This is a genomic window from Belnapia sp. AC561, from assembly GCF_979252845.1.
In genome coordinates this window covers 54,949-163,095 of record NZ_CEEDBP010000009.1, presented here as the reverse complement: position 1 = coordinate 163,095, position 108,147 = coordinate 54,949, and the positions used below count along the sequence as shown (strand labels likewise).

Below are 108,147 nucleotides of genomic sequence, written 5' to 3'. Positions count from 1 at the left end.
CCAGTCGCCCTTGCGGACCAGGGCGCCCAGCGGCTCCTTCGAGATGATCTCCGGCAGCAGCACGAATTGCTCGCCGCCGGCGCCCTGGCTGGCGCGGAAGGAGGCGAGCGAGGAGGCGTCGTTGGTATAGGCGTCGCAGCGGCCGTTGACGAAGGCGAGGCGGATCTCCTCCGGCTGCTCGATCACCACCGGGGTGAAGCGCATGGAATTGGCACGGAAGTAGTCGGCGAGGTTCAGCTCCGTCGTCGTGCCGGGCTGCACGCAGACGGTCGCGCCATCGAGCTGCCGGGCGGAGGTGACGCCGGAGGACTGCTTCACCATGAAGCCCTGGCCGTCGTAGAAATTGATGCTGGCGAAGGCGAGGCCGAGCTGCACCTCCCGCCCCAGGGTCCAGGTGGTGTTGCGGACGAGCATGTCGACTTCGCCGGATTGCAGCGCGGTGAAGCGGACCTGCGTGGTGGTGGCGACGAAGCGGACCTTGTTCGCATCGCCCAGCACCGCCGCGGCGACGGCACGGCAGGCATCGACGTCGAGGCCGCGATAGACGCCGCGCGCATCCGGCAGGGCGAAGCCGATGGCATTGATGGAGACGCCGCAGACCAGATGGCCCCGCGCGCGGATGGCGCCGATGGTATCGGGCGCGGGCTGGGCCGAGGCGGGGATGCCGGCGAGGGCCAGCGACAAACCGAGACATAGGGCGGTGAGGCCCCTGATCCATCCGCGCATGGCACCTACTTCCCTCGTTGCGAAAAGGCCCCCGTCGGCCCCGGAAGCGAGCTTCGCCGCCGCACTGCACGACATGCAAGACCATTTCCACGCGGTTTGCAGGGCGACCAGTCGGCCAATTCCCGAGTGCTGGAAACACATCTGGGGTTCCGGACCAGGAATGTATATTTTATACAATACTTGCATCACGGGACGGTGATCGACTACCCAGCCGCTGCCGGCGAGTAGCGCCGGACCGAAACGCGGGACCGCAGATCGGATTTGCTTGTCGTGGAGAGCGCAGGGGAAAGACCTCTGGCTGCGTCCCATGCCTGTCCGGCGGACGGGCGGGTGCCGCCTCCTCGGCTGATTCCGCAAGGGGATTGCAGACTATGGCTCAGAGCTTCTTCGAGAGCTTCGACAATGGCATCGGCGCGCTCTCGCATACCTGGGGCGCCCACAACATCGACACCAGCGTGCGCGGGCAGGTGACGGTCAGCAATACCGGTGGGCTGATGGAGCGGCCCTATGGCCCCTCGGCCGGGCATGGCTATGGCACCTACAGCTTCACCGCGGCGCTGCATGGCAATGCGGAGGGCTCCGCCATCCTGCTGTGGCCGGGCGACGACAAGTGGCCGGGCACGGAATACGACGTGGTCGAGGTCATCAACGGCCAGCCCTATGGCACCGTGCACTACCGCGGCAGCGATGGCGGCGACGGCTACAACGTGGTGAATTTCAACGGCATCGACGAGACCCAGGTGCATACCTACACGCTGGATTGGCAGCCCGGCAAAATCTCCTACTTCGTCGATGGCAACTACATGGGCGCCATCACCGAAGGCGTGAAGGCGGACTATGCGCATGGCGGCATGAACGAAACCATCGGGCTGATGAACCGTACCAGCGAAGCCTCGATGACGGTTTACGATGTCTCCTACACGCCGATGGGCGAGAAGGCGGCGGAGGTCGCGGTGACGACGCCGGTGGCCGATGTCTGGGTCGCCGCCTCCCAGGACCCGGTGGTCAGCGCCGCGGTGAACACCGGCTCCAGCTCGGGGACATCTTCGGGCGGCAATGGCGGCGATTGGCTCTCGGCCTACAACGTGCTGTGGAACCAGCACGACGGCGGCGGCGCCTGGGAAGCCGATTTCTGGGCCAGCTGGGTCTGAGACGGCTCGGGCGGTCCCTCGCGGGGCCGCCCCCGGTCAAAGGCCGAAGCGGGCGGCGTAGGCGTCCGGCTTGAAGCCGACTAGCAGGGCGCCATCCACGTCGAGCACCGGGCGCTTGATCATGGAGGGCTGCGCCAGCATCACGGCGATGGCCTTCGCCTCATCCAGCCCGTCGCGCGCGGCCTCGGGCAGCTTGCGGAAGGTGGTGCCGGCGCGGTTCAGCAGCACCTCCCAACCGACCTGGCCGGCCCAGCGGCGCAGGGTGGCCTCGTCGATGCCGCTGGCCTTGTAGTCGTGGAAGCCATGCGCCACGCCGTGCCCGTCGAGCCAGGCACGGGCCTTCTTCATCGTGTCGCAGGCCTTGATGCCGTGGATGGTGACGGTCGTTCCCACGAGCCTATTCCCACTCGATGGTGCCGGGCGGCTTGCTGGTGATGTCGTAGGTGACGCGGTTGATGCCGCGCACCTCGTTGACGATGCGGCCGGCGACGCGGGTCAGGAAGCCCATGTCGAAGGGATAGACATCCGCCGTCATGCCATCCGTGCTGGTCACGGCGCGCAGCGCGCAGGCGCTGTCGTAGGTGCGGCCATCGCCCATGACGCCGACGGTCCGCACCGGCAGCAGCACCGCGAAGGCCTGCCAGATGGCGTCGTACAAGCCGGCGTTGCGGATCTCCTCGAGGTAGATGGTATCGGCCTGGCGGAGGATATCCGCCTTCTCCCGCGTGACCTCGCCGGGGATGCGGATGGCCAGGCCCGGCCCCGGGAAGGGATGCCGGCCGACGATCTCCTCGGGCATGCCGAGCTCCCGCCCCAGCGCGCGGACCTCGTCCTTGAACAGGTCGCGCAGCGGCTCGACCAGCTTCATCCGCATGTGGGCGGGCAGGCCGCCGACGTTGTGGTGCGACTTGATGGTGACGCTGGGGCCGCCGGTCGCCGAGACGCTCTCGATGACGTCGGGGTAGAGGGTGCCTTGCGCGAGGAAGTCGGCGCCGCCGATCTTCTGCTGCTCCTCCTCGAAGACCTCGATGAAGAGCCGGCCGATGGTCTTGCGCTTGATCTCGGGGTCCGTCACGCCGGAGAGCTGGCCGAGGAAGAGCTCGCTGGCGTCGCGGTGGACCAGCTTGATGTTGAAGCGGTCGCGGAAGGTGCGGACCACCTGTTCGGATTCATTGGCCCGCATCAGCCCGTGGTCGACGTAGATGCAGGTGAGCTGGTCGCCGATGGCTTCGTGCAGCAGCACCGCGGCGACGCTGGAGTCGACGCCGCCCGACAGGCCGCAGATGACGCGGCCGGTGCCGACCTGGGCGCGGATGCGGGCGATGGCCTCGGCGCGGAAGGCGCCCATGGTCCAGTCGCCGGCGCAGCCGCAGACCAGCTGGGTGAAGTTGCGCAGCAGCGCGGCGCCATGCGGCGTATGGACCACCTCCGGGTGGAACATGGTGCCGTAGAAGTGCCGGGCGTCGTCGGCGATCAGCGCGAAGGGGGCGCCGCCGCTGGCCGCGACCACGCGGAAGCCGGCGGGCAGCTCGGTGATGCGGTCGCCATGGCTCATCCAGACCTGCTCCCGCGCGCCGGGGGACCAGACGCCCTGAGTGATGGCGCAGTCGCCGGTCACCTCGATGAAGGCGCGGCCGAATTCGCGGGCATGGCCGCCCTCGACCACGCCGCCCAACTGATGCGCCATGGTCTGCTGGCCGTAGCAGATGCCGAGGATGGGCAGGCCCATCTCGAAGACCGCCTGCGGGGCGCGCGGGCTGGCGCCTTCCGTGACGCTGGCCGGGCCGCCGGAGAGGATGATGCCGCGCGGGGCGAAGGCGCGGATCCGTGCTTCATCCGCCGTATAGGGCCAGACTTCGCAGTAGACCCCGGATTCCCGCAGGCGCCGGGCGATGAGCTGGGTCACCTGGCTGCCGAAGTCCAGGATGAGGATGCGGTCGTGCAGCACCGCGGTCTCGAGGGGGGCGTTCATGGCGTCTCTCAGCACAGCCGCGCGAGCGGGGCAAGCGGTGCGTTGATTACGCCTCGGAGGCGGGGGCCGTCGCGGTCAGCAGGGCCTCGATCGGGTCCCAGGCGAAGGCCATCTGCTCCATGGGCTGGCCGGCGAAGCGGATCACCTCCCGTGCCATCGGCCGGCCGCCGAGCCGCTGGTAGAACCACCGTGTTGGGTTGTCCTTCAGCACCCAGAGCATGGCGGAGCGGCAGCCGACGGCCGCCAGATGCGCCGCCATGGCGCGCATCAGCCGGCGGCCGACGCCGCGGTCCCGATAGTCGTCCAGCAGGTAGAGCGTCTCCACCTCCCCGTCGCCGTAGCCCGGGCGGCGGGCGCGGCCACCGGAGACGAAGCCGATGACGGTGCCGCCTTCCTGGTCCGGCGGGGTGCCGGCGGGGGCATCGGCGCCCTTGGCGACGGCGACGAAGACCGCGTGGCCATGCCGGCGGTCGCCGATCGCGGCCTCATAGCCGGCGGCGTGGCGAAGGTCGGAAAGACTGGCCAGGTAGGTATCCGGCAGCACCCCCGCATAGGCGGTGCGCCAGGTGGCGACATGCACGGCGCCGATGGCAGCGGCATCCGCGGGCCGGGCGCGGCGAATGCAGATCATGCGGCGCGCTTCTCCCTTCCTAATGGCCTGGGTCGAACTATCCCTGGGGCCTGCGTTGCAGGACGGCGGCGAAGAAGCCGTCGGTGCCGTGCCGGGCGGGTGTGGTGACCAGGTAAGGGCCCTCGGCCGGCGGCGCCCCGGGTGCCTCCGCCGCCGCCCAGGCTTCGGCCAGGGGCAGGACGGCGAAGTCGGGGTGGCGGTCGAGGAAGGCCTGGACCTGGGTTTCGTCCTCCTCGGGCAGCAGCGAACACGTAGCGTAGACCAGACGCCCACCGGGCCGTACGAGATCAGCGCCGATTGCCAGAATTTCACCTTGCTTCGCGCACAACTCCGCGAGGTCGGTGGGGGTGGTGCGCAACCGCGCGTCCGGATTGCGTCGCCAGGTCCCTGTACCCGTACAGGGTGCATCGACCAGCACCCGGTCGAACTGGCCCGCCCGGCGCTTGGCCCAGCGGTCGCCCGGCTCCAGCAGGTGGCGCTCCACGTTGTCGGCCCCGGCCCGGGCCAGGCGCTTCACCGCGCCTTCCAGCCGGGGGACGGAGACGTCGCAGGCGGTGATGCGGCCGCGGTTCTGCATGGTGGCGGCCAGCGCCAGGGTTTTCCCCGCGGCCCCGGCGCAGAGGTCGAGCACCCGCATCCCCGGCCGGGCATCGGTGAGCAGGGCGATGAGCTGGCTGCCCTCGTCCTGCACCTCGATCAGCCCCTTGAGGAAGGCCCTGGTCTGGGTCACCGGGCGGCGGGCGGGCAGGCGGAGGCCCCAGGGGGAATAGGTCGTCGGGCGGGTCTCGATCCCCTCCCCCGCCAGGGCGGCGGCGGCGGCGTCGCGCGTCGTCTTCAGCAGGTTGGCGCGGAGGTCGAGCGGGGCCTCGGCCTCCATCGCCGCGGCTTCCTCGGCCAGTCGCTCGCCGAAGCGGAAGCGGAAGCCGGGCAGCACCCAGTCCGGCAGGTCGAGCTTCACCCCTTCCGGCATGGCGGGGTGGATCAGCCCGGGGCCGTAGCGGGTGCCGTCGAGCTGGCGGAGCAGCCGCTCCTCGATCGGGTCCAGCGGCTTGGCGGCATATTGGCCGCCGGGGAAGGCGGCCATGACCGCGTCCACGTCCAGCCCACGGCCCAGCAGCAGCTCCGCCGCGACCAGCATCCGCGCCGTCACGTTGCACTTCACCCGGTGCAGCCACCAGTCGAGCCGGATGCGCTGGCGCACCACGCTCCAGGCCTGTTCCGCGATGGCACGGCGGTCGCCGCCGCCGATGTAGCGGCGGGTGCGGAAGAAGTCGTTGGCGGTGGCATCGGCCGGGCGGCGGGGGGTGGATTCCACCGCGATCAGCAGGTCGATGGCGGCGGAGAGGCGGGCGGCGGGGGTCATTCGGGAGCCAATTTCAAAGCGGTAAGATCGGGGAGGATGGTGGCGGCCTGGTCCAGCCCGTATTCCACCGGCCCGGCGGCGCGGTTCACCCAGAAGACCCGGAAGCCGAAGCGCGCGGCAGCATAGGCATCCCAGGCATTCGAAGAAATGAACGCGATCTCGCCCGGGGTGCAGCCGAAGCGGGCGGTGGCCAGGGCATAGACCCGGGCATCCGGCTTGAAGCAGCGCAGCGGATGCACCGAGAGCACCGCATCCAGCAGCGGGTCCAGCCCGGCGGCGGCGACCGCGGCGTCCAGCATCTCGGGCGAGCCATTGGAGAGGATGGCGGTGGCGAGGCCCTGGCCGCGCAGCGCCGCGAGGGCCGGGGCGGCATCGGGGAAGGCGCTGAGCTCGCGGTAGGCCTCGAGCAGCGCGGCCCGCAGCGGCGCATCGGCCAGGCCATGCACCGCCAGCGCGTGGTCGAGCGCCTTGCCGGTCAGGCTCCAGAAGGGCTCGTAGGCCCCGGTCGCCGAGAGGATCCAGCTCCACTCGATCTGCTTGGCACGCCAGAGGGCGGAGACCGGCGCGGCCTTGTCGCCCAGCCGCGGCGCATGGCGGGCCACGGCGGCATGGACATCGAGCAGGGTGCCATAGGCATCGAAGACGGCGGCCCGCACGCGGGGCATGGTGGTTCTCCGGCGGTGTGGGGGGAAGTCGCATCCTAGCGCGGCACCGGGGTTTCGGCCACGCCCATTGGCACGCCCATTAAAGCACGCCCCCTTGGCCATCCCCGCATCGCCGCGCAAACTGGCCCGAACGCGGATGCACCGCGGGAGGAAACCGACATGCGCAATCCCATGGATCTCACCGGGCGGACCGTCATCGTGACCGGCGCCGGCCAGGGCATCGGCCGGGCGATCACCGAGCTGGTGCTGGACCTCGGCGGCAATGCGGTGCTGGTCGAGCGCAACCCGGAAACGCTGGCCGCCACCGCCGCCACCATGGATGCCGAGCGGATCCTGGCGGTGCAGGGCAACGTGGCCGAGGAAGGCTTCGGCGAGTCCTGCGTCACCCAAGCGGTCTCGCGCTTCGGCGCGGTGCATGGGCTGGTCAACAACGCCGGCATCACCCGGCCGGCGATGTTCGCCAAGATGACCATGCAGCAGTGGCAGTCGGTGATCGATGTGAACCTGACCGGCTGCTACCTGATGATGCAGGCGGTCGGCCGGCACATGATCGACCGGGCCAAGGCCGGGCTGCCGCAGCCGGCGGGCACCACGGGGGGCATCGTCAACATCAGCTCGACCGCCGGCAAGCGCGGCTCGATCGGCCAGGTGAATTATTCCGCGGCCAAGGCGGGGCTGTTCGGGATGACCATGACCGGGGCACGGGAATGGGCCCGCTACGGCATCCGCTGCAATTCGGTCGGCTTCGGCACGGTGGTGACGCCGATGACCGAGGTGATCCGCAGCGACAAATTCGCCGAGACGACGATGTCCCGCATCCCGCTGAACCGCTATGCCGAGCCGTCCGAGGTGGCGCCGCTGATCTGCTTCCTGGTCTCGAATGCCGCGGTCTACATCACCGGCGAGAACATGACGGTCTCGGGCGGCAGCCACATGCAGCCCTGAACAGGCGCTGGCCGATCCCGTCCCTGGGCTACCAGGGCGGGGCGATGGCGGACAGATAGGCATAGCCCTCGCAGCCCAGCGTCCGCGGGGTCTCGGCGGTGAAGGCCCGCGGCCATTCCCGCCAGGCGAGGATGACCGCGTCCCAGAACCACTGCTCGACGGCATAGGTCATGGACAGCAGGCTATGCCAGCCGGAGACATCGGCATTGCCTGGCAGGACCGGTCCATTGCCCAGGACGCAGCGGTCCCAGTCCTCGACGAGATCCGCCGCCAGGTCCCGGACCAGGTGGCGATAGTGGCCCCAATCGACCGACGGGTTCGAACGGCTGACGTTCGGCATCGGGCGCGCATCCCTTCGAATCGGTTCGCGCGCAATCCAATGCGTTGCAATCAATCCTGTTGCCTGGAACCTGATCGCATTTCTGTCATCGGGCGGGAGGGAAACCCGTGACGGGAGCCGGTTGCGCGGCGTTGCCGCCGCGCGGCCCTCAGCCTTCCTGGCGGTAGTTCGGCGCCTCGCGGGTGATGGCCACGTCGTGGACGTGGCTCTCGCGCAGGCCGGCGCCGGTGATGCGGCGGAAGCGGGCATTGGTCTGCATCTCGCCGACCGTCGCATTGCCGGTATAGCCCATGGCGGCGCGCAGGCCGCCGACCAGCTGATGCACCACGTTGCCCACCGGGCCCTTGTAGCCGACCCGGCCCTCGACGCCTTCCGGCACCAGCTTCAGGCTGTCCTGCACATCCTGCTGGAAGTAGCGGTCGGCGCTGCCCCGGGCCATGGCGCCGAGCGAGCCCATGCCGCGATAGGATTTGTAGGAGCGGCCCTGGTAGAGGAAGACCTCGCCCGGGGCTTCGTCGGTGCCGGCGAAGAGGCTGCCCATCATCACGCAATCGGCCCCGGCGGCGATCGCCTTGGCGACGTCGCCCGAGGTGCGGATGCCGCCGTCGGCGATGGCGGGGACGCCCTTCTCCCGCGCCGCGGCGGAGCATTCGAGCACCGCGGTGAGCTGCGGCACGCCGACGCCGGCGACGATGCGGGTGGTGCAGATGGAGCCCGGGCCGATGCCGATCTTCACCGCATCGGCGCCGGCGGCGATCAGCGCCAGCACGCCTTCCGGCGTGGCGACGTTGCCGGCCACGACCTGCACCGCATTGGACATGCGCTTGATGCGCTCGATGGCGGCCAGCACGCCGCCGGAATGGCCATGCGCGGTATCGACCACCACCACGTCGACCTCGGCGGCGACCAGGGCCTCGACCCGGCGCATCCCATCCTCGCCGACGCCGGTGGCGGCGGCGACGCGCAGGCGCCCAAGGGCATCCTTCACCGCATTCGGGTTGGCCTGGGCCTTGTCCATGTCCTTGACGGTGATGAGGCCGATGCAGCGGCCACCCTCATCGGTGACCAGCAGCTTCTCGATCCGGTGGCGGTGCAGCAGGGTGCGGGCCTGTTCCGGGGAAACGTCGCCATTGGCGATGATCAGGTTGTCCCGCGTCATCAGCTCATAGACCCGGGTGCCGGGGTCGGTGGCAAAGCGGACGTCGCGGTTGGTGATGATGCCGACCAGCCGCCCGCCCGGCTCGCCCGGCTTGCCGCGCTCGACCACCGGGATGCCGCTGATCTTGTACTGTTCCTGCAGGGCGCGGACATCGGCGAGCGTCTGGTCGGGGTGGATGGTGACGGGGTTCACCACCATGCCGCTCTCGAACTTCTTGACCCGGCGGACCTGCCCGGCCTGCTCCTCCGGCGTCATGTTTTTGTGGACCACACCGATGCCGCCGGCCTGGGCCATGGCGATGGCCATCGGGGCCTCGGTCACCGTATCCATCGCCGCGGCGACCAGCGGGATATGCAGCGAGATCTCCCGGGTCAGCCGGGTGCGGGTATCGGTCTGGTGCGGCAGGACGGCGGAATAGGCCGGGACGAGCAGCACATCGTCGAAGGCATAGGCCTCCTCGATGGTGATGGCGCGGCGGAGGCTGGGCGGAGCCGAGGACTGGGCGCCGGTGACGCCGGTTTCGACCGAGGATTCGGGGGCCATGGGGGACCTTTCGCGCGAGGGACATCGCGGGGGCGGGCGATCCGCTACCTTGGCGGCCCCCTTTACCCCCAGAGTCTCCGCGGCGTCCAGCACCGGAGCATTGCGGTGCGGTGATATCCGGGGCGCGCTGGCGTCCGGGCCGGGGATCCGCCTAGCGGGAGGCGCCGTCCTCGAGCGGCAGGGCGTGGTTCATCGCCAGCGCCGGCACCGCATCCGAGCACCAGCCGACGACCTTGGCGGGGATGCCGGCGACGGTCGCGCAGGGCGGCACGTCGCGCAGCACCACGCTGCCGGCGCCGACCTTGGCGCCACGGCCGATGACCACGTTGCCGAGGATCTTGGCCCCGGCGCCGAGCAGCACGCCGTCCCGCACCTTGGGGTGGCGGTCCCCGGCTTCCTTGCCGGTGCCGCCGAGCGTCACGCCCTGGAGGATGGAGACGTCGTTGCCGACCACGGCGGTCTCACCCACCACCACGCCGGTGCCGTGGTCGATGAAGACGCCATGGCCGAAGCGGGCGGCAGGGTGGATGTCGATGGCCAGGGTCAGGGCGACCCGGGCCTGGAGGAAATAGGCCAGCGGCGCCCGCCCCTGGCCCCAGAGCCAATGCGCCACCCGATGCGCCTGCAGCGCGTGGTAACCCTTGTAGTAGAGGAAGGGGGTCAGCAGGCCGCAGGCGGCGGCCGGGTCCCGCGCGCCGATCGCCCGCAGGTCGGCCTGGGCGGCGGCCTCGATGCCCGGCCCATTGGCCAGGGCCTCGGCGATGAGCCGGGCCAGCCTTTCGGTGCCGAACAGCGGATCGGCCAGGCGTTCGGCCAGCAGCGCGCCCAGGGCCTCGCCCAGGCTGGCGCGGCTGAGGATGGTGGCATGCAGGAAGCCGCCCAGCAGCGGCTCGGCGGCCGTGGTGCGGCGGGCCTGGTCCTGCAGGCCGGGCCAGAGGCTGGCCTCGGCGGCCTCGCCTTTGGATGGGGATGGCTGGGGCGAGGCATGCTGCATCGGTCGGGTCCTCGTCTCGGCACGCTGCCGTCTGATATCGGGATGCCGATGGGCGGCGAAAAGACCCGGCTGGACCATGGCGTGATTCACGGCTTCCGGTGGGTCCACCTCAGCCGATCACGCCCTATCGCCGGCGCAGCCGGATGCCGAGCGCGAGGATGCCGACCGCCGCCACCGCCATGGCGGTCGCCGCGCCGAAGCCGGCGATGGCCAGGCCGACCAGCACCGGGCCGAGCGACTGGCCGGTGAAGAAGTGGAAGGCATGCAGGGCGACGGCGGAGCCGCGGGCCTCCGGCGCCACCTCGGTCACCCGGGTCTGGATGGTGTTGTGGATCATGTAGAAGCCGGTGCCGAGCGCGAGGCCGGCGGCGATGAAGATGGTCGCGGTCGGCGCCAGGCCGAAGCCGAGCAGGGCCAAGGCCGCCAGCGCCCCGCCCAGGATCACCAGCCGCCCCTGGCCGATGCGCGCCAGCAGCGGCTTGGCGACGGCGGCATAGACGATGCCGCCGCAGCCGAAGGCGGCGACCGCCATGCCGGCCTCCACCGTGGCGCCCAGGGTGCCGCCGATGCCGCGGGATTCGAGGATGGGGGCGAAATAGGGGAAGGTGCCGAAGACCAGCACGCCCTCCACCGCGACCGCGAAATACAGGATCCGGGCCTGCGGCAGGGAGAGGATGAAGCGGTAGCGCTGCAGCGCGCGCACCGGCTCGAAGCGGCGGCGCGGCTCGGGCGGGCCGATGGGGAAGGTCAGCATGACCGCCGCGGCCGTCGCCGCCAGGCCGCAGCAGAGCCAGAGGATGCCGCGCCAGCCGATCAGCGGGCCGACCGCCCCGGCCAGCGCCCCGCCGGCGATCTGCCCGACGATGGAGAAGACCAGCAGGCGGCTGAGCGCGACCTGGCGGTTCTTGATCGGCACCGCGTCGCCGACCGCGGCCAGGGTCAGCGGCATGATGCCGCCGGCCGCGGCGCCGGCCAGGGCGCGCAGCGCGATCAGCCCGCCGAGGCTGGTGGCGAAGGGCGCCAGCAGGGAGAAGAGGGTGAGGCAGCAGAGGCTGATCTGGATGATGCGGCGCTTGCCGATGGCATCGCCGATCGGGCCGAGGATCGGCTGGATCAGCGCGAAGGGCAGCGCATAGGCCGAGGCGAGCAGTGCCGCCTGGCCGACGGGGGCGCTGAATTCCGCCGCCAGGGTGGTGACGAAGGGGTCCATGACCCGGCCGCCGATGGCGCCTGCGAAGCAGGAGATGCCCAGCAGCAGGATCAGCCGGCGGACATCCACGACGGGTTCGGCCGCGGCCACGGACGGCGGCGGGGTGATCGGGTCAAAGGCCATTCGCCCGATACTGCGGTGCAGCGCAGCACCGGGCAAGCGTGGCCGGTCAGGCAGCAGCCATGCGTGCGGCGACGCGGGCGACCAGCGCCACCCGTTCCGCCCGCATCCCGGCGCCGCGCGCCTCGGCGGCGGCCAGGACCTCGGCCGGGGCGGTCTCGGGCCGGCCGGCATCGAAGGGCGGCTGCGGCGCGTATTCGATCTGCAGCTGGATGGACTGGGCGACGGCCGGGCCGGCGACCTCGGCGGCGATGGTCAGGGCGAAGTCGATCCCCGCGGTCACGCCGCCGCCGGTGATGACCTTGCCATCCCGTACCACCCGCCCCTGCACCGGCACGGCGCCGAGGTCGGCGAGGAAGTCGTGGCTGGCCCAATGGGTGGTGGCGCGGATGCCGCGCAGCAGCCCGGCGGCGCCCAGCACCAGCGCCCCGGTGCAGACCGAGGTGACGTAGCGCGCCCCCGGCGCCTGGGCGCGGAGGAAATCGAGCACCTCCTCATCCTCCATCAGCGCGGCGACGCCGGGGCCGCCGGGGATGCAGAGGATGTCGAGCTGGGGGGCCGCGGCCAGGGTGGTATCGGCCATCATGGTGAGGCCGGTATCGGCGCGGACCGGTCCGGCTTCCTTCCAGAGCAGCTTCACCTGGGCGCCCGGCAGGCGGGATATCACCTCGAAGGGCCCGGTGAAGTCGAGCTGGGTGAGGCGGGGAAACAGCAGGAATCCGATGGTCAGGGTCTCGGGCTGGGTCATGGCGGTCCTCCGGCGCGGATGGTGGCACGGGCCGGCCGGGCGGCGAAGCGTGGCCAGGGGCCTGCGCCCCAGGGGCGCGGCAGGTTGTTGCCGATCCAGGCGATGACGAACAGCACGGCGAGCCCCGGCAGCAGCGGCGCCACCAGGAAGCGCCAGTCGGCGGCCTCGGCGAAGACCACGATGGGATTGGCCCCGGCCGGGGAATGGATGGTCCGCGTCGCCGCCATCGCCGCCAGCGCCGCGCCCACCGACGCCGCCGCCCAGAGCTCCACCGGCCCGCCGAATGCGAGGTGGCCGGCGCGGAAGGCCAGGCCGACGATGCTGGCCAGGACATGGCCGCCGAAGAAGCTGCGCGGCTGCGCCATCAGCCCGCGCGGCATGCCGAGCAGGATGACGCAGGAGCCGCCGAGCGAGGGCAGCAGCCAGGGGTGATTGGTCCAGCGGAGCACCACGGCAGCGCCGAGCAGGGCCAGGCTGGTGCCGGCGAAGCCGACCAGCAGCCGGGCGGGTGGGGTTCTCATGCGTTTCTCCGCAGGTCCTCGGCGGTATCCACGTCGCGCAGGCGGCGCAGCAGCGCCACCCGGTGGCGCGGGAAATTCGCCAGCGTGTCGGATAGCGCCTGCGGGCTGGACCAGCGGATGCCGGCGAAGGGCCGGTCGGGCCGGCGCGGGCCGAGGCCGACGAGCCAGTAGCCGCCATCCGCCGAGGGGCCGAAGACGGCATCGGCACGGCCCAGGGCGCGAAAGGCGGCGGCCACGTCGGCGCGGCCGAGGGCGGGGATGTCGCTGCCGATGAGCACCGCCCGGCGATGGCGGCCGAGCGCCCGGCCCATGCGCTGGCCGAGGTCGCCGCCGCCCTGCGGCCGGATGCGGGGCCGCCAGGGCACCGGAAGCGGCCAGCGGGCGCGGTCCGGCGTCACCACCAGCTCCATCTGCCAGCGGCGGTCCCGGCCCAGCTCCCGCAGCAGGCGGCGGAGCTGGCCCTGGTGGAAGCGCAGCGCGCCGAGCTGGCCGATGCCCCGGGCCAGGCGGCGCTTCACGGTGCCGAGGCGGGGTGCGCGGGCAAACAGGATCAGCCGGTCACCTTTCATCCGTAGAGCCGGCGGATCAGGGAGGGCGGCAGGCCGAGGAAATAGAGGCTCAGGCAGCCGAGGTTGCGGGCGGAGCGGCGCCACCAGCCGTCCCGCCGCCAGCGCTCCGCCGAGGTCACCGCATCGACCGGCAGGGCCGCCAGCCGCCGTCGCCCGAGCCGCCGCACCAGGTCCACATCCTCCATCAGCGGCAGCGGCCGGAAGCCGCCCACCGCATCGTATAATGTGCGGGAGATCAGCAGGCCCTGGTCGCCATAGGGCAGCGCCAGGACGCGGCAGCGCCAGGCCACCAGCCGTTCCAGCCGGCGGGCCTGGGGGGCGGGGTCGTCCAGGGTGAAGCGGGCATATCGGGCCAGGTCCGGCCTGGCCATGGCGGCGCGGACCGCCTCCGTCCAGCCGGACGCCAGCCGGGTATCGGCATGCAGGAACAGCAGCCAGGGCGCCTCTGCCGCCGCGGCGCCGGCAGCGAGCTGGCTGCCGCGGCCGCGCGGGGCCTGCAGCACCCGGGCGCCGGCGGCTGCCGCCAGGGCCCGGGTCGCATCGGCGCTGCCGCCATCCGCGACCACCACCGGCCAGGGCGCGCAGGCGGCCAGGGCGGCGGCGATGGTGCCGGCGGAGTTCAGTGTCGGGATCACGATAGTCAGGTTTTGTTCCAAGGCAGCCTTAACCAAGCGTTCACATCATGTTCTTGACAGACGAGGTCCCACTTGGCACGGTGCGCAGGAACAGAGAAGGAACGGTCGCATGCCCGACGGATCTGCTGTTTCGGCCCTTTTGCCGGGCCTCCGCAAGGGCCGGGGCGCCGTCTCCAATCCCGGCGTGCGCTTCGAATCGACGGCGCGGGAGGCCTTCGACGACGGCTGGGGCAGCCTCGCGGAGCTGGCCGAGCTGCCGCCGCTGCCGACCACCCTGCTGCGCGAGACCTCCCGCAGCGCCATGGCCTGGAACGACAGCCCGGACATCGGCTTCGACCGCTCCATCAATCCCTATCGCGGCTGCGAGCATGGCTGCGTCTACTGCTATGCCCGGCCGAGCCACGCCTATGTCGGCTATTCCCCGGGGCTCGATTTCGAGACCAAGCTGCTGTTCAAGCCGGACCTGCCGGCGCTGCTGGAGAAGGAGCTGCGCAAGCCCGGCTACGTGCCGAAGCCGGTGGCGCTGGGCGCCAATACCGACCCCTACCAGCCGGTCGAGCGGACCCTGATGCTGACCCGGCAGGTGCTGGAGGTGCTGGAGCGCTTCGGCCATCCCGTCACCATCGTCACCAAGTCGGCCGGCGTGCTGCGGGATCTCGACATCCTCGGGCGGATGGCGAAGCGCAACCTGGTGCATGTCTGCCTCTCCGTCACCACGCTGGATGCCGGGCTGGCGCGGCGGATGGAGCCCCGCGCCGCGACGCCGGCGCGGCGGATCGAGGCGATCCGGGCGCTCGCCGCGGCCGGCATCCCGGCCGGGGTGCTGGCGGCGCCGATGATCCCGGGGCTGAACGATGCCGAGCTGGAGCGGATCCTGGCCGCCTGCGCCGCGGCCGGCGCCACCCGGGCGGGCTATGTGCTGCTGCGCCTGCCGCTCGAGATCCGGCAGCTGTTCGAGGACTGGGCGATGACGCATTTCCCCGATCGCGCCGCACGCATCCTGGCGCTGGTGCGGGAGACGCGGGGCGGGGCGATGTACGACAGCCGCTTCGGCACGCGGCAGAGCGGCACCGGGGCCTATGCCGACATGCTGGCGGCGCGCTTCCGGCTCGCGGTGGGCAAGCTGGGGCTGGGCGGCGCCCGGGTGGTCTCCCAGGCGCTGGACTGCAGCCAGTTCGCACCGCCGCCCACAGCGCATGGCCCGGCGCGGCAGCTGGCGCTGCTGTAGCCCTCAGTCCTTCTGGGTGAAGAACTTGTGCCCGGCCTCGAAGTGGTTCGGCTTCATGAACATGCTGAGGATCACCGCGCCCTGTGGCCCGGCCCAGGCGACATGGGTATTGCCGCCGGGCCGCCAGACGAACTGGCCGGGCAGGCATTCGCCCTCGTCGTCGATGAAGCTGCCTTCCAGCACGTAGGTCTGCTCGACCGCGGTATGCTCGTGCAGCGGCACCACGGCGCCGGGCTCCAGCTTGAACAGCAGGGTGCACATGCCGGAGGCGTCGTTGTAGAGCGTCTTCGACTGGATGCCGGGGAAGGCCGAGGTCTCCCAGGGCATGCTGGCGGGGTCGAGGAAGGTCGAGGGCGGCGAGGCCTCGGGGGCCAGCAGGCGCCGGCGCATCGGTTTCGGGGATCCATCGGGCATGGCGCGTCTCCCTCACGCAATGACCGGAGCCTAGGCCCAGGGCGATGCTTTCGCCAAGCACCGCATCTCGCTACGCTCGCGGGCCTATCGGGGAGGGGAAAGTACTATGCTGTCTCGGCGGATCTTCGCGGCCTGCGGGCTCTGCAGCGCCCTCGGCCTCATGGCCTCCGCAGTGGAGGCGCAGCCGGCGCCACCGGCCGGGATCACCCGCAAGACCCTGGGCACCATCGACTATCCCGGCGAGGGCAAGCATTCGATCCTGATGTCGCTGGAATTGGCACCCAATGCGCTGATCGGCCGGCATACACATCCGGGCGTCGAATCCTCGGTGGTGACGGAGGGGGAGATTGAGCTGGAGGTGCAGGGCCAGCCGGCCAGGCGCTATGCCGCCGGGGAGGGCTTCCAGGTGCCCCCGGGCGTGCCGCATTCCGGCAAGAACGGCCCGGCGACCTCGAAGCTGGCGATCACCTATATCGTCGAGAAGGACAAGCCGCTGGCCTCGCCCGCCTGATGCCGGATTTCGCCCTGGAATCGGCGGCCGGCGGCCGGGTCGCGGGCGTGGACGAGGCCGGGCGCGGGCCGCTGGCCGGTCCGGTGCTGGCCGCCGCGGTGGTCTTCCCGCGCGGCATGCCGGCCGGGCTCGCCGCCCTGCTCGACGACAGCAAGAAGCTGAATGCGGCGGCGCGGGAGGCGGCCTTCGCCGCCTTGTACGACGCCGCGGCGCGGGGGGAGGCGGAATTCGCCATCGCCGCCGCCTCCACCGCCGAGATCGGCCGGCTGAACATCCTGCGCGCCAGCCACCTCGCCATGGCGCGGGCGGTGGCGCGGCTGGCCATCCTGCCCGGGCTGGCGCTGGTGGACGGCAACCAGCCGCCCCCCCTGCCCTGCCCGGTCCGCTGCGTCATCGGCGGCGATGCGCTGAGCTTCTCGATCGCCGCCGCCTCGATCCTGGCCAAGGTGGTGCGGGACCGGGCCATGGCCCGGCTGGACCCGCGCTGGCCAAACTATGGCTTCGCCCGCCACGCCGGCTACCCGACCCTGCGGCATCGGGAGGCGCTGGTGGCGCATGGGCCCTGCCCGCATCACCGGCGCGGATTCTCGCCGGTGGACCAGGCGGTGCTTCGCTTCGGTTGACCCCCCGCGACTGAGTTGACCCCGCGACTCGAGCCAGCGATGTTGGGCATTCGCCGATTCGCGTCGGCCGATTGGGCGTGACGGCTCGGCGTGATGGCTGGGCGTGATTCGGGGGGGCAGTGCGTTGGGAATGGGACTCGAGCTGCCCCTGGACCAGATCCTGGTCGGGGATTGCATCGCGGAGATGCAGCGCCTGCCGCCGGCCTCGGTCCATGCGATCTTTGCCGACCCGCCCTACAACCTCCAGCTCAGGGGCGACCTGCGGCGGCCGAACGACACGCTGGTGGATGGCGTGGACGATGCCTGGGACCGCTTCGCCGACCTGGCGACCTACGACGCCTTCACCCGCGCCTGGCTGACCGAGGCGCGCCGCATCCTGCGCAAGGACGGCACCATCTGGGTGATCGGCAGCTACCACAACGTCTTCCGGCTCGGCGCCGCGCTGCAGGACCTGGACTACTGGGTGCTGAACGACGTCATCTGGCGCAAGACCAACCCGATGCCGAATTTCCGCGGCAGGCGCTTCACCAATGCGCATGAGACGCTGATCTGGGCGGCGCGCGGCGAGGAAAGCCGCTACCGCTTCAACTACGCCGCCATGAAGTCGCTGAACGACGACCAGCAGATGCGGAGCGACTGGTTCATCCCGCTCTGCACCGGGCCGGAACGGCTGCGCGACGAGGCCGGGGCGAAGATCCATCCGACCCAGAAGCCGGAGGCGCTGCTGCACCGGGTCATCCTCGCCTGCACCAATCCGGGGGAGATCATCCTCGATCCCTTCCTCGGCACCGGCACCACCGGCGCGGTGGCGCGGCGGCTGGGGCGGCATTTCATCGGGATCGAGCGGGATACCGGCTATGCCGAGGCGGCCGCCGCCCGCATCGCGGCGATCACGCCGCTGTCGGAGACCGCCGCGCTGACCATGGCCGGCAAGCGGGAACAGCCGCGCATCCCCTTCGGCACCCTGGTCGAGCGGGGGCTGGTGCCGGCCGGCTCCCTGCTGGTGGACCGGGCGCGGCGCTTCTCGGCGACGGTGACGGCGGATGGGTCGATCCGCTGCGGCAGCGCGCAGGGATCGATCCATCAGGTGGGCGCGGCGGTGCAGGATGCGCCGAGCTGCAACGGCTGGGCCTTCTGGCACGTGGACCTGCCGGGCGGACGGCTGCGGCTGCTGGACGAGTTCCGGGCGGAGATGCTGGGCCAGCGCGCCTGAACTAGGCGCCGATGAAGGCCGTCGGCACGCCGGCGGCGGCATCGCGCAGGGTGAAGATCCGGGTGCCGGGCTTGCGGCCGACCCGCAGCGGCGAAACGGCGAGGCCCGCGGCCTCCAGCCGGGCATGGCTGGCGGCGACATCATCCACCCCCCAGGTGAGGCCCCAGAGGCTGTCGGGCGCCGTGCCGAGGCCGGCGGCGAGGTCGTGCGAGACCTCGAGCACCAGGTCGCCGCAGCGGAAGAACAGCAGCCGGCTGCCCCAGGCGGGGTTGCTGCGGTCGAGCCGCAGATCGAGCCCGAGGCGGCCGGCAATCAGGGCGGTGGTGCGCTCCGGGTCGGCGCTGCGGATGACGGCATGGTCGAGCCTGGTCGCCGAGGCGGCGGGCGGCGCGGCGGCGATGGTCAGCAGATGCAGGCCGCGGGCGGCCTCGGGCGCGTAGAGGGTGGCGCTGCGGCCGAGCCAGGGCAGCGGCGGGCCCGCGGCGGGCAGGCCGCGGCGTTCCAGCAGGCGGGCGGCCCTTTCGGGCTCGGCCACGGCGAAGCCCAGCGCGCCGAGACCGGGACCGGGGGCGAGGTGCCGGGCCAGGCCCTCCGAGGCATCAGGCGCGGCGACCAGGACCAGGGTGGTATTGTCCAGGGCGAAGGCGGCCCAGTCCAGGCACTCGGCCGTGCCGGCCTCGGTACCGGACCGGGCAGCGGATTGGGCGAAGATGGTCTCGTAGGCGGATGTCGCGGCGGCGAGGTCCCCGACCGCCAGGGTGAGGTGGTCGAGGCCGAGGATCGTGCCGGCGTCCTGCGATGTCATCCCATTCCCTCCCGAATGGGCGGCAGGATGCCCGGCCGCGGTGGCGCCTACCAGCGGTAGGCGAGCGTCGCATAGACCGTGCGGCCGGGGGCATAGGAACAGGTGCCCTGGCAGGTCTGGACGATGCGGTCGTTGCCGAGGTTGTTGGCATTGACCGCCAGCCGCCACTGCTTCCAATCCGCCCGGGCCACGGCATCGACGATGGTGGCGCTGGGGACGTGGTAGATCGGGTTACCCGCCGAGGGTGCGTTGTTGCCGAGCGTATTGCCGATGTAGCGGATGCCGGCGCCGAAGCCGAGGGTCAGGTCCTCGGTGACGGCGTAGCTGTAGTCGCCCCAGAGCGAGGCCATGTGGCTGGGCACCGCGGCCGGGCGGCGGCCGATGTTGTTGGTGGTGCTCTTCGTCACCTCGGCATCCTGCGCGGTGAAGGCGGCGAGGAGGTTGAAGCCGGGGAACAGATTGGCCTTCGCTTCCAGCTCCGCGCCGCGCACCCGCACCTCGCCGGTCTGGATGCTGTAGGAGGCATTGACCGGGTCCGTGGTGGAGACGTTCTGCTGGGTCAGGTCGTAGATCGCCGCGCCGACCAGGCTGTTCGAGCCGGGCGGCTGGTACTTCACCCCGAGTTCCACCTGCTCGCCCGTCGTCGGCTGGAAGGCGCCGCCGCCCCGGGCCGGCGCATAGGTGCCGATGGCGGGGAGGAAGGAGGTCGAATAGGCGACATAGGGCGAGATGCCGGACTCGAAGGCATGGAGCAGCGCCGCCCGGCCGGTGAAGGCGGTATCGCGCTGGGTGGAATTGGTGCGGGTGACGGTATTGGTGGTGCCGGTATCGGCCCAGTCCTGCCGGCCGTTCAGCGTCAGGATCCAGTTGTCCAGCCGGATCTGGTCCTGGGCATAGAGGCCGAGCTGCTGCTGCATCTGGTTGGTCGCGGTGACGGAGGTGGCGCCGCGCGGCAGCGTCGGCAGGTCCTGCCCATAGACCGGGGCATAGACATCGAGCCGTGAGGCCGCGGCGACGTAGGTGCGCGTATTGGCATGCAGCAACCGGGCATCGAGGCCGAAGAGCGCGGTATGCTGCAGCGGGCCGGTGACGAAGCGGGCTTCGGCCTGGTTGTCGACGGCGAAGGAGTGGTAGGTCGGCCGCGCCAGGCTGGCGACCCGGGCGACCTGGCGCTGCTGCGTCGTCGGGGAGAAGCCGGTGGCATAGATCGAGTTGTAGTCGACCTCGAGATAGGCGGCGCGGGTATTCTGCCGCAGCGTCCAGGCCTGGTTCAGCCGGTGCTCCAGCAGGGTGCCGATGCTGTACTGGCTTTTCCGGTAGTGGTCCCAGGCGGGCTCGCCGGTGGCGCGGCCGACCCGGATCCTGCCGTTCGGATTGGCCAGGACGGTGCCCTGGGGCGGCAGCCACTGGCCGGTCACGCCGGAATCGTCGCGCAGGTAGCTCGCCAGCACGGTCAGCGTGGTGTCGGCGCCGGGCCGCCAGGTCAGCGACGGCGCCAGGTAGATCCGGTTGTCGCGGCCGCCGTCGACGAAGCTATCGGCATCCCGCACCAGGCCGTTCAGCCGCCAGAGCAGCGAGCCATCCGGGTTCAGCCGGCCGCCCACATCGAAGCTGCCCTGGATGCGGTTGAAGCTGCCGCCCTGGAGCGCGACCTGGTTGACCTGGTCCGCCTGCGGGACCTTGCTGACGGCATTGACGATGCCGCCGAGATTGGCCTGGCCGTAGAGCCCGGAATTGCTGCCCCGCAGCAGCTCGATCCGCTCCATGCCCGATGGCTCGATCCGGAAGCTATAGGCCGGGACGGGCGCCGGGATGCGCAGGCCGTCGAGGTAGATGTCGGCGGTGAAGCCGCGGACGCTGAAATACTCGCCGCGGCTGTCGAAGGAACCGGCGAAGGCGCCGGGGCTGTAGCGCAGCGCCTCGTTCACGGTGCGGACGTTCTGGGTCTCGAGCTGGTCGCGGGTGATGACCGAGATCGACTGCGGCGTTTCCAGCAGGGGCGTATCGGTCTTGGTGCCGGTGGCGCTGCGATGGGCGACATAGCCGGGCACCGGGCCGCGCGCGGATTCGCCGGGGGTGTCGATGGTGAGGGTCGGGAGCTGGACGACGGCATCCTGCGCCAGGGCCGGGCCCTGGCAGGCCAGCAATGCCGCCGCGAGCAGGCTCGGCGCCCGTAGGGAGAGATGATGATCTGGCATGGCGGGCGACCCGGCTCCTTGAAGCTGAAGAAAACGTCATCCAGTCTGGCTCCGCCAGTTTCTGCAATTGATTCTCATTATCATCAAGATAGCTGCGACGCGGGAGCAAACGCCGGGCCCGACGGCGAATGTCCTGATTCCCGATAGTTAGCGGCTGCCCATCGCGCCCGGATTTTTTTGCGAATGATTCCTATTTGCAAATTTTCTCAAGCTTCGGTAACCCGCCCCGACCTGAGGACGGATCACCCGCCTTGCCCATGCCCGCCCCCCCTACCGTCGCACCCCTCCGCCCGGCCCTGATCCGCCGCCTGACCGCCCCGCCACGCTGGCTCGGGATCCTGTCGCGCTGCATCGCCGCCATCCTCGGCGGCTATCTGCTCGCGGCCCTGGTCGCCCTCGGCTGCGCGCAGTGGCTGGGGCCGCCGCGCGCGGAAGCGGTGCTGACGGGCATGCTGCTGGGCTTCGCGGTGCATGCCGGGGCGGTCATCTGGGTCTTCGCCGCGGCGGGCGCCGGGCGCGCCTGGCTCGGCCTCGCGGTGCCGGCGGCGGTGCTGGCCGGCGGCCTGTTCCTCAGCGGAGGATTCTCATGACGGAGCGGCCGGCATGAAGGAAGGCTTCCGCCAGTGCATGGCCTGGCTGCACACCTGGTCCGGCCTGCTGGTCGGCTGGTTGCTCTTCGCCGTCTTCCTGACCGGCACGGCCGCCTATCTGCGGCCCGAGACCAGCACCTGGATGCGGCCGGAATTGCACGCCGCGCCGGCCGGGCCCGATGCCGCGCAGACCATCGTCGGGCATCTGTCGGAGACCGCCGCCGGCGCCTCGAACTGGCTGATCCTGCTGCCCGATGCACGGCAGTCCACCGCCCAGGTCTTCTGGCAGGATCGCGGCGCGCCGCGCGGCTTCCGCCAGGCCTGGTTCGACCCGGCCACCGGCCGGCCGGTGGCGGCGCGCGACACCTTCGGCGGCGAGTTCTTCTACCGCTTCCATTTCCAGCTGCACTACATGAACGTGCCGCTGGCGCGCTGGATCGTCAGCTTCTGCGCCCTGGTCATGCTGGTCGCCATCATCAGCGGCATCGTCACCCACCGGCGCATCTTTGCGGATTTCTTCACCTTCCGGCCGGGCAAGGGGCAGCGATCCTGGCTCGATGGCCATGCGCTGGTGGCGGTGGCGGCGCTGCCCTACCACCTGGTGATCACCTATAGCGGCCTGGTCACGCTGATGCTGATGACGATGCCCTGGGGCGTCGCCACCGCCTATCGCGGCGACCGGGCCGCCTTCACGGCGGAGGTCTTCGGCACCGCCCCGCCGCCCCGCGCGGCCGGCCAGCCGGCGCCGCTGGTCGCCATCGGCCCGCTGCTGCGGGAGGCGGAGCGGCATTGGCAGGGCGGCAGCGTCGGCCGCATCACCGTGCAGCGCCCGGGCGATGCCAATGCGACCATCCAGCTGACGCGCGACGATTCCGAGACCCTTTCCGCCACGCCGCAGACCCTGCTGTTCAGCGGCACGACCGGCGCCCTGCTGGCCAGCGCCGGCGATGCGGCGGCACCGGCGGCGGCGACGCGCGGCGTGCTCTATGGGCTGCATGTCGGCCGCTTCGCCGGCGGGTTGCTGCGCGCGCTGTTGCTGCTCTCGGGCCTGGCCGGGACGGTGATGGTGGCGACGGGCTGCATCCTCTGGGCGGTGAAGGCGCGGCAGCAGGCGGAGCGGCGCGGCAGGATCGGCTTCGGCGTCCGGCTGGTCGAGCATCTGAACGTCGCCGCCATCGCCGGACTGCCGGTGGCGATGGCCAGCTTCTTCTGGGCCAACCGGCTGCTTCCCGCCGGACTGGCGGGCCGGGCGGAGTGGGAGATCCATGTCTTCTTCATCGCCTGGGGCTGCTGCCTGGTGCATCCGCTGCTGCGGCGTGGCCGGCAGGCCTGGGTCGAGCAATTCGCGCTCGGCGGCCTGCTGTTTGCGCTGCTGCCGGTGGTGAACCTGGCGACGACGCAGCGGCATCTCGGCATCAGCCTGGTGCAGGGCGACTGGCTCTTCGCCGGCTTCGACCTCGGCCTGCTGGCGATCGGCCTGGCGCTGGGCGGCATCGCCTGGCGGGTGGCGCGGCGGCGGGCGGCGGCGCCGAAGACGCGTGGCCAGGCGAGCGCCTTGGCGGCGGGGGCGGCGGAATGATCGGGCTCGGCCTGGCGCTGCCCTATGCGGGCTTCGCCGCACTCTGCCTCGCCATGGAACGGCACCGGCAGCAGGTGCTCCGGCATCGCCTGGCGCCGGGGCAGCGGCGGGCGCTGCAGGTGGCGGGGTGGCTGCTGGTCGCAGCCTCCCCCCTGCCCTGCATCGCCTGGCGCGGCTGGGGCATGGGCAGCGTGCTCTGGTGCGGCCTGCTCAGCGCGGCGCTGCTGCCACTGGCCCTGCTGCTGGCCTATGCGCCGCGGCTGGTGGTGCCGACGGCGATGGCGGGCCTCGTGCTCGGCCTGCTCGCCGGGCTTTTCGGACCCTGATCAACAAGGAGATTGCCATGACCATGACACGCAACCTGCTGCTGGCGGCAGGCCTGCTCGGCGCCTCGATGACCGGGGCCGGCGCCCATCAGGTCTGGCTGGAACGCGACGGCACCAGCGCCCGGGCCTATTTCGGCGAGCCGGTGGAGAACCAGCGCGAGAAGACCGGCGCGCTGCTCGACCGCATCAGCGGCCCGCGGATCTTCACCGGCGACCCGGCGCAGCCGCTGCCGATCCAGCGGCAGGCGGACCACATCGCCGCCACCGTGCCGGCCGGCACGGGCGACGTGCGGCTGGTGGAGGATAGCCTGGCCCCCTTCGGCCGCACGGCGGAGCAGCGGACCCGGCCGGTGATGCTGGCGCGGGAGGGCCGGACCGAGACGCGCGCCGTGCTCGACCTGGAGCTGGTGCCGGTGGTGGCGGGGGGCAATGACTTCGTGCTGATGCTGCGCGGCCAGCCGCTGCCGCGGACCGAGGTGACCCTGGTGGCGCCGCCGCGCTGGGAACGCCGGCTGCGGACGGATGCCGAGGGCAAGGTGAGCTTCCCCACCCCCTGGGCCGGCCGCTACGTCGCCGAGGCGATCCATGTCGAGGACCGCGCCGGCGGCAGCGGCGAGGCGGCCTATGCCAAGACGCGGACGGTCTCGACCCTGTCCTTCGTTGCAACCCAGGGCATAGGCTGGACCGCGGCGGACTGAGGTCCGGCCGGCTGGCGGGATGCGCGCCGATGCCTCATGCTGCCCGGAAGGGCGCCAGGAGGACCAGGCAAGATGGGCAATATCGCATCCCGCTACAGCACCGGCTGGCCGAGCATCCGGGAGCAGGTGAGCCCGGAGGAATGGCAGGCGCGGCTCGACCTCGCCGCCTGCTACCGGCTGGTCGACCGCTACGGCATGACCGACCTGATCTACAACCACATCACCCTGCGGATCCCCGGCACCGACCACCTGCTGATCAACCTCTACGGCCTGCTCTACAAGGAGATCACCGCGACCTCGCTCGCCAGGATCGATGTCGAGGGCAATATCCTCTGGAAGCCGGATACCGAGTACGGCATCAACAAGTCCGGCTACGTCATCCATGGCGCCATCCACACGGCGCGGCCGGATGTGGCGGCGGTGATCCATACCCATACCCGGGCGGGCATGGCCGTCGCCTCGATGGCATGCGGGCTGCTGCCGCTGACCCAGACGACGATGCGCTTCGTCGGGCACCTCGGCTACCACGACTACGAAGGCCCGGCGGTGGATCTGGCGGAGCGGGAGCGGATCGTCGCCGACCTCGGCGCGCATGACGCGATGATCATGCGCAACCACGGGCTGCTGACCTGCGGCGCGACCCTGCCGCAGGCCTTCAACACGCTGTACCAGCTCGAGATGGCCTGCCGCGCCCAGGTGGATGCCATGGCGGCGCGGACCGAGCTGACCATGCCCTCGCCCGAGATCCTGGAACGGACTGCGCATCTCTATCAGCCCGGCACGCGGCGGCCCTATGGCGTGCTGGAATGGCACGCGATGCTGCGGCTGCTGGAGGCGGAGCAGGGTGCCTCCGGCTTCCCGCCCTATTGGTCCTGAAGGAACACCGCATGTCCCCGCCCCGCCTGCTGCTCTGGACCGACAATGCCGCGCCCTATGTGGCGGCGATCGAGGCCGCCGGCCTCGCCGGGCAGGTGACAACCGAGACCCTGGGGCGGGCCGCCTCGCCCACCGCCGAACAGCTGGCGGAGACCGAGGCGATGCTGGGCTGGGGGGTGCCGCCGGGGCTGCTGCCGCGGATGCCGAAGCTGCGCTGGGCGCAGGCGCTGACGGCGGGGGTGGAGGGCTGGCTGGCGCTGCCGGACCTGCCGCCGGGGCTGATGCTGACCTGCGCCCGCGGCACCCATGGCGAGTCCATGCCGGAGAACATCCTCGGCGCGCTGTTCCATATCACCAAGCCCTATGCCGCCATCGCCGAAGCACAGAAGGCAGGCCGCTGGACCCGGCGGGTGGCGACGCCGCTGAATGGCGCGACGCTCGGCATCCTCGGCCTCGGCGCCATCGGGCAGGAGGTGGCGCGGCTGGCGACGGCGCTGCGGATGCGGGTGATCGGCACCCGACGCAACCCGGCGCCGCTGCCCGGCCTCGCCGAGGTGCTGCCGCCGGAGCGGACGGACGAGGTGCTGGCGCAATCGGACTACGTGCTGCTGCTGCTGCCGGCGACGCCGGAGACGGAGAATTCCATCGATGCAGCGAAGCTGGCCCGGATGAAGCCCGGCGCCTGGCTGCTCAACTTCGGCCGCGGTGCGCTGATCGTCGATGCCGACCTGATCGCCGCGGTGAAGGACAGGCGCATCGCCGGCGCGGTGCTGGACGTGTTCCGGCAGGAACCGCTGCCGCCGGAGGATCCCTTCTGGACGACGGAGGGGATCCTGGTGCTGCCGCATATCGGGGGCATGCATCCGCGGCGGGACGAGGTGGTGGCGAAGCTGCTGGCCGAGAACCTCGGCCGCTTCCTGGATGGGCGGCCGCTGCGCGAGGTGGTAGATCGCGCGGCGGGGTATTGAGGCTCAGCCCGCGGCGCGGTTGAGGATTTCCTCCGGCGTCGAGGAGACGACGTCGACGTAGCGCGGCTTGAAGGCCGCGGCGCCGCCCTCGATGTGCTGGATGAAGGCGGGCTTCATCGCCTTCAGCACGGGCAGGATCGCGGCATGCTTCTCGATGCTGGCCCATTCGGCGATGAGGAAGAAGCGTTGCGGGTCCTCCGCGTCGCGGCAGAGCACGCCGTCCTTCACCTGGGCGGAGGACTTGTGCATCGGGTTGTCGTCGCCGTAGTCGAATTCCTCGAAGAGGCGGATGAACTCCGCCTCCTGCCCCGGGACCACCCGGAAATCATAGATGTGGAGGACGTTGCCGCGGGTCGCCAGCGGTTCCTGTGCCATGCCAACCTCATCGAAACTGGTGCGCGGCAAGGCTAGGCCGCCGTCGGGGCCGGTGGCAACCGGGATGGTGTTGCATCCGATAAAAAAGGGGGCATACTGAGCATTCGCCGGAGGTTTGACCCATGGATATCTCCCCCGATCTGTCGCGTGGCCGCCAGACCGAACTGGTCTGGCCGGGCGAGGACAGCCAGCGCATCCCCGACTGGGTCTATACGGATGCCTCGGTCTATGCGCGCGAGGTGGAGCGGATCTTCCACGGCCGCACCTGGAACTACGTCGGGCTGGAGGCGGAGATTCCGAACGCGGGGGATTTCATCCGCAGCAATGTCGGGCCGACGCCGGTGGTGGTCTCCCGCGCCAAGGATGGCGGCATTGCGGTCTTCGAGAACCGCTGCGTCCATCGCGCCGCCGAGTTCTGCCGCGAGCTGACCGGCAACGTGAAGGAATTCGTCTGTCCCTATCACCAATGGACCTATGACCTGAAGGGCAGGCTGCAGGGTGTGCCCTTCCGGCGGGGCGTGGCGGGCAAGGGCGGGATGCCGAAGGACTTCGACCCGGCCGACCACAACCCGCGGGCGCTGGCGGTGACGACGCATCGGGGCGTGATCTTCGCCAGCTACGCGGCGGACATGGAAAGCCTGCAGGATTACCTGGGGCCGGAGGTGCTGCGGGAATTCGAGGCGACCTTCGATGGCCGCAAGCTGGTCATCCTCGGGCATTACCGCCACAGCCTGCCGGGCAACTGGAAGCTCTACCACGAGAACCTGAAGGACCCCTATCACGCGACCCTGCTGCATACCTTCCTGGTGACCTTCGGGCTGCTGGTCGCCGGCAACAAGTCGCTGATGCTCTCGGACGAGAGCGGCCGTCATGGCGTGATGTGCAGCGCCAAGTCGGATGCCAGCAAGGTCTCGGCCGAAAGCAAGGCGGAGATGCGGGCCTACAAGGAAGGCATGCGGCTGGCCGACCCGCGGATCATGGATTTCGTCGACGAGTTCGACAGCCCCTGGTCGGTCACCATGGCGACGATCTGGCCGAACTTGATCGTGCAGCGGGAGATGAACACGCTCGGCATCCGGCAGCTGGTACCCACCGGGCCGAACGAGTTCATCATGAAATGGACCATGTTCGGCTTCGAGGGCGATACCAAGGAGATGACGCGGCACCGGCTGCGCCAGGGCAATCTCATGGGTCCCGCCGGCTTCCTCGGACTCGAGGACAACGAGGCGATCAAATTCGTCCAGGACGGCATGCTGCGGGTGCCGGGCGGCGAGCATTACGTCGCGCTCGATCCGGCGACGCCCTTCGGCACCTCGGAGACGCTGATCTCGGAATCGGCGATCCGCGGGATGTACCGGCACTGGCGTGAGGTGATGGGGCTGTGATGGACCCGCGGCTGGAAGCGCTGCTGCTGCGCGCCGAGATCGACGCCTTCAACGCGGAATACGCTGCGCTGCTGGACCGGCAGGACCTGACCGGCTGGACGCAGTGCTTCACCGCGGATGCCTTCTACGTCGTCATCAGCCGGGAGAATTTCGAGCGCGGCCACCCAGTCGGGCTGATCTACTGCGAGGGGCGGCCGATGATCGAGGACCGCGCCTTCGCCCTGCTGAAAACATCGATGTTCGGGCCGCGCAGCCTGCGGCACATGATCAGCAACCTGACCGTGGCGCCGCAGCCGGATGGCACGGTGCAGGCGCGGGCGAATTTCGTGGTCTTCGAGGTGCTGACCGACCGGCCCGAGGCACGGGTGCTGCAGGTGGGCGAGTACCGCGACATTTTCGCCCGCGAGGATGGCGCGCTGAAGCTGCGCGAGCGCCGCTGCGTCTACGACAACCTGCTCATTCCGACGGCGCTCTGCATCCCGGTCTAGGCGGCGCGCTCCGACGGGCCGAGCATGGCGCGGCCGCTGCCGTTGTTGGCATCCACCAGCCGCAGCAGCATCGACAGGAACAGCTCCCGCTCCGCCGTCCCGAGCGGCTCCAGCAGCCGCTCCTGCGCACGCTTCATGGCGGAGAGCATGGCGCGGGTGATGCGCTCGCCCTCCGGCGTGATGCGGGTGAGGATGGCGCGGCGATCGACCTCGCTGCGCTGGCGCTGCACCAGGCCGCGCTGGGCCAGGCGGCCGAGCACGTCGGCGACATTGGTGCGGTCCAGCCCGACCTCCTGCGCCAGCGAGACCTGGTCGATATCCGGGTTCAGCGAGAGGGTGGTCAGCACGGCGTATTGCACCGGGGTGATCTCGAAGGCGCTGCATTCCTCGAGGAACAGGGCGCCATGGATCTGGTGCAGCCGGCGCACGAGGTAGCCGGGGCGGCGCCAGAGCGGCAGGCGCTCGATCAGCTGGCGGAGTTCCGGGTCGGCGACGGATTCGGCGACGGTGGCCTGGGCGGCCTCGGCGCTGGGTCGGGTGCGCCGGCTCATGGGAGAATTCGCTGCATGGGCCGAGACTAGCGAAGCGACCCGCCGGGCGCAAAGCGTGGTTGACGAAGCGGCAGCGGTTGCTCAGCATACCTCCTATTCTCCAGGGGCGGTGCCATGGACGGAACAGTGCCTCCCGGTGCCGGCATCGGCGCCCGGGTCCATCGCAAGGAGGATGCGCGGCACCTGGCCGGGCATGGGCAGTTCGTCGGGGATATCCGCATCGCCGGCATGCAGGATGTCGCCTTCCTGCGCAGCCCGGTCGCACATGCCCGCATCCTGGCGCGGCGGAAGCCGCAGGATGCGGCGGAGCAGGTCTTCTTCCTGGCCGATCTGGCGGGCGTGAAGCCGATGGTCACGCGCTCCGCCATCCCCGGCTACAAGCTTTCCGAATGGCCGGCGATGGCGGCCGACCGGGTGCGCTACGTCGGCGAGATCATCGCCATGTGCGTCGCACCGTCACGGGCTGAGGCGGAGGATCTGGCCGAGCGGGTCGAGGTCGATTTCGACGAGCTGCCAGCCATCACGAGTTGCACCGCGGGCCGGGCCGCGGGCGCGGCGCTGCTGCACGAGCACTGGGGCGACAACCTGTTCCTGCAGACCAGCTTCGATACCGGGCTGGCGCCGGTCGCGGCGAGCGCGCCGGTGAAGGTGCAGCTGGATCTCTCCTGCGCCCGGCAGGCGATGCATCCGATGGAAGGCAAGGGCGTCGTCGCCTGGTGGGACCACCGGGCGGCGCAGCTCGTGGTGCATAGCTCGACCCAGGTGCCGCATCTGATCCGCGCCGGGCTGGCCGAGTTTCTCGGCATCCCGCAAGCGATGGTGCGCGTCGCACCGCCAGACGTGGGCGGCGGCTTCGGCTACAAATGCCTGCTGCAGCCAGAGGAGATCGCCGTCGCCTGGCTGGCGCTGACGCGGAAGGCCGCCTTCCGCTGGATCGAGGACCGGCGGGAGCATCTGACCGCCGGCGCCAATGCGCGGCAGCACCATTACAAGATCACCGCCTATGCCGATCCGCGCGGGCGGCTGCTGGGGCTGGATGCGGAGATCTCGGTCGATACCGGGGCCTATTCGGTCTGGCCCTTCACCGCGGTGCTGGAGGCGGCACAGGCCGGCGGCAACCTACCGGGGCCCTACGACTTCCGGGCCTATCGCTGCAAGGTCTTCTCGGTGGCGACCAACAAGCCGCCCTTCGCGCCCTATCGCGGCGTGGCGCGGCCGGGGGTGTGCTTCGCCATCGAGCTGACGATCGATGCCATCGCCCGGGCGGTGGGGCGGGAGGCGGCGGATGTGCGGGCGGAGAACCTCGTGCCCGGCGCGGCGATGCCCTACGTGAACGTCACCAACAAGCATTACGACAGCGGCGACTACCCGGCCTCTCTGGCCGAGGTGCGCGAGATGATCGGGCTGGATGCGTTTCGCGCCGGGCCGGCTCGGGATGCGCGCGGGCGGTATCTCGGCATCGGTTTCGCCACCTATACCGAGCAATCCGCGCATGGGACCAAGGTGTTTGCCGCCTGGGGGCTGCCATTGGTGCCGGGCTACGACCAGGCGCATGTGAAGCTGACGCCGGATGGTGCGCTGGAGGTGAAGGCCGGCATCCATACCATCGGCCAGGGGCTGGAGACCACGCTCGCGCAGGTCGCGCATGAGATGACCGGCGTGCCCTTCGGCGATATCCGCGTGACCCTGGGCGATACCGCGACGACGCCCTTCTCGACCGGCGCCTATGCCTCCCGCGGGATCGTCATGGCGGGGGGTGCGGTCTCGCGCGCGGCGGATGTCGTGGCCGGGCGCATCAAGGCGATCGCGGCGCATCTGATGCAGGCCGACCCGGCCGATGTACGCTTCGCCGAGGGCCGCATCCATGCCGGCGGCGCCAGCATCGGCTTCGAGGATGTGGGCCGCGCCTGGTACATCCGCCCGGACCAATTGCCGGATGGCGTGGACAGCGGCGGACTGGAGGCGACGGAGGCCTACAAGCCCGCGACCGACAACGGCGTCTTCTCCTTCGCCAGCCACGCGGCCAAGGTGGCGGTGGATGCGGAGACGGGGCTGGTCGAGATCCTCGACTACTGCATCGCTGAGGATTGCGGCCGCATGGTCAATCCGATGATCGTCGAGGGCCAGACCTATGGCGGCGCGGCGCAGGGCATCGGCACCGCGCTGTTCGAGGAAAGCCCCTACGACGCGGCGGGGCAGCCCCTGGCCTCGACCCTGGTGGACTACCTGCTGCCGGGGCCGAGCGAGCTGCCGAAGTTCCGCATCCACCACAGCGAGACGCTGTCGCCGCATACCGCGCATGGCATCAAGGGCGTCGGCGAGGGTGGCGCCATCGCGCCGGCGGGGGCCATCGTCAATGCGATCAACGATGCGCTGGCCGGGCTCGGCGCGCGGCTGAACGATATCCCGGCCTCGCCGGAGCGGATCCTCGCGGCGCTGGCCAAGGCGCGCGCGGCGTGAAGGCGGCAGCCTTCGACTACGTGCAGGCGCGCAGCATCGCGGAGGCGGTGGCGATGCTGGCCGCCGGCGATGCGCGGGTGCTGGCGGGCGGGCAATCGCTCGGGCCGATGCTGAACCTGCGGCTGGCGCGGCCGGGCCGTCTGGTGGACGTGAAGCGGGCGGCGGGGCTGCGCGAGGTCGCCGCCGATGACGCGGTGGTCAGCCTCGGCGCCGGCTGGACCCATGCCGAGATCGAGGATGGCACGGTCGAGGACCCGACCCGCGGGCTGCTGCGGCAGGTGGCGCATGGGATCGCCTATCGGGCGGTGCGCAACCGCGGCACGCTGGGCGGCAGCCTGGCGCATGCCGATCCGGCGGCGGATTGGGTTTCGACCATCGTGGCGCTGGGCGGCGCGGTCGTGGCGGAGGGGCCGCGCGGTCGGCGGCGCATCGCGGCCGAGGGCTTCATCCGCGGCGCCTTCGCCACGGCGCTGGGGCCGCAGGAATTGCTGGTGGCGGTGGAGGTGCCGCGGCTCGGGTCCGAAGCGCGCTGGGGCTATCACAAGCTCTGCCGCAAGACCGGGGAATTCGCCAAGGCGATCGGCGTGGCGGTGCTCGATCCCCGCACCGGCTTCGCGCGGGTGCTGGCGGGGGCGGTGGAGGGGCCGCCGGTGCTGCTGGCGGATGCCGCCGCCTGCCTGCGGGACCGTGGCGCGGCAGCGGCCTGCGAGGGCCTGGCCGAGGAGGTGGCGCGGCGGCTGCCGCATCTGGCGCCGCAGGACCAGGCGCTGCGGGTGACGGTGGTGCGGCGTGCCCTGCAGCAGGTGGCGGCATGATGCCGCGCGATGTCCCGATGACGGTGAACGGCACGCCGGTCTCGCTGCGGGTGGAACCGCGGATGCATCTGGCGGATGCGCTGCGGGAACGACTCAACCTCACCGGCACCCATCTGGGCTGCGAGCAGGGCGTCTGCGGCGCCTGCACCGTACTGATCGATGGCATCCCGCAGCGGTCCTGCATCGCCTATGCGGTGGATTGCGAGGCGGCGGTGGTGACGACCATCGAGGGCTTCGACGGCGATGCCACCATGGCGGCGCTGCGCCAGGCCTTCACCGCGCATCACGCGCTGCAATGCGGCTTCTGCACCCCGGGGATGCTGGTCAGCGCACGGGATATCGTGCTGCGGCTGGGCGAGGTGGATGAGGCGCGGCTGCGGGAGGAGCTTTCGGGCAATCTCTGCCGCTGCACCGGCTATGTCGGCATCGTCGCCGCGGTCTCCGCCGTGGCGGCGGGGCGTGCCCCGCAGGCGGCGCGGGAGGTCGTGCAGCCGGGCGTGCGGGAGGCCCCGGTCGCGGCGGCGGAGGTGTTGCCGCTGGCGCCGGCGGCGCGCGCGATGGAGGGGCCAGGGCTCGAAGAGCGCATCCATCTGGAGGCCTCTCCGGAGGCCGCCTGGGCCGCCTTGGCCGATCTGCGGCAGGTCGCCGCCTGCCTGCCCGGCGCGGTGCTGGAGACGCTGGAGGGCGAGCGGGTGACGGGGCGCGTGGTCGTCTCCCTCGGCCCGGTGAAGGCAGGCTTCGCAGGCGTTGGCCAGGTGCGGCTGGACCAGGCGATGCGCAGCGGCGTGCTGAGTGGCCAGGGGCGCGACGGCGGCACCGGCAGCAGCGCCCGCGGCGAGGTGCACTGGCAGGTGGTACCGGCCGAGGGTGGCGGCAGCGACATCCTTGTGCAGCTGCGCTGGCAGCTGAGCGGGGCGCTGGCGCAGTTCAACCGCGCCGGGCTGGTGCAGGACATCGTGCGCCGGCTGGCGCGGGACTTCGCCGCCAACCTGGATGCGATGGTCGCCGGGCGGGCGGCGCCGGTGGCGCGGCCGCTGGGGCTCTGGGCGCTGCTCTGGGGCCTGGTGAAGGGGCGCCTCTTCGGCCGCTGACGCGGCACGGGTGTTGCATTGCGTTTCGGCATCGACGGAGGGGCAGCATGGACCGCAGGACGCTTTTGCAGGGCATACCCGTTGGCGTGGCGCTGGCCACGCCGGCCATTGCGCAGACCCAGCCGGTGGTGCGCTGGCGCATGGCGACGGCCTGGCCGCGCAGCCTCGATACCTTGTACGGCTCGGCCGAGGCGCTGTGCCGGCGGATCGGGCAGATCAGCGAGGGCCGCTTCGAGATCCGTCCCTTCCCGGGCGGGGAGCTGGTGCCGGCCTTGCAGACCTTCGATGCGGTGCAGGGCGGCTCGGTCGAGTGCGGCCATATCCTGTCGACGAATTTCATCGGGAAAAGCCCGGCGCTGGGCTTCGACGGCGGGCTGCCTTTCGGGCTGAACTCGCGCCAGCAGACGACCTGGCTGAACGAGGGCGGCGGCCGCGAATTGCTGCGCGCGCTGTACCGCAAGTTCGACGTGGTGAACCACGTGGTGGGCAATGTCGGCGTGCAGATGGGCGGCTTCTACCGCAAGGAGATCCGCACGGTCGAGGATCTCAATGGCCTGAAGATGCGGATCGGCGGCTTCGGCGGACGGATCCTGGCCAAGCTCGGCGCGGTGCCGCAGCAGCTGGCGGCCAGCGACATCTATGCCGCGCTGGAGCGCGGCACGATCGACGCGGCGGAATGGGTCGGGCCGGCGGATGACGAGAAGCTCGGCTTCTACAAGGTGGCCCGCTACTACTATACGCCGGGCTGGTGGGAGGGCAGCGGCAGCATCACCGGCATCGTCAATGTCGCCGCCTGGGAAGCGCTGCCGCCGGCCTTCAAGGAGATGTTCGAGGTCGCGGCCGCCGAGCAGAACTCGCTGATGATGGCGCGCTACGACGCCCGCAACCCGGATGCGCTGCGGCGGATGGTGGCGCAGGGCACCCAGTTGCGGACCTTCCCGCGGGCGGTGATGGAGGCCGCCTACAAGGCGAGCTTCGAGACCTTCGACGAGGTGGCGGCGCAGAACGAGGACTTCCGTACGCTGTATGCGCAGTGGAAGCCCTTCCTCGACAGCTCCAACAACTGGTTCCGCGTCGGCGAATTCACCCTCGACGCCTTCCGCTACGGCAATGCCATCCCAGGCCGCTAGGGCTTGATGAGGGTACCGGCGCCGCCATCGGTGAAGAGCTCGCGCAGCACGGCGTGGGGGACGCGGCCATCGAGGATGACCGCACCCTTCACGCCCCGCTCGATGGCATAGATGCAGGTCTCGACCTTGGGGATCATGCCGGCGGAAATCCAGCCGGCCTCGATCCCGGCCATCACCTCGGCGACCGTCATCTCGGGGATCAGGACGCCGTCGGGGCCCTTCACGCCGGCGACGTCGGTCAGCATCAGCAGGCGTTCGGCGCCGAGCGCGCCGGCGATGGCGCCGGCCACGGTATCGGCGTTGATGTTGTAGGTCTGGCCATCCGCGCCGACGCCGACCGGGGCAACGACGGGGATGATATCGGCGCCGATCAGCAGGCGGAGCACCTTGGTATCGACCTCGGCCGGCTCGCCGACGAAGCCGAGGTCGAGCACCTGCTCGATCTTCGAATCCGGGTCGCGCACGCTGCGGGTGACCTTGCGCGCCTTGATGAGCCCGCCGTCCTTGCCGGAGATGCCGACCGCCAGGGCGCCGGCGCGGGTGATGGCCTGGGCGACCTGCTTGTTGACCGGGCCGGCGAGGACCATCTCGACCACGTCCAGCATGGCGGCGTCGGTGACGCGCAGGCCCTGGACGAAGGTCGACTGCACGTTCAGCCGCTTGAGCATGGCGTTGATCTGCGGGCCGCCGCCATGCACCACCACCGGGCTGACGCCGACCTGTTCCAGCAGCGCGATGTCGCGGCCGAAACGGAGCGCGGTCTCCTCCTCGCCCATGGCGTGGCCGCCGTATTTCACCACGATGATCTGGTCGTCGTAGCGCTTCAGGAAGGGCAGCGCGCCGGCCAGGGTCTTCATGGCGTCGAAGGCATCATCGGTCATCGGGCCGGCTCCAGCGGATGGCGCGACCGCTGTAACGCAGAATCGGCGATTGGGAAATCAGCCCCTCGCCGTCCCGGCGCTCAGGCCTGCCGCGCGAGGGAGGCCATCTCGGCCCGCAGCTCGGGGATGCCGCCGCCGGTATGGCTGCTGGTGACGAGCACCATGGGATGGCCCGCCGTATGGGTGCGGGCGAGCTCCTCCGCCTGGAGGATGCGCTGCTTCAGCCACCAGGGCTTGGCGTCGTCGGCCTTGGTGATGACGATCTGGAAGGGGACCGCGGCATCGGTCAGCAGTTCCATGGCCATGCGGTCGGCCGGCTTGGTCTCGATCCGGGCATCCAGCAGCAGCAGGACGCGGCGGAGCGTGGGGCGGCCGCGCAGGAAGTCGAACATCAGCCCCTGCCAGTCCTCCTTCACGCTTTTGGAGGCCTGGGCATAGCCGTAGCCTGGCATGTCCACGAGGGTCAGCCGGTCGCCGAGGTTGAAGAAGTTGAGCTGCTTGGTCCGGCCCGGGGTATGGGAGACCCGGGCCAGGGCATTGTGCCCGGTCAGCGCATTGACCAGCGAGGATTTGCCGACGTTGGAGCGACCGCAGAAGGCGATCTCGGGGCCTTCCGCGGGCGGCAGCTGGTCGATCTTCTGCGAGGCATAGAAGAACTCGCAAGGCTTGGTGAAGAGCAGGCGACCAGCCTCGACCAGGGCCGCGAGGTCCTGCTCGGTCTTCGCCTCGGACAGTCCACCCGCCAGGACGGCGGGATGGACGGGGAGGAATTGTCCGGTCATCAGCCCTTCTTCGGTTTCGCCAGCACCGGGGTGGCGGGGGTCGGCTTGCCGCCGCCGCGCTTGGCTTCCAGCGACATGATATAGCGCTGCTGCGCGATCGACAGCAGGTTGTTCCAGGACCAGTAGATCACCAGGCCGGCCGGGAAGCTGGCCAGCATGAAGGTGAAGATGATCGGCATCCACTGGAAGATCTTGGCCTGGATCGGGTCCGGCGGCTGCGGGTTCAGCTTCTGCTGGAAGAACATGGTGGCGCCCATGATCAGCGCCCAGGCCGGCATGTGCAGGTAATGCGTCAGCTGCGTCGGGTCGTAGGGGAGCAGCCCGAACAGGTTGAACAGGTTGGTCGGGTCGGGCGCCGAAAGGTCGTGGATCCAGCCGAAGAAGGGCGCATGCCGCATCTCGATGGTGACGAAGAGCACCTTGTACAGCGCGAAGAAGACCGGGATCTGGATCAGGATGGGCAGGCAGCCCGAAGCCGGATTGATCTTCTCGGTCTTGTAGAGCGCCATCATCTCCTGCTGCGCCTTGGCAGGGTCTTCCTTATGGCGCTCACGGATCTCGGTCATCTTCGGACCGAGGACCTTCATCCGGCTCATCGACTTGTAGGCCTTGTTGGCGAGCGGGAAGAAGGCCGCCTTCAGGGCCAGGGTGAAGATCAGGATGGCGACGCCGAAGTTGTGGACCAGGTGGAACAGCCAGTCGATCGCGTAGAAGAAGGGCTTGGTCAGGAAGTAGAACCAGCCGAAGTCGATCGCCTTGTCGAAGTCGGGGATGCCGAGGTTGTCGCGATAGGCATCCAGCAGCTTCACCTCCTTGGCGCCGGCAAACAGCCGGGTGCCGAGGGCGGAGGTGACGCCGGTGCCGACGCTGATCGGGCTGGTGGCGGCCATGTCGACCTGCCAGCGGTCCTCCGGCCCGCGCGGCCCGGCTTCCGTGGTGTGGCGGAAGGCGGTGCGGGTGCGGATGGCGGGGTTGGCCGGGGACAGGGCGGCGAGCCAGTACTTGTCGGTGAAGCCGGCCCAGCCGGCCGCCGTCTCCTGGTCCAGCGCGACGCCATTGGCCTTGGCGGCATCGGTCTTGGCGGTGGCGTAGGTCGCTTCCCGCAGCCGGCCGTCGAGCACGCCGACGAAGCCTTCGTGCAGGATGTAGAAGCCCTGGGTCGGGGGCGTACTCTCGCGGCGGATGCGGGCCCAGGGCAGGACCTGGACCGGCTCGGCGGCGTTGTTGCGGACCCGCTGCTCGGCGGTGACGAGGTAATTGTCGTCGAGCGCGAGGGCGATCTCGAAGACCTGGCCCTGGCCATTGTCCCAGGTGAGGGTGACCGGCGTCGCCGGTGTCAGCCGGGCGCCATCGGCGACCGTCCAGTCGGTGTCGTTGGCGGGGACGCGGGTGCGGCCATCGGCCGCGGTCCAGCCCCACTGGGCGTAGTAGGGCGCCGAGCCCTCGCGCGGGGCCAGGATGCGGACCAGCGGCGAGGCGCGGTCCACCGTCTCGTGGTAACCGCGCAGCACCAGGTCATCCAACCGGGCGCCACGAAGGGACAGCGTGCCCTCGACGCGGGGGCCGGCGACCGGCAGGCGGGCGGCCGGGGTGGTCGGCGTGCCGGCGGCCGGCGAGGCATCGGTCGGGGCGCCGAGCGGGCCGGCGGGGCCGGGGGCCGGGGCAGGCTGCTGGACCTGGGCCGCCTGCTGCTGCTGGGCGCGCTGGGCTTCCTTGGCCGGCCGGTTGAACATGTCGAACAGCAGCAGGATGCCGATGGAAGCGGCAATCGCCACGAGGAGGCGCTTCTGGTCCATGGAACTGGGTCAGCCTTTCGGGACGGGCTGGGCGGCGGGGCCGACGGGCACGGGATCGTAGCCGCCGGGATGCCAGGGGTTGCAGCGGAGGATGCGGCGGCCGGAAAGCCAGGCGCCGCGCAGGGCGCCATGGGTGCCGAGGGCTTCCAGCGCGTATTCGCTGCAGGAGGGGTAGAAGCGGCAGTTGCAGCCGAGCACCGGCCGCAGCGTCCATTGGTAGGCGAGGACGGCGCCTTTCAGCGCCACGGCGCCGGCGGTCATGGTGCCGGCTCCGGCACCACGCCGAGGTGGCGGAGGGCACCGCGCAGGTCGGCGAGGAGCTTGTCCCAGGGACGGCTGCCGGTGCCGTCGCGGGCGATGAGCACGAGATCCCAACCCGGCGGCGGAGCTTCCGCCAGGGTCAGGCGCGCCGCCGCCCGCAGCCGGCGCTTGGCGCGGTTGCGGGCCACGGCATTGCCGATCTTCTTGGTGGCGGTGAAGCCGACGCGCAACGGCCCCTCGGGCTGCGGCAGGGCCTGCAGCACCAGGGCCGGACGCGCGGCCTTACGGCCACGCCCGGCGACCCGGAGGAATTCGCTGCGCCGGGTCAGCCGGGAAAGGCGGCCCGGCATGCAGGGATCCCTCCGATCTGCCTCAGGCGCTGAGCTTGCTGCGGCCCTTGGACCGGCGATTGGCCAGGACCTTGCGGCCGCCGACCGTCGCCGTACGGGCGCGGAAGCCGTGCCGGCGCTTCCGGACGAGCTTGGAGGGCTGGTAGGTACGCTTCACGGCTCAGTCTCCGACAGGAAAACGCCCGGCGTCGCCGATCCCCCGGATGGGGTGGCGCTGCACGGACGACCGGCGACCCTTGCGTCTGGGCCCCGGCGAAGGGAGGGACGTATAGGGAGGCCGAGGGGGGCGCGTCAATCGGCCGTGCGCGAGGCTGGTGCCGAAGCGCGGCTTGGCGTAACCGCGGTCGGCTTTCGGAGCGGGGTTCAGATGGCGGATTTCGACGTGGTGGTCATCGGCGCCGGGGCGGCCGGGCTTTCGGTCGCGGCCATCTCGGCCGGGCTGGGACTGAAGGTCGCGTTGATCGAGCGCGGCCGGATGGGTGGCGACTGCCTGAATTACGGCTGCGTGCCCTCCAAGGCGCTGCTGGCGGCGGGGCATGCGGCGGCGGAGGCGCGGGCGGCGCATCGCTTCGGCATCCGGCTGCCGGCGCCCGAGATCGACTGGGCCGGGGTGCGGGCGCATGTGCAGGGCGCCATCGCCCGGATCGCCCCGACCGACAGCGTCGAGCGCTTCACCGGGCTCGGGGTCGAGGTGATCCAGGCCTCCGCCTGCTTCACCGCCCCGGACCGGATCGAGGCCGGGGGACGCAGCCTCAGCTTCCGCCGGGCGGTGATCGCCGCCGGCAGCAGCGCCATCGTGCCGGACCTGCCGGGACTCGACGGCGTACCCTGGCTGACGAATGAGACGCTGTTCGACCTGGAGGAGCCGCCGGGGCACCTCATCATCCTCGGCGGCGGGCCGATCGGCCTCGAGATGGCGCAGGCGCATGCCCGGCTGGGCTGCCTGGTGACGGTGCTGGAGGCGGCGCCACGGGTCGCCATCCGCGAGGATGCCGAGCTGGTGGAGGGGCTGCGCGCGGCGCTGGTCGCCGACGGCGTCGAGTTCCGCGAGGGGGTGAAGGTCACCCGGCTGGAGCAACTCGAGCCCAATAGCAAGGCGGCGGTGGCCGGCGTGGTGGCGGTGCTGGAGGATGGCAGCCGCATCGCCGGGACGCATCTGCTGCTGGCGGTCGGCCGGGCGCCGCGGCTGGCGGGGCTTGACCTGTTTGCAGGCGGGGTGGACTCGGGACCGCGCGGCATCGTGACGGATGCCGGGCTGCGGTCCGTCTCCAACCGCCGGGTCTGGGCGGTGGGCGACATCGCCGACCCCAAGGGCATAGGCCCGCGCGCCTTCACCCATGTGGCGAGCCAGCATGCCGGGATCCTGGTGCGGTCCATGCTGTTCCGCCTGCCCTTCACCAAGGTGGATTACGCCGCCCTGCCCCGGGTGACCTACACGGACCCAGAACTGGCGCAGATCGGCCTGACCGAGGCGGAAGCGCGGGAGCAGGGGCACGAGGGCGTGACGGTGCAGCGCTGGCCGCTGGCCGAGAACGACCGGGCGATCGCCGAGGGGCGGGCCGAGGGGGGAATGGTGAAGCTGGTCATCAGCAAGGGCGGCAAGCTGCTGGGCGCCGGGGTGCTGGCGCCGCGGGCCGGGGAGATGGCCGGCATGTTCGGGCTGATGATCGGCCGCAAGCTGCCGCTTTCGGCGCTCGCCGGGCTCGTGCTGCCCTACCCCACCCTGGCCGAGGCGGCCAAGCGGGCGGCCGGTGCCCATTACACGCCGAAACTTCTCTCGCCCTTCACGAAACGGGTAATCGGCTTGCTGAAACGCCTGCCCTGAGCGTTCATGCTGCAACTGCGAACTTCGGAGCCCCCCATGGAACAGACACTCGCCGGCCGCACGGCGCTGATCACCGGCAGCACCAGCGGCATCGGCCACGGCATCGCCCTGCTCTTCGCCCAGGCAGGCGCCAAGGTGATGCTGAACGGCTTCGGCAGCTCGGCGGAGATCGCCAAGGCCCGGGCCGAGATCGGGGCCGCCATGGGCGTGGCGGAAGCGCCCTATTCGGCCGCCGACCTGTCCAAGCCGGACGCCGTGCGCCAGATGGTGCAGGAGGCCGAGGCGGCGCTGGGCTCGGTCGATATCCTGGTGAACAATGCCGGCATCCAGTTCGTCGCGCCGATCGACGAATTCCCGGATGACAAGTTCGACGCCATCATCGCCATCAATTTCGCGTCCAACTTCCACGCCATCAAGGCGGCGCTGCCGGGGATGAAGGCGCGCAACTGGGGGCGGATCATCAACATCGCCTCGGCGCATGGGCTGGTCGCCTCGCCGCAGAAGGTCGCCTATGTCTCGGCCAAGCATGCGGTGGTGGGCATGACCAAGACGGTGGCGCTGGAAGTCGCCAAGCTGCCGATCACCTGCAACGCCATCTGCCCCGGCTTCGTCCGCACCCCGCTGGCCGAGGCCCAGGTCGGCCCGCTGGCGAAGTCGCACAACGTCTCGGAGCAGGTGGCGCTGGAGGACTTCCTGCTCGAGAAGCAGCCCTCCAAGCGCTGGATCGAGGTGGACGAGGTGGCACGCATGGCGCTGTACCTGGTGGGTCCGGGCAGCGGCGGGGTGAATGGCGCGGCGTTGTCGATCGACGGGGGCTGGCTGGCAGCCTGATGGACGACGCTGCAGGCGGCGCATTACCGGCGTCGCAGGACCTGGCTTCGCCCGCGGTGGCGAAGCCGGTGGCGACCAAGCGGGTCAACCTGGCGCTGCAGGGCGGCGGCACCCATGGGGCCTTCACCTGGGGGGTGCTGGAACGGCTGGCGGAGGACGACCGGCTGGTCTTCGACGGCGTCTCCGGCGCCTCGGCCGGAGCGATCAATGCCGCGGTCTTCGTTCAGGGCCTGGCCGATGGCGGGCCGCAGGGGGCGATCAAGGCGCTGGGCAAGCTGTGGCGGGAGGTGGCGAATGGCCTCGCGCATAGCCCGATGCAGAATACGCCCTTCGAGAAGGCCCTCTGGGGCCATGACATGACCTATTCGCTGGCCTACCAGGCCTTCGAGACGCTGACGCGGGTCTTCTCGCCCTATCAGATCAATCCCTTCGCGGGGGACTTCAACCCGCTGCGCAAGGTGGTGGACGACAACCTCGACTGGCAGCGGCTGCGCGGCGATCCCAAGGCGATCCGGCTCTTCATCTCGGCGACCAATGTCCGCACCGGCAAGCCGCGGGTCTTCAACCGCGCGGAGGTGAGCACCGATGTCGTGCTGGCCTCGGCCTGCCTGCCCAATGTGTTCCGGGCGGTGGAGATCGACGGCGAGGCCTTCTGGGACGGCGGCTACGTCGGCAACCCGGCGCTCTGGCCGCTGTACTACGAGCGCGGCGCGCCCGACATCGTGCTGGTGCAGATCAATGCCATCGTGCGCGACGAGCTGCCGACCAATGCGGCCGATATCATGAACCGGCTGAACGAGATCAGCTTCAATGCCTCGCTGATGGCGGAGATGCGGGCGATCGACTTCGTGCAGCGGCTGCTCGATGGCGGCCGGTTGGAGCAGCCGCGCTACCGCCGCATCTTCCTGCATGTCATCGAGGACGAGGACCGGATGCGCGGCTTCAAGCTGAGCACCAAGCTGAACGGCGACTGGGAATTCCTGCAGATCCTGCGGCGCTACGGGCGGGAGGCGGCGGATCGCTTCCTGGCGAAGCATTTCGGGACGCTGGGAAAGGAAAGCACCCTGGATATCCAGCGCTACCTGTAGCAGGCCGCCTTGTATCAGGGGCAGCATGATGCCAATATCTGTCTCAGATGAGATGGAGTCTGGCATGGAAACGCCCGCGTATCTCGGCAGGACCCTGGGCTTCGCCGAAAGCCGGTCGCCGCTCTGGATGTCGGAGGCAGTCGGCCAGGGGCTGCCGATCGTGGCGCTCGATAGCCTCGTGGCACTGCTCTCGCCGCATGATGATGCGCTGCGCTTCGAATTCGTTCCCCGCGCCACCCTGCATCGGCGCGGCCGCACCCAGCGCCTCTCGCCGGAGGAAAGCGCCCGCGTGGCCCGCGTCGCCTCCGTCTTCGCCCTGGCGCGGGAGGTCTGGGGCAGCGATGCCGAGGCGCGGGATTTCCTGAACCGGCGGCACCTGCTGCTGGAGGACCGGACGCCGCTCTCGGTCGCGCTGGCCAATGACCCCGGGGCGCGCCTCGTTGAACAGATCCTGGGGCGGCTGCATTACGGCACGGCGGGGTGATTGCGCAGCGGCTCGACCGCACGCTGACCTGCTACCGCATCGGCGACCCGGAAGGCCGCTTCCCGGTCTTCGATGCCGGCGGCTCCCGCCTCTATCCCGGCCGGTGGAACGGCATCGCGGCGCCGATGATCTATGCCGCCCGCAGCTATTCGACCGCATTGCTGGAGAAGCTGGTGCATGGCAGCGGCCGGCTGCCGCCCAACCAGCACTGGATCGCCATCACCCTGCCGCATGGCCTCAGCTACGAGGTGCTGGAGGCGGCCGCCCTGCCCGGCTGGGACGACGGCGACCCGCATCGCGCCCGCGCCTTCGGCAGCGCCTGGCACCGGGAGAAGCGCTCGGCGGTGCTGCTGGTGCCGAGCCTGGTGGCGCGGGTCGAGGAGAATGTGCTGATCAACCCGGAACATCCGGAATTTAGCCGCATCGAGGCCAGCCTGCCGCGGCCGGTGCTCTGGGACCGAAGGCTGTTCACCGGCGGATGAGGCGGAGCCGGGCCGGCTGGCCACGCGCCACGGTGACGATGGCCGCCTGGCGGAAGCGGCGGGCCAGGACCAGCAGCCGGCGCGAGTCCGTCCCCAGCAGCCAATGTGCCTCCCGCCAGCAGCCATCCCCACCATGGCCCGGGGCGCCCGGCAGGCGGCGCGCGGCCGCCTCAAGCCGGGCCTGCATCCGCTGGTTCCAGCCATCCGGCATGCGGCGGCTGAAGGGGTTCCAGGCGGTGACGAAGCCACCCTCCCTTCGGCCGAGGCGCGCCAGCAGCGCATCCACCGCCGGGCTGCGCCGGCCGATGCGGGCCACGGCGCCGGCGGCCTCGTATCCGCTGCGGCGATAGGCGGCCAGCAGCCCGGCTCTCATGTCAGCTGGAAGAGCATGCTCTTGAGATAGGCGCTTTCCGGCAGTTGCGGATGGATCGGGTGGTCCGGCCCGGCGCCGCCCTGGAACAGCAGCTTGGCATCCCGCTTGGCGCGACCGAGGCCCCAGATGACGGATTCGGCGAATTCGCCGGGCGCCACGTGATGGCTGCAGGAGGCGATGAACAGGACGCCGCCCGGCGCCACCAGGGTTGCCGCGCTGCGCGCCAGCTTGGCATAGGCCCGCAGCGCATTCGGCTGGTCCTTGCGCTGCTTGGCAAAGGCGGGCGGGTCGGCCACCACCAGGTCGAAGCGGGTGCCGGCATTGCCCAGCCGCTCCAGCTCCTCCAGCGCCTCGGCCTTGCGGCCGATGACTCGCTCGGCCAGGCCATTGGCCTTGGCGGTCTCATAGGCAAGCTCCAGCGCATGGGCGCTGCGGTCCAGCAGCGTCACCTGCGTCGCCCCGGCCGCGGCGGCGCGCAGGCCGAAGCCGCCGGTGTGGCAGAAGGCGTCCAGCATGGTGCCGCCGGCGGCCAGCTTCGCCACCCGGTCGCGGTTCTCCCGCTGGTCAAAGAACCAGCCGGTCTTCTGGCCGCCGAGCAGATCGGCCGAGAAGCGCAGACCGCCCTCCTCGGCCAGCACCGGACCACCCTCCCCCAGCAGCACCTTCGTCTCCTCCGGCAGGCCCTCGAGCGTGCGGACGCTGGCGTCGTTGCGGGCGATGATGAGGCGGGGCGACAGCAACTCGGTCAGCGCCTCGACCAGCAGCGGGGTCAGGGCCTCCATGCCGGCGGTATTGGCCTGCAGTGCAAGCGCATCGCCGTAGCGGTCGATGACGAGGCCGGGCAGGCCATCCGCCTCGGCATGGATCAGGCGGTAGTAGGGGGTGGCATACAGCCGCTCACGCAAGGCCAGGGCGGTGGCGAGGCGGCCGCGGACCCAGGCAAGGTCGATCGCCGCCGCCGGGTCGCGGTCCAGCCGGCGGGCGGCGATCAGGCTATGCGGGTTGAACAGCCAGGTGCCGTGGCCGACGCCGTCATCGCCTTCCAGCCGCACCGGACTGCCGGGCGGCAGCGCCCGGGCCGCCGGCGACATGGCGATCTCGTTGGAGAAGGCCCAGGGGTGGCCGGACTTGACCCGGCGGTCATGGCGGGGAAGCAGGCGGATCAGCGGGTGCGGGGAGGTTTCCATCAGGCGGCGGACCATGGCGCCCGATGGCTTGCGGCGCAACGCCGGATAAGGCAGATGCGCAGGCATGCGTATCGTCCGTGACCTGCCCAGCCTCCGTACCGAACTGGCGAGCCTCGGGCCGCTGGCCCTGGTGCCGACCATGGGGGCGCTGCACGAGGGGCATCTCTCGCTGCTGGCGGCGGCGAAGCGGGAGGCGCCGGCGGTGGCGGCCTCCATCTTCGTCAACCCGCTGCAATTCGGGCCGAACGAGGATCTCTCGCGCTATCCACGGCAGGAGGCGCGTGACCTGGAAATGCTGGAAGCCGCCGGCTGCGACCTGGCTTGGCTGCCGAGCGTCGCGGCGATGTACCCGCCCGGCCGGGCCACCACCATCGAGGTCGAGGGCGCCGCCGAGGGTTGGGAAGGCGCGGCGCGGCCCGGGCATTTCCGCGGCGTCGCCACCGTCTGCACCAAGCTGTTCCAGCAGACCGGCGCGGTCGCGGCGATGTTCGGGGAGAAGGACTGGCAGCAGCTGCAGGTGATCCGCCAGGTGGTGCGGGACCTCGACATGCCGATCCGCATCATCGGCTGCCCAACGGTGCGGGAGGCGGATGGGCTGGCCATGTCCTCCCGCAACCGCTTCCTCGGCGCAGAGGAACGGGCACAGGCGGGGGCGCTGCCGGGGGCGATGCGGGCGGCGATCGAGGCGATGGCCAAGGGCACCGCGCCGGCCTCGGCCCTGGCAGCGGCGCGGGCCGGCCTGGCAGCGGCCGGCTTCACCCTGGATTACCTGGCGCTGGTCGAACCGGAGAGCCTGCGCGAGGTGGCGGCGCCGCCGGGCCGGCTGATCGCTGCGGCGCGGCTCGGCAGCGTACGGCTGCTGGACAACATGGCGGCCTGAAGCCCCGGCCGCGCGATGCGGCCGAGGCCCCGGGGGCTCAGTAGAACCAGTGGCCGGTGGCGGCGTAGTTGGCCGCCGCCTGGGCAGCGAGCGCATCCCAGTCGATCGGCGTCTCGGCGGCAGGCGTCGGCTCCGGCGTGGTGGTACCGGTGGTCCCGGTGCCGGTCGCGGACGGCATGTCGTAGTACCAATGGCCGGTCGCCGCGTAATTCGCCTCGGCCTGGGCGGCGAGCGCGCCCCAATCGATCGCGGCCGGAGCGGTCGGCGTGGTCGTGGCCGGCGGCGTCGTGCCGGGCGCGGTGGTCTCAACCGGCGGGGTCGTCGTCACCGGCGGCGTCGTCACGGGCGTGGTCGTGGCGGGGGCGCTCGGGTCGTCGTAGTACCAGTGGCCGGTCGCCGCGTAATTCGCCGCGGCCTGGGCGGCGAGCGCCTCCCAGTCGATCGCGGCCGGAGCGGTCGGCGTGGTCGTGACCGGCGTGGTCGTGCCCGGCGTGGTGGGGGCCTCGACGACCGGGGCGGTGCCGGTCACGCCGAGCGGCACGTAGTCCACCTGCGTCACGGTCATCGAGGTGTCATAGTTGGTGTTCAGCCAGCCGATGACATTGTTCATGCCGCCGTTGTCGAAGTCCTTCGGCACGTACTGGGTCACTTCCCACTGCTGCACGCCATCGACCAGATAGGTCATGTGGTCCGGAGCCCAGACCAGGGTGAAGTCGTGGAACACGCCGGTCGTGATGCCGCTGTAGATCTGGGTCACGGCGTGGTCGCCGTTGTCGTCCCAGTGCAGCGCGCCGTAGATGCGCCCGGTCCCGTCGTTGGTGACCTCGGCGAGGTTGATCTCCTGGCCCGGCCAGTGGTTGTCACCCGGCCAGAGGATGATCGCCGGACCGGGCATGTTGCCCTCCAGCTTGGCGGTGATGGTGTAGGTCCCGTAGCCCTGGCCGGAGCTGGTGCTGGTGGCCTGCTGCATCAGCCCGGAGGTGCCGCGCAGGGTCACCTGGCCGGGGACGGTCGCATCCACGTTCCAGTTGTCGGTGAAGACACCGATGCCGTTGTCGAAGCTCTCATGCAGCGGCTTGTCGGTTTCGACGGTATTCGCGGTGGTCGTGGCCATGCGGCGGGTCCTCGGTGGTCAGGCGTTACGGTCTCATGCCACGGGCTTGGTTCCGGATGAGCCAAACCGTGGGCGCCGGCAGCGCCCCGGGTTTGAAACGTCCAGACGCTCAGGCTACGCGGGATCGCTCCCGCCACGGCAGTCCATACGCCAGTTTGGGCATGGGGTTATCAGCAACAACCCGTTCATCCCGGCATCTTGAGCAAGGTTTACATTCAGAAACCAAGAGGGTTTCGTGCCGCCTTCGATGCAAATCCCATCGGCATCGCCTTGCTTCATTTCCGCGCGGCGAAATCTACATGCGTCGTAGCCAAACCTGCTCGATGCGATGGCCGTCGCCCTTGCGCAATACTAGCCTGGCGCGATGACGCGTCGGCTGGATATTCTCGCGTAGGTTGGCAAGATTGATCTCCTGCCAGATGCCCATGGCGACGGCCCGCGCCTCGGCCGGGGGCAGGTCGGCGAAGTGGTGGAAGTAGCTGTCCGGCCGGGGGAAGGCGATCTTCTGCAGCAGCAGGAAACGCTCGATGTACCAGGCTTCGATATCGGCCTCGGCGGCATCCAGATAGACCGAGAAATCGAAGAAGTCGGAGGCGACGATGGAGGCGCCGGCGGCATGCTGGAGGACGTTCAGACCCTCGAAGATGACGATGTCGGGGCGGCGCAGCACCTGCGTCTCGCCGGGGATGATGTCGTATTTCAGATGCGAATAGACCGGCGCCGAGACCTCCGCCTCCCCGGCCTTCAGGGCATTGAGGAAGCCGAGCATCCGCCGCAGATCGTAGCTTTCAGGGAACCCCTTGCGGCGCATGAGTCCGCGCTCCTGCAGGATCTGGGTCGGGTGCAGGAAGCCGTCCGTCGTGACCAGTTCCACCCGCGGATGGTCCGGCCAGCGGGCGAGGATGGCCTGGAGGACGCGGGCCAGGGTGCTTTTCCCCACCGCGACGCTGCCGGCGATGCCGATGATATAGGGCGGCGGCGCCGCCTGATGGCCGAGGAAGCTGTCCTGCGCCATGGCCAGGCGCCGGGCGGCGCGGACCTGCAGGTTCAGCAGCCGCGAGAGCGGCAGGTAGATGTCCTGCACCTCCGCCAGGGAGACGGTGTCGTTGATACCGCGCAGGGCGGTGATGTCGGCGCGGGTCAGCGACAGCGGCGTATTGGCGCGGAGCGAGGCCCAGGCGGCCCGGTCGAAGACCCGGTAGGCGGGCTCGGCCAAAGGCGCGTCATCGGGCGGCGGAGTGGCTTCGGCCAGGCTTGAGGCGGCTTGCATGGGCTTATCGTGTCATGCCGCCGCGAAACTCCAAAACGACCAGGGGGCGCAGCTGCCGCGCGCATTCCGGGGGTTAGCCCCGACCTGGGTCAGCCCCGGACGGCGAGCACCACCCCGGCGAGGGTGAGGCCGAGCGCCGCGACCTCCCGCACCCCAAAGCTCTCGCCGAGCAGCAGGGCCGAGCCGAGGACGCCGACCAGGGGCGCGATCAGCGTGCCCATGGTGGCCAGCGAGGCCGGCAGGCGGCGCAGCGCGGCGAACCAGGCGAGGTAGCAGAGGCAGAGCGGAAAAGCCGCCATATAGGCCAGCGAGATCCAGCCGCGGGTCGAGACGGCGCCGAAGTCCGGGCTTTCCAGCAGCAGGGTGGCGGCGACCAGCGGCAGCATCCCGAGCCCGACCTGCCAGACCACCCCGGCGGCCGGCGGCATGGCCAGCGGCCAGCGTTTGGTGGTGACGGCGCCGAGGGCGAAGAGGATGGAGCCGCCGAGCGCGAAGGCCACGCCGGGCAGCCGGGCCAGGCCGAGCTCCGGCCCGCGCCCGCCCACCACGACGACCAGCGCGGCGAGGCCGCAGCCGAGCGCCAGCAGGCGGCGCGGCGTCGGCCGCTCACCCAGCACCGGCCAGGCCAGCAGGGCGGCCCAGACCGGCATGGTATAGGCGATGATGCAGGCCTCCCCGGCATCCAGCCAGCCGAGCGAGAGGGTCGCCAGCCCCATCCAGGCCGAGATGTTCAGCAGCGCTGCCAGCCAGAGCCGGCCCCAGAGGCCGCGTGGCACCGCCAGGGGGATACCGGCGAGGCGGACCAGCACGGCCAGGACCAGCGCCGCCGCCAGGCCGGGCCAGGCGCGGGCGGCCATCGGCGGCAGCTCCGCCAGCAGCAGCTTCAGGGGCGGCCAGTTCGAGCCCCAGCCGATCACGGCGAATAGCAGGAGCAGCAGGCCGAGCGGATCGGGCCGCGCCGCGGGAGGGGCGTTCATTGCGGGAAGGCTAGAGGGGATCGGGAAAGCCGGCCAGGGCGCGGACCTCGGCCGGGCTGCGGCCGGCCTCCCGCAGGGAGCGCAGGCTGGGCGCGCCGTCCCGCTTGGCGAGGCGGCGGCCGCTGGCATCGGTCAGCAGCCGGTGATGGGCGTAGCGGGGCTCCGGCCAGCCCAGCAGGGCCTGGAGCAGCCGGTGCAGATGGGTGGCGGGGCGGAGGTCCTCGCCACGGGTGACCAGGGTGACGCCTTGCAGCGCGTCATCATGGGTGACGCAGAGGTGGTAGCTGGCCGGGATCTCCTTCCGGGCCAGCACGGCATCGCCGAACTGGGCGGGGTCGCAGCGCAACCGGCCCTCGCCGGCCTCCTCGTAGGACAGGTCGGCGGGCGCCTCGGCCAGGGCGGCGGCCATGTCCAGCCGCAGGGCGAAGGGGTCGCCGCGGGCGATGCGCTCCGCTCGGGCCTTGGGCGACAGGCGTCGGCAGGTGCCGGGGTAGAGCGGGCCATCCGGGCCATGCGGGGCCTGGCTGGCGGCGGCGACCTCGCGGGCGATCTCGGCCCGGGTGCAGAAGCAGGGATAGAGCAGGCCGCGCGCGGCGAGCCGGTCCAGCGCGGCGCGGTACTCGGCCATGTGCCCGGACTGGATGCGGACAGGGCCATCCCAGGCGAGGCCGAGCCAGGCGAGGTCGTCGAGGATCGCCGCGGTGAACTCCGGGCGGCAGCGGGTGGCGTCGATATCCTCGATGCGCAGCAGGCAGCGGTCGCCGGCGCGCCAGGCGGACATGGCCGCATGGGCATGGCCCAGGTGCAGCAGGCCGGTGGGGCTGGGGGCGAAGCGGGTCACGGTTGCGGCCATGGCGGCGCTTCGGTAGCGGTGGAGGGGCAGAAGGAGCAAGCCGCATGGCAGAATTGGATGGACCGCGGGTCGCCCCCCAGGCCGGCGGCGCTGCGAAGCAGCTTGTGGTGCTGCTGCATGGCCTCGGGGCCGATGGGGCGGACCTGATCGACCTGGCGCCGCATTGGGGCTCGGCGCTGCCCCATGCCGCCTTCGTCGCGCCGAATGCGCCGGAGCCCTGCGACATGGGTCCCTATGGCCGGCAATGGTTCAGCCTGCAGAATCGCCAGCCGGCGGTGATGGCGGCAGGGGCGAAGCAAGCGGCGGCGCAGCTGGAGGCCTTCCTCGAGGCCGAGCAGGCCCGGCTGGGCTTGCCGGGCTCGGCCCTGGCGCTGGTCGGCTTCAGCCAGGGCTGCATGATGGCGCTCTATGCCGGGCTGCGGCGTCAGGCAGCGCCGGCGGCCATCCTCGGCTATTCCGGCGCCCTGCTGGCGGCCGAGGCCCTGGCCGGCGAGATCGCCTGCCGGCCGCCGGTGCTGCTGGTGCATGGCGAGGCGGATGAGGTGGTGCCGGTCGCGGCCAGCCGGGCGGCGGAAGCCACGCTGCGCGCCGCCGGCGTGCCGGTCGAGTCGCTCTACCGGCCCGGCCTGGCGCATGGGATCGACGAGCCGGGGCTGGCGGCGGGAGCGCGGGTTCTGGCCCGGGCCTTCGGCGCGGCGCCCCAAGCGTGACAGCGTCGTGAAACGAGCGGCGGGCCCTGTTGCACCGCCGCGATGGGACTGGCATGAATGCGGGAGTTGATCGGCGGCGCCACTGCATGTTGGGCCCGTTTGCCGTGACAGGCCCAATGGCTGGATGGCACCGCACCGAATAAGGAGCGGCGCTTGCCTGACGGCGGTACGTTCATCGGTGGGCAGACTTTTCCGGCCCTGGTGCTGAATGCGGACTTCCGTCCGCTTTCGTATTTTCCCTTGTCGATCTGGTCCTGGCAGGATGCGGTGAAGGCCGTCTTCCTCGACCGCGTCTCCGTCCTGAACGAATACGAGACCGAGGTGCATTCGCCGACCCTGTCGATGCGGCTGCCCAGCGTCATCGCGCTGAAGGAATACATCCCGGCGGCGCGGCGCCCGGCCTTCACCCGCTTCAACGTCTTCCTGCGCGACCGCTTCGAATGCCAGTACTGCGGCGAGAACCGGCCGACCCACGACCTGACCTTCGACCACGTGATCCCGCGCAGCCGCGGCGGCCGGACCACCTGGGAGAATGTCTGCACCGCCTGCGGCCCCTGCAACCTGCGCAAGGGCGCGCGGCTGCCGCGGGAATGCCACATGCATCCGCGCGAGGTGCCACGGCAGCCGACCAGCTGGGAATTGCAGGAGAATGGCCGGGCCTTCCCGCCGAACTACCTGCACGAGAGCTGGCGGGACTACCTGTATTGGGACAGCGAGCTGGAGAGCTAGCGCGCCTTCACCGGCCGCTTACCATGGCTGTCCTGCGGCACGCCGCGCTGCAGCGACATGTGGCTATGCACCCCGACCCAGCGCCCGTCCGGCTGCTTCGCCAGCACGATCGTCGCCCGCCCAGGGCGCGGGAAGGCATGGCCATCCGGGTGGAAGCCGATGCTGTCCCAGGGGGTGACGGCCACCGCCATGGCGCCATCCGGGGAGGCCAGCACCAGGGTATTCGCCAGGTCGAAGGTGAAACCCTCGGTCCGCGGCCAGACATTGTCCCATTGGCTATCGGTCCAGGCCTGCCGGCTGCGCACCAGCTCCTGGTAGGTGCCGAAGATGACGATGGCGTCGTGCCAGAAGGGATAGGCGCGGGCATAGTCCACGTCCCGCACGCAGGCGGCGAAGCGGTCCAGCCAATCCTTCACCGAAGCCGAGGTGGCTGCATCGGCTTCAGGCAAAGGAAGGTTGTCCATCAGATCTTCTCGCTCACCTTGATCGCCACCTTGCAGCCCGCTTTGATGACGCCGCTCAGCAGCCGGTAGCCGGGCGTCAGCTCGGCCTCGTGCTCCAGCCCGGTGTCGCGGTGCTCCAGCTCCTCGGCGCGGAACTTCGCGATATCGGCGCGCAGGGGGGCCTCGTCATCACCGAGCGCGGCCTCCTGCGCCTGGTAATGTTCGTCGATCGCCTCCTCCACCGCAACGGTGCAGGCCATGGCGCCGCGATGGCCGAGCAGGGCGGTGGCGGCGCCCAGCGCAAAGCCGGCGACGTGCCAGATCGGCAGCAGCGCGGTCGGGCGGACCCGGCGCGTGGCGATCAGCCGGGTAAAGGTGTCCAGGTGGACCTGTTCCTGGTCCTGCATGTGCCGGATCACCGGCTCCCACTTGGTTCCGCGGAGGACCGCGAGCTGGCCGGCGTAGATCCGCTTGGCGCCGTATTCGCCGGCGTGGTCGACCCGGATGGTCTCCTCGATCATCCGGCGGGGGGTCCTGCTGGTCCGGGATGGGCTGGTCATGCGCGTGCTCCTCTTCGCATCCAGATGGCGGCCAGCACCGAAAGGCCAAGCGCATATAGCAGGTTCATCGCCGCCATGGAGAGCGGCAGGCCAGGGATGAGATAGGTCGGCGCATCGCAGGGCTTGGAGGGGGCGGCGGCCAGCGACCGCAGGAGGTCGTCCACCGTGGCGCCGCCGGTCGAACGCGGGGCCTGGCAGCCCGGCAGCGGCGAGGGCCACCAGCCCTGCTCCACCCCGACATGGAAGCCGCCGATGGCGCCGGAGACGAGGATGGCCACCAGCGCCAGCCAGAACAGCGGCCGGCGGGCGCGCGGCAGCAGCGCCCCGGCCAGGGCCAGGCCGGCCGCCACCCAATAGGGCCAGCGTTGCCAGAGGCAGAGCTCGCAGGGGGCAATGCCGAAGATGCCCTCGCTGGCCCGGGCAAACAGCGGTGCGACGGCCGCGGCGGCGGCAAGCAGGAGCATTCCGAACATGCCCCTGTGTCGCGCCGTCCCGCCGGCAGCGCAACTGGACCGGATCGTGCCCGGCCCATAGGCTGACATGGCAGAGGGTTGGGGAAAGCGCGTATGATGAAACTTTGGGGCCGGGCCAGTTCGAGCAACGTGATGAAGGTGCTCTGGCTCTGCGACGAGCTGGGCGTGCAATACGAGCGGATCGACGTCGGCGGCGAATTCGGCCGCACCGAGGAGCCCTTCTACCTCGCGATGAACCCCAACAGCCGCGTCCCCACCATCGAGGAGCCGGACGGCTTCACCCTGTGGGAGAGCAATTCGATCCTGCGCTACCTGGTGGCGACGCATGCGCCGGGCAGCTCGCTGCATCCGCCGGAGCCGCGGCTCCGGGCCGATGCGGAACGCTGGATGGATTGGCAGCTTGCCTCCCTCAACGGGCCGATGGTGACGGTTTTCTTCACCTATGTCCGCATCCCCGAGGCGAAGCGGGACTATCCGGCGACCGCCCGGGCGCGCGACGAGGCGGAGGCGCTGTGGCGGATGGTCGATGCGCGGCTGGAGGGGCGCGACTACCTCGCGGGCGCCTTCAGCATCGGCGACATCGCCCTCGGCCCCTATCTGCACCGCTGGTTCGCCCTGCCGATCACCCGCGCGCCGATGCCGCGGCTGGAGGCCTATTATGCCCGGCTGAAAGCCGACCACCCGGGCTTCGTCCGGCATGTCGCCGTGGAGATGACGTGAGATGATCACCGTTTGGGGCCGGGCCAGCTCGGTCAATGTCATGAAGGTGCTGTGGCTGCTGGATGAGCTGGCCATCCCCTTCCAGCGGATCGATGCCGGCGGCGCCTTCGGCCGCACCCGGGATGCCGACTACGCGGCGATGAACCCCAATGCGACGGTGCCGACCCTGGTGATGCCGCATGGCTATACGCTGTGGGAGAGCCACGCCATCCTCCGCTACCTCTGCCGGACCCAGCCCGGCGGCAATGCCTTCTACCCCGAGGGCCCCGAGGCGCGGGCGGATGCCGAGCGCTGGATGGACTGGACCCTGGCCAGCCTGAACGAGCCGATGCGGGTGATCTTCTGGACCCTGGTCCGCACGCCGGAGGCCGAGCGGGACCTGCCTGGCGCAGCCAGGGCACGCGACGCGGCCGAGCGGCTCTGGCGGGTCGTCGATGCCCAGCTGGCGGGCCGGGACTTCGTCGCGGGGCGCTTCGGCGTAGCCGACATGGCGCTGGGCGGCTTCCTGCACCGCTGGTTCGCGCTGCCGATTACGCGGCCAGACCTGCCCAACCTGCGCGCCTGGTACGACCGGCTGCTGGAGCGGACGCCCTACCGGACGCATGTGGCCGTGCCGCTGAGCTGAAGGTGGCTAGCCTTCCATCGCCGCCAGGAAGTCCCGGCTCCAGGCCTTGGCGCCGGCATCCCAGACGGCGGGGCGCATCGACTCCCAGCGGGCGATGCGTTCCTCCTTCGGCATGCTCAAGGCGGTATCCAGCGCCTCGGCGATCGCATCCGGATCCAGCGGATTGACCAGCAGCGCGCCGGGCAGCTGCGGCGCGGCACCGGCGAAACGCGAGAGCAGCAATACGCCCGGATCTGCCGGGTCCTGCGCCGCGACATATTCCTTGGCCACCAGGTTCATGCCGTCCCGCAAGGGGGTGACCAGGCCGACCTTGGCGATGCGCATGAAGCCGGCCAGGGTCGGGCGGGGCACGGCGCGGGTCATGTAGCGGAGCGGCGCCCAGTCGGGCTCGGCATGCTGGCCGTTGATGCGGCCGACCCATTCGTCCAGTTCCCGCCGCAGGCTGCGGTACTGCGCCACGTCGCCGCGGGAGACCGGCGCCACCTGCAGGTAGGTGACCTTGCCGTGGTGCGCCTTGAAACGGGCCAGCAGCTGGGCATAGCCGGCGAAGCGCTGCGGCAGCCCCTTGGTGTAATCCAGCCGGTCCACGCCGATGATCAGCGACCGGTTCATCAGGCTCTGCTCGAAGCGGCGGGTATCGGCGCGGGACAGCGCTGTCTCGGCCAGCTTGCGGAAGGCCTCGGCATCGATGCCGACGGGGAAGGCAGTGACGCGCTCGGCGGCCGCGGCCTCGCCCACCGCGATCAGGGCGCCGCGGAGATTGGCGGCGTCATCCTCGGTCTGCACGCCGATGACGTCGTAGGCGGCGAGATCGGCAAGCAGTTCATCGGACTTGGGGAGGGCGCTGAACAGGCCATAGGGCGGGAAAGGAATATGCAGGAAGAAGCCCTGGCGCTGGGTGCAGCCGAGGCGGCGCAACTCCGCGCCGAAGGGAAAGAGGTGGAAGTCATGCGTCCAGACCAGGTCGTCCGGCCGCAGCAGCGGCGCGAGCGCCGTGGCGAAGGCGGCATTCACCGCCCGGTAGCCGGCGTAGTCGGCCCGCTGGAACAGTGCCAGGCCGAGCCTGTAGTGCAGCGTCGGCCAGAGCGTCGCATTGGCGAAGCCCTGGTAGTAGTGGCGGTAGTCCTGCCGGCCCAGGTCCAGCGTCGCATAGGTCAGCTTGCCGCGAACGGTCAGGGTCAGCTCGGTCGCGGTGGCTTCCGCGGTCTGGCCGGACCAGCCGAACCACATCGCCTCCCGCCGCGACATGGCGTCCTTCAGCGCCACGGCGAGGCCGCCGGCGGTGGCGCCGCGTTCTCGCGGGTTCGGCACGCGATTGGCGACGATGACCAGCCGGCTCATGCTGTGGTGACGGCTTCGGCGAGCCAGTCCCGCAATTCCTGGGGCGTGCCGAACATGTCGTCGAGCCGCCAGCCATGGCCACCGAAGCTGCGGGCGGCCTCCATCCCCTCCTCGTCGGTCACGTCGTCGCCGATGAAGACCGGGGTGCGGCCGGCGAAGGGGGCGCCCGCCATCAGTGCCCGCACGGCGGTGGCCTTGGAGGCGCCATGCGGGCGGATCTCCCAGGCCATGCGGGCTTCGAGCAGGGTGAAGGCGAGCGGGTCCTCGGCCACCAGCGCGGTCAGCAGGGCGGCGGCTTCCGGGCCGAGGTCCGGAGCCTGGCGATAATGGATGACGAAGCCATGGGTCTTGTCCTCGACCAGGGCGCCGGGATGACGCGCCACCAGGGCATCGGCCTGGGCGCGCCAGGCAGCCGGCGGGCTGGGAAGCGCCGGCAGGACGGGCGGCTGCAGGGGATCCGGTCGCAGGGTGGCGCCATGGTCGCCGGCCATCGGGATGGGGACCGGCAGGAAATGTTCCAGTTCCGCCAGGGCACGGCCGCTGACGATGGCCAAGGCGCCGCCCAGGCCCTCGGTCAGGCGCTGCAGCAGGGCGGGCAGGTGATCCGGCACGCGGACCGCATCCGGCCGGGGAGCGATCTCCACCAGGGTGCCGTCGAAATCGAGGAACAGCGCGGCATCGGCAATTGGGCCCAGGCCGGGGACGCGCGGCGGGGGAGGCAGGGTGAATATGTCTGGCATGCGTCCGGAACAAGCCGCCTACGGCGGCAGGGTTGCGTCACGGCCGCGTGAGGAGCGCCTTGATGGTTGATCGGGTCAACGCGTGACCGGCACCTGTTCCAGCCGCCACAGCGACAGGGCGGGCGGCAGGACGCCGACGACCAGCCAATGGATCAGCGAGGCCTGACGGGTCAGCCAGCCACCGTCCCAGAGCAGGACGCAGGCCAATTGCGCCAGCAGCATCCAGATGATGGCAATGGCCAGGGCACGCGATTCCGCACGCCCCTGGCGCTGCGAGGCTTCCCGCATGCGTCCCGACCCTTCACTCTACGACCTGCCGCGGCAGGACGCTGCGGCCTGCACATAATACACAATATCGTGATATTTGCACACGAAAAAGGGAGGTCCCATGCCTGACGATGCGCCGTTGCAGGGTGCCGGCGGCAGCCGCACCACCGTCCGCCATGCCGCGGAGGCCAGCTATGACCCGGGCCTGCGGCCCTTCTTCACCTACCGGGACCTCGGCATCCGCGGCGCGACGGCGGAGAGCTACGGCGCGCATGTGGTCCGCGCCGTGCCCGGGCAGCATGCCGAGCCGCTGTGGCATACCCATGCGCTGGCGTTTCAGATGGTCTTCGTGCTGAAGGGCTGGGTGCGCTTCGAATATTCCGACATCGGCGAAGTGCTGCTGCACCCGGGCGACAGCGTCTACCAGCCGCCCGGCATCCGGCACCGGGAGCTGGCGCATTCCGAGGACATGGAATTGCTCGAAATCACCTCGCCGGCCGAATTCGAGACGGCGCTGGCGCCCTGAGGCCAGCGACACGGTGCTTGAGGGTCGGACAGTGCCGGCAGCCCATCTCGTCAGGCCGGCCTGGCCATGGTATCAGCGCTGCCGCGGGGGCGTGGCGGAACGGTAGACGCAGGGGACTCAAAATCCCCCGATCGCAAGGTTATGCCGGTTCGAGTCCGGCCGCCCCTACCAGCCACCAGGACATCCGCGGGACGCCTCTCCGGCCCATGGCCCATCCGGCGCTTGCCAAGCGCGCCGGATCGCGCGAAGACCCGCCTCCCATCCCTGTTCGTTCCGGAGATTCCCCATGGCCTCGGCGTTCGAGCGCATCGCCGACATCATCGCGGAGACGAGCGACGTCCCACGCGAGAACATCAAGCCCGAAAGCCATGTCATCGAGGATCTCGGCATCGACAGCCTGGACTTCCTGGACATCGTCTTCGCCATCGACAAGGCCTTCGGCATCAAGGTACCGGTCGAGTCCTGGACGCAGGAAGTGAATTCCGGCGCGGCTCCGGCCGGACAGTATTTCGTCATGGAGAACCTGGCGAAGCGGATCGAGGAACTGGTCGCGGCCAAGGCCGGCTAACCAGCCCGTGCGCCTCGAATACTTCCAGATGATCGACCGGGTCGTCTCGGTCGGTCCCGAGCGCATTGCCGCGGGGGCCACGGTGCCGCTGGCAAGCCCGGTCTTCGAAGGACATTTCCCCGGCCACCCCCTGGTCCCCGGCGTGCTGCTGGTGGAGACCATGGCGCAGGCCTCGGGCTACCTGTTGCTGCACCGGTCGGGCTTCGCCCGCATGCCTTTCCTGATCGGCAGCAAGGAAACCAAGCTGCGCAGCTTCGTCGCCCCGGGCACGGTGCTGAGCGTGACCGCGACCCTGGTGCACGAAGGCTCCGGCTTCGCGGTGACCGATGCGGCGATCACCTCGGGCGGCAAGCGCATCTGCGAGGTGCGCGAGCTGAAATTCAGCACCCAGGACTTTCCCGCCCCGGAACTGCAGGCGGCGATGCGCGGCCGCGCGGTGCAGATCGGCCTGATCGAGGATTCCGAGGCATGACCGAGCCCGTCTGGATCACCGGCGTCGGGCTGGTTTCCTGCCTCGGCGAGGGGGCCGCGCCGCATCTGGCTGCCTTGGCTGATCCGGCCACGGCACCGGTGGTGGATGCCGCGACCTTCGCCCCCTTCCCCATCCATCCGCTGCCGCCGCTGAACCTCGATGCGCAGATCCCGAAGAAGGGCGACCAGCGCCAGATGGAGCCCTGGCAGCGGCTCGGCACCTATGCCGCTGGCCTTGCCATCGACCATGCCGGGGCGCGCGGGCTGGTCTCCGACATGCATCTGGTGGTGGCCGCCGGCGGCGGCGAGCGCGACGTGCCGCTGGACGAGGCGATCTGCAGGGAAATGGCCGCGCTGCCCGCCGGCGAGGTCGGGCCGCTGCTGAACGAGCGGCTGGCCAATGGGCTGCGGCCGACCCTGTTCCTGGCGCAGCTCTCCAACCTGCTGGCCGGCAATATCTCCATCGTGCACGGCGTCACTGGCTCCTCCCGCACCTTCATGGGCGAGGAATCCGCCGCTGCCGATGCGGTGCGCATCGCCGCGGCGCGGCTGGCCGAGGGCCGGGGCGAGATGGCGCTGGTCGGCGGCGCCTACGTCGCCGGGCGCTGGGACATGATCCTGCTCTATGCCCCCTCGGGCGGGCTGTGGCGCGGTGAGTGGCTGCCGATGGCGGAACGCGCGGCGGCCGGCGGCGGCATGGTCACCGGCAGCGCCGCCGCCTTCCTGGTGCTGGAAACCGAAGGCCATGCCCGCGCCCGTGGCGCCAAGGGCCTGGCGGTCCTGCAATCGGTGCGCAGCGGCGCCGCGCGGCGCCGCGACGACGACACGGCCGAGGCCAGCGCCAGCGCCCTGGCGCAGGACCTGCCGCTGCGGCCGGGCTATGCGGTCTTCTCCGGTGCCAGCGGCGTCGCCGCGGCGACCGGGAGCGAGACCCGTTTCCTGGCGACGCTGCCCGAGCCTGGCGCCATCCGCCACACCACCGACCTGCTGGGCCATCCCGTGGAGGCCGCCTTCCCGGCCAATCTCGCCCTGGCGGCGCTGGCGATCGAGGCGGGGCTGGTGCCGCAGGCGCTGGTGACCGGCTTCGGCCTGTGGCGGGGCGAGGCGCTGGCGGTGCTGGAGCCCATCGCCGAAGGGGCAGCCGCATGAGCCGGACGCGCGACCACCTGGGCCGTCCCATCGTCGCCGTCACCGGCATGGGGCTGGTGACGCCGCTGGGCTTCGGCGTGGCCGAGAGCTGGGCCGGGCTGCTGGCCGGCCGGTCCGGCATCAGCCGCATCACCCGCTTCCCGACCGACCACCTGCGCACGACCATCGCCGGCCAGGTGGCGCTGCCGGAGGAGGCGGGACGCGCCCCCTTCTCCTCACCCGAACGGGTCGAGCGCATGGCGGCCCTGGCCGGGGCCGAGGCGGTAGCCCATGCGGGGATCGGCAAGGCCTTTCCCGGGCCGCTGTTCCTCGGGATGCCCCCGGTCGAGGTCGAGTGGCCGCAGCGGCTGGAACTGGCACGGCAGACCCATGGCGAGGTGACTGGGCGCTACCCCGCGATGGTGGACGCCGCCGCCGGCCGGCAGGATTTCTTCGAGATGTTCCTCTTCGGCGGCATCGGCGAGCGGCTGGCCGACCGCTTCGGCACCCGCGGCGCGCCGATCTCGCTCACCACCGCCTGCGCCACCGGCGCCTCCGCCATTCAACTGGGCGTCGAGGCGATCCAGCGGGGCGAGGCCCAGGCCGCGCTCTGCATCGGCGCCGAGGGCAGCGTGGCGCCGGAGGCGATGATCCGCTTCTCCCTGCTCTCGGCCCTGTCCACCCGCAACGAGGACCCCACAAAGGCGTCCCGCCCCTTCGAGAAGACCCGCGAGGGCTTCGTGATGAGCGAGGGCGCCGCAGCGCTGGTGCTGGAAAGCCTGGAAGCGGCCGAGGCGCGCGGCGCCACGGTGCTCGGCCTGGTGCTGGGCTGTGGCGAGAAGGCGGACAGCTTCCACCGTACCCGGTCCAACCCGAATGGCGGCGCCATCATCGGCGCCATGCGGGCGGCGATCGCCGATGCCGGGCTGGAGCCGGGGCAGATCGACTACGTCAATGCCCATGGCACCGGCACGCCGGAGAACGACAAGATGGAGACGCTGGGCATGCTGGCGGTCTTCGGCGAGGCGCCGCCGCCCATCTCCTCGAACAAGTCCATGATAGGGCATACGCTTTCGGCCGCCGGGGCGATGGAGGCGGTGTTCAGCCTGCTGACCATCCGCGACCAGATGCTGCCGCCCACGATCAACCATGAAACGCCGGACCCGGCGGTGCCGCTCGACGTGGTGCCGAACGTGGCGAGGCCGGCGAAGGTGAGCCGCGTGCTTTCCAATTCCTTCGGCTTCGGCGGGCAGAACGTGTGCCTCGTCCTCGGGGCCGCACCATGAGGGCCCTGCAGCTCTTCGGCGACCGCGACACGCGGCTGGTCGACGTGCCGCCGCCGCCGCCGCCGGGCCCCGGCGAGGTGCAGCTTCGGATGCTCGCCGTCGGCCTGAACCACATCGACGTCTGGGGCTGGCGCGGCATGGCCTTCGCCAAGCGCAAGCTCCCCTTGACCGTGGGTGCCGAAGCGGTGGGCGAGATCGTGGCGCTCGGCGAGGGCGTCACCGGCTGGCGCCTCGGCCAGCGGGTCATCCCCTATGGCGCGTTGACCTGCGGCACCTGCCGGGCCTGCCGCGAGGGCCGCGACAACCTCTGCGAGAACGTCGCGGGGGTGAAGGGCTTCCACGTCGATGGCTTCGCGCAGGAGCTGGTGAACCAGTCGGCGCGGCTGCTGGTCGCGGTGCCCGACGGCATCGAGGTGGCGGATGCCGCCTGCGCCGCCGTGACCTTCTCCACCGTCGAGCACATGCTCTTCGACAATGCCAGGCTGGAGCCGGGCGAGACCATCCTGATCCAGGCGGCGGGCTCCGGCATCGGCACCGTCGCGGTGAAGATGGCGAAGGCGATGGGCTGCACCGTCATCGCCACGGCCGGCTCGGACGAGAAATGCGCGCAGGCCCGCGCGCTGGGTGCCGACCATGTGGTGAATTACACGACGGACCGCTTCGAGAGCGTCGCCCGCAAGGTGACGAAGAAGCGCGGCGTCGACGTGGTCTTCGAGCATGTCGGCGCCACCACCTGGGCCGGCAGCCTGCTGTCGATGAAGATGGGCGGGCGGCTGGTCACCTGCGGCAGCACATCCGGGGTTTCGGCCGAGACCAACCTGATGATGGTCTTCCAGCGCCAGCTGCGGATCATCGGCAGCTTCGGCGCCGCCATGCGCAACATCGGCGACGGGCTGCAGAAGATGGCGGGCGGGCTGACGCCGGTGCTCGATACCGTGGCACCGCTTGATGGCTTCGCCGATGCGTTGGCACGCCTCGAGACCCGCCGGGTCTTCGGCAAGATCGTCGTCACGCTCTGATATGAAGGCTACGGACCGCGCCGTCGCCGCGCTGGTCCGCGTGCTGTTCCGGCTGGTGCGGCTGCTCGGGCCGGACCGTGCCGGGGCGGTCGGCGCGGCGCTGGCCCGGCGCCTCGGCCCACTGGTGAAGGCGCATCGCATCGCGCTGGACAACATCCGCCAGGCCTTCCCGGAATTGCCCGCCGCCGAGCACGACCGCATCGTGACGGAGGCCTGGGACAACCTCGGCCGCACCGCGGCGGAATACGTCCACCTGGACCGGCTCTGGGACTTCGACCCGGACAGCCCCTCCCCCGGGCGCATCGAGATCGCGCCCGAGGTCACCGCCCGCTTCAGGGCACTACAAGAGGATGGCAAGCCGGCGCTGTTCTTCGCCGCGCATCTGGCGAATTGGGAATTGCCGGCGATCGCCGCGGCCCGGCACGGGCTGCCCTCCGCCGTGCTCTACCGCACGCCGAACAATGCCGCCGTGGCGCGGGACATCGTGGCGCTGCGGGAAGCGCTGATGGGCAAGCTCATCCCCGCCAACGTCGCCGCGCCGGTGCGGATGATGGAAGCGCTGGACCAGGGGCTGCATGTCGGCATGCTGATCGACCAGCGCTTCAGCCGCGGCCCGCAGGTGCCCTTCATGGGGCGGCTTAGCTATTCCAACCCGCTGCTGGCCCGCATGGCGCGGCGCTTCGAGTGCCCGGTGCATGGGGCGCGGGCCATCCGCCTGCCCGGCGGCCGCTTCCGGCTGGAATTGACCGAGGAGATCCACCTGCCGCGCGATGCGCGCGGCCGGGTCGAGGTGGATGCGGCGACGGCGCTGCTCAACCGCATTGTCGAGGGCTGGGTGCGTGAGCATCCCGGGCAATGGCTCTGGATGCACCGCCGCTGGCGGTAACGGTCAGTGCTGCAGGCGGTCCCGCGGGAGCAACAGCTCCACCCGCAGCCCGGCGGGTCTCCAGTCGAAGCGCGTCTGGCCGCCGAGTTGCGCGGCGCTCTGCGTCACCAGCCGGTGGCCGAAGCCGGCGCGGCGGGGCGTATCGACCGAAGGCCCGCCCTCCTCCCGCCAGACCAGTTGCAGCATGTCGTCCGCGGCCTCGGACCAGTGGACGGCCACGGCACCGCTCGGCCGGGTCAAGGCGCCGTACTTGGCGGCATTGGTCGCCAGCTCATGCAGCGCGAGGGCCATGGGCGGCGCCGCGATGGGTCCCAGCCGCACCGGCGGCCCGTCCAGCGCCAGCCGCTCGGCCTCGCCCGCCTCGGCCTGGAAGGGGCGCAGCAGGGCGAGCACCAGGGTTTCCAGGCTGGTGCCGCCGGTGGCAAGGACTTCGACCCGCATGGCCTGCGGCCCGCCCAGGGCCGGCCGTACCAGGTCATGCGCCTGGGCCAGCGCCTGGATGCGGCCCAGCAGCGTGTTCCGCATCGCGGCCGTATCCACCGCGGCGCGGGCGGTGAAGCTGACCAGGCCGCCGATGATGGCAAAGAGATTCTTCACCCGGTGGTCCAGCTCGCGCAGCAGCAGCTCGCGGGCGCGCTCGGCCCGCTTGCGCTCCGTCACTTCCTCGCAGACCAGGCCGACGCCCAGCAGGTCATCCGTCTCGGGGTCGCGGACCGGATAGAAATGCTCCACCCAGTCGCGCTTCACGCCGGGGTCGCGGGGGGTCTCGCCGGTGACTTCGATGCCGGTGATCGCCTCGCCCTCGACCAGGACGCGGCGCAGCAGCGGCTCCGCCGCGGCACGCAGGTCGGGCACCAGATCCCAGACGTTGCGGCCCAGATGCGTCTCGATCGGGAAGCCGTTCATGTCGGCCAGGGCCTGGTTGATGCGGACGAAGCGCAGGTCGCGGTCCACCTGAGCCAGCCCGAGCGGCGCGGTGCGATAGACCAATTCGAGGTCGGCGAGGCGATGCCGTGCCTCCCGCTCGCTGTTGGCCTGGGCCGCGGCGGCGCGGCGCAGGTCGGTGAGGTCGAGATGGGTGCCGGTGATGGCCAGGGCCCGGCCGGCGGCATCGCGGTCCAGCACCTCGCCCCGGGCGCGGATCCAGACCCAATGGCCGGCGGCGTGCCGCATCCGGAATTCGGCTTCGTAGCGGTCGCTGGTGCCTCGCAGCATCGGGGCGATCAGCGCGCGGGTCGGCGCCACGTCATCGGGGTGGAGCAGTGCTTCCCAGGCGGCCAGGGGAATGCCGCCTTCGGGTGTCGGCCGGCCGAGCATCTCGGCCCAGCGGGCCGAGACATCCAGCAGGCCGGTTTCGGCATTCCAATGCCAGGCGCCCAGGTCGGCGCCGGCAAGCGCCACTTCCAGCCGGCGGTTCGCGGTGACGAGGGCGGCCTCGGCCTTGCGACGCCGGACGATGCTGACCAGGCCGACGGAGAGCAGGTTCCGCTCCTGGAGCGTAACCCGGCGCGCCCGCAGCACGACGGCGCAGGGCGCGCCGACCGGCAGATTGAGGACAACGTCGAAGACCTCGGCGGCGGTCGTGGCGCGGACCTCGGCCAGCCGGGGATGCAGGCTGGCCGAGTTGGCCAGGACCGAATCCCAGGTCGCGGCCAGGTCCACCGCCGTGCAGCCCAGCAGGGCGGCGGCTTCCGCATTGCCGGCCACCACCCTTTGAGTCTCGGGCCGCAGCAGCAAGGCCGCCGTCGGCGCCGCATCCAGCACCATCGAGAAGGCCTCGCTGGAGGCCGTCACGGCTGGCAGGGCACCGACGGCATCGGCCGGGGCGACCGGCAACCCTGGAGATAATTGGGCATCGCCTGAACAATCCTTGGTCGTAATGGACCGAGGGATAGTCGCTGATCCCGCCCCGCCGCCTCACTCACATTTTTGTTATCAGGCGCTATGAGTTGTCCCGCAGCATCTGGATGATGCCGGAGAAATCGACGCCGCCATGCCCGGTCGCCTCGAATTGGCGGAACAGGTCGCAGGCCTGGGCGCCCAGCGGGGTCGTCATCCCGACGCTGGCCGCGGCTTCCTGGCTCAGGCCCAGGTCCTTGGCCATCAGCGCGGTGGCGAAGCCCGGCTTGTAGTCCCGGTTGGCGGGGCTGGCCGGGACCGGGCCGGGCACCGGGCAATAGGAGGTCAGCGCCCAGGACTGGGCAGAGGACTTGCTCGTCACGTCGAACAGCGCCTGATGCGAAAGGCCGAGCTTCTCGGCCAGCACGAAGGCCTCGGCGGTGACGATCATGGTCGCCGCCAGCATCATGTTGTTGCAGACCTTGGCCGCCTGGCCGGCCCCGGCATCGCCGCAATGCACCAGGGTGCGGCCCATCGCGGCGAGGATGGGCTGGGCCTTGGCATAGGCCTCGGCCGGGCCGCCGACCATGAAGGTGAGGGTGCCGGCCTCGGCGCCCATGGTACCGCCGGAGACCGGCGCATCGAGCATCGGCCGGCCGACGGCCGCGGCCACCTCCCGCGCGGTCGCCACGTCGATGGTGGAGCAGTCGATCAGGATGGCGTCGGGCTCGACCGCCGCGGCCATCCCCTGCTCGCCCAGCCAGGCGGCGCGCACGTGCTTGCCGGCCGGGAGCATGGTGATGACGAAATCGGCCCGGCTGGCGGCCCCGGCGGCGCTGCTGGCGGCGGCGGCGCCGGCGGCGGTGACCGCGGCCAGCGCGGCGGGCATGAGGTCGAAGGCGGTGACCTGGTGGCCGGCCTTCAGCAGGTTGCGCGCCATCGGCCCGCCCATGTTGCCGAGCCCGACGAAGCCGATGCGTGCCATTCTTTCCTCCCCATGGTGTCGCCCCCGCGGGCAGGGCCGGCCGGGGCAAGGGGCCAGTGTGCCGCGCCGGGGCTGATCCGGCCAGATGCGGGGATCCGGCGCGGCAGCGCGCGGCCCTGGCGGCCCGGATGGCGCGGCGGCCGTCCCTGCGCGTCAGCGCTGCGGCCGCCCCCGTGCATCAGCCCAGCGGCTGCAGTCCCGGCCGCCCGGCCTCGATGATGAAGCGGCCACGATCCTCCCGCGCCGCATCGGGCCGGGTGACGGCGGCTACGGCGCGGAAGCAGGTCTCCAGCCGCTCCGGTCCGGCCGCGTGGAGGCAATAGCCCCGCCGGTTGTTGAAGAAGCGGATATGCGGGTTGCGCGCCAGGATGGCTGCGGTGGCGGGCAGTTCCTCCGTCCCGTCGCCGGTGCTGGTGATGCTGGTGGCGGTGACTTCGCAGGCGATGGGTGGACCATCCTCGCGCGCCTGGACGTCGCCCGCCCAGGCATTATGGACGTCTCCGCTGAGGATTACGGGGTTGGCGACGCGCCGCGCCGCAAGGCCCGCCAGCAGCCGGGCGCGGGCGGTCGGGTAGCCGTCCCACTTGTCCATGGAGATGCCGCCATTGGCCAGGATGCGGGGCATCAGCATCACCTGCTGCGCCAGCACCTGCCAGGTGGCATCCGAGGTGCCGAGGTTGCCGAGCAGCCAATCCTCCTGCGCCTGGCCGAGCATCTGCGCCCCGGGCCGGGCGACCTCCGGGCAGGCGGGGCCGTTGATGTCGCCGCAGGGCTGGTCGTCCCGGTACTGGCGCGTGTCCAGCACATGCAGGTCGAGCAGCCGGCCGAAGCGCAGGCGGCGATGCGCGAGGACATCGGCCCCCCGGGGACGCTGGGCGCGGCGCAGCGGCATGGCTTCCCACCAGGCCTGGAAGGCGGCGGCGCGCTGGGCCAGGAAGGCGGCTTCCGGCATGGCGACGGGATGGCGGGTGCTGCGGCCATCGGCCTCGCTCCGGGCTCCGGCCCAGTTGTTCTCGACCTCATGGTCATCGAAGGTGACGATGAAGGGGTGGGCGGCATGGGCAGCCGCCAGGTCCGGGTCGGCGTGGTATTGGGCATAGCGCTGGCGATAGTCCTCCAGCGTGCGGCACTTGCCGCCGGTATGGCGGCGGATGGCGGGGCCGAAGCCGCCTGGCTGGCCGGGCGCTCGGCCGGCATATTCGTAGATGTAATCGCCGTAGTGGAAGACGAAGTCGATCTCGGCCTCCTCGGCCACATGCCGCCAAGGCGTGAACCAGCCGTGTTCCAGATGCTGGCAGCCGGCATTGATGAAGCGGATGGGCATGGCCGCATCCGGGGCAGGCGCGGTGCGGGTGCGGCCCACGGGGCTCGGCATGCCATCGGCCTGGAAGCGGTACCAATAGGAGCGGCCGGGCCGCAGGCCACCGGCCTCGGCATGGATGGCGAAGCCCTCCCCGGCATGGGCAAGCTCCCGGCCCCGGGCGGCGATGCGTTGGAAGCCGGGGTCCTCCGCCACCTCCCAGCCGACCTCGATCCTGGCATCCGGCGCCATGCCGCCCAAAGGGGCCAGCGGCTCCGGTGCCAGTCGGGTCCAGAGCACGACCCCATCGGGCCAGGGATCGCCGCTGGCGACGCCCAGGGTGAAAGGGCCGAAGGGCTGGGCAGCGCGGGACCTGCAGGCGGTGACCAGGGCCGGCATGGCCAGCAGGGTGCGGCGTGGCAGCATGGCGGCAGGATGCGCCCTCAGCCGAGGCGATCCAACAGGCGTCGCAGCATCTCGCGCTCGGCCGGGCTGAGGGTGGCGGCGATGCGGGCATCATGCGCCAGCACCCTGGCCGCCAGCGCGGCCTGGCGACGGCGGCCGGCGGCGGTGGCGGCCAGCCCGTTCGCCCGGCGGTCGCCGGCGACGGCGATGCGCCGCAGCAGGCCGTCGCGTTCCAGCGTATCCACGAGGGCGGTGATGCGCGACCGCGCGAGTCCCATGACCTGGCCCAGCCGGGTCTGCGGCAGCCCGGGATTCTCGCAGACCAGGGTCAGCGCGGCGAATAGCGGCGGGGTGCAGCCGGTGCCCGCCAAGCTCGCCTCGAAGTCCAGCATCTGGGCGATCTGCGCCCGGCGCAGCGCATAGCCCAGCAGGCGGTCCAGGACACCGAAGCCGATGTCCTCCGGATGGCGCTCGAAAGACATGGTTTCCTGCGTTGGTTCTGCGGATATATTGTTATCGGGCAGAACAATCGGCGGCAAGGAGGCGGCGCATGCGGGTGCTGGTGATCGGCGGAGGCATCGGCGGCCTGACCACGGCGCTGGCACTCCATGCCGCGGGCCTCGAGGTCGAGGTGCATGAGGGCGCCGGCGAGGTGCGGCCGCTCGGCATCGGCATCAACCTGCAACCCCATGCGGTGCGGGAGCTGACCGAGCTGGGCCTGGGCGAGGCGCTGGCCGAAACCGGCGTGGCGACGCGGGAGCTGGTCTATGCCAACCGCTTCGGCCAGGTGATCTGGCGGGAGGATCGCGGCCGCGCCGCCGGCTACCATTGGCCGCAGTATTCCATCCATCGGGGCCGGTTGCAGATGCTGCTCTGGCAGGCGGCGCAGGCCCGGCTGGGCGCCGGGCGGGTCCGCAGCGGCCATCGGCTGGTGGGCTTCACCCAGGATGCCGCCGGCGTCACCGCGCAATTCGCCGGTGGCGACGTGGCGCGTGGCGACCTGCTGATCGCCGCCGATGGCATCCATTCCGTGGTGCGGCGCCATTTCGCCCCGGCGGAGGGGCCGCCGAAATGGAACGGCGCCATCCTGTGGCGGGCGACCAGCGAGGCGCCGGCCTATCTCACCGGCGCCTCCATGGTGCAGGCGGGCAGCCATGACCAGAAATTCGTCGTCTATCCCATCGCCGAGCTGCCGGATGGGCGGCGGCTGACCAACTGGATCGCCGAGTTGCGCTTCCCGGCCGACCAGCCCTGGAACCGGGAGGACTGGAACCGTCCGGGCCGACTGGCCGACGTGCTGCCCGCCTTCGAGCGCTGGGACTTCGGCTGGCTCGACGTGCCCGGGCTGATGCGTCGATGCGAGGCGGTCTATGAATTCCCGATGGTCGACCGGGATCCGCTGGAGCGCTGGACCGATGGCCGGGTGACCCTGCTCGGCGATGCGGCGCATCCGATGTATCCGATCGGCAGCAACGGCGCCTCCCAGGCCATCCTCGATGCGCGGCGGCTGGCCTGGCACCTGGCCGGCAAGCGCTGGGACGATGCCCTGGCGGCCTACGAGGCGGAGCGGCGGCCGGCGACGGCAGCGCTGGTGGCGGCGAACCGCGGCCTCGGGCCCGACCTGGTGCTGGAGCTGGTGCACCAGCGGGCGCCGGAGGGGTTTTCCGACTTGCACGACGTCATCAGCCAGGCTGAGCTGGAAGGCACCGCCAGCAACTACAAGAAGCTCGCCGGCTTCGACCCGGCGCTGCTGAATGCGCGGGAGAGCTGGAGCGTCACACCGGAACCTCGCCCGGCGGCTTGAGCGCCGAGAGGACGAAGCTGCTGCGGGTCTCCTTCACGCCGGGCATCCGCAGCAGCGCCTTCAGGGCGAAATCCGCATAGGCCTCGAAATCCGCGGCCAGGACGTGCAGCAGGTAGTCCATCTCGCCGCTCATCGTATAGGCGGCGAGCACCTCCGGCCGTTCGGCCAGCGCCTTGTGGAAGCGCTCCACCACCTCCTCGGCATGGCTGTCGAGCGCCACCATGACGAAGGCCTGCAAGGGCAGGCCGAGCCGGGCCGGGTCCAGCACCGCGCCATAGCGGGTGATGACGCCGGCATCCTCCAGCCGCGTCACCCGGCGCTGGCAGGGGGTGGCGGAGAGGCCCACCTGCTCGGCGAGAGCGACCACCGGCAGGCGGCCGTCGCGCTGCAGGGCGCGCAGGATGCGGCGATCGATGGCATCGAGGGTGATGGTGGATTTCGCCATGTGCCGGCCTTTCGGGAGAGCTTTCCGCTACACTCTAGCCGATCTGCCGCGAACTTTGCCGGAAACCGCTCCTGCCGCGGCGCTATCCTGGCGCCAGGATGGGAGGCTCGCATGGATGGGCTGATCGAAGGGCTGCCGGCCGGGCTGCGGGGCGACTACACCGGGCTCAATGGCGGTTTCACCACGGCGCAGCCGGCCTATGCGCCGGCCGATCATGCGACCTGGCGCAGCCTCCACGCCCGGCAGGCGGCGCTGCTGCCGCGCCATGCCGCGGCGGCCTACCGCACCGGGCTGGACCGTCTGCCCTTCGCCGCAGGCATCCCGGATTTCGCCCGATGTTCCGTCCTGCTGCGCGCCGCCACCGGCTGGGTGCTGGTCGCGGTGCCGGGGCTGATCCCGGATGCGGCCTTCTTCGGCCACCTCGCCGCCCGCCGCTTTCCCGTCACCGGCTGGATCCGTAGGCCGGAGGAGCTGGACTACATCGTCGAGCCGGATGTCTTCCATGACGCCTTCGGCCATGTGCCGCTGCTGACGCAGCCGGATTTCGCCGATTTCCTACAGGCTTATGGCAAGCTGGGCGAGACCGCGGCCCGGCTCGGCGCCCTGAAGCCGCTGGCGCGGCTCTACTGGCACATGGTGGAATTCGGGCTGATCCGCGAGGGCGGCGCGATCCGGGCCTATGGCGCCGGCATCCTCTCCTCCGCCACCGAGACGCGGCATGCGACCGAGGGCGATGCGCCGCGCCGGCTGCGCTTCGATGTCCGCCGCGTGCTGCGCAGCGACTACCGCATCGACAGCCTGCAGCCGACCTATTTCGGCATCGACGACTATGCCGAGCTTTTCGCCATCATGCCGGCCCTGCCCGGCCTGCTGGCCGAGGCACGCGATGCCGCGCCCATCCCGCCCGGCGCCGCCGCGCCCGGTGACCAACCCCTGTAAGGAGACGCCGCATGGACATCCCTCCCGACCGTACCCCGCTCGCCGGCGTCGTCTCGGACGCCAATCCGATGGGGACCGATGGCTTCGAATTCGTCGAATTCACCGGGCCCGACCTGCCGGTGCTGGAGGCACTCTTCGCCCGCCTCGGCTTCCGCGCCGTGGCCCGCCATCGCAGCAAGCAGGTGACGCTCTGGCGCCAGGGCGACGTGAATTTCATCCTGAACGCCGAGCCGGAGAGTTTCTCCAGCGCCTTCCAGAAGGTGCATGGGCCTTCCGCCTGCGCCATGGCCTTCCGCGTCGCCGATGCGGCGGCGGCCTATGCACGCGCCATCGAACTGGGTGCCAAGCCGGTCACCGGCAAGGTCGGGCCGATGGAGCTGAACATCCCGGCGATCGAGGGCATCGGCGGCTCGCTGCTGTACTTCGTCGATCGCTACGGCGCCCGCGGCAGCATCTACGACGTCGATTTCCGCTGGCTGGAGGGAGCCGACCCGCGTCCCCTGGGCAACGGCCTGACGGTCATCGACCACCTCACCCACAACGTCCTGCGCGGCCGGATGGACGTGTGGTGGGCCTTCTACGAGAAGCTCTTCAATTTCCGCGAGATCCGCTACTTCGACATCGAGGGCAAGCTGACCGGGCTGAAGTCGCGCGCCCTGACCTCGCCCTGCGGCCAGATCCGCATCCCGATCAACGAGAGCAGCGACGACCGCTCGCAGATCGAGGAATACCTGCGCGCCTACAACGGCGAGGGCATCCAGCACATCGCCCTCGGCACCACCGACATTTTTGCGAGTGTCGAGGGCATGCGCGCGGCCGGCATTGCTTTCATGGATACGCCGGAGACCTACTACGAGCTGCTGCCGACGCGGATGCCGGACCTCGCCGCCGAGGAGATCGACCGGCTGCGGCGCAACCGCATCCTCACCGATGGCGCGCCGACGCCCGAAGGCGGCCGGCTGCTGCAGATCTTCACCGGCACGGTCATCGGGCCGATCTTCTTCGAGCTGATCCAGCGCAAGGGCGACCAGGGCTTCGGGGAAGGCAATTTCCGCGCCCTGTTCGAAAGCATCGAGCTGGATCAGGTCCGGCGGGGCGTGCTCAGCCTCACCTGATCATTCGGCCGCGGCGGCGGCCTGCGGCGAGGGTGCCAGGCGGAAGCCGGGATAGCCCTGGGCGGCGATCTCGGTGCATTTCTCCCGATAGGCACCGACGCCGCCGATATACGGCATGAAGACCCGCGGCTTGCCCGGGATATTGGCGCCCATGTACCAGGAATTGGCCGCCGGATAGAGCGTGCGGTCGGCCACCTCGTTCACGTGCTCCACCCACCGGTCCTCGGCCTCCCGCGTCGCCTCGATGGTCTCGAGGCCACGGGCGCGGAGATGCGCCAAGCACTCCGTCAGCCAGTCCACGTGCTGCTCGATCGAGACGATCATGTTGCTGAGCACCGAGGGGCTGCCGGGGCCGGTGATCATGAAGAGGTTGGGGAAGCCGGCCGTCATCAGGCCGAGATAGGTGCGCGGGCCATCCTCCCACTTCTCGGCAAGGCCAAGCCCGTCGCGGCCGCGGATGTCGATGCGGGTCAGCGCGCCGGTCATGGCATCGAAGCCGGTGGCGAAGACGATGGCATCGACTTCAACATCCTTTGGGACCTCGCCATGGCGGGTGCGGACGCCCTTGGCCGTGATGGCCTCGATCGGCGCGTCGCGCACATCGACCAGGGTGACGTTGTCGCGGTTGAAGGTCTCGAAGTAGTCGGTATCGACGCAGATGCGCTTCGTGCCGATGGGATAGCCCTTGGGCGCCAGGATCTCGGCGACGGCGGGGTCCTTGACCAGGCCACGGATCTTGGCGCGGACGAATTCGGCGGCGGTATCGTTAGCGTCCCGGTTGGTGATGAGATCGGCGAAGGAAGCCATGAAGGCGGTGCCGCCGCGGGCCCAGCGGGCCTCGTACTCAGCTTGGCGTTCCTCGGGCGTCACCTCCAGCGCGGATTTCTCGTTCAGTCCGTAGAGGATGCCGGTGCGCATCATCCGGGCCTTGGCCCGATGCGCCTCGTAGTCGGATTTCCACCAGCCCTCGTAGTCCGCATCCATCGGCGCGTTGCGCGAGGGGATGCTGAAATTCGGCGTGCGCTGGAAGACGGTGAGGTGCGCCGCCTGGCGGGCGATGACCGGGATGGCCTGGATGGCGGAAGACCCGGTGCCCACGACGGCGACGCGCTTGCCTGCGAAATCCACGCCCTCATGCGGCCAGTGGCCGGTGTGGTAGGTGGCGCCCTGGAAGGTCTCCAGCCCGGCGATCTCCGGCAGCCGGGCGGAGGACAGGCAACCGGTCGCCATGACGCAATGCCGGGCGATGACATGGTCGCCGCGGTCGGTCGTCACGGTCCAGCGGTTGGCCGCCTCGTCGAAGGTGGCGCTGGTGACCTTGGTCTCGAAGCGGATGTCGCGCTTCAGGTCCAGCCGCTCCGCCACGTGCTGGGCGTAGCGCAGGATCTCCGGCTGGGCGGAGAAGCGTTCCGACCATTGCCAGTCCTGCTGCAGCTCCGGCGAGAAGGAATAGGAGTACTGCATGCTCTCGACGTCGCAGCGGGCGCCGGGGTAGCGGTTCCAGTACCAGGTGCCGCCGACGTCGGTGCCCTGCTCGAAGACCACCGCGGACATGCCGAGACCGCGCAGCCGGTGCAGCATGTACATCCCGGCGAAGCCGGCGCCGACGATGACGGCATCCACGTTTTGGGTCTCGGGCATTGGACGGTCTCCGGGCCTGATGGCGCTCTGGTTGGTCGATCTTGGTCCCTGGAGGCAAGGCGACACGCCGGGGCCCGGCCTGTCAACCTTTGCGGCGCCGGGGGCTTCGGGCAGTCTGCCCCGATAAGGAGAGCCCGAATGCCCGAAGCCGCCCCGCTGCGCATCCTGTCCACCCTGGCCGTCATGGGCGTGCTGCAGCAGGTGATCCCGGCACGGGAGGCGGCGACCGGCCGGCGGGTCGAGGTCCTCTATGAACCGACGGCGAAGCTGCTGGAGCGGATCCGCGCCGGGGCGCCGGCGGATCTGGCCATCCTGACGGCGGAGGCGGTGGATGCGCTGGTCGCGGATGGCACGATGCGGCCGGGCAGCCGGGTGGATGTGGCGGTCTCGGTGATCGGCGTGGCGGTGAAGGCGGGGGCGCCGCGGCCGGATATCGCAACGCCGGACGCCTTCAAGGCCGCGCTGCTGGCGGCGGGGAGCATCGGCTATTCGCGGGCCGGGGCGAGCGGGATCGTCTTCGCCGGGCTGATCGAGCGGCTGGGCATCGCCGCCGCGGTCAATGCCAAGGCGACCATCATCCCGCAGGGCTTCACCGCCGAACTGGCGGCGAGCGGGACGGTGGAGCTGGCAATCCAGCAGGTGAGCGAGCTGATGGCGGTGCCGGGGGTGGATATCGTCGGGCCGCTGCCGGAGGCGCTGAATGTCCGGGCGGTCTTCTCCGGCGGGGTCATGGCCGGGGCGGCCGGCGATGCGGCGGATTGGCTCGGCTGGCTTGCGGGGGCAGCGACGCCGGCGGTGCTGCGGGCGAAGGGGCTCCTGCCGGTCCGCTAGAGGGGAAGGGCCGAAGGCCCCTCCCCTTCGCCTCAGGCGGCGGCCTCGCCCAGCATCAGGCTTTTCCGGGCCAGTTCCAGGGCGCCGGTGCGGGACTTCGCGGCGCCGACGAAGCGGCGCAGGTGGACGAAGACCGCATCCTCGATGCCCGACTTGGCCGCGAGATCCTCCGCCTGCAGCCCGGCCCAGGCTTCCGGCAGCGGCATCCGCTGGTCGAAGGAGCCGGGCTCCGGCGGCACCGTATCCACCATCCAATTGCCGTTGGAGGCGGGGGAGACGGTGAACAGCACCGGCAGGTCGTGCGAGAAGACCACGTTCTTCCAGGGCATGCCGCGGTCGAGCACCAGGATGCGCGGCTCCTCGCCGGCCTTGTGCGCCGCGAGGACGCTGGCCTCGGCGGCGAGGCGGGCGCGCAGGCCTTCGACCCGGCGGCGCAGGATGCCGGCGACCATGGTCGCGGCTTCGAGGAAGGCGGCATCGCCGGCGGTCGGGCCGCTGCCCGCCGGGTCGTCCCAGGTGGGGTTGAAGTCGCCGACCAGCGCGGCCAAGCCGAGGTTGTCACGCCGGACCGGGCCATCGGCCGCGACGCCGTTGTCGTTCTCGTCGATCCGCCGCACGACGCTGTCGTCGAGTTCCGCGGCGATGGCGGCGGCGAAGGCAGCCGAGCCGCTGTCCCGCAGCAGCGCGGCCACCGCCCGCTCGCCGTGGAATTGCCAGATCAGCCCGGCGGAGGAGAAGGGCGTCCCATCGGGGCGCAGCGGCGCGCCGCGCTGGTGGTGGTCGAAGCGGTTCGCCTCGGCATCGAAGGTGAAGCCGACGTCCCAGACGATGTCGGCGGTCTCGATAAGCTCCGCCTTGCGGGTGCGCAGCAGCACATGGTCCTGGCCGGGCTCGCCCAGGCCGAGCGCCAGGCGCAGGACGGCATAGGCGAAGACCTCGTCGCAATGGAACTTGCCGCTATGGGTCGCGAGGATGGGAAGCCGCTGGTCGACTGTCATGGTCTGGATCCGATGTGTCCGTGATGGGCGCGGCCGTGGCGCCTTTGGCGCAGTGCCTACCCCGGCGGGAGACGGGCGTCGATGGTGCCGCGCATTGCCGCCCGGCGCCGGCGATGCCTAGGCTGCGGCAAAACCGAGGAAACCGGCCATGAGCGACAGCCCCTACCCCACCGACCTCTTCGCCGGCGAGGTCGCGCTGGTGACCGGCGCCGCCTCCGGCATCGGCCAGGGGATCGCGCTCTGGCTCGGCCGCTGCGGCGCGACGGTGGTGGCGAGCGACCTTGATGCGGTGCGCGGAGCGGCGACGGTCGCAACCCTGCAGGCGGCCGGGGGCAAGGCCGTCTTCGTGGCCGCCGACCTCGCCTCGCCGGAGGGCCATGCGGTGCTGGCCGAGGCGGCCTCGGCCGCCTTCGGCCCGGTGGCGATGCTGGTCCATAGCGCCTCCCCGCCGCGGCGGGAGGCGCAGACGGTGGGCGGCGTCACCCCGGCGGATTGGGATGCGATGGTGGATACCAACCTGCGATCCGGCTTCTTCCTGGCCCAGGCACTGGGGCAGCGGATGGTGGCGGCGAAGCTGCGTGGGCGGATGCTCTTCGTCGCCTCGCTCCATTCCTATTCGCCGCGCAACCTGCCGCACTACAGCGCCGCCAAGGCCGGCCAGGTGGCGGTGGTGCAGGAGTTGGCCCGCTACTTCGGCGCGGCCGGCATCCGGGTGAATGCGGTGGCGCCGGGGGCGGTGCCGGGCGGCGGCTTCCAGGGGGATTTCGCGGCGCTGGCGAAGCGGGTGCCCATGGGCCGCGTCGGCAGCCCGGAGGATGTGGCACGGACCGCCGTCGCGCTCCTGTCCGACCGCTGCATGCCCTATGTCACCGGCGCCTTCGTGCCGGTGGATGGCGGGCTGGTGCTCAGCAACTGGATCGACAGCGCCAGCGCGATCTAGCCTTTGCGCTGCGGCGGAATTCTCCCCTAGCCTGCCCAGGCCCGCAACAAGCGGGTCGGCGGGCCCCTGGCCCGAACCGTGATGGGGCAGGGAGACATCCATGGAATTCACGCGACGCACGGCCCTCGGGCTGGCGGCCACCGTTGCGCTCGGCAGCGGTGCCAGGGCGCAGGCGGCGCCGCCGATCCGCATCGGCGTACTCTCCGACATGTCGGGGCCCTACCGCGACATCAGCGGGCCCAACTGCGTCGTCACCGCGCGGCAGGCGGTGCAGGATTTCGGCAACCGCGGCTTCGCGGTGGAGATCATCCAGGCGGATCACCAGAACAAGGCCGATGTCGGCGTCAATATCGCCCGGCAATGGTACGACCAGGGGGTGGACGCCATCCTCGAGGTGAACAACAGCGCCATCGCCCTGGCGATCAACGCCATGGCGCGGGAGAAGAACAAGGTCCACCTGAACAGCGGCGGTGCGTCGAGCGACCTCACCGGCCCCGGCTGCTCGCCTAACATGGTGCATTGGACGACGGATGCCTGGGCCAATGCGAACAGCACCGCGGGGGCGCTGGCCAAGGCCGGGGCGAAACGCTTCTACTGCATCACCGCCGACTACGCCTTCGGCCATTCGGTGCAGCGGGAGGTGACGCGCATCGCCCAGGCCCATGGCGGGCAGGTGGTGGGGGCCAGCGTCTATCCCTTCCCGCAGACGACGGACTTCTCCTCCTTCCTGGTCACCGCGGCCTCGCTGCGGCCGGATGTCATCGCGCTCTGCAACGCCGGCACGGACATGATCAACTGCGTGAAGCAGGGCCAGGAATTCGGCCTGGAGGGGCGCAAGATCCGGGTGGCGGCGATGATCGGCTTCATCGCCGAGGTGCATACGCTGGGCTTGGTGCAGGCGCAGGGGCTGACCATGACGGAAAGCACCTATTGGGACCTGAACGAGCGCACCCGGGCGCTGACCGGGCGGCTCAAGGGCAAGATGGCGAACAACCACTATCCGAACAGCGTGCAATTCCAGGCCTATTCCTGCGCCCTGCACTACCTCAAGGCGGTGGAGAGCATCGGCGTGGCCCGGGCCAAGGCGAGTGGCCTCGAGGCGGTGGAGGCGATGAAGCGGCTGCCGACCGACGACGATGCCTTCGGCCCCGGCAGCGTCCGGGCGGATGGGCGGAAGCTGCACCCGGTCTACCTGTTCCAGGCGAAGACCCCGGCCGAAAGCAAGGGGCCCTGGGACTACCTGAAGCTGGTGGCGACCACCCCGGCGGACCAGGCCTTCCGGCCGCTCGCCGATGGCGGCTGCCCCTTCATCCGGGCCTGACCGGCGGCCACCCGCATAACGCGACATCGAATCGTGCATTGGTTGCCATGCACCATCGCCAGGGCTGCATTGCACGATGGATTACGATTTGAATTTGACGAACCACGACCGACATGGGGTAAATAGCAGCGTTGGCGGAGCATACCGCTCCGTCGCCGCGGGATTTGAACCATGCAGCTTGCACCGCGTCACCAACCGCTAAAGCGCCACCTCTCCGCCCGTTGCGGGATGCGCTGTCGGCGCTGAGCGCCGCCCTGCCTTCCCTGCCAACGATGCGAAAGAGATCCCCATGCTGACGTCACGCCCCATCGAGGTGGACGGCCGATTCCTCGGCGTCGCCGTCTCGGATGCCGCCGCCTGGCGCTTCGTCGCCACCGACCCCGTGGTCGAGGATATCGACGGCGCCCGCTTCCCCAATCCGGCCGAGGCGGCGCGCGTCGCCCGGCTGGTGGAGCGGCGCAACCGCCACGTCCCCGAGCCCCGATGATCCACCTGCTGTTCCGTACCCTGCTGGTCTGGGCCGTGCTGCTTGGCGCGCTGACCCTCACCGGCCTGGCCAGGCCACCCGCGGTCCTGGTCCCTCCCAAGGAGATCGCGCGATGAGCGCCACCCGACGTTCGGTCCTCGCGGCCGCCCTGAGCCTGCCCTTCATCAATGCCGCCCGGGCCCAGGCCTATCCGGACCGGCCGATCCGCCTGTTCAGCCCCTATCCACCGGGCGCGACCAACGACAATACCGCCCGCACCATGTCCCAGGCGCTGACCAGGCGGCTGGGCCAGCCGGTGGTGGTGGAGAACCGCGCCGGGGCCGGCGGCGCCGTGGGGGCGCGGGCCGTCGCCGATGCGAAGCCGGATGGCTATAGCCTGCTGAACGCCTCTGCCTCGAACCTGACCATCGCGCCGCACCTGAACCGGGTGGGCTACGACCCGCTGAAATCCTTCGCCCCGGTCGCCATGGCCGGCGAGGCCTATAGCATCGTCGCGGTGAACCCCGACCTGCCGGTGAAGACGCTGGCGGAGCTGTTCGACTATGGCCGCCGCAACCCGGGGCTGTTGAACTATGCCTCGCCGGGGATCGGCTCGGTCAGCCACCTGCGGGGGGCCCTGCTGGCGGATGCCGGCGGCTACGACGCGGTGCATGTCCCCTTCCCCGGCAGCGCCGCAGCGGCGACCAGCACCCTGGCCGGCGATTGCCACATCATGATCGACCCGGCCGTCGCCCCCTATGTGGAAGCCGGGCAGTTGCGCGGGCTGGCCACGGTCGGCGCCGGCCGCTGGGATGCCTTCCCCGACCTGCCGAGCCTGGCCGAGCAGGGCGTCGGCGCGGATTGGCCGGGCAGCGGCTGGTTCGGCTGGGTCGCCCCGGCCGCCACGCCGGCCCCGGTTGTCGCGCGGCTGAACGAGGCGTTCAATGAGGCCCTGGCCGAGCCCGAGGTGGCGGCGGCGCTGCATCGCCTCGGCCTGCGGGTGGAGCCGATGACGCCGGAGGCGGTGGGCCAGCGGATCGCGGACGACCACGCCGCCGTCGGGCGCGCCCTGCGCCGGCTGCGGATCTCATAACGGGAGGCAAAGCCGAATGGCCCATGCGCTTGAATTCATCGGGATGATCTCGCATCGCGCGCAATCCGAGATTCATCCGCCACAGGGGCCGGTGATCGATCCCGCCTATATCCGCCGCTTCGCCAAGGCGCATGAGGACGCGGGCTTCGACCGGATCCTGGTGGCCTGGGGCAGCAACTCGCCCGATGCCCTGCTGGTGGCGGGGCAGGCCGCGGCGGCGACCAGCCGGATCGGCTTCATGGTGGCGCATCGGCCGGGCTTCATCGCGCCGACGGTCGCCGCCCGGCAATTCGCCACCTTCGACCAGCTTTCGGGCGGGCGCGCGGCGATCCATGTGATCAGCGGCGGCAGCACGACGGAGCAAAAGAAGGACGGCGACTTCCTGCCGCATGACGAGCGCTATGCGCGATCGGAGGAATATGTCGCGCTGCTGAAGCGCATGTGGACCAGCACCGCCCCCTTCGACCATGCCGGCAAGTACTACACGGTGGAGGGCGCCTTCTCCGACGTGAAGCCGCTGCAGCAGCCGCATATCCCGGTCTTCTTCGGCGGCTCCTCCGACGTGGCAATCGAGATTTCCGGCCGGCAGGCGGATGTCTATGCTTTCTGGGGAGAGACGCTGGAGCAGGCGCGGGACACCATCGCCCGGGTGCGGGCCAGCGTGGCCAGGGCCGGGCGGGACCCGGCCAGCATCCGCTTCAGCCTGTCCTTCCGCCCGGTGCTCGGCGATACCGAGGAGGCCGCCTGGGCACGGTCGCGGCGGATCATCGAGCGGATCAAGGACCTCCGCGGGGAGCGCTTCGGCAGCGGCAGCGCCAAGCCGGAGAGCGTAGGTTCCCAACGTCTGCTGGAAGCGGCAGCCGCCGGACCGGTGCAGGACAAGCGGCTCTGGACCGAGGTGGCCGCGGCCGTGGGCGCCGGGGCGAATACCACGGCGCTGGTCGGCACGCCGGAGCAGGTGGCGGAAAGCCTTGCCGCCTATCACGCGCTGGGGGTGACCACCTTCCTGATCCGCGGCTTCGATCCGCTGGAGGATGCGGTGGATTTCGGCCAGCGGCTCTTGCCGGCGGTGCGGGCGGCGGTGGCCGCGCCGGCGCTGGCCGCGGAATAGGCGAAGGCCCGGCTCGGCGCCCCTCTCAGCGGGAGGGGCCGCGTCGGTCGTCCACCCGGTTGAGGCGCGCTGGCTCCTCCATGGATTTGGCGCGGGCCGCCAGCACGGTTTGGATGCTCGTCATCAATTCCTCGGTGCCGAAGGGCTTCAGCAGACGGGCGGTCGGCCCCCCCAGGCCCCGCAGATCGGCCTCGTGCCGCCACTCGCCGAAGCCCGTCACCACGACCGCGGGCAGATGCGGGGTCTTGGCCCGCAATTCACGCAGGACCGAGCGTCCGTCGATCCCGTAGGTCAGGCCGATATCCGTGACGACCAGGGCCATGCGATCGAGCGAGGCCGCCGTGACAAGAGCCTCCTCGCCGCTGAATGCCATGATGACGTCGTAGCCGGCCTCGACGAGGATCTGCTCCAGCATCATGGCAATCACCACCTCGTCCTCGATGACCAGGACTTGTGGCCGTTGCGATGGGCCTCTGCAGGCTTCGTCCGGCATCTGGTCGTGCGGCGCCATCGACTCCCCTTTCGCAAGCCTGCGGCATCCGGCGCCACGATGACGGCCGCCGGATGCCAAGCCATCGCCAACAGCTTGGCCGTCAGCGCGAAATTACAACCCGTGATTGTGTGGGACGTATACTTTTTTTCGAGACTCCTGTCTCGAAGCCGGGAGGAGGCGTTCCGCCCCCCTCTGCTATTTCCCCTTGAAGACCGGCTTCCGCTTCTCGTTGAAGCTCTTGATTCCCTCGATCCGGTCTTCCGTCCCGACCAGGTGGTTGTAGGCCTCGATCTCGAAGCGCAGCGCCGTGCGGATATCCATCTGCAGGCCGAAATGGATGGATTTCTTCGCCTGGCGGACCGAGAGCGGCGCATTGCCGGCTATCGCCGTCGCCGTCTCCATCACCGCCGCCCAGAGCTCGCCCGGCTCGCAGACCCGGTTCAGGATGCCCCAGTCGCGGGCCTGCTCGGCGGTGAAGGGCTTGCCGGCGAGGATGATCTCCTTCGCCCGGCGCTCGCCCACCACCCGCGGCAAGGTCTGGGTGCCGCCGGCGCCCGGCATGATGCCGATGGTCACCTCCGTCAGGGCGAAGCGGGCGGTGCTGGCGCCATAGGCGAAGTCGCTGGCGAGGACCATCTCGAGCCCGCCGGCGAAGGCATGGCCGCTGACCGCGGCGATGATCGGGATGGGGCAGTCGAGCTGCTTCCAGAAGGCCCGCTCGAAGATCTCGTGCTGGCGCTTCCAGGCATCATCCGTCATGCCGTTGCGCTCCTTCAGGTCGCCGCCGCCACAGAAGGCGCGGTCCCCGGCCGCGGCGAAGATCACGCAGCGGATATCCCCGGCATCCTCGAACAGGCGCGACCAGATGGAATAGAGGTCGAGGCCCATCTGGGTATTCATCGCATTCGAGACCTGCGGCCGGTTCAGTCGGACCACCAGCACATGCGGCGCCGGGGTCTCTAGGCTGAGGGTCTCAAGCGGATCGAGGTTCATGGCGGGGTCTCCCTGAAAGGCGGCGGAGACTGAACGCCCGGGCCGCGGTTGTCAGCCCCCGGCCCCCGGGTCCAGTATCGCCCCAACAGCAAGCATCAAGGGAAGGGACCATCCATGGACCTGCGATTCACCCCCGAGGAGGTCGCCTTCCGCGAGGAAGTGCGGACCTTCATCGCCGAGAACCTGCCGCGCGAGATCAAGGAGCGCATGCGGCTCGGCCATCCGCCGCGCAAGCAGGACACCATCGCCTGGCAGCGCATCCTGAATGCCAAGGGCTGGGCCGCCTTCTCCTGGCCCGAGGAATGGGGCGGGCCGGGCTGGACCGCGATCCAGCGGATGATCTTCCTGGAGGAGAACCTGTCGGCGCCGGCGCCGGAGCTGCTGAGCTTCAACATCACCATGCTCGGCCCGGTGCTGGTGCAGTTCGGCACCCAGGCGCAGAAGGCGCGCTTCCTGCCGCGCGCCGCCAACCTCGACGACTGGTGGTGCCAGGGCTTCTCCGAGCCTGGCGCCGGCTCCGACCTCGCCAGCCTGCGGACGGCGGCGAAGAAGGAAGGCGACCATTATGTCGTCAACGGCCAGAAGATCTGGACCAGCACCGCGCACAACGCCGACTGGTGCTTCTGCCTGGTGCGGACCAATCCGCAGGCCTCCAAGCGCCAGGAGGGCATCTCCTTCCTGTTGATCGACATGAAGACGCCGGGGATCGAGGTCCGGCCGATCATCTCCATCGACGGCAGCCACCACCTGAACGAGGTCTTCTTCACCGATGTGAAGGTGCCGGTCGAGAACCTCGTCGGGGAGGAGAACAAGGGCTGGTCGGTCGCCAAGTACCTGCTCGGCAATGAGCGGACCGGCATTGCCCGGCTCGGCAAGTCGAAGGAGCGGGTGCGCTACGCCAAGGAGGTGGCGCGCGAGGTCCGCATGAACGGCAAGCCCCTCATCGAGGACCAGGCCTTCCGCACCCGCGTCGCCCAGCTTGAGATCGACATGAAGGCGCTGGAGATCACCCAGCTCCGGGTCATCTCGGCCTATGTGAAATCGGGCGGCAACAAGCCGGATCCGATCTCCTCGGTGCTCAAGATCAAGGGGACGGAGCTGCTGCAGAACAGCTCGGAGCTGGTGATGGATGTTGGCGGGCCGCAGGCCATGCCGGTCTGGCAGCGGGAGCTGGCGGCGCTGGCGAACGAGCCCGCCATCGGGCCGGACTGGGCGCCGCAGATGGCGCCGGCCTACCTGATGCTGCGGGCCGCCTCGATCTATGGCGGCACCAACGAGATCCAGAAGAACATCCTGAACAAAGCGGTGCTGGGGCTGTAATGGACTTCGATCTTACCGACGACCAGCGCCTGCTGACCGACAGCGTCACCCGCCTGCTGGGCAACGAATACGGCTTCGAGCAGCGCAAGGCGCTGCTGAAGACGGAAAACGGCTGGAGCGAGAAGCTCTGGGGCCAGTATGCCGAGCTCGGCCTGCTGGGCCTGCCGATCGCCGAGGATTTCGGCGGCTTCGGCGGTGGCCCCGTCGACATCATGCTGCTGATGCAGGCCTTCGGCCGGCATCTGGTGCTGGAGCCCTATCTGGCGACCGTCGTGCTGGGGGCCACCGCCATCAAGCTGGCCGGCAGCGCGGCGCAGCAGGAGGAGATCCTCTCCGGCATCGCCGCCGGCGAAACCAAGCTGGCCTTCGCGCACAGCGAGCGCCAGGCGCGCTACGACATGACCGACGTGCTGACCACGGCGAAGCCCAATGCCGGCGGCTTCATCCTCGAAGGCGCCAAGTCCGTGGTGCTGCACGGCGATTGCGCCGACAAGCTGGTGGTCAGCGCCCGCACCGCCGGCGACCGGGACGATGCGCGGGGCCTCTCGCTGTTCCTGGTGGATGGCAATGCCTCGGGCGTCGCCCGCCGCGGCTATACCCTGCGGGACGGCACGCGGGCGGCGGAGGTCTCCCTCTCCGGCGTGCAGGTGGGACGTGAGGCGCTGCTGGGCGAGCAGGACGAGGCCCTCGGTACCATCATCCGGGTGACGGAAGCCGGCATCGCCGCCACCGGGGCCGAGGTCATCGGCGCCATGGAGACGATGCAGGCCATGACGCTGGACTACCTCAAGACCCGCCAGCAATTCGGCAAGCCGATCGGCGAGAACCAAGCGCTGCAGCACCGCGCGGCGGAGATGCTGGTGGCGATGGAGCAGGGCCGGTCCATGGCCATGCTGGCGGCGATGATGGTGGACGAGCCGGATGCCGAAGAGCGCGCCCGGAACATCGCCATGGCCAAGGTCGGGGTCGGCCAGGCCGGGCGCTTCGTCTCGCAGAATGCGGTGCAGCTGCATGGCGGCATCGGCATGACGGAGGAATACGCCGTCGGGCACTTCTTCCGCCGCGTCATGGTGGTCGAGCACATGTTCGGCGACACCGCCTATCACCTCGACAAGCTGGCGGATCAGGTCGCGTGAGCGATGCGCTGCTGACGCCGTCCCGGCAGGTGATGGTCCGGCCGGACTGGCTGGACCAGACCAGGGAGGAGATCCTGGAGCCGGGGCTGCCGATCGTCGATCCGCACCACCACCTCTGGGACCATCCGGGGGAGCACTACTTCCTCGACGACCTGCTGCGGGACACCGCGACGGGCCACGACATCCGCGCCACCATCTTCGTGCAATGCGGCGCCATGTACCGCGCTGCGGGGCCGGAGGCGGAGAAGTCGCTCGGCGAGACGGAATTCGTCACCGGTGCGGCGGCGCAGGCTGCCACCGGCAAGTACGGCCCGACCCGCGCCTGTGCCGGGATCATCGGCATGGTGGACCTGACGCTCGGCGACCGGGTCGCGCCGCTGCTGGAGGCGCATCGGGCCATCGCCGGCCCGCGCTTCGTCGGCGTGCGCAACCGCACGGCCTGGAATGCCTCGCCGGAGATCCGCTCCAACCTCGTCGCGCCGCCGCCGGGGCCGCTCGAGAATCCCGCCATGGTCGCCGGGGCGAAGCGGCTGGCGGCGATGGGGCTGACGCTCGACGTCTGGGCCTATCACCCGCAGCTGCCGCTGGTGGCGGCGCTGGCCAGGGCGGTGCCGGAACTGACCCTGGTCATCGACCATGTCGGCGGGCCGCTCGGCGTCGGCCCCTATGCCGGCCGCCGGGCGGAGCTCTTCCCCGACTGGAAACGGGACATGCTGGCGCTCGCGGCGCTGCCGAATACGGTGGTGAAGCTGGGCGGGCTGGCGATGCAGGTGAACGGATTCGACTTCCACCACGCACCGAAGCCGCCCGGTTCCGCCATTCTGGCCGAGGCCTGGAAGCCCTATATCGAGACCTGCATCGAGGCCTTCGGCGCGCCGCGCTGCATGTTCGAAAGCAATTTCCCGGTCGACAAGGGCATGTGCAGCTATCCCGTGCTGTGGAATGCCTTCAAGCGGCTCGCCGCCGGGGCCGGCGCCGCCGAGAAGACGGCGCTGTTCAGCGGTACGGCGACGCGGGTCTATGGGCTGGATCGGATGCCGGCGGGGCTCGCGGTCGACCTCCGCTAGTCCGGCTGGATGCGTGCCCGCTGGATGACCGTGGCCCAACGCTCCGCATCGCTGCGGATCAGGCTGGCCAGGGCTTCCGGCGGCTCGTTCACCGGCTCGAGGCCCAGGGCGGCGACGCGTTCCGCCACCTCCGGCCTGGCCAGAACCTGACCCATGGCGGCATTCAGTCGGGCGATGACGGCCGGGTCGGTGCCGCGCGGTGCCACGATGCCATGCCAGCCGACCGCTTCGCCGCCCGCCATGCCCGCTTCGGCCAGGGTCGGCACCCCCGGCAGGCCCTGGGTGCGCGCGGCGGAGGAGACGAAGATGCCGCGCAGCCGCCCGGCGCGGACATGCTCGGTGACGGCACCGATGTTGATCAGCACGCCCTGCAAGGTACCGCCCAGCAGGTCGTTCACCGCCAGCGCGCCGCCGCGATAGGGAACATGGGTCCAGCGCACCTCGGCCGCCGCCTGGATCTGCTCCCCGAGCAGATGCGCCAGGCTGCCATTGCCCGGCGTGCCGACCGCGAAGGCGCCGCGCCGGGCAGCGGCGAGCACATCAGTGAGCGTCCGGGCGCCGCTATCCGCCCGCACCACCAGGATCTGCGGCACCCGCACCGCACGGGCCACCGGGGCGAAGCCCTCCACCGGGTCGAAGCCGAGGCCGGGGAAGAGCGTCTTGTTGATCGAGAGGCTGTCGGAGCCGGCGAGCAGGGTATAGCCATCCGGCTTGGCCCGCGACGCCGCCTCGTAGCCGATGTTGCTGCCGGCGCCGGGATGGTTCTCCACCACCACGTTCTGGCCCAGCGCATCGGTCAGGTGCCGCGCCAGCAGGCGGGCGACGATGTCCTGGCTGCCGCCGGCGGCCACCGGGACGATGATGCGGATGCTGCGCTCGGCCGGCCAGGGCGCCTGGGCCAGGGCGGGTCGGACCAGGGCGGGGCGGACCAGGGCGGCGGCGGCCAACAGCAGGGCGGTGCGGCGGAACATCACGCGACCTTCAATCGACGGCGCAGCAGGGACAGCGGCGCATCGGGGGAAAGGGCAGGCTGGTAGCCGATGCCGACGACCTTGCGGGCGGCGTCCCAGACCGCCGGGTCGGTGCCCTCGGCTACCTCCACCGTGCCGAAGCCGCAACGCAACAGCATGGCATAGTGGTCCGGGATGACATGGCCGGTGGCGCGAAGCTCCCCGCTGAAGCCATGGTACTCGCGCAGCGCCCGGCCTTGCGTGAAGGCGCGGCCATCCTTCGACTTCGGCAGCCGCAGGGCGATGAGCGAGAGCAGGCCGAGCAGCGGCGCGACCTCGGCCAGCGGGGTTTCCGGCGGCAGGGCCAGGCCGATCGGCGCATTGCGCCGGGCGAGCTCCACCGCATCGCGCCGCAGCCGCGGCAGGCTGAGGATCACCGGCCCATCCGGCAGCGCGGCCTCGTCATCGACGCTGATCCAGGGGTCGGGGCGCAGCGCGCCATCCTCAAGCAGCGGCATAAAGCGCCTCCTTGAAGGGAGCGGCGCCGACGCGGCGATAGGTATCGACGAAGCGCTCGCCCGGCGCCCGATGCGCGAGATGGGTCCGGATGATGGTCTCGATGGCATCGACGATCTCGTCATAGCCGAAGGCCGGGCCGATCAGCGTGCCGATGGCGGCGTCGTTGGTCGCCGAGCCGCCGAGGGTCACCTGATAGACCTCCTCGCCGCGCTTATCGACGCCGAGGATGCCGATATGCGCCACGTGGTGATGGCCGCAGGCATTGATGCAGCCGGAGATGTTGATGAAGCACGCGCCGATGTCGTGCTGCCGGTCGAGGTCGGCGAAGCGCTCCGAGATGCGCTGGGCGACGGGGATGCTGCGGGCCGTCGCCAGGGCGCAGTAGTCCATCCCCGGGCAGGCGATGATGTCGCTGATCAGCCCGATGTTCGGCGTCGCCAGCCCGTGCGCGCAAAGCCCCTGCCACAGCGCGTGCAGATCTTCCTGCCGGACATGCGGCAGGACCAGGTTCTGCACGTGGCTGACGCGGATCTCGCCGAAGGAATGGCGCTCCGCGAGATCCGCCACCGCCTCCATCTGCGCCGCGCTGGCGTCGCCGGGGATGCCGCCGATCGGCTTGAGGGAGATGGTGACCGAGGCATAGCCGGGCTGCTTGTGCGGCCGCACGCTGGCGCGGGCCCAGGCGGCGAAGCCCGGGTCCTGCGGCAGCGGCTGGTCCTGCAGCCGGGCGAAGGGCGGCGGGGCGAAATGCGCGGCGATGGCGGCGACGATCGCCGGGTCCAGCCGGTACTTCTGCGGCGGCATCTGCGCATATTCCGCATCGACCAGTCGGCGGAACTCCTCGCCCAGGTCGCGCACCAGGATCTTGATGCGGGCGCGGTAGATGTTGTCGCGTTCGCCGAGCGCATTATAGACGCGGAGGATCGCCTCCATGCGGCCGAGGAACTCCGCCTCCGGCACGAAGTCGTACAGCTTGCGGCCGATCAGCGGGGTGCGGCCGAGGCCGCCGCCGACATGGATCTCGAAGCCGACCTCGCCCTGCGCGTTGCGCTTCGCTGCCACGCCGATGTCATGCACGAGCGAGGCGACGCGGTCGCTCGGGCTGCCGGTGATGGCGAATTTGAACTTGCGCGGCAGCCAGGTGAATTCCGGATGCAGGGTCGACCACTGCCGCAGGATCTCGGCATAGACGCGGGGGTCCACCACCTCGTCCGGGGAGGCACCGGCGTATTCGTCCGTGGTGACGTTGCGGATGCAATTCCCGCTGGTCTGGATGGCGTGCATGTCCACCTCGGCCAGCGCCTCCAGCATCTCCGGCACGTCCTCCAGCTTCGTCCAGTTGAACTGGATGTTCTGCCGGGTGGTGAAATGGCCGAAGCCGCGGTCCCAGCGACGGGCAATCAGCGCCAGCTGGCGCAGCTGCGGCGCATTCAGCACGCCATAGGGGATGGCGACGCGCAGCATATAGGCATGCAGCTGGAGGTAGAGGCCGTTCATCAGCCGCAGCGGCTTGAATTCATCCTCGGTGAGGTCGCCGGCCAGGCGGCGGTCGATCTGGCCGCGGAACTCGGCGATGCGCTCGGCGAGGAATTCCCGGTCGATCGCGTCGTAGCGATAGGTGCGGGCGAAGGGCGGAATGACGGTCGCATTCATGCTCAGGCCGCCTCGGCATCGATGCTGGGGCCGGTCACCCGCAGCCGTTCGCGATACTTCGCCGGCAGGCCATCGGGGCCGAGCTCCACGGCATAGACCCCGACGACACGCTGCTGCCGTTCCCCCTGCCGGGCCAGCTCCAGCCCATCCGTGGCGGCCTCGGGTGCGAAGCGGCAGGCGGCGGCGAGGTCGCCGACCCAGCTCCCCTCGGCGCCAAGCCAGGCGACCCGGCCATCGCGCAGCCCGTTGCCGGTGAATACCACGGGGGAGGTGGCCGGCCGGGCCTTCGCCTTGCTGCTCATCGGATGTCTCCGGCGGATTTTGCACAGTGATTGCCGCGCATTTAGATTATTAACCACGCACCAACAAGGGTATATCTTCCAGCCGACACGAGCCGGAAATTACGCCTCATGAATGTGGATTACATGTCTGCCCTGGCGACGGGCGATGCCCCGGCGCCGGGCGAGGTCTGGCTGGTCGGCGCCGGGCCGGGCGACCCGGGCCTGCTGACGCAGCGTGCCGCCAGCGCGCTGGCCCGGGCCGATCTCGTGCTGCACGATGCCCTGCCCGGCCGCGCCATGCTGCGGCTGGTCCGTCCCGGCGCCGGCATCGTCCCGGTCGGCAAGCGCAAGGGCCTGGCGCCGCTGCCGCAGGCGAAGATCAATGCCCGGCTGGTGGCCGGGGCAAGGGCCGGCCTGCGGGTGGTGCGGCTGAAGGGCGGCGATCCCTTCCTGTTCGGCCGCGGCGGCGAGGAAGCCGAGGCCCTGGCCGCCGCCGGCATTCCCTGGCGGGTGATCCCCGGCGTCACCGCGGGCACGGCCGCGCCGGCCGCCGCCGGCATTCCCCTCACCCATCGGGGCGTCGCCAGCGCCGTCACCTTCGTGACCGGCCACGACGCGACGGGAGCATTGCCGGACAGCCTCGACTGGGACGCGCTGGCGCGGGCCGGCGGCACCATCGCCGCCTTCATGGCCGCCTCGAAGCTGGATGAGATCGCGCTGCGGCTCATCGCCGCCGGCAGGTCGCCGGCCACCCCGGTGGCGATCGTCGCCCAGGCCTCGCTGCCCGGCCAGGCGGTGCTGCGGACCACCCTCGGGCAATGCACGCTGGATGCCCGCCGCGCCGGGCTGCCGACGCCGGCGCTGGTGGTGATCGGCGAGGTCGTGGGCCTGGCCGCGGCGCTATGGCCGACGGAGGCAGCGGCGTCCCGCCTGCGGCGCGCCTGAGCGGCCGATCAGCCGGCGCGCTTGCCCGGCCGGACCAGCACGCTCAGCCGGGCGCCGCGGCCATTGCCGCTGCCCCATTCCGTCCGGGTCGCCAATTGCCGGGCGAGGCCGTCGATCATCCGCATGCCGGTCCCGCCGGAGCGTTCCAGCGGCAGCCCCCTGCCGTCGTCCCAAAGGGTCAGGCGCACCGCGCCCCCCCGGGCGGATTCGAGCCGCAGGCCGATGGTGCCTTCGGACTCGCCGGGAACGCTGCCGAAGGCGTACTTCAGGCTGTTGGTGATGAACTCGTTCACCATCAGGCCCAGCGGCGCGGCCTGCTCCGGTGAGACGGTCATGTCCTTGACCTCCAGCACCAGGCGGACGCGGGTGCGGTCCTCCTCATGGAAGCGCAGCAGCGTGCCGGCCACCTCGGCCAGATAGGCGCCGAGATCGACCCGGTCCACCTCGCCGCTCACGTAGAGCTTGTCGTGCAGCAGGCGCAGCGCATCCACCCGCTGGCTGACGGCGCGCAGCGCCTCCCGCGTTTCCGCCTCCGTCGCCCGGCGAAGCTGGAGCTGCACCAGGCCGACGATGACCTGCAGGTTGTTCTTCACCCGATGCTGCAATTCGCGCAGCAGCCGCTCGTTGTCGCCCGCCCGGGTGCGGACCTCGTCATCCGCCCGCAGCCTCTCGACCGCAGCGGCCAGCATATTGGCATAGGTGCGCAGGAAGCTGACGTCATCGGTGGAGAAATGCCTGGGCCGCCGGCTGTCCACCTCCAGCACGCCATAGGGTGGACGGCCGTCGGCACCGATGACGACGACATTCACCAGGGACTTCACCCCGTGCTCCAGCACGAATTCGGGAATGGCGAAGCGATCCTCCGCCGCCACATCGGGGCAGACCACCGGGTCGCCGGTGGCGAGCGCATGACCTTCGGAGGAGCCCTCATCCGCGTTCAGGCTCACCTCGCCCACCACGCCGGGCTCCCAGCCGACGCCGGCGCGGACCAGCAAGGTGCTGCCATCCAGCCTCAGTTCCAGGACCTTGGCCAAGCTGGTCCCCAGGCCCTCCGCCACCATGCGGCAGGCCTCGTGCAAAATCTCCTCCAGGTCATCGGACCGCAGGGCCAATTCGCCGAAGCGTGCCAGGGCAGTCTGCTGGGCCAGCAGGCGGACGCGGCTTTGCTCTGTCGTATCATCGTCCATGGACGCCCTACGCGCGGGCCGGGGCACGGGTTCCGCGTCCAGGCTGCAACAGGCTAGGGTGGCAGGGTGATATCCTTACCAGGCTACCTGAAGCCGGCCCTCGCCGGAGCAGCCGCCACGGCGGCCGGCAATGGGCTGGCGCGCTTCGCCTATGTGCCGCTGTTCCCGGCCATGGTCACGGCCGGCTGGGTGGATGGCGGCCAGGCCGGCACCTTGGGGGCCGCGGCGCTGCTCGGCTACCTCATCGGCACCCTGGCGGGGCGGCCGGTGGCGCGGCGGCTCGGCGTGCCGGGATTGCTCGACCTCGGCATGGCGCTGGTGGTCATCGCGCTGGCCGCCTGCGCCTGGCATGGCGGATTCCTCTGGCTGCTCGGCTGGCGGACCATGGCCGGCGTGGCCGGTGGCTTGCTCATGGCCCTCGCCGGGCCGGCGACCCAGGCCAGCGTGCCGCCAGCCCGGCGCGGGACGGCGGGCGGGCTGGTGATCGCCGGCGTCGGCATCGGCATCGCCACCGGGGCGGTCGCGGTCCCTTCGCTGCTTGGCGCCGGGATCTCGGCCACCTGGCTGGGGCTGGCGGCGCTGGTCGCGCTGCTCTGGGCCTTCGCCCATCCGCATTGGCCGCGCATGGCGCTGACCGGCATGGCGGCGGAGCGGCTCGACCCGGCGCTGCGCGGCCCGGCCCGCCTGCTGACCCTGACCTATGCGCTGCATGCCGCGGGGATGGTGCCGCCGATGGTCTATCTGGCGGATCTCGCGGCCCGCGGCCGCGGCCTTGGCGTCGGGATCGGCGCGGCGACCTGGCTGGTCTTCGGCCTGGCCGGCATGGCGGGGGGCATCTTCTCCGGCCGCGCGACCGACCGGCTGGGCGGCCGCGCCACCCTGCGGCTCTGGCTGCTGATCCAGGCGGTGGCCCTGGCCCTGGCCCTGCCGCCCTGGGCCGGGCTGGTGCTGCCGGCGGCGGCGGCCTCCGGCTTCGCGGCGGTGGGCGTCACCACCGTCACCCTCACCGTGGGGCGGGAGATCGCCGGGCTGCAGGCGACCGCGCTCTGGGTGCAATGCACCGCTGCCTTCGCGGTGATGCAGACGCTGGTGGGCTTCGGCCTCGCCGCCGTCTTCGCCGCGACCGGGGAAAGCCATGCCGCGGTCTTCGCGGCGGGGCTGGCCTTCTCCGTCGCCGCCTTCGGGACCGCCCTGCTGCTGGCACGCCAAGCAAAGCCATAATTCGGCGCTAGCCTGCAGGCCTACCTGGCCGGGAGCCCTGTCATGCGTCGCGCCTTGCTGCTTGCCACCTGCCTGACCGGCTTCCCCGCATTTGCGCCCGCCTGGGCCGATGAACTGCCGGTCCGCGCCGTCACCCTCTCCAATGCCGGGCTGGTGCAGATCGAACGCAGCGGCAGCCTCGCCCCCGAGGCCAGCATCACCTTCCGCGCCCCGGTCGAGGACGTGGACGACGTCCTCAAGACCCTCATGCTGCGCGATGCCGGCGGCGGCGTGGTCGAGGGGCTGCGGCTGCCGGCGCAGGACCTGGAGGCGGAAGCCTTCCGCGGCCTGCCGCTGCGCCCCGCGGATTTCGAGAACCGCGCCACCCTGCTGCGGGCGCTGCGCGGCCATCCGGTCCAGGCCGGTGGCGCGACCGGGCGCCTCGCCGATGCCGAGGAGGCCGAGGCCGGGCTGCGGGTCTCGCTCATCACGCCGCAGGGCCTCCGGCTGGTGGTGCTGCGGGAGGGCGAGGAGGTGCAGCTCGGCGATGCCACGCTGGCCGCGCGCATCGCCCGGGCGGCGGAGGCGCTCGCCGCCGCCCGCACTGCGGATGAGCGGCAGATCGAGATCCGCCTGCGCGGCGCCGGCGCGGCGCGGGAGGTGGGCTTCGCCACCGTCACCGGCGCGCCGCTCTGGAAACCCTCCTGGCGGCTGATCCTGCCGGAGGGCAAAGGCGTGGCGCGGCTGCAGGGCTGGGCGGTGGTCGAGAACCGATCCGGGGCGGATTGGGAAGGGGTGCGGCTGTCCCTCGTCTCAGGCAATCCGGCGGCCTATCGCCAAGCGCTCTATACCCCCATCCGGGTGGATCGGCCGGAGCTGCCGGTGCGGGCGGCGGAGCAGATCCGGGTGGAGGCGGATACCGGCCCGCGCCCGGCCCCGCCGCCGCCCATGGCCGCCATGGCCCCGGCACCCCGGATGCTGCGGCAGGCCGAGGCCGAGGCCGCCCCCCGCTTCAGCGACCAAGTGGCGGCGGTGCCGGCGGCGACCGCGGTCAGCTCCGCCGGCCGGGTCGCCTTCACCCTGCCCGGCCCAGTCACCATCCGCGGCGGCGAGACCGCCAACCTGCCCTTCCTCGATGCCAGCCTGCCGACCGAACGCGTCTGGTGGGTGCAGGACCTCGCCGCGCGCAACCCGCTGAACGCGGTGCGGCTGCGCAATGCCAGCGGCCAGACCCTGCCGGATGGGCTGGCCGCGGTCTTCGGCGCGGATGGGGCGGAGGCCGGGGCCTATCTCGGCGACGCCGAGTTGCGCGCGGTGGCCCCCGATGACCAGCGCCTCCTGGCCTTCGCCCGCGACCGCGACGTGCAGATCTCCAGCGCCTCCTCCGCCGGCGAAAGCCCGGTGAAGGTCGAGTTCCGCCGCGGCGTGGTGATCATCGGCACCCTGCGGCGGGAGGAGGTGGCCCTGGCCATCGACCCGCGTGGCGCCAAGGGCCGGCTGGTGGTGGACCTGCCGCGGCGGCCCGGCGCGCAGCCCCGCTTCAGCGTCGCCGCCGAGGGCGACTTCGGACTACGTCACGAGGCCATGCTGGACGGCAAGCCGGCGACCCTGCGCTTCGGCTTCGAGCGCGAGGGCCGGCAGGAGGCGCCACTCTTCGATGCCGGACTGGGCGACCCGGTGCTGCTGCGCTGGCGGGACCTCGACCTGGAACAGAGCCAGCGTCGCCTGCCCGGCGGCCCCGGCAGCGTGGAGAGCCTGCGCGCCGTGCTGGAGCGGCTGCCGGCGGATGCACCCGGTCGGGCGCGGCTGGAAGGCGTGGTGGCGGGGCTGGTCGAGGCGCGGCGATTGCTGGATGCGGCGCGCGGCGCGATCCGTAGCTATGCAGCAGCGGAGGCGGTGCTGGCCCGGGCCCGCGCCGCAGCGGAGGACCGGACCGGGCCGGAGCGGGAGGAGGCACGGCGGCGGCTGAACCAGGCCAGCCTGGCGGCCGAACGGGCCGGCGGCGTGGCCGATGCTGCCTGGGACGCCTGGCAAAGGGCGGCAGGCGAGGTCATCGGCCGGACCGGCTAACGCCCCCCCCTGAAGGGAAGGAGGCTGGCCTTAAGCCGGCAAGTCGCCAGGTGGCGATGTCAGGGCGGCTATCGTTGCCAATTTGCAAAAGGGCCTCGCCCGGCTTTGCAACGCCGGGTTGTACACAAAGAGCCGATTTCGGGTATACTTCCCTGCTCACCAAAGCCCAAGGCGCGCGGACTGCCCATGAATTCCCTCCCAGGCAAGGCCGCGGCTTGGGCCCTTGACCCAGCGCCACCGGAAACCATGGGGCCGCCGGCGACCCGGCCGGGCCGGCGGCCCCGCAGCCTACGCTGGATCGTGCTGGCAGGGGCCGCCGTCGCCGTCTCCACGGCGCTGAGCGCGGCGGTGCTGCTGACGCATCTGCATCGTCGCACCATGGCGGATGCCGAGCGGGAGCTGACCAACCTTTCCCTCGTGCTGGCCAATTATACCGAGAATACCTTCCGCTCCGTCGAATTGCTGCAGACCGGCCTGGTCGAGATGATCGAGGCCCTGGGACTGGAAAGCACCGAGCAGTTCAACGAGACCCTGGCGACCCAGGCGGTGAACCAGGATCTCCGCGCCCGCATCCTGGCGCTGCCGCAGATCGAGGCGCTGTTCCTGACCAATGCGGATGGCCAGACCATCGCCTCCACCCGCGCCTGGCCGCAACCGATCTTCTCCATCGCCGACCGGCCGCATTTCCGCATGCTGCGGGACAATCCCGGGCTGCGCAGCTACCTGGCCCCGCCGGCCCGGAACGTGCAGACCGGCACCTGGAACATCTACCTGACCCGGCGGCTGACGACGCCGGAGGGCCACTTCCTCGGCATCGTCGGCATCGGGCTCAGCCTCAGCCAGTTCGAGCAATTCCTCGGCCGCATCGCCCTCGGCCGCAATGGCTCCATCTCGCTCTGGCGGCGGGACGGGATCCTGATGGCGCGCTGGCCACAGGCGCCCGAGAGCATCGGCCAGCCGACCCCGAACGGCCAGCTCACCTTTCCGCAGCTCCTGGCGGAGCATGACAGCGGCACCGCGCTCGGCACCAGCGCCGTGGATGGGCAGGAAAGGTTGATCACCGCGCGGGCGCTGGAAGGCTATCCGGTGGTGGTCACGGTGACCCGCAGCCTGACCGAGATCCTGGCGCTCTGGCGCCGGCAGGCCGGCTATACCATCGTCGGCGCCGGCCTGCTGGTGACGGTGATCATCGGCGCGGTGCTGCTGAGCCTCCGTCAGCTGCGCAACCAGGAGATGCTGGAGCAGGCGCGGACCGAGCTGCGCATCCTCGAGGAGCAGCGGCGGAGCGAGGCGCAGATCGCGCATCTGGCGCATCATGATTCGCTGACCGGCCTGGCCAACCGCATCCTGCTGCGGACCCGGCTGGATGCGGCGGTGGCGCGGGCGCAGCGCGGCGAGGCCTGTGCCGTGCTCTGCCTCGACCTCGATCACTTCAAGGACGTGAACGACACGCTGGGGCATCCGGTCGGCGACCGGCTGCTGCAGGCAGTGACGGAACGCATTCTCGCGGAGGTGCGGGACCAGGATACGGTGGCGCGGCTGGGCGGCGACGAATTCGCCATCGTGCAGATCGGCGTGCGGCATCCGCGCGGCGCCGCCACCCTGGCGCAGCGGCTGGTCGAGACCCTGGGGGCGCCCTTCGACCTCGATGGCCATCACGTCATCGTCGGGGTCAGCATCGGCATCGCGGTCGCGCCCGAGGATGGGCCGGACCCTGACCAGCTGCTGCGGAATGCGGACATGGCGCTCTATCGCGCAAAGGCGGCCGGCCGCGGCGCCTTCCGCTTCTTCGAGCCGGAGATGAACAACTACGCGCAGCTCCGCCGCAGCCTGCAGATCGACCTGCGGCGGGCGATCGAGGCGCATGAATTCGAGCTCTTCTACCAGCCGCAGGTCCGGCTGCAGACGCGGCGCATCAGCGGCTTCGAATCCCTGCTGCGCTGGCGCCACCCGGAACGTGGGCTGGTGATGCCGGAACGCTTCATCCCGCTGGCGGAGGAGACGGGGCTGATCGTCTCCCTCGGCGAATGGGCCCTGCGGGAGGCCTGCCGCGTGGCCGCTGGCTGGCCGGGCCGGGAGAAGGTGGCGGTCAACCTCTCCCCCGTGCAATTCGCCAGCGCACGGCTGGTGGCGGCCGTTTCGGAAGCGCTGGAGCATTCCGGCCTGGACCCGGCGCAGCTGGAGCTGGAGATCACCGAGACGGTGATGCTGCGCGATACCGAGGCAACCCTTGCGACCCTGCACCGGCTGAAGGCGCTGGGGGTCTCCATCGCCCTCGATGACTTCGGCACGGGCTATTCCTCGCTGGGCTATCTGCAGCGCTTCCCCTTCGACAAGGTGAAGATCGACAAGAGCTTCGTGAAGAACCTGGCGGAGACGCGGACCAGCGGCGCTATCGTCCGCGCCATCGTCAGCCTCTGCACTGCGCTGGACATGTCGACGACGGCCGAGGGCGTGGAGACCGAGGCGCAATACCTGGCCCTGGCGGCCTTGGGCTGCACCGAGGCGCAGGGCTACCTGTTCAGCCAGCCCTGCCCGGCCGCGGACCTTTCCACCCTGATCCAGAGGTTCTGAAGGCGGCTTCATCGGCGGGACGCAGCACGATAGGGTGGCGTCAATCCGATGGGAAGGAAGCTCCATGCCGATCACCCGGCGCGGCTTGGCCGCGACCACTGCGCTTGCGATCCCTGCCCTTGCCGGCGCGCCGCTTGCGATGGCCCAGGGCGCCTGGCCGAACCGGCCGCTGCGGCTGGTCATCCCCTTCCCGCCCGGCGGCACCACGGATATCCTCGCCCGCTTCATCGCCCCGCCGCTGGCCGCGGCGCTGGGCCAATCGGTGGTGATCGAGAACCGCAGCGGCGGCGCCGGCGCGGTGGGCGTGGTGGAGACGCTGCGGGCGGCGCCCGATGGCTATACCTTCTGCATCACCATCAGCACCCTGATCACCGCGGCGCTGCTGACCCGCCAGCCCTACCATCCGGTGAACGACGTCACCCCCATCCTGCACCTGGCCAACGTCGCCAATATCCTGGTGGTGAACAAGGCGCTGCCGGTGCATTCGGTGGCGGAGCTGATCGCCTATGGCAAGGCCAACCCGGGCAAGCTGGCCTATGGCTCGCCGGGCATCGGCACCTCGGTGCATCTCTCGGGCGAGATGTTCAAGCAGGCGACGGGGATCGACATGGTCCATGTTCCCTATCGCGGCGGCGGGCCGGCGCTGACCGACCTCGTCGGCGGGCAGCTGCAGCTGATGTTCGGCAATGCCAGCTCCACCCTCCCCTTCGTGCGCGGCGACCAGGTGCGGGCGCTGGCGGTGACGTCGGCGACGCGGCAGGCCTATGCGCCGGAGCTGCCGACCATCGCCGAGGCGGCGATCCCCGGCTTCTCGGTCGCCGAGTGGTACGCGGTGATCGGCCCGGCGGGCATGCCCGCCCCGGTGGCCGACCGGCTGAACCGGGAGATCCTGGCGATCGTCGGCACGCCGGAAGGCCGCGCCAAGCTGCTCGACCTCGGCTCCGAGATCGTCGGCGGCAGCCCGGCCGATTTCGGTGCCTTCCTGCGCGAGGACATGACCCGGACCGAGGCGCTGATCCGCAGCGCCAATATCCGGGCGGAGTAGCTACGGCCGCTCCACCCGGGCCGCGCAATACTTGAAGCCGGGGATCTTGCCGAAGGGATCGAGCTGCGGATTGGTCAGCAGGTTGGCCGCCGCTTCCCGATAGGCGAAGGGGATGAAGACCACCGTCTCCGGCAGGCCGGGGTCGGCGCGGGCGGTGAGCTCCACCGCGCCGCGCCGGGTGGCGACGCGCAGCCGGTCCCCGGCCGCCACCCCCAGGCGGCGCAAGGTGGCGGGCGCGAGGGAGGCGGTGGGGCCGGGCTCCAGCGCATCCAGCACCCCGGCGCGGCGGGTCATGGCGCCGGTATGCCAATGCTCCAGCAGCCGACCGGTGGTCAGCACGAAGGGCCAATCGGCATCGGGCAATTCGGCCGGGTCCGACAGGCCGGCGGGGACGAGGCGGGCGCGGCCGGTCGCGGTGGGGAAGGACTCGGCGAAGACGATGCCCTGGCCGGGCGCATCCGGCGCATGGCAGGGATAGGTCACGCTCCCCTCCCGCTCCAGCCGCTCCCAGGTGATATTCGCCAGGCTGGGCATGGCATGCGCCATCTCGGCGAAGACCGCGCGCGGATGCGGATAGGTCCAGTCGAGACCCAGCCTTTGCGCCAGCTCGATGATGATGCCGAGGTCCTGCCGCGCCTCCCCCGGCGGCGCCACCGCGGCGCGGCCCATCTGCACCTGGCGATTGGTATTCGTCACCGTGCCGTCCTTCTCCGGCCAGGCGGAGGCCGGCAGCACCACATCGGCGAGCACCGCGGTCTCGGTCAGGAACAGGTCCTGCACCACGAGGTGGTCGAGCGCCGCCAACGCCGCCCTTGCATGCGCGACATCGGGGTCGGACATCGCGGGGTTCTCCCCCATCACGTACATTCCGCGGATCTCGCCCCGCTCCGCCGCCTGCATGATCTCGACGACGGTGAGACCCGGCGCCGGGTCGAGCGAGGCGCCCCAGAGCTCCTCCAGGAAGACCCGCGTCGCGGCATCGCCGGTGCGGTGGTAGTCGGGAAACATCATCGGGATCAGCCCGGCATCCGAGGCGCCCTGGACGTTGTTCTGCCCGCGCAGGGGATGCAGCCCGGCCCCCGGCCGCCCCACCTGGCCGCAGAGCAGCGCCAGCGCCATCAGCGCCCGGGTATTGTCGGTACCATGGACCGATTGGCTGATGCCCATCCCCCAGAGGATCAGCGCCGAACCCGCCCCGGCATAGAGCCGCGCGACCCGGCGGATCTGCGCCGCCGGGACGCCGCAAATCGGCGCCATCGCCTCCGGCGCATAGCCGGCCAGATGCGCCTGCAGCGCCTCCAGCCCATCGACCCGGGCGGCGACGAATTGCGCGTCGTAGAGCCCTTCGGTCACCACGACATGCAGCAGGGCATTCAGCAGCGCGACGTCCTGGCCGGGCGAGAAGCGCACCACCTCCTCGGCGAAGCGGTCGAGCCCGGTGCCGCGCGGGTCCATGACGATCAGCCTGGCGCCGCGCGCAGCGGCCTCCTTCAGGAAGGTGGCGGCGACCGGGTGGTTCTCGGTCGGCCGGGCGCCGATGACCAGCAGCACATCCGCCTCGGCCGCGGCCATGAAGGGGGCGGTGACGGCGCCGCTGCCGATGCCCTCCAGCAGGGCGGCGACGCTGGCGGCGTGGCAGAGCCGGGTGCAGTGGTCGACGTTGTTGGTGCCGAAGCCGGCGCGGACCAGCTTCTGGAACAGGTAGGCTTCCTCGTTCGAGCCCTTGGCGCTGCCGAAACCGGCGAGCGCCTGCGGCCCGCTGCCGTCGCGGATCGCCAGCAGGCCATCGGCGGCCAGCGCCATGGCCTCCTCCCAGCTCGCCTCGCGGAACTTGGCGCGGGCGGCGCGCGGGTCCAGGCAATCGGCGGGGTCCTTCGGGGCGATGCGGATCAGCGGCCGGGTCAGCCGGTCCGGGTGCCGCAGGTAGTCGAAGCCGAAGCGGCCCTTCACGCAGAGCCGGCCCTGGTTGGCGGGCCCGTCGCGGCCGACGACTTCCTCGATCCGTCCGTCCCGCGTGCGGAAGCCAAGCTGGCAGCCGACGCCGCAATAGGGGCAGACGCTGGCGACCTCCGCCTCCGGCGGCGCGGCGCGGCGGCCCTCGGCCACGACGGACTTCGGCAGCAGTGCCCCAGTCGGGCAGGCCTGCACGCATTCGCCGCAGCCAACGCAGGAGGAAGCGCCCATCGGGTCCAGCAGGTCGAAGGCGACGGTCACGCCGATGCCGCGGCCGCCGAGGCCGATGACGTCGTTGTGCTGCACCTCGCGGCAGGCCCGCTCGCACAGCCCGCATTGGATGCAGGCATCGAGCTGCACCGCCATGGCGGGGTGCGAGAGATCGGCCGCGGGCCGCGCCGCCTCGGACGCGAAGCGGGAGGTGGTGAGGCCGATATGCCGCGCCCAGCGGGCGAAATTGCCCCCGCGGTCGCGCGCCTCGGCCTCCGGCATATCGGCCAGCAGCAGTTCGAAGACCATGCGGCGGGCGCGGGCGGCACGGTCGCTGGCGGTGCTCACCACCATCCCCGGCACCGGCTGCCGCATGCAGGAGGCGGCGAGGACGCGTTCCCCGGCGACCTCGACCAGGCAGGCGCGGCAATTGCCGTCGGGGCGATAGCCGGGCTGCGGCAGGTGGCAGAGATGCGGGATCTCGGTGCCGAGCCGGGTGGCGGCGGCCCAGATCGTCTCGCCGGGCGTGGCCTCGACCTCGAGCCCATCCAGGATGAAGCGGGTCATGGGACCTGTCCGGGAAAGAAGCGCAGCAGGCTGCGGACCGGGTTCATCGCCGCCTGGCCGAGCCCGCAGATCGAGCCATCGGCCATGGCCTGGGCCAGTTCCTCCAGCAATGGCTTGTCCCAGACGGGCGCGGCCAGCAGCGCCGCGGCCTTGGCGGTGCCGACGCGGCAGGGCGTGCATTGGCCGCAGCTTTCGTCGCGGAAGAAGCCGAGTAGGTTGCGCGCCGCCATCGCCGGGTCATCCGCCTCCCCCAGCACCACCACGGCGGCCGAGCCGATGAAGCAGCCCTGGGCCTCCAGGCTGCCGAAGTCGAGCGGCAGGTCGCCCAGCGCGGCCGGCAGGATGCCGCCCGAGGCACCGCCCGGCAGGTAGCCGGAGAAACGATGGCCGGGCGCCATGCCGCCGGAGAATTCCTCGATCAGCTCGCGCGCGGTGACGCCGGCCGGGGCCAGCTTCACCCCCGGCTCGCGCACCCGGCCGGAGACGGAGAAGAAGCGCTGGCCGCTGCGGCCGCGCCGCCCGGCGGCGGCATAGCGGGCCGCGCCATCCGGCGAGCCCAGGATCTCCGGCAGCCACCACAGGGTCTCCACGTTGTGGATCAGGGTCGGACGGCCGAAGAGGCCGGACTGGCCGGGAAAGGGCGGCTTGTGGCGGGGATAGCCGCGGCGGCCCTCCAGGCTTTCCAGCAGCGCGGTCTCCTCGCCGCAGATATAGGCGCCGGCACCGCGGCGGAGGTGCACCGGCATCGGCAGCAGCCCGGCGGCGTCCAGCGCGGCAAGCGCGGCCTCCAGCAGGTGCCGGATATGCGGGTATTCGTCCCGCAGGTAGAACCAGCAGGCCTCGGCGCCGATGGCCATTGCCGCGAGCAGCATGCCCTCCAGCACCCGGTGCGGGTCGGTCTCCAGGCAATGGCGGTCCTTGAAGGTGCCGGGCTCGCCCTCGTCGGCATTCACGACGAGGTGGCGCGGACCGGGATGGGCGAGCACCGCCTGCCACTTGCGGGCGACCGGAAAGCCGGCGCCGCCGAGGCCGCGCAGGCCGGAGGTGGCCAGCGCCGCGAGCATCGCCTGCAGGCCCGGCGCTGCACCGTAGCCGCCACGGGCGCGATAGACGGCAAGGTCCGGCGCCGGCAGGGGCGACGGGACATCCCCGGCGATCGCCGCCGCGACGGCGGCGGGGGTGGCATGCTCCACCAGCGCATGGCCGATGGCGCAGGCCGGGGCGCGATGGCAGGCCCCCATGCAGGGCACCGGCACGACCCGCGTATCCGCCGGCGGATCGGCCTGCAGCCTCGCCAGCAGCGCCCCGCCACCCGCCATGGCGCAGGGCAGGCCCTGGCAGACCCGCAGGGTATTGGTTGGCAGGGCCGGCGCCGCATCGGCCAGGATGTCGAAATGGGCGTAGAAGCTGGCGGTCTCGAAGACCTCCACCGGCGCCACCCGCAGCAATGCGGCCAGCGCCACCAGATGGCCCTCGCGCAGGCAGCCCTCCCGGTCCTGCAGGCGATGCAGATGCTCGATCAGCAGGTCCCGCCGCGGCACCTGGCCCGCCAGGGCGGCGAGCACCGCGGCCGTCGCCTCCGGCGTGGCAGTGCGGCCGCGCGGGCCGGGGCGCGGCGGGCGCAGGCCCTTGCGGGAATTCGGGTCAGGCAGCAGCGGAGCATTCATGGCGAGCGGATTTCCACGCGGCGGCCGACGAAGGGCGGGCTCTCCTGGCGTGGCGGAAATCCTGCCGTGATGCAATCCGGCATTGCCAATCCCTCTGCCGCTTCACAACGCGGTCAGTGCCTGCCGCCCCAAAGGCGGCGGCGCCGTTTGCATCGCAATGTTCTCATTCCCGTCGCTCACGACCGCGATCCATCATACCCGAACCCTGCCGAGCTGGACCCGTTGGCTACTGACCGTACTGGTCGTCGCCGGGGTCTTCGCCGCCCGCAGCGCGCTCGATGGCATCCTGCCATCGCGCAACATGCTGCTGATGCCGATCCTGTCCGTCCTCATCAGCGCGACGCTCTTCGATCGCAATTCGGGCTTGCTCGCCACGCTGCTTTCGGCGGCCGTCATCCTCTGGACGCGCCAGGCGGGCGAGGCGGATGCCCGGCTGCAAAACCAGCAGGACATCGCCGCGCTGGTCCTGTTCCTGGTGGTCGGCGGCTTCATCAGCCTGCTGATCGATGCCTTCCATTCGGCGCTGGCCCGGCTGAAGGCCGCCCATGCGGAGCTGGCACGCACCGGCGAGCAGCGGCAGCTGCTGCTGCAGGAATTCCGCCACAGGACCAGGAACGACCTGCAGTCCCTGGTGGCGCTGCTGCTGCTGCGGGCACGGGCCGCACCCTCCCCGGCGGCGCAGGATGGGCTGCGGGAAGCCGCGGACCATGCCCGTGCCCTGGCCCGGGTGCATACCCTGCTCGCCCAGGGCGCGATCCATGAGGACGACCCGACGCTGGTCGATACCCGTGGCTTCGTCGAGGGGCTGGCGATGCAATTGGCGGAAACCCATGCCACCGACGACCTCCGTCCTGTGGCCCTCAGCGCCATGGCGGAAGCGCATGCGCTGGATTCGGAACGGGCCATCCTGGTCGGCCTCGTGCTGAATGAATGCGTCACCAATGCGCTGAAATACGCCTTCCCGGACGAGCGGCCAGGGCGGGTGACGGTCCGCTTCACCCGCCACGAGAATGATTTCCGGCTGGTCATCGAGGATGACGGGACCGGCTCGCCGGCCGAGGATCCGCGGCCGGACGGGGAGCGGACCAGGCCGCTGGGTACCGGTCTCGGGACGCGGCTGCTGCGCGGCATGGCGGCGCAGCTTCGCGGCAGCTTCAGCCGCGGCCCCGGTGCCGGCGGCATCGGCACCCGGGCCGAATTGCAGTTCCCGGTCCATGCCCCGGGTGGCCGCGCCTGACGGCCGGAGCTATCGGGCCAGCAGCGCCTGCGTCTCCTCCCAGAGGCGCCGCACCAGGTCGCCGGCCGGCTCCGCGGTGCCGAGGGCAGCCCCCTGCCCGGCCCAGGTCTGCATCCGCCCGGCATCGCCGGCGGCCTCGGCCGCGGCCCGCACCTTGACCATCAGCGCGCGCTGCACCGGGTAGGGCGCGGGCGGCAGGTCGCCGGCGAAGGCCTCCGTCACCGTATTGCGGATGCCGCGGGCGAGGCGGCCGGAGAAGCCGCGGGTCAGCACGGTATCCTCCGGCTTGGCAGCGGCCAGGGCTGCGGCCCAATGCGGGTTGAGCTGGGTCTCCGGGCAACGCAGGAAGGCGGTGCCGAGCTGGGCCGCACTGGCGCCCAGCACCAGCGCGGCGGCGATGCCGCGTCCATCCATGATGCCGCCGGCGGCGATGACCGGAATGGAGACCGCATCGGCCACCTGCGGCAGCAGGGCGAACAATCCATTGAGCTGGCCCTCCGCGGCGGCCTGGTCGTAGCTGCCGCGATGGCCGCCGGCCTCGGCCCCCTGGGCGACCACGGCGGCGGCCCCGGCCGCCTCGGCGGCGCGGGCCTCGGCCACGGTGGTGGCGCAGCCGAACCAGGCGATGCCGGCGGCGGCCAGGCGCGCGGCCATCTCGGGCGGGAAGACGCCCATCATGGCGGAGGCGATGGGCGGCCGGGCCTCGACCAGGGCATCGACCTGGGCGGCGAAGTCGGCAAGGAAGGGCCCAGGGCCAGGATCCGGGATGGGCTCTCCGGCCAGCGTCGCCAGGGTCTCGCGCACCTTGGCCTCATGCGCTGGATCCCGCACCGGGGCGGGGTCGGGCATCCAGAGATTGACCTGGAAGGTGCCGTTGCTGCGGCTGCGAAAGTCGCCGGCCCAGGCGCGGATCTGCTCCGGGCTGCTCATCAGCGCGCCGAAGCCGCCCATGCCGCCGGCACTGGCCACGGCCGCCGCCAGCGGGGCCGGGCTGGCGCTGGCCATGGGGGCCTGGAGGATCGGCGCGCGGAGGCCGAAGCGGGCGCAGAAGGCCTCGGCACGCTGGCGCGGGGTAGTCATGCGGCGGCCTCCGTCAGGCGGGTGGGAATTTCGCCGATTGCCGGGATCTCGGCATTGGCAAAGGCGAGGCGGATGTGGCGGTCCTGCCCGGGACCAAAGAAGGGTCCGGGCAGGCCGAGCAGCCCGCGGTCGGCGGCCAGGTGCTCGGCGACGGCCATCGCATCGGGGCCATCCTCCGGCACCCGGAGGTAGCCGAAATAGGCCCCCAGCGCATCGAGCCGCCAGCCCGGAAGCTGGGCGGCGGCGCGGCGGAAGGCGATGCCGCGCTCGGCCATGATGGCGCGGTTGCCGGCGCGCCAGGCGCCCAGGGTCGGGATGGCCCAGGTGAGCGCTCCCTGGGCGGCGCGGGGCGGGCAGATCTGCTGGGTGTCCAGCGCCTTCAGCAGCTCGGCACGGAAGCCCGGGCCGCAGGCGATGGCGCCGACGCGATGACCCGGAATGCAATAGGCCTTGGAGAAGCTGTAGAGGTGGATCAGCCCGTCGCGCCAAGCCAGGTCCTGGAACAGCGCATGCGGCGGCGAGGACTCCGCCGGCAGGAAGTCCCGGTAGGTCTCGTCCAGCACCAGCCAAGCGCCGTACTGCCGGCACAGCGCGGCGCAGCGGGCGATGACGGCGGCGGGATAGACCGCGCCGGTCGGGTTGTTCGGCGTCACCAGCACCAGGGCGCGGGCGCCCTCGCGCAGCGCGGCCTCCACGCGGTCCGGATCGGGGACGAAGCCGTCCTCGGCGCGGCAGGGCAGCGGCAGCACCGGGATGCCGGCCATCTCCAGCGCCATGCGGTGGTTGAAGTACCAGGGGGTCGGCAGGATGACCCGCTCCCCCTGCCCCGCCAGCACCGTCATCACCATCGAGAAGGCCAGGTTGCAGCCGGCGGTGATGGCAATGTCGGGCGCGGCAATCGGTGCGCCATAGAAGCCCGCCATGTCGTCGGCCAGCGCCTCCCGCAGCGCCAGGCCCCCGTCGATCGGGCCATAGCCGGCCGAGGCGCGGCTGCCGGCCATCTCGGCCAGCGTCGCCAGCAGCTCGGGGTGCGGCGGATAGCCCGGCACCGCCTGGGTCAGGTCGATCAGCGGCCCCGCCTGGCCGGCATAGCGCGCCGCCCAGGCCCGGGCGGTCGGGATGGCCGGGGCGGCGGTGGCGCGGATGCGCGGCGAGAGCGGGAGCATCGCCGCTAGCTGCCGACCTTCAAGGTGCTGGTCAGGCCGCGCAGGCAGGCGAGGATCGACAGCGGGGTGATCTTGCCGGTGCGCGGGTTCTCCTCGCTCGGGACATTCTCGATGGTCATGGTCAGCCGCGCGGCGGCGGCCTCGACCCGGATGGTATGGGTGTTGCGGGTCACGCCGGGGTCGCCCCAGATCTCGACCATGGTGCGTTCCGGCCCGATGCCGGCCAGCGCCAGGGCGGCGGCGACATTCACGTTGGCCGGGAAGCCGCGGGCCGCATCGAAGGCATTGCCCTTGAAGACCAGCTTGGCGCTGGTGATGCCAAGCACGTCGATGCCGTTCTCGACCAGGTAGGGCGCACCCTCCAGGCCGCGCGGCGGCTTGCGGGTCTCGATGGTGACGCTGGCGACATCGCCTTCCGCCGCGGCGCGGACCGCATCCAGCCCCAGCAGGGCGCCGGTCGGGACGATGATGCGGGCGCCGGTCTTCCGGGCACGGGCGATGAGGTGCATGCGCGGCAGCAGGGCGCCGACCGAGGAAGGGACGAAGATGCGGCCGCGGTTGATGGCGGCCTCGGCGATCTCCTCGAAGACCGTCGCGGGAGCGGCCTCGACGATGACGTCTGCGTGTTCCGCCAGTTGCGACAGCGAGACGAGGGCCGGTGCCGCGCGGAAGCCGGCGATGGTGCGGCGGGCCTTTTCCTGGTCCCGCGCGGCCACCGCGGTGAGACGCAATCCCTCAACTCCTGCGTCTAGGGCTCGGGCGAGATGCGCGCCGATGGCGCCAAGCCCGCCGATGGCGACGGTGAGTGTTGCGGCCATGGGACTGTCTCCTGCCTACTGTATTGGGGATGTAACCGATGCCCGGCGGGAGGGGAACCTTGGGCCATTCGGCGCTTTAAGCGCAACGACCAGCCGAGATGCGGGTCCGAAACAGACCAAGGAGCCAGCCCATGACCGTTAGCCCCCTGTTGCGCGGCCTCGCCGCTGCTGCGGTGCTGACCACGCTCGCCGCTTGCGACAACACGCGCGACGGCACCCGCGGCAACCCGCCGAGCACGGCGACCCAGCGGGCCTATGACCGGGCCACGGGCGCCCCGGCGACCCCGGCCGACGGCACCCGCGGCAACCCGAGCGGCACCGCCGCCGAGCGCGCCCTCGACCGCGCCGCCGGCACCGACACCTCGGGCGCCTACCCGGCGCAGCGCGACGGCACCCGCGCCAACCCGCCGGGCACGGCGGCGGAGCGGGCCTATGACCGCGCCACCGGCTCGAACACCTCGGGCGCCTATCCGGCGAACCGCTAAAGGAAGATTGGGGGAAGGTATTTCCCCCAAACCCCCATCTATCTTTGTTAGGTAACTCACGGGAATAGATGGGGGGTCCGGGGAGAATACTTTCTCCCCGGCCCTTTTCTTCAGACGACAGGGCTCCGCCCGCCATCCACGTTGATGGCCGTGCCGGCGATATAGCCGCCGCCCTCGCTGCACAGGAACAGCGCCATCGCGGCGAATTCCTCGGCCTTGCCGTAGCGGCCCATCGGCAGCGCCGCGCCCAGCTTGCCCAGCCATTCCTCGTAGCTCTCGTTGGTCTTGCTCGCCGCATGGCGGCGGCGATGCTGGTCGCTGTCGATCAGCCCGACCAGCATGGCATTCACCAGGATGTTGTGCTTCGCGCCCTCGTTGGCCTGGACCTTGGTCAGGGCCATGCCGGCGGCGCGGGAGACGGCGGTGGGCGCCCCCTCGGCCGGCGGGGCCTTGGCGCCGGTGTTCAGCACGTTGATGATCCGGCCCCATTTGCGGGACTGCATCCCCGGCCAGACCAGCCGGCCGAGCCGGATGGCGGCGAACAGCTTCAGATCCAGGTCGTTCTGCCAGAGCGCGTCGGTCACCTCGAGGAAGGGGCCGCGCTGGCTGGTGCCGGCGTTGTTGATGAGGATATCGACCTTGCCGAGCTTCTGCTCGGCCTCGGCGAAGGCCGCCTCGCAGCCCGGGGCGGTGCCGATGTCGGCGCTGATGGCGGCGACCTGGGCGCCCGGCGTCGCGGCCTTGATCTCGGCCTCGGCGGCCGCCAGCGATTCGGTGCCGCGGGCGACGATGGCGACCGCCCCGCCGGCGGCGGCGAAGGCCTTGGCCATGGCGAGGCCGAGGCCCTTGGACCCGCCGGTGATGAGCGCGACGCGCCCGGCGACTGATAATTGCATGGATGCTTCCCCCAAATGATTTGGTCGGGACGCATCCTGCCGGGCGCGGAAGGGCGAGGGAAGAGAGGGGATGGGGCGACCTACGGGGCTCGAACCCGTGACATTCGGCACCACAAGCCGACGCTCTGCCAGCTGAGCTAAGGCCGCCACACAAACCCGCCGCGGTCTGGCACCGCTGCGGGGGGAGGGAATACGGCTAGCTGGCGGCTGCCGTCAACTGCCGGCCGCCACGGGACTCCACCCAAATGCGCATCCGCTCCAAAGCGGCGTCGATGATCGCGTCGCCCTTGCAGAAGGCGAAGCGGGCATAATGGCTGGGGGCATCCTCCGAGGCATAGAAGGCGGTCACCGGAATGGCGGTGACCTTGGCCTCCTCGGTCAGCGCCCGGCAGAAGGCGACGTCGTCGCCGTTGAAGCCCAAGGGACGGAAATCCGTGGTGATGAAGTAGCTGCCCTGGGTCGGCAGCACCCCGAAGCCGAGTGCGGCCAGGCCCTTCGCCAGGCGGTCGCGCTTGGCCTCCAGCGTGGCGGAGAGGCCGGCGAAGTAGCTGTCCTCCTTCATCAGCCCCACCGCGACGCCCCGCTGCAGGTTGGGCGCGGTGGTGAAGGTCAGGTTCTGGTGCGCCTTGGCGACATTGCCGGCGAGCGAGCGGTCGCAGGTGATGTAGCCCACCTTCCAGCCGGTCAGGCTGAAGGTCTTGCCGGCCGAGCCGATGCGCATGCAGCGTTCCCGCATCCCCGGCAGGGTCATCAGCGGGATGTGCTTCCAGCCGTCGAAGGTCAGGTGCTCGTAGACCTCGTCGCAGATGGCGTAGCAGTCGTGCCGCTGGATCAGGTCGGCGATGAAGGCCAGCTCGGCG

At 71.0% G+C, this 108,147-nt stretch carries 112 protein-coding genes and 2 tRNA genes (2 of these 114 cut by a window edge); 55 read left to right on the top strand and 59 right to left on the bottom strand.

Annotation, left to right across the window (positions count from 1 at the left end):
* Positions 1-726, bottom strand: partial view of an amino acid ABC transporter substrate-binding protein gene (locus tag AC0IW9_RS10400; RefSeq protein WP_471648164.1) — the 5' portion only. 306 nt of this gene lie to the left of the window's left edge; only the first 726 of its 1,032 coding nucleotides appear in the window; the start codon lies at positions 724-726; its stop codon lies beyond the left edge, outside the window.
* Positions 727-1,097: 371 nt separating this feature from the next.
* Here AC0IW9_RS10400 and AC0IW9_RS10395 point away from each other — a divergent pair, with 371 nt between their 5' ends.
* Positions 1,098-1,877 (top strand): family 16 glycosylhydrolase, encoded by a 780-nt coding sequence (locus tag AC0IW9_RS10395; RefSeq protein ID WP_471648163.1) that lies wholly within the window; start codon positions 1,098-1,100, stop codon positions 1,875-1,877.
* A 36-nt stretch (positions 1,878-1,913) separates the two neighbouring features.
* On the opposite strand, the gene AC0IW9_RS10390 is transcribed toward AC0IW9_RS10395, so the two are convergent.
* Genes AC0IW9_RS10390 through AC0IW9_RS10370 form a run of 5 tightly spaced genes read right to left on the bottom strand, consistent with a single transcriptional unit; the run spans position 1,914 to position 6,508 of the window.
* Positions 1,914-2,270, bottom strand: a complete 357-nt coding sequence (locus tag AC0IW9_RS10390; RefSeq protein ID WP_471648162.1) for an ArsC family reductase — start codon at positions 2,268-2,270, stop codon at positions 1,914-1,916.
* A 4-nt stretch (positions 2,271-2,274) separates the two neighbouring features.
* The gene (gene guaA, locus AC0IW9_RS10385; protein ID WP_471648161.1) at positions 2,275-3,849 is read right to left on the bottom strand and encodes a glutamine-hydrolyzing GMP synthase; all 1,575 of its coding nucleotides are present in this window, start codon (positions 3,847-3,849) and stop codon (positions 2,275-2,277) included.
* Positions 3,850-3,895: 46 nt separating this feature from the next.
* Positions 3,896-4,480 (bottom strand): GNAT family N-acetyltransferase, encoded by a 585-nt coding sequence (locus AC0IW9_RS10380; protein WP_471648160.1) that lies wholly within the window; start codon positions 4,478-4,480, stop codon positions 3,896-3,898.
* Positions 4,481-4,517: 37 nt separating this feature from the next.
* Positions 4,518-5,843 carry an RsmB/NOP family class I SAM-dependent RNA methyltransferase gene (locus AC0IW9_RS10375; RefSeq protein WP_471648159.1) on the bottom strand — a complete coding sequence of 442 codons (1,326 nt, stop codon included), beginning with the start codon at positions 5,841-5,843 and terminating at the stop codon, positions 4,518-4,520.
* Positions 5,840-6,508: a haloacid dehalogenase type II gene (locus AC0IW9_RS10370; RefSeq protein WP_471648158.1), complete on the bottom strand. Its 669-nt coding sequence runs from the start codon at positions 6,506-6,508 to the stop codon at positions 5,840-5,842. Before AC0IW9_RS10370 ends, AC0IW9_RS10375 begins: the two co-directional genes overlap by 4 nt.
* 159 nt (positions 6,509-6,667) lie before the next feature.
* Here AC0IW9_RS10370 and AC0IW9_RS10365 point away from each other — a divergent pair, with 159 nt between their 5' ends.
* The gene (locus tag AC0IW9_RS10365) at positions 6,668-7,453 is read left to right on the top strand and encodes an SDR family NAD(P)-dependent oxidoreductase (RefSeq protein WP_471648157.1); all 786 of its coding nucleotides are present in this window, start codon (positions 6,668-6,670) and stop codon (positions 7,451-7,453) included.
* A 28-nt stretch (positions 7,454-7,481) separates the two neighbouring features.
* Here the strand turns inward: AC0IW9_RS10365 and AC0IW9_RS10360 are convergent, their stop codons facing one another.
* The 8 genes from AC0IW9_RS10360 to AC0IW9_RS10325 form a co-directional block, all read right to left on the bottom strand.
* Complete coding sequence (locus AC0IW9_RS10360) at positions 7,482-7,793, bottom strand: hypothetical protein (RefSeq protein ID WP_471648156.1); 312 nt, start codon at positions 7,791-7,793, stop codon at positions 7,482-7,484.
* A gap of 148 nt (positions 7,794-7,941) precedes the next feature.
* The gene (gene guaB, locus AC0IW9_RS10355) at positions 7,942-9,495 is read right to left on the bottom strand and encodes an IMP dehydrogenase (protein WP_471648155.1); all 1,554 of its coding nucleotides are present in this window, start codon (positions 9,493-9,495) and stop codon (positions 7,942-7,944) included.
* A 151-nt stretch (positions 9,496-9,646) separates the two neighbouring features.
* Positions 9,647-10,489, bottom strand: a complete 843-nt coding sequence (gene cysE / locus AC0IW9_RS10350; protein WP_471648154.1) for a serine O-acetyltransferase — start codon at positions 10,487-10,489, stop codon at positions 9,647-9,649.
* Between the two features lie 124 nt (positions 10,490-10,613).
* Positions 10,614-11,822, bottom strand: a complete 1,209-nt coding sequence (locus AC0IW9_RS10345) for an MFS transporter (RefSeq protein WP_471648153.1) — start codon at positions 11,820-11,822, stop codon at positions 10,614-10,616.
* Positions 11,823-11,868: 46 nt separating this feature from the next.
* Positions 11,869-12,567, bottom strand: coding sequence for a DJ-1/PfpI family protein (locus tag AC0IW9_RS10340; RefSeq protein WP_471648152.1), 699 nt, complete (start codon positions 12,565-12,567; stop codon positions 11,869-11,871).
* Positions 12,564-13,088: an HPP family protein gene (locus AC0IW9_RS10335; protein WP_471648151.1), complete on the bottom strand. Its 525-nt coding sequence runs from the start codon at positions 13,086-13,088 to the stop codon at positions 12,564-12,566. The genes AC0IW9_RS10340 and AC0IW9_RS10335 overlap by 4 nt, the downstream gene beginning before the upstream one ends.
* Positions 13,085-13,657 (bottom strand): TIGR04282 family arsenosugar biosynthesis glycosyltransferase, encoded by a 573-nt coding sequence (locus tag AC0IW9_RS10330; protein WP_471648150.1) that lies wholly within the window; start codon positions 13,655-13,657, stop codon positions 13,085-13,087. Before AC0IW9_RS10330 ends, AC0IW9_RS10335 begins: the two co-directional genes overlap by 4 nt.
* Entirely contained in the window at positions 13,654-14,292 is a 639-nt protein-coding gene (locus AC0IW9_RS10325; RefSeq protein ID WP_471648149.1) for a TIGR04283 family arsenosugar biosynthesis glycosyltransferase, read from the bottom strand. The genes AC0IW9_RS10330 and AC0IW9_RS10325 overlap by 4 nt, the downstream gene beginning before the upstream one ends.
* 109 nt (positions 14,293-14,401) lie before the next feature.
* Here AC0IW9_RS10325 and AC0IW9_RS10320 point away from each other — a divergent pair, with 109 nt between their 5' ends.
* Positions 14,402-15,520: a PA0069 family radical SAM protein gene (locus tag AC0IW9_RS10320; protein ID WP_471648148.1), complete on the top strand. Its 1,119-nt coding sequence runs from the start codon at positions 14,402-14,404 to the stop codon at positions 15,518-15,520.
* Positions 15,521-15,523: 3 nt separating this feature from the next.
* Here AC0IW9_RS10320 and AC0IW9_RS10315 read toward each other — a convergent pair whose 3' ends face one another.
* Entirely contained in the window at positions 15,524-15,934 is a 411-nt protein-coding gene (locus AC0IW9_RS10315) for a cupin domain-containing protein (RefSeq protein ID WP_471648147.1), read from the bottom strand.
* A gap of 106 nt (positions 15,935-16,040) precedes the next feature.
* Here AC0IW9_RS10315 and AC0IW9_RS10310 point away from each other — a divergent pair, with 106 nt between their 5' ends.
* From AC0IW9_RS10310 to AC0IW9_RS10300, 3 genes are all read left to right on the top strand, one after another.
* Positions 16,041-16,445 (top strand): cupin domain-containing protein, encoded by a 405-nt coding sequence (locus AC0IW9_RS10310; protein WP_471648146.1) that lies wholly within the window; start codon positions 16,041-16,043, stop codon positions 16,443-16,445.
* Positions 16,445-17,068 carry a ribonuclease HII gene (locus tag AC0IW9_RS10305; RefSeq protein ID WP_471648145.1) on the top strand — a complete coding sequence of 208 codons (624 nt, stop codon included), beginning with the start codon at positions 16,445-16,447 and terminating at the stop codon, positions 17,066-17,068. The genes AC0IW9_RS10310 and AC0IW9_RS10305 overlap by 1 nt, the downstream gene beginning before the upstream one ends.
* Positions 17,069-17,198: 130 nt before the next feature.
* Entirely contained in the window at positions 17,199-18,281 is a 1,083-nt protein-coding gene (locus AC0IW9_RS10300) for a DNA methyltransferase (protein WP_471648144.1), read from the top strand.
* 1 nt (position 18,282) lies between these two features.
* Here the strand turns inward: AC0IW9_RS10300 and AC0IW9_RS10295 are convergent, their stop codons facing one another.
* A complete protein-coding gene (locus AC0IW9_RS10295) occupies positions 18,283-19,086 on the bottom strand; it encodes a VOC family protein (RefSeq protein WP_471648143.1) in 804 nt (267 codons plus the stop codon).
* Between the two features lie 47 nt (positions 19,087-19,133).
* Positions 19,134-21,284 carry a TonB-dependent siderophore receptor gene (locus AC0IW9_RS10290; RefSeq protein ID WP_471648142.1) on the bottom strand — a complete coding sequence of 717 codons (2,151 nt, stop codon included), beginning with the start codon at positions 21,282-21,284 and terminating at the stop codon, positions 19,134-19,136.
* Between the two features lie 257 nt (positions 21,285-21,541).
* On the opposite strand from AC0IW9_RS10290, the gene AC0IW9_RS10285 reads away from it, so the two are divergent.
* The 6 genes from AC0IW9_RS10285 (at position 21,542) to AC0IW9_RS10260 (ending at position 26,321) form a co-directional block, all read left to right on the top strand.
* Entirely contained in the window at positions 21,542-21,874 is a 333-nt protein-coding gene (locus tag AC0IW9_RS10285; RefSeq protein ID WP_471648141.1) for a DUF3649 domain-containing protein, read from the top strand.
* Between the two features lie 13 nt (positions 21,875-21,887).
* Entirely contained in the window at positions 21,888-23,453 is a 1,566-nt protein-coding gene (locus AC0IW9_RS10280; RefSeq protein WP_471648140.1) for a PepSY-associated TM helix domain-containing protein, read from the top strand.
* The gene (locus AC0IW9_RS10275; RefSeq protein WP_471648139.1) at positions 23,450-23,779 is read left to right on the top strand and encodes a DUF3325 domain-containing protein; all 330 of its coding nucleotides are present in this window, start codon (positions 23,450-23,452) and stop codon (positions 23,777-23,779) included. Before AC0IW9_RS10280 ends, AC0IW9_RS10275 begins: the two co-directional genes overlap by 4 nt.
* 17 nt (positions 23,780-23,796) lie before the next feature.
* Positions 23,797-24,477, top strand: a complete 681-nt coding sequence (locus AC0IW9_RS10270) for a DUF4198 domain-containing protein (RefSeq protein WP_471648138.1) — start codon at positions 23,797-23,799, stop codon at positions 24,475-24,477.
* Positions 24,478-24,549: 72 nt separating this feature from the next.
* Positions 24,550-25,353 carry a class II aldolase/adducin family protein gene (locus tag AC0IW9_RS10265; RefSeq protein WP_471648137.1) on the top strand — a complete coding sequence of 268 codons (804 nt, stop codon included), beginning with the start codon at positions 24,550-24,552 and terminating at the stop codon, positions 25,351-25,353.
* Between the two features lie 11 nt (positions 25,354-25,364).
* A complete protein-coding gene (locus tag AC0IW9_RS10260; RefSeq protein WP_471648136.1) occupies positions 25,365-26,321 on the top strand; it encodes a D-2-hydroxyacid dehydrogenase in 957 nt (318 codons plus the stop codon).
* Between the two features lie 3 nt (positions 26,322-26,324).
* On the opposite strand, the gene AC0IW9_RS10255 is transcribed toward AC0IW9_RS10260, so the two are convergent.
* Positions 26,325-26,696, bottom strand: a complete 372-nt coding sequence (locus AC0IW9_RS10255; protein WP_471648135.1) for a putative quinol monooxygenase — start codon at positions 26,694-26,696, stop codon at positions 26,325-26,327.
* A 122-nt stretch (positions 26,697-26,818) separates the two neighbouring features.
* Between AC0IW9_RS10255 and AC0IW9_RS10250 the strand changes: the two genes are divergently transcribed.
* Positions 26,819-28,081 carry an SRPBCC family protein gene (locus AC0IW9_RS10250; RefSeq protein WP_471648134.1) on the top strand — a complete coding sequence of 421 codons (1,263 nt, stop codon included), beginning with the start codon at positions 26,819-26,821 and terminating at the stop codon, positions 28,079-28,081.
* Entirely contained in the window at positions 28,081-28,569 is a 489-nt protein-coding gene (locus AC0IW9_RS10245) for an aromatic-ring-hydroxylating dioxygenase subunit beta (RefSeq protein ID WP_471648133.1), read from the top strand. Before AC0IW9_RS10250 ends, AC0IW9_RS10245 begins: the two co-directional genes overlap by 1 nt.
* On the opposite strand, the gene AC0IW9_RS10240 is transcribed toward AC0IW9_RS10245, so the two are convergent.
* Positions 28,566-29,120 carry a MarR family winged helix-turn-helix transcriptional regulator gene (locus tag AC0IW9_RS10240; protein ID WP_471648132.1) on the bottom strand — a complete coding sequence of 185 codons (555 nt, stop codon included), beginning with the start codon at positions 29,118-29,120 and terminating at the stop codon, positions 28,566-28,568. The genes AC0IW9_RS10245 and AC0IW9_RS10240 overlap by 4 nt on opposite strands.
* Positions 29,121-29,234: 114 nt before the next feature.
* Between AC0IW9_RS10240 and AC0IW9_RS10235 the strand changes: the two genes are divergently transcribed.
* Genes AC0IW9_RS10235 through AC0IW9_RS10220 form a run of 4 tightly spaced genes read left to right on the top strand, consistent with a single transcriptional unit; the run spans position 29,235 to position 34,616 of the window.
* A complete protein-coding gene (locus AC0IW9_RS10235; protein WP_471648131.1) occupies positions 29,235-31,580 on the top strand; it encodes a xanthine dehydrogenase family protein molybdopterin-binding subunit in 2,346 nt (781 codons plus the stop codon).
* Positions 31,577-32,395: an FAD binding domain-containing protein gene (locus AC0IW9_RS10230; protein ID WP_471648130.1), complete on the top strand. Its 819-nt coding sequence runs from the start codon at positions 31,577-31,579 to the stop codon at positions 32,393-32,395. Before AC0IW9_RS10235 ends, AC0IW9_RS10230 begins: the two co-directional genes overlap by 4 nt.
* Positions 32,392-33,486: a 2Fe-2S iron-sulfur cluster-binding protein gene (locus AC0IW9_RS10225; RefSeq protein WP_471648129.1), complete on the top strand. Its 1,095-nt coding sequence runs from the start codon at positions 32,392-32,394 to the stop codon at positions 33,484-33,486. The genes AC0IW9_RS10230 and AC0IW9_RS10225 overlap by 4 nt, the downstream gene beginning before the upstream one ends.
* A gap of 47 nt (positions 33,487-33,533) precedes the next feature.
* Complete coding sequence (locus tag AC0IW9_RS10220; protein ID WP_471648128.1) at positions 33,534-34,616, top strand: TRAP transporter substrate-binding protein; 1,083 nt, start codon at positions 33,534-33,536, stop codon at positions 34,614-34,616.
* Here AC0IW9_RS10220 and argB read toward each other — a convergent pair.
* The 6 genes from argB to rpmH all read right to left on the bottom strand — a co-directional run bounded on the left by argB (position 34,613) and on the right by rpmH (position 38,843).
* Entirely contained in the window at positions 34,613-35,497 is an 885-nt protein-coding gene (gene argB / locus AC0IW9_RS10215; RefSeq protein ID WP_471648127.1) for an acetylglutamate kinase, read from the bottom strand. The two genes, AC0IW9_RS10220 and argB, sit on opposite strands and share 4 nt — an antisense overlap.
* 80 nt (positions 35,498-35,577) lie before the next feature.
* Positions 35,578-36,279: a ribosome biogenesis GTP-binding protein YihA/YsxC gene (gene yihA / locus AC0IW9_RS10210; RefSeq protein ID WP_471648126.1), complete on the bottom strand. Its 702-nt coding sequence runs from the start codon at positions 36,277-36,279 to the stop codon at positions 35,578-35,580.
* On the bottom strand, positions 36,279-38,075 hold the full coding sequence (gene yidC / locus AC0IW9_RS10205; RefSeq protein WP_471648125.1) for a membrane protein insertase YidC: 1,797 nt from the start codon (positions 38,073-38,075) through the stop codon (positions 36,279-36,281). The genes yihA and yidC overlap by 1 nt, the downstream gene beginning before the upstream one ends.
* Before the next feature lie 9 nt (positions 38,076-38,084).
* The gene (yidD, locus tag AC0IW9_RS10200) at positions 38,085-38,336 is read right to left on the bottom strand and encodes a membrane protein insertion efficiency factor YidD (RefSeq protein ID WP_471648124.1); all 252 of its coding nucleotides are present in this window, start codon (positions 38,334-38,336) and stop codon (positions 38,085-38,087) included.
* Complete coding sequence (gene rnpA, locus AC0IW9_RS10195) at positions 38,333-38,686, bottom strand: ribonuclease P protein component (RefSeq protein WP_471648123.1); 354 nt, start codon at positions 38,684-38,686, stop codon at positions 38,333-38,335. The genes yidD and rnpA overlap by 4 nt, the downstream gene beginning before the upstream one ends.
* Before the next feature lie 22 nt (positions 38,687-38,708).
* Positions 38,709-38,843: a 50S ribosomal protein L34 gene (gene rpmH / locus AC0IW9_RS10190; RefSeq protein ID WP_471648122.1), complete on the bottom strand. Its 135-nt coding sequence runs from the start codon at positions 38,841-38,843 to the stop codon at positions 38,709-38,711.
* A gap of 210 nt (positions 38,844-39,053) precedes the next feature.
* Here rpmH and AC0IW9_RS10185 point away from each other — a divergent pair, with 210 nt between their 5' ends.
* The 5 genes from AC0IW9_RS10185 (at position 39,054) to AC0IW9_RS10165 (ending at position 43,396) form a co-directional block, all read left to right on the top strand.
* A complete protein-coding gene (locus AC0IW9_RS10185) occupies positions 39,054-40,511 on the top strand; it encodes a dihydrolipoyl dehydrogenase family protein (protein WP_471648121.1) in 1,458 nt (485 codons plus the stop codon).
* A gap of 36 nt (positions 40,512-40,547) precedes the next feature.
* A complete protein-coding gene (locus tag AC0IW9_RS10180) occupies positions 40,548-41,342 on the top strand; it encodes a 3-hydroxybutyrate dehydrogenase (RefSeq protein ID WP_471648120.1) in 795 nt (264 codons plus the stop codon).
* Positions 41,342-42,430, top strand: coding sequence for a patatin-like phospholipase family protein (locus AC0IW9_RS10175; protein ID WP_471648119.1), 1,089 nt, complete (start codon positions 41,342-41,344; stop codon positions 42,428-42,430). The genes AC0IW9_RS10180 and AC0IW9_RS10175 overlap by 1 nt, the downstream gene beginning before the upstream one ends.
* 64 nt (positions 42,431-42,494) lie before the next feature.
* Positions 42,495-42,914, top strand: a complete 420-nt coding sequence (locus AC0IW9_RS10170; protein WP_471648118.1) for an antitoxin Xre/MbcA/ParS toxin-binding domain-containing protein — start codon at positions 42,495-42,497, stop codon at positions 42,912-42,914.
* Positions 42,911-43,396: an RES family NAD+ phosphorylase gene (locus AC0IW9_RS10165; protein WP_471648117.1), complete on the top strand. Its 486-nt coding sequence runs from the start codon at positions 42,911-42,913 to the stop codon at positions 43,394-43,396. The genes AC0IW9_RS10170 and AC0IW9_RS10165 overlap by 4 nt, the downstream gene beginning before the upstream one ends.
* Here the strand turns inward: AC0IW9_RS10165 and AC0IW9_RS10160 are convergent.
* A complete protein-coding gene (locus AC0IW9_RS10160) occupies positions 43,383-43,769 on the bottom strand; it encodes a DUF3293 domain-containing protein (protein WP_471648116.1) in 387 nt (128 codons plus the stop codon). The genes AC0IW9_RS10165 and AC0IW9_RS10160 overlap by 14 nt on opposite strands.
* A complete protein-coding gene (locus tag AC0IW9_RS10155; protein ID WP_471648115.1) occupies positions 43,766-45,022 on the bottom strand; it encodes a class I SAM-dependent rRNA methyltransferase in 1,257 nt (418 codons plus the stop codon). Before AC0IW9_RS10155 ends, AC0IW9_RS10160 begins: the two co-directional genes overlap by 4 nt.
* On the opposite strand from AC0IW9_RS10155, the gene panC reads away from it, so the two are divergent.
* Positions 45,021-45,836 carry a pantoate--beta-alanine ligase gene (gene panC, locus AC0IW9_RS10150; RefSeq protein WP_471648114.1) on the top strand — a complete coding sequence of 272 codons (816 nt, stop codon included), beginning with the start codon at positions 45,021-45,023 and terminating at the stop codon, positions 45,834-45,836. The two genes, AC0IW9_RS10155 and panC, sit on opposite strands and share 2 nt — an antisense overlap.
* A 37-nt stretch (positions 45,837-45,873) precedes the next feature.
* On the opposite strand, the gene AC0IW9_RS10145 is transcribed toward panC, so the two are convergent.
* The 4 genes from AC0IW9_RS10145 to gluQRS form a co-directional block, all read right to left on the bottom strand.
* Complete coding sequence (locus tag AC0IW9_RS10145) at positions 45,874-46,950, bottom strand: family 16 glycosylhydrolase (RefSeq protein WP_471648113.1); 1,077 nt, start codon at positions 46,948-46,950, stop codon at positions 45,874-45,876.
* 295 nt (positions 46,951-47,245) lie between these two features.
* Positions 47,246-48,220 carry a type I pantothenate kinase gene (coaA, locus tag AC0IW9_RS10140; protein WP_471648112.1) on the bottom strand — a complete coding sequence of 325 codons (975 nt, stop codon included), beginning with the start codon at positions 48,218-48,220 and terminating at the stop codon, positions 47,246-47,248.
* An 89-nt stretch (positions 48,221-48,309) separates the two neighbouring features.
* Positions 48,310-49,197, bottom strand: coding sequence for a DMT family transporter (locus tag AC0IW9_RS10135; protein ID WP_471648111.1), 888 nt, complete (start codon positions 49,195-49,197; stop codon positions 48,310-48,312).
* 10 nt (positions 49,198-49,207) lie between these two features.
* Positions 49,208-50,050, bottom strand: a complete 843-nt coding sequence (gene gluQRS / locus AC0IW9_RS10130) for a tRNA glutamyl-Q(34) synthetase GluQRS (protein ID WP_471648110.1) — start codon at positions 50,048-50,050, stop codon at positions 49,208-49,210.
* A gap of 44 nt (positions 50,051-50,094) precedes the next feature.
* On the opposite strand from gluQRS, the gene AC0IW9_RS10125 reads away from it, so the two are divergent.
* Positions 50,095-50,760, top strand: coding sequence for an alpha/beta hydrolase (locus tag AC0IW9_RS10125; protein WP_471648109.1), 666 nt, complete (start codon positions 50,095-50,097; stop codon positions 50,758-50,760).
* 153 nt (positions 50,761-50,913) lie between these two features.
* Positions 50,914-51,489, top strand: coding sequence for an HNH endonuclease (locus tag AC0IW9_RS10120; RefSeq protein ID WP_471648108.1), 576 nt, complete (start codon positions 50,914-50,916; stop codon positions 51,487-51,489).
* On the opposite strand, the gene AC0IW9_RS10115 is transcribed toward AC0IW9_RS10120, so the two are convergent.
* The 3 genes from AC0IW9_RS10115 to AC0IW9_RS10105 are packed head-to-tail and all read right to left on the bottom strand — an operon-like array spanning position 51,486 to position 52,956.
* A complete protein-coding gene (locus AC0IW9_RS10115) occupies positions 51,486-51,953 on the bottom strand; it encodes a YybH family protein (protein ID WP_471648107.1) in 468 nt (155 codons plus the stop codon). The genes AC0IW9_RS10120 and AC0IW9_RS10115 overlap by 4 nt on opposite strands.
* Positions 51,953-52,492, bottom strand: a complete 540-nt coding sequence (locus tag AC0IW9_RS10110) for a demethoxyubiquinone hydroxylase family protein (RefSeq protein WP_471648106.1) — start codon at positions 52,490-52,492, stop codon at positions 51,953-51,955. Before AC0IW9_RS10110 ends, AC0IW9_RS10115 begins: the two co-directional genes overlap by 1 nt.
* Complete coding sequence (locus AC0IW9_RS10105; RefSeq protein ID WP_471648105.1) at positions 52,489-52,956, bottom strand: disulfide bond formation protein B; 468 nt, start codon at positions 52,954-52,956, stop codon at positions 52,489-52,491. Before AC0IW9_RS10105 ends, AC0IW9_RS10110 begins: the two co-directional genes overlap by 4 nt.
* Before the next feature lie 102 nt (positions 52,957-53,058).
* Here AC0IW9_RS10105 and AC0IW9_RS10100 point away from each other — a divergent pair, with 102 nt between their 5' ends.
* Both AC0IW9_RS10100 and AC0IW9_RS10095 read left to right on the top strand, forming a co-directional pair.
* Positions 53,059-53,685: a glutathione S-transferase family protein gene (locus AC0IW9_RS10100; RefSeq protein ID WP_471648104.1), complete on the top strand. Its 627-nt coding sequence runs from the start codon at positions 53,059-53,061 to the stop codon at positions 53,683-53,685.
* Between the two features lies 1 nt (position 53,686).
* A complete protein-coding gene (locus AC0IW9_RS10095) occupies positions 53,687-54,310 on the top strand; it encodes a glutathione S-transferase family protein (protein WP_471648103.1) in 624 nt (207 codons plus the stop codon).
* A 6-nt stretch (positions 54,311-54,316) separates the two neighbouring features.
* On the opposite strand, the gene AC0IW9_RS10090 is transcribed toward AC0IW9_RS10095, so the two are convergent.
* The 3 genes from AC0IW9_RS10090 to AC0IW9_RS10080 form a co-directional block, all read right to left on the bottom strand.
* On the bottom strand, positions 54,317-55,651 hold the full coding sequence (locus AC0IW9_RS10090) for an alpha,alpha-trehalose-phosphate synthase (UDP-forming) (protein WP_471648102.1): 1,335 nt from the start codon (positions 55,649-55,651) through the stop codon (positions 54,317-54,319).
* Positions 55,648-56,391, bottom strand: a complete 744-nt coding sequence (otsB, locus tag AC0IW9_RS10085) for a trehalose-phosphatase (RefSeq protein WP_471648101.1) — start codon at positions 56,389-56,391, stop codon at positions 55,648-55,650. The genes AC0IW9_RS10090 and otsB overlap by 4 nt, the downstream gene beginning before the upstream one ends.
* Positions 56,392-56,466: 75 nt before the next feature.
* Positions 56,467-56,679: a hypothetical protein gene (locus AC0IW9_RS10080; protein WP_471648100.1), complete on the bottom strand. Its 213-nt coding sequence runs from the start codon at positions 56,677-56,679 to the stop codon at positions 56,467-56,469.
* 100 nt (positions 56,680-56,779) lie between these two features.
* Here AC0IW9_RS10080 and AC0IW9_RS10075 point away from each other — a divergent pair, with 100 nt between their 5' ends.
* From AC0IW9_RS10075 to AC0IW9_RS10040, 8 genes are all read left to right on the top strand, one after another.
* The gene (locus AC0IW9_RS10075; RefSeq protein WP_471648099.1) at positions 56,780-57,184 is read left to right on the top strand and encodes a cupin domain-containing protein; all 405 of its coding nucleotides are present in this window, start codon (positions 56,780-56,782) and stop codon (positions 57,182-57,184) included.
* A gap of 85 nt (positions 57,185-57,269) precedes the next feature.
* Positions 57,270-57,355, top strand: a tRNA-Leu gene (locus tag AC0IW9_RS10070).
* Positions 57,356-57,470: 115 nt separating this feature from the next.
* Positions 57,471-57,752 (top strand): acyl carrier protein, encoded by a 282-nt coding sequence (locus tag AC0IW9_RS10065; protein ID WP_471648098.1) that lies wholly within the window; start codon positions 57,471-57,473, stop codon positions 57,750-57,752.
* 7 nt (positions 57,753-57,759) lie between these two features.
* Positions 57,760-58,224, top strand: coding sequence for a 3-hydroxyacyl-ACP dehydratase FabZ family protein (locus AC0IW9_RS10060; RefSeq protein ID WP_471648097.1), 465 nt, complete (start codon positions 57,760-57,762; stop codon positions 58,222-58,224).
* On the top strand, positions 58,221-59,372 hold the full coding sequence (locus AC0IW9_RS10055) for a beta-ketoacyl-ACP synthase (protein ID WP_471648096.1): 1,152 nt from the start codon (positions 58,221-58,223) through the stop codon (positions 59,370-59,372). The genes AC0IW9_RS10060 and AC0IW9_RS10055 overlap by 4 nt, the downstream gene beginning before the upstream one ends.
* The gene (locus AC0IW9_RS10050; protein ID WP_471648095.1) at positions 59,369-60,637 is read left to right on the top strand and encodes a beta-ketoacyl-ACP synthase; all 1,269 of its coding nucleotides are present in this window, start codon (positions 59,369-59,371) and stop codon (positions 60,635-60,637) included. Before AC0IW9_RS10055 ends, AC0IW9_RS10050 begins: the two co-directional genes overlap by 4 nt.
* Entirely contained in the window at positions 60,634-61,656 is a 1,023-nt protein-coding gene (locus AC0IW9_RS10045) for a zinc-binding dehydrogenase (RefSeq protein ID WP_471648094.1), read from the top strand. Before AC0IW9_RS10050 ends, AC0IW9_RS10045 begins: the two co-directional genes overlap by 4 nt.
* 1 nt (position 61,657) lies before the next feature.
* Positions 61,658-62,542, top strand: a complete 885-nt coding sequence (locus tag AC0IW9_RS10040) for a lipid A biosynthesis lauroyl acyltransferase (RefSeq protein WP_471648093.1) — start codon at positions 61,658-61,660, stop codon at positions 62,540-62,542.
* Positions 62,543-62,545: 3 nt separating this feature from the next.
* Here the strand turns inward: AC0IW9_RS10040 and AC0IW9_RS10035 are convergent, their stop codons facing one another.
* From AC0IW9_RS10035 to AC0IW9_RS10020, 4 genes are all read right to left on the bottom strand, one after another.
* A complete protein-coding gene (locus AC0IW9_RS10035; protein WP_471648092.1) occupies positions 62,546-64,336 on the bottom strand; it encodes a sensor histidine kinase in 1,791 nt (596 codons plus the stop codon).
* A 148-nt stretch (positions 64,337-64,484) separates the two neighbouring features.
* Entirely contained in the window at positions 64,485-65,366 is an 882-nt protein-coding gene (gene mmsB, locus AC0IW9_RS10030; RefSeq protein ID WP_471648091.1) for a 3-hydroxyisobutyrate dehydrogenase, read from the bottom strand.
* A 178-nt stretch (positions 65,367-65,544) separates the two neighbouring features.
* Complete coding sequence (locus AC0IW9_RS10025; RefSeq protein ID WP_471648090.1) at positions 65,545-67,092, bottom strand: alkaline phosphatase D family protein; 1,548 nt, start codon at positions 67,090-67,092, stop codon at positions 65,545-65,547.
* 17 nt (positions 67,093-67,109) lie between these two features.
* A complete protein-coding gene (locus AC0IW9_RS10020; protein WP_471648089.1) occupies positions 67,110-67,553 on the bottom strand; it encodes a MarR family winged helix-turn-helix transcriptional regulator in 444 nt (147 codons plus the stop codon).
* A 68-nt stretch (positions 67,554-67,621) separates the two neighbouring features.
* Here AC0IW9_RS10020 and AC0IW9_RS10015 point away from each other — a divergent pair, with 68 nt between their 5' ends.
* A complete protein-coding gene (locus tag AC0IW9_RS10015) occupies positions 67,622-68,875 on the top strand; it encodes a flavin-dependent oxidoreductase (RefSeq protein ID WP_471648088.1) in 1,254 nt (417 codons plus the stop codon).
* On the opposite strand, the gene AC0IW9_RS10010 is transcribed toward AC0IW9_RS10015, so the two are convergent.
* Positions 68,847-69,320: an Lrp/AsnC family transcriptional regulator gene (locus AC0IW9_RS10010; RefSeq protein WP_471648087.1), complete on the bottom strand. Its 474-nt coding sequence runs from the start codon at positions 69,318-69,320 to the stop codon at positions 68,847-68,849. The genes AC0IW9_RS10015 and AC0IW9_RS10010 overlap by 29 nt on opposite strands.
* Before the next feature lie 111 nt (positions 69,321-69,431).
* Between AC0IW9_RS10010 and phhA the strand changes: the two genes are divergently transcribed.
* Both phhA and hppD read left to right on the top strand, forming a co-directional pair.
* Positions 69,432-70,259: a phenylalanine 4-monooxygenase gene (gene phhA / locus AC0IW9_RS10005; protein WP_471648086.1), complete on the top strand. Its 828-nt coding sequence runs from the start codon at positions 69,432-69,434 to the stop codon at positions 70,257-70,259.
* Between the two features lie 11 nt (positions 70,260-70,270).
* The gene (gene hppD / locus AC0IW9_RS10000) at positions 70,271-71,374 is read left to right on the top strand and encodes a 4-hydroxyphenylpyruvate dioxygenase (RefSeq protein WP_471648085.1); all 1,104 of its coding nucleotides are present in this window, start codon (positions 70,271-70,273) and stop codon (positions 71,372-71,374) included.
* Here hppD and AC0IW9_RS09995 read toward each other — a convergent pair whose 3' ends face one another.
* Positions 71,375-73,015: a flavin-containing monooxygenase gene (locus AC0IW9_RS09995; protein ID WP_471648084.1), complete on the bottom strand. Its 1,641-nt coding sequence runs from the start codon at positions 73,013-73,015 to the stop codon at positions 71,375-71,377.
* Positions 73,016-73,153: 138 nt separating this feature from the next.
* Here AC0IW9_RS09995 and AC0IW9_RS09990 point away from each other — a divergent pair, with 138 nt between their 5' ends.
* Complete coding sequence (locus AC0IW9_RS09990; protein ID WP_471648083.1) at positions 73,154-73,846, top strand: molybdate ABC transporter substrate-binding protein; 693 nt, start codon at positions 73,154-73,156, stop codon at positions 73,844-73,846.
* A gap of 32 nt (positions 73,847-73,878) precedes the next feature.
* Here AC0IW9_RS09990 and AC0IW9_RS09985 read toward each other — a convergent pair whose 3' ends face one another.
* Entirely contained in the window at positions 73,879-74,844 is a 966-nt protein-coding gene (locus AC0IW9_RS09985; RefSeq protein WP_471648082.1) for an MYG1 family protein, read from the bottom strand.
* Between the two features lie 148 nt (positions 74,845-74,992).
* On the opposite strand from AC0IW9_RS09985, the gene AC0IW9_RS09980 reads away from it, so the two are divergent.
* The 5 genes from AC0IW9_RS09980 (at position 74,993) to AC0IW9_RS09960 (ending at position 79,775) form a co-directional block, all read left to right on the top strand.
* Positions 74,993-75,784 (top strand): SDR family NAD(P)-dependent oxidoreductase, encoded by a 792-nt coding sequence (locus AC0IW9_RS09980; RefSeq protein WP_471648081.1) that lies wholly within the window; start codon positions 74,993-74,995, stop codon positions 75,782-75,784.
* 100 nt (positions 75,785-75,884) lie between these two features.
* Positions 75,885-77,105 carry an ABC transporter substrate-binding protein gene (locus AC0IW9_RS09975; protein ID WP_471648080.1) on the top strand — a complete coding sequence of 407 codons (1,221 nt, stop codon included), beginning with the start codon at positions 75,885-75,887 and terminating at the stop codon, positions 77,103-77,105.
* 289 nt (positions 77,106-77,394) lie between these two features.
* On the top strand, positions 77,395-77,592 hold the full coding sequence (locus tag AC0IW9_RS09970) for a hypothetical protein (protein ID WP_471648079.1): 198 nt from the start codon (positions 77,395-77,397) through the stop codon (positions 77,590-77,592).
* Between the two features lie 112 nt (positions 77,593-77,704).
* Positions 77,705-78,664, top strand: a complete 960-nt coding sequence (locus AC0IW9_RS09965) for a Bug family tripartite tricarboxylate transporter substrate binding protein (protein ID WP_471648078.1) — start codon at positions 77,705-77,707, stop codon at positions 78,662-78,664.
* Between the two features lie 16 nt (positions 78,665-78,680).
* Positions 78,681-79,775, top strand: coding sequence for an LLM class flavin-dependent oxidoreductase (locus AC0IW9_RS09960; protein WP_471648077.1), 1,095 nt, complete (start codon positions 78,681-78,683; stop codon positions 79,773-79,775).
* A gap of 25 nt (positions 79,776-79,800) precedes the next feature.
* On the opposite strand, the gene AC0IW9_RS09955 is transcribed toward AC0IW9_RS09960, so the two are convergent.
* Both AC0IW9_RS09955 and AC0IW9_RS09950 read right to left on the bottom strand, forming a co-directional pair.
* On the bottom strand, positions 79,801-80,286 hold the full coding sequence (locus AC0IW9_RS09955; RefSeq protein ID WP_471648076.1) for a response regulator transcription factor: 486 nt from the start codon (positions 80,284-80,286) through the stop codon (positions 79,801-79,803).
* Positions 80,287-80,463: 177 nt separating this feature from the next.
* Positions 80,464-81,261 (bottom strand): enoyl-CoA hydratase/isomerase family protein, encoded by a 798-nt coding sequence (locus AC0IW9_RS09950; RefSeq protein ID WP_471648075.1) that lies wholly within the window; start codon positions 81,259-81,261, stop codon positions 80,464-80,466.
* Between the two features lie 114 nt (positions 81,262-81,375).
* On the opposite strand from AC0IW9_RS09950, the gene AC0IW9_RS09945 reads away from it, so the two are divergent.
* From AC0IW9_RS09945 to AC0IW9_RS09935, 3 genes are read left to right on the top strand one after another with little or no spacing between them, the layout of a single operon-like run.
* Positions 81,376-82,581, top strand: coding sequence for an acyl-CoA dehydrogenase family protein (locus AC0IW9_RS09945; RefSeq protein ID WP_471648074.1), 1,206 nt, complete (start codon positions 81,376-81,378; stop codon positions 82,579-82,581).
* Positions 82,581-83,717, top strand: a complete 1,137-nt coding sequence (locus AC0IW9_RS09940) for an acyl-CoA dehydrogenase family protein (protein WP_471648073.1) — start codon at positions 82,581-82,583, stop codon at positions 83,715-83,717. The genes AC0IW9_RS09945 and AC0IW9_RS09940 overlap by 1 nt, the downstream gene beginning before the upstream one ends.
* Entirely contained in the window at positions 83,714-84,784 is a 1,071-nt protein-coding gene (locus AC0IW9_RS09935) for an amidohydrolase family protein (RefSeq protein WP_471648072.1), read from the top strand. The genes AC0IW9_RS09940 and AC0IW9_RS09935 overlap by 4 nt, the downstream gene beginning before the upstream one ends.
* Here AC0IW9_RS09935 and AC0IW9_RS09930 read toward each other — a convergent pair.
* The 4 genes from AC0IW9_RS09930 to AC0IW9_RS09915 are packed head-to-tail and all read right to left on the bottom strand — an operon-like array spanning position 84,781 to position 88,208.
* Positions 84,781-85,755 (bottom strand): Bug family tripartite tricarboxylate transporter substrate binding protein, encoded by a 975-nt coding sequence (locus tag AC0IW9_RS09930; protein WP_471648071.1) that lies wholly within the window; start codon positions 85,753-85,755, stop codon positions 84,781-84,783. The genes AC0IW9_RS09935 and AC0IW9_RS09930 overlap by 4 nt on opposite strands.
* Complete coding sequence (locus tag AC0IW9_RS09925; RefSeq protein WP_471648070.1) at positions 85,755-86,252, bottom strand: DUF934 domain-containing protein; 498 nt, start codon at positions 86,250-86,252, stop codon at positions 85,755-85,757. Before AC0IW9_RS09925 ends, AC0IW9_RS09930 begins: the two co-directional genes overlap by 1 nt.
* On the bottom strand, positions 86,239-87,912 hold the full coding sequence (locus AC0IW9_RS09920) for a nitrite/sulfite reductase (RefSeq protein WP_471648169.1): 1,674 nt from the start codon (positions 87,910-87,912) through the stop codon (positions 86,239-86,241). Before AC0IW9_RS09920 ends, AC0IW9_RS09925 begins: the two co-directional genes overlap by 14 nt.
* Entirely contained in the window at positions 87,909-88,208 is a 300-nt protein-coding gene (locus tag AC0IW9_RS09915) for a DUF2849 domain-containing protein (protein WP_471648168.1), read from the bottom strand. Before AC0IW9_RS09915 ends, AC0IW9_RS09920 begins: the two co-directional genes overlap by 4 nt.
* Positions 88,209-88,316: 108 nt before the next feature.
* Here AC0IW9_RS09915 and cobA point away from each other — a divergent pair, with 108 nt between their 5' ends.
* A complete protein-coding gene (cobA, locus tag AC0IW9_RS09910) occupies positions 88,317-89,132 on the top strand; it encodes a uroporphyrinogen-III C-methyltransferase (protein WP_471648069.1) in 816 nt (271 codons plus the stop codon).
* Between the two features lie 8 nt (positions 89,133-89,140).
* On the opposite strand, the gene AC0IW9_RS09905 is transcribed toward cobA, so the two are convergent.
* Positions 89,141-90,319 carry a sensor histidine kinase gene (locus AC0IW9_RS09905; RefSeq protein WP_471648068.1) on the bottom strand — a complete coding sequence of 393 codons (1,179 nt, stop codon included), beginning with the start codon at positions 90,317-90,319 and terminating at the stop codon, positions 89,141-89,143.
* 66 nt (positions 90,320-90,385) lie between these two features.
* Here AC0IW9_RS09905 and AC0IW9_RS09900 point away from each other — a divergent pair, with 66 nt between their 5' ends.
* From AC0IW9_RS09900 to AC0IW9_RS09885, 4 genes are all read left to right on the top strand, one after another.
* Entirely contained in the window at positions 90,386-91,540 is a 1,155-nt protein-coding gene (locus AC0IW9_RS09900) for a YbfB/YjiJ family MFS transporter (RefSeq protein WP_471648067.1), read from the top strand.
* A 42-nt stretch (positions 91,541-91,582) separates the two neighbouring features.
* On the top strand, positions 91,583-93,589 hold the full coding sequence (locus tag AC0IW9_RS09895) for a DUF4139 domain-containing protein (RefSeq protein WP_471648066.1): 2,007 nt from the start codon (positions 91,583-91,585) through the stop codon (positions 93,587-93,589).
* A gap of 246 nt (positions 93,590-93,835) precedes the next feature.
* Positions 93,836-96,163 carry a putative bifunctional diguanylate cyclase/phosphodiesterase gene (locus AC0IW9_RS09890; protein WP_471648065.1) on the top strand — a complete coding sequence of 776 codons (2,328 nt, stop codon included), beginning with the start codon at positions 93,836-93,838 and terminating at the stop codon, positions 96,161-96,163.
* Between the two features lie 64 nt (positions 96,164-96,227).
* On the top strand, positions 96,228-97,208 hold the full coding sequence (locus AC0IW9_RS09885) for a Bug family tripartite tricarboxylate transporter substrate binding protein (RefSeq protein WP_471648064.1): 981 nt from the start codon (positions 96,228-96,230) through the stop codon (positions 97,206-97,208).
* On the opposite strand, the gene fdhF is transcribed toward AC0IW9_RS09885, so the two are convergent.
* The gene (gene fdhF / locus AC0IW9_RS09880; protein ID WP_471648063.1) at positions 97,209-99,938 is read right to left on the bottom strand and encodes a formate dehydrogenase subunit alpha; all 2,730 of its coding nucleotides are present in this window, start codon (positions 99,936-99,938) and stop codon (positions 97,209-97,211) included.
* Positions 99,935-101,605: an NADH-ubiquinone oxidoreductase-F iron-sulfur binding region domain-containing protein gene (locus tag AC0IW9_RS09875; protein ID WP_471648062.1), complete on the bottom strand. Its 1,671-nt coding sequence runs from the start codon at positions 101,603-101,605 to the stop codon at positions 99,935-99,937. Before AC0IW9_RS09875 ends, fdhF begins: the two co-directional genes overlap by 4 nt.
* Positions 101,606-101,762: 157 nt before the next feature.
* On the opposite strand from AC0IW9_RS09875, the gene AC0IW9_RS09870 reads away from it, so the two are divergent.
* Positions 101,763-102,842, top strand: a complete 1,080-nt coding sequence (locus AC0IW9_RS09870; RefSeq protein WP_471648061.1) for a sensor histidine kinase — start codon at positions 101,763-101,765, stop codon at positions 102,840-102,842.
* 9 nt (positions 102,843-102,851) lie between these two features.
* Here AC0IW9_RS09870 and AC0IW9_RS09865 read toward each other — a convergent pair whose 3' ends face one another.
* From AC0IW9_RS09865 to AC0IW9_RS09855, 3 genes are read right to left on the bottom strand one after another with little or no spacing between them, the layout of a single operon-like run.
* Complete coding sequence (locus AC0IW9_RS09865) at positions 102,852-103,922, bottom strand: NAD(P)H-dependent flavin oxidoreductase (protein ID WP_471648060.1); 1,071 nt, start codon at positions 103,920-103,922, stop codon at positions 102,852-102,854.
* The gene (locus tag AC0IW9_RS09860) at positions 103,919-105,088 is read right to left on the bottom strand and encodes an aminotransferase (RefSeq protein WP_471648059.1); all 1,170 of its coding nucleotides are present in this window, start codon (positions 105,086-105,088) and stop codon (positions 103,919-103,921) included. Before AC0IW9_RS09860 ends, AC0IW9_RS09865 begins: the two co-directional genes overlap by 4 nt.
* A 5-nt stretch (positions 105,089-105,093) precedes the next feature.
* Entirely contained in the window at positions 105,094-105,906 is an 813-nt protein-coding gene (locus tag AC0IW9_RS09855; protein ID WP_471648058.1) for an aspartate dehydrogenase, read from the bottom strand.
* 131 nt (positions 105,907-106,037) lie between these two features.
* Between AC0IW9_RS09855 and AC0IW9_RS09850 the strand changes: the two genes are divergently transcribed.
* Positions 106,038-106,391 (top strand): hypothetical protein, encoded by a 354-nt coding sequence (locus tag AC0IW9_RS09850; protein WP_471648057.1) that lies wholly within the window; start codon positions 106,038-106,040, stop codon positions 106,389-106,391.
* A 110-nt stretch (positions 106,392-106,501) separates the two neighbouring features.
* Here AC0IW9_RS09850 and AC0IW9_RS09845 read toward each other — a convergent pair whose 3' ends face one another.
* The 3 genes from AC0IW9_RS09845 to AC0IW9_RS09835 form a co-directional block, all read right to left on the bottom strand.
* Positions 106,502-107,287, bottom strand: coding sequence for an SDR family NAD(P)-dependent oxidoreductase (locus AC0IW9_RS09845; RefSeq protein WP_471648056.1), 786 nt, complete (start codon positions 107,285-107,287; stop codon positions 106,502-106,504).
* Positions 107,288-107,358: 71 nt separating this feature from the next.
* Positions 107,359-107,434 (bottom strand) — tRNA-His (locus AC0IW9_RS09840).
* A 49-nt stretch (positions 107,435-107,483) separates the two neighbouring features.
* Positions 107,484-108,147: the 3' portion of an aminotransferase gene (locus AC0IW9_RS09835; protein WP_471648055.1), read on the bottom strand. The gene runs 533 nt beyond the window's last position; only the last 664 of its 1,197 coding nucleotides appear in the window; its start codon lies beyond the right edge, outside the window; it ends in the stop codon at positions 107,484-107,486.

Coding starts and splice junctions, on each gene's coding strand:
- AC0IW9_RS10260 (WP_471648136.1), top strand. CDS start 25,365: ATGTCCCCGCCCCGCCTGCTGCTCTGGACCGACAATGCCGCGCCCTAT.
- AC0IW9_RS09865 (WP_471648060.1), bottom strand. CDS start 103,922: ATGACTACCCCGCGCCAGCGTGCCGAGGCCTTCTGCGCCCGCTTCGGC.
- AC0IW9_RS09860 (WP_471648059.1), bottom strand. CDS start 105,088: ATGCTCCCGCTCTCGCCGCGCATCCGCGCCACCGCCGCCCCGGCCATC.
- AC0IW9_RS10335 (WP_471648151.1), bottom strand. CDS start 13,088: ATGAGAACCCCACCCGCCCGGCTGCTGGTCGGCTTCGCCGGCACCAGC.
- rnpA (WP_471648123.1), bottom strand. CDS start 38,686: ATGCCGGGCCGCCTTTCCCGGCTGACCCGGCGCAGCGAATTCCTCCGG.
- AC0IW9_RS09975 (WP_471648080.1), top strand. CDS start 75,885: ATGGAATTCACGCGACGCACGGCCCTCGGGCTGGCGGCCACCGTTGCG.
- gluQRS (WP_471648110.1), bottom strand. CDS start 50,050: ATGGCCGCAACCGTGACCCGCTTCGCCCCCAGCCCCACCGGCCTGCTG.
- AC0IW9_RS10020 (WP_471648089.1), bottom strand. CDS start 67,553: ATGTCTTTCGAGCGCCATCCGGAGGACATCGGCTTCGGTGTCCTGGAC.
- AC0IW9_RS10170 (WP_471648118.1), top strand. CDS start 42,495: ATGGAAACGCCCGCGTATCTCGGCAGGACCCTGGGCTTCGCCGAAAGC.
- AC0IW9_RS09885 (WP_471648064.1), top strand. CDS start 96,228: ATGCCGATCACCCGGCGCGGCTTGGCCGCGACCACTGCGCTTGCGATC.
- AC0IW9_RS10050 (WP_471648095.1), top strand. CDS start 59,369: ATGAGCCGGACGCGCGACCACCTGGGCCGTCCCATCGTCGCCGTCACC.
- AC0IW9_RS10125 (WP_471648109.1), top strand. CDS start 50,095: ATGGCAGAATTGGATGGACCGCGGGTCGCCCCCCAGGCCGGCGGCGCT.
- AC0IW9_RS10220 (WP_471648128.1), top strand. CDS start 33,534: ATGGACCGCAGGACGCTTTTGCAGGGCATACCCGTTGGCGTGGCGCTG.
- AC0IW9_RS10270 (WP_471648138.1), top strand. CDS start 23,797: ATGACCATGACACGCAACCTGCTGCTGGCGGCAGGCCTGCTCGGCGCC.
- mmsB (WP_471648091.1), bottom strand. CDS start 65,366: ATGGCACGCATCGGCTTCGTCGGGCTCGGCAACATGGGCGGGCCGATG.
- AC0IW9_RS10395 (WP_471648163.1), top strand. CDS start 1,098: ATGGCTCAGAGCTTCTTCGAGAGCTTCGACAATGGCATCGGCGCGCTC.
- AC0IW9_RS09965 (WP_471648078.1), top strand. CDS start 77,705: ATGAGCGCCACCCGACGTTCGGTCCTCGCGGCCGCCCTGAGCCTGCCC.
- cobA (WP_471648069.1), top strand. CDS start 88,317: ATGAATGTGGATTACATGTCTGCCCTGGCGACGGGCGATGCCCCGGCG.
- AC0IW9_RS10175 (WP_471648119.1), top strand. CDS start 41,342: ATGGACGACGCTGCAGGCGGCGCATTACCGGCGTCGCAGGACCTGGCT.
- AC0IW9_RS10065 (WP_471648098.1), top strand. CDS start 57,471: ATGGCCTCGGCGTTCGAGCGCATCGCCGACATCATCGCGGAGACGAGC.
- AC0IW9_RS10135 (WP_471648111.1), bottom strand. CDS start 49,197: ATGAACGCCCCTCCCGCGGCGCGGCCCGATCCGCTCGGCCTGCTGCTC.
- AC0IW9_RS10075 (WP_471648099.1), top strand. CDS start 56,780: ATGCCTGACGATGCGCCGTTGCAGGGTGCCGGCGGCAGCCGCACCACC.
- AC0IW9_RS10275 (WP_471648139.1), top strand. CDS start 23,450: ATGATCGGGCTCGGCCTGGCGCTGCCCTATGCGGGCTTCGCCGCACTC.
- AC0IW9_RS09925 (WP_471648070.1), bottom strand. CDS start 86,252: ATGCCGCTGCTTGAGGATGGCGCGCTGCGCCCCGACCCCTGGATCAGC.
- AC0IW9_RS10040 (WP_471648093.1), top strand. CDS start 61,658: ATGAAGGCTACGGACCGCGCCGTCGCCGCGCTGGTCCGCGTGCTGTTC.
- AC0IW9_RS09850 (WP_471648057.1), top strand. CDS start 106,038: ATGACCGTTAGCCCCCTGTTGCGCGGCCTCGCCGCTGCTGCGGTGCTG.
- guaA (WP_471648161.1), bottom strand. CDS start 3,849: ATGAACGCCCCCCTCGAGACCGCGGTGCTGCACGACCGCATCCTCATC.
- phhA (WP_471648086.1), top strand. CDS start 69,432: ATGGATGGGCTGATCGAAGGGCTGCCGGCCGGGCTGCGGGGCGACTAC.
- hppD (WP_471648085.1), top strand. CDS start 70,271: ATGGACATCCCTCCCGACCGTACCCCGCTCGCCGGCGTCGTCTCGGAC.
- AC0IW9_RS10360 (WP_471648156.1), bottom strand. CDS start 7,793: ATGCCGAACGTCAGCCGTTCGAACCCGTCGGTCGATTGGGGCCACTAT.
- AC0IW9_RS09845 (WP_471648056.1), bottom strand. CDS start 107,287: ATGCAATTATCAGTCGCCGGGCGCGTCGCGCTCATCACCGGCGGGTCC.
- AC0IW9_RS09915 (WP_471648168.1), bottom strand. CDS start 88,208: ATGAGCAGCAAGGCGAAGGCCCGGCCGGCCACCTCCCCCGTGGTATTC.
- AC0IW9_RS09985 (WP_471648082.1), bottom strand. CDS start 74,844: ATGACAGTCGACCAGCGGCTTCCCATCCTCGCGACCCATAGCGGCAAG.
- AC0IW9_RS10285 (WP_471648141.1), top strand. CDS start 21,542: ATGCCCGCCCCCCCTACCGTCGCACCCCTCCGCCCGGCCCTGATCCGC.
- AC0IW9_RS10110 (WP_471648106.1), bottom strand. CDS start 52,492: ATGACCAGCCCATCCCGGACCAGCAGGACCCCCCGCCGGATGATCGAG.
- AC0IW9_RS10015 (WP_471648088.1), top strand. CDS start 67,622: ATGCGGGTGCTGGTGATCGGCGGAGGCATCGGCGGCCTGACCACGGCG.
- yihA (WP_471648126.1), bottom strand. CDS start 36,279: ATGACCGGACAATTCCTCCCCGTCCATCCCGCCGTCCTGGCGGGTGGA.
- argB (WP_471648127.1), bottom strand. CDS start 35,497: ATGACCGATGATGCCTTCGACGCCATGAAGACCCTGGCCGGCGCGCTG.
- AC0IW9_RS10255 (WP_471648135.1), bottom strand. CDS start 26,696: ATGGCACAGGAACCGCTGGCGACCCGCGGCAACGTCCTCCACATCTAT.
- AC0IW9_RS10155 (WP_471648115.1), bottom strand. CDS start 45,022: ATGCCTGCGCATCTGCCTTATCCGGCGTTGCGCCGCAAGCCATCGGGC.
- AC0IW9_RS10375 (WP_471648159.1), bottom strand. CDS start 5,843: ATGACCCCCGCCGCCCGCCTCTCCGCCGCCATCGACCTGCTGATCGCG.
- AC0IW9_RS09955 (WP_471648076.1), bottom strand. CDS start 80,286: ATGGCGCCGCACGACCAGATGCCGGACGAAGCCTGCAGAGGCCCATCG.
- AC0IW9_RS10250 (WP_471648134.1), top strand. CDS start 26,819: ATGGATATCTCCCCCGATCTGTCGCGTGGCCGCCAGACCGAACTGGTC.
- AC0IW9_RS10080 (WP_471648100.1), bottom strand. CDS start 56,679: ATGCGGGAAGCCTCGCAGCGCCAGGGGCGTGCGGAATCGCGTGCCCTG.
- AC0IW9_RS10095 (WP_471648103.1), top strand. CDS start 53,687: ATGATCACCGTTTGGGGCCGGGCCAGCTCGGTCAATGTCATGAAGGTG.
- AC0IW9_RS10235 (WP_471648131.1), top strand. CDS start 29,235: ATGGACGGAACAGTGCCTCCCGGTGCCGGCATCGGCGCCCGGGTCCAT.
- AC0IW9_RS10105 (WP_471648105.1), bottom strand. CDS start 52,956: ATGCTCCTGCTTGCCGCCGCCGCGGCCGTCGCACCGCTGTTTGCCCGG.
- AC0IW9_RS10115 (WP_471648107.1), bottom strand. CDS start 51,953: ATGGACAACCTTCCTTTGCCTGAAGCCGATGCAGCCACCTCGGCTTCG.
- AC0IW9_RS09990 (WP_471648083.1), top strand. CDS start 73,154: ATGCCCGAAGCCGCCCCGCTGCGCATCCTGTCCACCCTGGCCGTCATG.
- AC0IW9_RS09875 (WP_471648062.1), bottom strand. CDS start 101,605: ATGAATGCTCCGCTGCTGCCTGACCCGAATTCCCGCAAGGGCCTGCGC.
- cysE (WP_471648154.1), bottom strand. CDS start 10,489: ATGCAGCATGCCTCGCCCCAGCCATCCCCATCCAAAGGCGAGGCCGCC.
- AC0IW9_RS10295 (WP_471648143.1), bottom strand. CDS start 19,086: ATGACATCGCAGGACGCCGGCACGATCCTCGGCCTCGACCACCTCACC.
- AC0IW9_RS09980 (WP_471648081.1), top strand. CDS start 74,993: ATGAGCGACAGCCCCTACCCCACCGACCTCTTCGCCGGCGAGGTCGCG.
- AC0IW9_RS10305 (WP_471648145.1), top strand. CDS start 16,445: ATGCCGGATTTCGCCCTGGAATCGGCGGCCGGCGGCCGGGTCGCGGGC.
- AC0IW9_RS09960 (WP_471648077.1), top strand. CDS start 78,681: ATGGCCCATGCGCTTGAATTCATCGGGATGATCTCGCATCGCGCGCAA.
- AC0IW9_RS09940 (WP_471648073.1), top strand. CDS start 82,581: ATGGACTTCGATCTTACCGACGACCAGCGCCTGCTGACCGACAGCGTC.
- coaA (WP_471648112.1), bottom strand. CDS start 48,220: ATGCAAGCCGCCTCAAGCCTGGCCGAAGCCACTCCGCCGCCCGATGAC.
- AC0IW9_RS10300 (WP_471648144.1), top strand. CDS start 17,199: ATGGGACTCGAGCTGCCCCTGGACCAGATCCTGGTCGGGGATTGCATC.
- AC0IW9_RS09895 (WP_471648066.1), top strand. CDS start 91,583: ATGCGTCGCGCCTTGCTGCTTGCCACCTGCCTGACCGGCTTCCCCGCA.
- fdhF (WP_471648063.1), bottom strand. CDS start 99,938: ATGACCCGCTTCATCCTGGATGGGCTCGAGGTCGAGGCCACGCCCGGC.
- AC0IW9_RS09945 (WP_471648074.1), top strand. CDS start 81,376: ATGGACCTGCGATTCACCCCCGAGGAGGTCGCCTTCCGCGAGGAAGTG.
- AC0IW9_RS09950 (WP_471648075.1), bottom strand. CDS start 81,261: ATGAACCTCGATCCGCTTGAGACCCTCAGCCTAGAGACCCCGGCGCCG.
- AC0IW9_RS10345 (WP_471648153.1), bottom strand. CDS start 11,822: ATGGCCTTTGACCCGATCACCCCGCCGCCGTCCGTGGCCGCGGCCGAA.
- otsB (WP_471648101.1), bottom strand. CDS start 56,391: ATGCCAGACATATTCACCCTGCCTCCCCCGCCGCGCGTCCCCGGCCTG.
- AC0IW9_RS10100 (WP_471648104.1), top strand. CDS start 53,059: ATGATGAAACTTTGGGGCCGGGCCAGTTCGAGCAACGTGATGAAGGTG.
- AC0IW9_RS10180 (WP_471648120.1), top strand. CDS start 40,548: ATGGAACAGACACTCGCCGGCCGCACGGCGCTGATCACCGGCAGCACC.
- AC0IW9_RS10240 (WP_471648132.1), bottom strand. CDS start 29,120: ATGAGCCGGCGCACCCGACCCAGCGCCGAGGCCGCCCAGGCCACCGTC.
- AC0IW9_RS09905 (WP_471648068.1), bottom strand. CDS start 90,319: ATGGACGATGATACGACAGAGCAAAGCCGCGTCCGCCTGCTGGCCCAG.
- AC0IW9_RS10330 (WP_471648150.1), bottom strand. CDS start 13,657: ATGAAAGGTGACCGGCTGATCCTGTTTGCCCGCGCACCCCGCCTCGGC.
- AC0IW9_RS10245 (WP_471648133.1), top strand. CDS start 28,081: ATGGACCCGCGGCTGGAAGCGCTGCTGCTGCGCGCCGAGATCGACGCC.
- AC0IW9_RS10045 (WP_471648094.1), top strand. CDS start 60,634: ATGAGGGCCCTGCAGCTCTTCGGCGACCGCGACACGCGGCTGGTCGAC.
- AC0IW9_RS09970 (WP_471648079.1), top strand. CDS start 77,395: ATGCTGACGTCACGCCCCATCGAGGTGGACGGCCGATTCCTCGGCGTC.
- AC0IW9_RS10365 (WP_471648157.1), top strand. CDS start 6,668: ATGCGCAATCCCATGGATCTCACCGGGCGGACCGTCATCGTGACCGGC.
- AC0IW9_RS09930 (WP_471648071.1), bottom strand. CDS start 85,755: ATGTTCCGCCGCACCGCCCTGCTGTTGGCCGCCGCCGCCCTGGTCCGC.
- AC0IW9_RS10265 (WP_471648137.1), top strand. CDS start 24,550: ATGGGCAATATCGCATCCCGCTACAGCACCGGCTGGCCGAGCATCCGG.
- AC0IW9_RS10310 (WP_471648146.1), top strand. CDS start 16,041: ATGCTGTCTCGGCGGATCTTCGCGGCCTGCGGGCTCTGCAGCGCCCTC.
- AC0IW9_RS10340 (WP_471648152.1), bottom strand. CDS start 12,567: ATGACCCAGCCCGAGACCCTGACCATCGGATTCCTGCTGTTTCCCCGC.
- AC0IW9_RS10090 (WP_471648102.1), bottom strand. CDS start 55,651: ATGAGCCGGCTGGTCATCGTCGCCAATCGCGTGCCGAACCCGCGAGAA.
- AC0IW9_RS10290 (WP_471648142.1), bottom strand. CDS start 21,284: ATGCCAGATCATCATCTCTCCCTACGGGCGCCGAGCCTGCTCGCGGCG.
- AC0IW9_RS10370 (WP_471648158.1), bottom strand. CDS start 6,508: ATGCCCCGCGTGCGGGCCGCCGTCTTCGATGCCTATGGCACCCTGCTC.
- AC0IW9_RS10225 (WP_471648129.1), top strand. CDS start 32,392: ATGATGCCGCGCGATGTCCCGATGACGGTGAACGGCACGCCGGTCTCG.
- AC0IW9_RS10055 (WP_471648096.1), top strand. CDS start 58,221: ATGACCGAGCCCGTCTGGATCACCGGCGTCGGGCTGGTTTCCTGCCTC.
- AC0IW9_RS10280 (WP_471648140.1), top strand. CDS start 21,888: ATGAAGGAAGGCTTCCGCCAGTGCATGGCCTGGCTGCACACCTGGTCC.
- AC0IW9_RS10145 (WP_471648113.1), bottom strand. CDS start 46,950: ATGGCCACGACCACCGCGAATACCGTCGAAACCGACAAGCCGCTGCAT.
- AC0IW9_RS09855 (WP_471648058.1), bottom strand. CDS start 105,906: ATGGCCGCAACACTCACCGTCGCCATCGGCGGGCTTGGCGCCATCGGC.
- AC0IW9_RS10010 (WP_471648087.1), bottom strand. CDS start 69,320: ATGGCGAAATCCACCATCACCCTCGATGCCATCGATCGCCGCATCCTG.
- yidD (WP_471648124.1), bottom strand. CDS start 38,336: ATGACCGCCGGCGCCGTGGCGCTGAAAGGCGCCGTCCTCGCCTACCAA.
- AC0IW9_RS10025 (WP_471648090.1), bottom strand. CDS start 67,092: ATGCTGCCACGCCGCACCCTGCTGGCCATGCCGGCCCTGGTCACCGCC.
- AC0IW9_RS10315 (WP_471648147.1), bottom strand. CDS start 15,934: ATGCCCGATGGATCCCCGAAACCGATGCGCCGGCGCCTGCTGGCCCCC.
- AC0IW9_RS09870 (WP_471648061.1), top strand. CDS start 101,763: ATGTTCTCATTCCCGTCGCTCACGACCGCGATCCATCATACCCGAACC.
- AC0IW9_RS10380 (WP_471648160.1), bottom strand. CDS start 4,480: ATGATCTGCATTCGCCGCGCCCGGCCCGCGGATGCCGCTGCCATCGGC.
- yidC (WP_471648125.1), bottom strand. CDS start 38,075: ATGGACCAGAAGCGCCTCCTCGTGGCGATTGCCGCTTCCATCGGCATC.
- panC (WP_471648114.1), top strand. CDS start 45,021: ATGCGTATCGTCCGTGACCTGCCCAGCCTCCGTACCGAACTGGCGAGC.
- AC0IW9_RS10320 (WP_471648148.1), top strand. CDS start 14,402: ATGCCCGACGGATCTGCTGTTTCGGCCCTTTTGCCGGGCCTCCGCAAG.
- AC0IW9_RS10160 (WP_471648116.1), bottom strand. CDS start 43,769: ATGAGAGCCGGGCTGCTGGCCGCCTATCGCCGCAGCGGATACGAGGCC.
- AC0IW9_RS09890 (WP_471648065.1), top strand. CDS start 93,836: ATGGGGCCGCCGGCGACCCGGCCGGGCCGGCGGCCCCGCAGCCTACGC.
- AC0IW9_RS10185 (WP_471648121.1), top strand. CDS start 39,054: ATGGCGGATTTCGACGTGGTGGTCATCGGCGCCGGGGCGGCCGGGCTT.
- guaB (WP_471648155.1), bottom strand. CDS start 9,495: ATGGCCCCCGAATCCTCGGTCGAAACCGGCGTCACCGGCGCCCAGTCC.
- AC0IW9_RS09995 (WP_471648084.1), bottom strand. CDS start 73,015: ATGCCCGAGACCCAAAACGTGGATGCCGTCATCGTCGGCGCCGGCTTC.